92 protein-coding genes, 4 tRNA genes and 2 pseudogenes (1 of these 98 running past the window's edge) are annotated in these 115343 nt (G+C 65.4%); 37 read left to right on the top strand and 61 right to left on the bottom strand.

Annotation, left to right across the window (positions count from 1 at the left end; all coding sequences use genetic code 11):
* The 3 genes in view from AC1DZQ_RS14155 to AC1DZQ_RS14145 are tightly spaced (each overlapping or abutting the next) and all read left to right on the top strand, a layout consistent with a single transcriptional unit that may run on beyond the window.
* Positions 1–470 carry the end of a 3-oxoacyl-ACP synthase III gene (locus AC1DZQ_RS14155; RefSeq protein WP_476964126.1) on the top strand. The gene continues 553 nt to the left of window position 1, outside the view, so the window shows 470 of its 1023 coding nt (coding positions 554–1023); the start codon falls outside the window, past its left edge; it ends in the stop codon at positions 468–470.
* Entirely contained in the window at positions 464–3196 is a 2733-nt protein-coding gene (locus AC1DZQ_RS14150; RefSeq protein ID WP_476964125.1) for an alpha/beta fold hydrolase, read from the top strand. Before AC1DZQ_RS14155 ends, AC1DZQ_RS14150 begins: the two co-directional genes overlap by 7 nt.
* Positions 3193–4164, top strand: a complete 972-nt coding sequence (locus AC1DZQ_RS14145) for an NAD-dependent epimerase/dehydratase family protein (RefSeq protein WP_476964124.1) — start codon at positions 3193–3195, stop codon at positions 4162–4164. Before AC1DZQ_RS14150 ends, AC1DZQ_RS14145 begins: the two co-directional genes overlap by 4 nt.
* A 43-nt stretch (positions 4165–4207) precedes the next feature.
* On the opposite strand, the gene mutM is transcribed toward AC1DZQ_RS14145, so the two are convergent.
* From mutM to coaD, 5 genes are all read right to left on the bottom strand, one after another.
* Positions 4208–5215 carry a bifunctional DNA-formamidopyrimidine glycosylase/DNA-(apurinic or apyrimidinic site) lyase gene (gene mutM, locus AC1DZQ_RS14140; RefSeq protein WP_476964123.1) on the bottom strand — a complete coding sequence of 336 codons (1008 nt, stop codon included), beginning with the start codon at positions 5213–5215 and terminating at the stop codon, positions 4208–4210.
* Positions 5216–5224: 9 nt separating this feature from the next.
* Positions 5225–5947 carry a ribonuclease III gene (gene rnc / locus AC1DZQ_RS14135; protein WP_476964122.1) on the bottom strand — a complete coding sequence of 241 codons (723 nt, stop codon included), beginning with the start codon at positions 5945–5947 and terminating at the stop codon, positions 5225–5227.
* 21 nt (positions 5948–5968) lie between these two features.
* The gene (rpmF, locus tag AC1DZQ_RS14130; protein ID WP_009356569.1) at positions 5969–6172 is read right to left on the bottom strand and encodes a 50S ribosomal protein L32; all 204 of its coding nucleotides are present in this window, start codon (positions 6170–6172) and stop codon (positions 5969–5971) included.
* A gap of 36 nt (positions 6173–6208) precedes the next feature.
* Positions 6209–6733 (bottom strand): YceD family protein, encoded by a 525-nt coding sequence (locus AC1DZQ_RS14125; protein ID WP_476964121.1) that lies wholly within the window; start codon positions 6731–6733, stop codon positions 6209–6211.
* A 173-nt stretch (positions 6734–6906) separates the two neighbouring features.
* A complete protein-coding gene (gene coaD, locus AC1DZQ_RS14120; RefSeq protein ID WP_476964120.1) occupies positions 6907–7407 on the bottom strand; it encodes a pantetheine-phosphate adenylyltransferase in 501 nt (166 codons plus the stop codon).
* 48 nt (positions 7408–7455) lie between these two features.
* On the opposite strand from coaD, the gene AC1DZQ_RS14115 reads away from it, so the two are divergent.
* Both AC1DZQ_RS14115 and AC1DZQ_RS14110 read left to right on the top strand, forming a co-directional pair.
* Positions 7456–8667 carry an aminotransferase class I/II-fold pyridoxal phosphate-dependent enzyme gene (locus tag AC1DZQ_RS14115; RefSeq protein ID WP_476964119.1) on the top strand — a complete coding sequence of 404 codons (1212 nt, stop codon included), beginning with the start codon at positions 7456–7458 and terminating at the stop codon, positions 8665–8667.
* Between the two features lie 2 nt (positions 8668–8669).
* Positions 8670–9455 carry a spermidine synthase gene (locus tag AC1DZQ_RS14110; RefSeq protein ID WP_476964118.1) on the top strand — a complete coding sequence of 262 codons (786 nt, stop codon included), beginning with the start codon at positions 8670–8672 and terminating at the stop codon, positions 9453–9455.
* On the opposite strand, the pseudogene rsmD reads toward AC1DZQ_RS14110, so the two are convergent.
* The 5 genes and pseudogenes from rsmD to AC1DZQ_RS14085 all read right to left on the bottom strand — a co-directional run.
* Positions 9452–10075, bottom strand: a pseudogene (gene rsmD / locus AC1DZQ_RS14105) (16S rRNA (guanine(966)-N(2))-methyltransferase RsmD); the annotation flags it as partial. The gene AC1DZQ_RS14110 and the pseudogene rsmD sit on opposite strands and share 4 nt — an antisense overlap.
* 30 nt (positions 10076–10105) lie before the next feature.
* Positions 10106–12355, bottom strand: a complete 2250-nt coding sequence (locus AC1DZQ_RS14100) for an ATP-dependent DNA helicase RecG (RefSeq protein ID WP_476964117.1) — start codon at positions 12353–12355, stop codon at positions 10106–10108.
* Positions 12345–13421: a DAK2 domain-containing protein gene (locus AC1DZQ_RS14095; protein ID WP_476964157.1), complete on the bottom strand. Its 1077-nt coding sequence runs from the start codon at positions 13419–13421 to the stop codon at positions 12345–12347. Before AC1DZQ_RS14095 ends, AC1DZQ_RS14100 begins: the two co-directional genes overlap by 11 nt.
* A gap of 22 nt (positions 13422–13443) precedes the next feature.
* Complete coding sequence (thiL, locus tag AC1DZQ_RS14090; RefSeq protein WP_476964116.1) at positions 13444–14523, bottom strand: thiamine-phosphate kinase; 1080 nt, start codon at positions 14521–14523, stop codon at positions 13444–13446.
* Positions 14524–14672: 149 nt separating this feature from the next.
* On the bottom strand, positions 14673–17264 hold the full coding sequence (locus AC1DZQ_RS14085) for a hypothetical protein (RefSeq protein WP_476964115.1): 2592 nt from the start codon (positions 17262–17264) through the stop codon (positions 14673–14675).
* Positions 17265–17513: 249 nt separating this feature from the next.
* On the opposite strand from AC1DZQ_RS14085, the gene AC1DZQ_RS14080 reads away from it, so the two are divergent.
* The 5 genes from AC1DZQ_RS14080 (at position 17514) to AC1DZQ_RS14060 (ending at position 21977) form a co-directional block, all read left to right on the top strand.
* Positions 17514–18089 (top strand): YdcF family protein, encoded by a 576-nt coding sequence (locus tag AC1DZQ_RS14080; protein WP_476964114.1) that lies wholly within the window; start codon positions 17514–17516, stop codon positions 18087–18089.
* Positions 18090–18234: 145 nt separating this feature from the next.
* Positions 18235–18504 carry a hypothetical protein gene (locus tag AC1DZQ_RS14075; protein WP_476964113.1) on the top strand — a complete coding sequence of 90 codons (270 nt, stop codon included), beginning with the start codon at positions 18235–18237 and terminating at the stop codon, positions 18502–18504.
* Between the two features lie 50 nt (positions 18505–18554).
* Positions 18555–19700: a non-hydrolyzing UDP-N-acetylglucosamine 2-epimerase gene (wecB, locus tag AC1DZQ_RS14070; RefSeq protein WP_476964112.1), complete on the top strand. Its 1146-nt coding sequence runs from the start codon at positions 18555–18557 to the stop codon at positions 19698–19700.
* A gap of 421 nt (positions 19701–20121) precedes the next feature.
* Positions 20122–20844 carry a glycosyl hydrolase gene (locus tag AC1DZQ_RS14065; RefSeq protein WP_476964111.1) on the top strand — a complete coding sequence of 241 codons (723 nt, stop codon included), beginning with the start codon at positions 20122–20124 and terminating at the stop codon, positions 20842–20844.
* A 284-nt stretch (positions 20845–21128) separates the two neighbouring features.
* On the top strand, positions 21129–21977 hold the full coding sequence (locus tag AC1DZQ_RS14060; protein WP_476964110.1) for a glycosyl hydrolase: 849 nt from the start codon (positions 21129–21131) through the stop codon (positions 21975–21977).
* A gap of 141 nt (positions 21978–22118) precedes the next feature.
* Here the strand turns inward: AC1DZQ_RS14060 and AC1DZQ_RS14055 are convergent, their stop codons facing one another.
* Complete coding sequence (locus AC1DZQ_RS14055) at positions 22119–23465, bottom strand: UDP-glucose dehydrogenase family protein (protein ID WP_476964109.1); 1347 nt, start codon at positions 23463–23465, stop codon at positions 22119–22121.
* Between the two features lie 196 nt (positions 23466–23661).
* Here AC1DZQ_RS14055 and AC1DZQ_RS14050 point away from each other — a divergent pair, with 196 nt between their 5' ends.
* Positions 23662–24417 carry a DUF6270 domain-containing protein gene (locus AC1DZQ_RS14050; RefSeq protein ID WP_476964108.1) on the top strand — a complete coding sequence of 252 codons (756 nt, stop codon included), beginning with the start codon at positions 23662–23664 and terminating at the stop codon, positions 24415–24417.
* A gap of 44 nt (positions 24418–24461) precedes the next feature.
* Here the strand turns inward: AC1DZQ_RS14050 and AC1DZQ_RS14045 are convergent.
* The 16 genes and pseudogenes from AC1DZQ_RS14045 to AC1DZQ_RS13970 all read right to left on the bottom strand — a co-directional run.
* Positions 24462–24659: pseudogene (locus AC1DZQ_RS14045) on the bottom strand (transposase); the annotation flags it as partial.
* A gap of 509 nt (positions 24660–25168) precedes the next feature.
* Entirely contained in the window at positions 25169–25993 is an 825-nt protein-coding gene (locus AC1DZQ_RS14040; protein ID WP_476964107.1) for a glycosyltransferase, read from the bottom strand.
* 230 nt (positions 25994–26223) lie between these two features.
* Positions 26224–27882 carry a hypothetical protein gene (locus tag AC1DZQ_RS14035; RefSeq protein WP_476964106.1) on the bottom strand — a complete coding sequence of 553 codons (1659 nt, stop codon included), beginning with the start codon at positions 27880–27882 and terminating at the stop codon, positions 26224–26226.
* Positions 27883–28163: 281 nt separating this feature from the next.
* Entirely contained in the window at positions 28164–30701 is a 2538-nt protein-coding gene (locus AC1DZQ_RS14030; protein WP_476964105.1) for a glycosyltransferase family 2 protein, read from the bottom strand.
* Positions 30702–30711: 10 nt separating this feature from the next.
* Positions 30712–31956: a class I SAM-dependent methyltransferase gene (locus AC1DZQ_RS14025; protein WP_476964104.1), complete on the bottom strand. Its 1245-nt coding sequence runs from the start codon at positions 31954–31956 to the stop codon at positions 30712–30714.
* A 505-nt stretch (positions 31957–32461) separates the two neighbouring features.
* Positions 32462–33445, bottom strand: coding sequence for a hypothetical protein (locus AC1DZQ_RS14020; protein WP_476964103.1), 984 nt, complete (start codon positions 33443–33445; stop codon positions 32462–32464).
* Positions 33446–33455: 10 nt separating this feature from the next.
* Positions 33456–35723, bottom strand: coding sequence for a glycosyltransferase family 2 protein (locus tag AC1DZQ_RS14015; protein WP_476964102.1), 2268 nt, complete (start codon positions 35721–35723; stop codon positions 33456–33458).
* Between the two features lie 12 nt (positions 35724–35735).
* On the bottom strand, positions 35736–37658 hold the full coding sequence (locus tag AC1DZQ_RS14010; protein ID WP_476964101.1) for a glycosyltransferase family 2 protein: 1923 nt from the start codon (positions 37656–37658) through the stop codon (positions 35736–35738).
* Positions 37659–37662: 4 nt separating this feature from the next.
* Entirely contained in the window at positions 37663–38478 is an 816-nt protein-coding gene (locus AC1DZQ_RS14005) for a hypothetical protein (protein ID WP_476964100.1), read from the bottom strand.
* Positions 38479–38491: 13 nt separating this feature from the next.
* Positions 38492–39802 (bottom strand): UDP-N-acetyl-D-mannosamine dehydrogenase, encoded by a 1311-nt coding sequence (gene wecC / locus AC1DZQ_RS14000; protein WP_476964099.1) that lies wholly within the window; start codon positions 39800–39802, stop codon positions 38492–38494.
* A 7-nt stretch (positions 39803–39809) separates the two neighbouring features.
* Positions 39810–41732, bottom strand: a complete 1923-nt coding sequence (locus AC1DZQ_RS13995; protein WP_476964098.1) for a glycosyltransferase family protein — start codon at positions 41730–41732, stop codon at positions 39810–39812.
* Between the two features lie 3 nt (positions 41733–41735).
* The gene (locus tag AC1DZQ_RS13990) at positions 41736–42626 is read right to left on the bottom strand and encodes an ABC transporter ATP-binding protein (RefSeq protein ID WP_476964097.1); all 891 of its coding nucleotides are present in this window, start codon (positions 42624–42626) and stop codon (positions 41736–41738) included.
* Positions 42613–43506 carry an ABC transporter permease gene (locus AC1DZQ_RS13985; protein WP_476964096.1) on the bottom strand — a complete coding sequence of 298 codons (894 nt, stop codon included), beginning with the start codon at positions 43504–43506 and terminating at the stop codon, positions 42613–42615. The genes AC1DZQ_RS13990 and AC1DZQ_RS13985 overlap by 14 nt, the downstream gene beginning before the upstream one ends.
* Positions 43503–45242 carry a glycosyltransferase family 4 protein gene (locus AC1DZQ_RS13980; RefSeq protein WP_476964095.1) on the bottom strand — a complete coding sequence of 580 codons (1740 nt, stop codon included), beginning with the start codon at positions 45240–45242 and terminating at the stop codon, positions 43503–43505. Before AC1DZQ_RS13980 ends, AC1DZQ_RS13985 begins: the two co-directional genes overlap by 4 nt.
* A complete protein-coding gene (locus AC1DZQ_RS13975; RefSeq protein ID WP_476964094.1) occupies positions 45239–46456 on the bottom strand; it encodes a glycosyltransferase family 4 protein in 1218 nt (405 codons plus the stop codon). Before AC1DZQ_RS13975 ends, AC1DZQ_RS13980 begins: the two co-directional genes overlap by 4 nt.
* A gap of 47 nt (positions 46457–46503) precedes the next feature.
* Complete coding sequence (locus AC1DZQ_RS13970; RefSeq protein WP_476964093.1) at positions 46504–46830, bottom strand: hypothetical protein; 327 nt, start codon at positions 46828–46830, stop codon at positions 46504–46506.
* Positions 46831–47401: 571 nt separating this feature from the next.
* On the opposite strand from AC1DZQ_RS13970, the gene AC1DZQ_RS13965 reads away from it, so the two are divergent.
* Positions 47402–47902, top strand: a complete 501-nt coding sequence (locus AC1DZQ_RS13965) for a DUF3515 family protein (protein WP_476964092.1) — start codon at positions 47402–47404, stop codon at positions 47900–47902.
* A gap of 33 nt (positions 47903–47935) precedes the next feature.
* On the opposite strand, the gene AC1DZQ_RS13960 is transcribed toward AC1DZQ_RS13965, so the two are convergent.
* The 5 genes from AC1DZQ_RS13960 to AC1DZQ_RS13940 form a co-directional block, all read right to left on the bottom strand.
* A complete protein-coding gene (locus tag AC1DZQ_RS13960; protein WP_476964091.1) occupies positions 47936–49066 on the bottom strand; it encodes a D-alanine--D-alanine ligase family protein in 1131 nt (376 codons plus the stop codon).
* 17 nt (positions 49067–49083) lie between these two features.
* On the bottom strand, positions 49084–50151 hold the full coding sequence (locus tag AC1DZQ_RS13955; protein ID WP_476964090.1) for an NAD(P)H-dependent glycerol-3-phosphate dehydrogenase: 1068 nt from the start codon (positions 50149–50151) through the stop codon (positions 49084–49086).
* Positions 50148–50894 carry a lysophospholipid acyltransferase family protein gene (locus AC1DZQ_RS13950; protein WP_476964089.1) on the bottom strand — a complete coding sequence of 249 codons (747 nt, stop codon included), beginning with the start codon at positions 50892–50894 and terminating at the stop codon, positions 50148–50150. Before AC1DZQ_RS13950 ends, AC1DZQ_RS13955 begins: the two co-directional genes overlap by 4 nt.
* 10 nt (positions 50895–50904) lie before the next feature.
* Positions 50905–52230: a UDP-N-acetylglucosamine 1-carboxyvinyltransferase gene (murA, locus tag AC1DZQ_RS13945; protein WP_028278332.1), complete on the bottom strand. Its 1326-nt coding sequence runs from the start codon at positions 52228–52230 to the stop codon at positions 50905–50907.
* Between the two features lie 733 nt (positions 52231–52963).
* Positions 52964–53860, bottom strand: a complete 897-nt coding sequence (locus AC1DZQ_RS13940; RefSeq protein ID WP_476964088.1) for a helix-turn-helix transcriptional regulator — start codon at positions 53858–53860, stop codon at positions 52964–52966.
* A 165-nt stretch (positions 53861–54025) separates the two neighbouring features.
* On the opposite strand from AC1DZQ_RS13940, the gene AC1DZQ_RS13935 reads away from it, so the two are divergent.
* From AC1DZQ_RS13935 to AC1DZQ_RS13920, 4 genes are read left to right on the top strand one after another with little or no spacing between them, the layout of a single operon-like run.
* Positions 54026–55522, top strand: coding sequence for an MFS transporter (locus tag AC1DZQ_RS13935; protein WP_476964087.1), 1497 nt, complete (start codon positions 54026–54028; stop codon positions 55520–55522).
* Positions 55523–55560: 38 nt separating this feature from the next.
* Positions 55561–56538, top strand: coding sequence for an aldo/keto reductase (locus AC1DZQ_RS13930; protein WP_476964086.1), 978 nt, complete (start codon positions 55561–55563; stop codon positions 56536–56538).
* Between the two features lie 20 nt (positions 56539–56558).
* Complete coding sequence (locus AC1DZQ_RS13925; RefSeq protein WP_476964085.1) at positions 56559–56954, top strand: nuclear transport factor 2 family protein; 396 nt, start codon at positions 56559–56561, stop codon at positions 56952–56954.
* 44 nt (positions 56955–56998) lie between these two features.
* Positions 56999–57820, top strand: coding sequence for an SDR family oxidoreductase (locus AC1DZQ_RS13920; RefSeq protein WP_476964084.1), 822 nt, complete (start codon positions 56999–57001; stop codon positions 57818–57820).
* A gap of 401 nt (positions 57821–58221) precedes the next feature.
* Here the strand turns inward: AC1DZQ_RS13920 and AC1DZQ_RS13915 are convergent, their stop codons facing one another.
* On the bottom strand, positions 58222–58731 hold the full coding sequence (locus AC1DZQ_RS13915) for a helix-turn-helix domain-containing protein (RefSeq protein ID WP_476964083.1): 510 nt from the start codon (positions 58729–58731) through the stop codon (positions 58222–58224).
* Between the two features lie 169 nt (positions 58732–58900).
* Here AC1DZQ_RS13915 and AC1DZQ_RS13910 point away from each other — a divergent pair, with 169 nt between their 5' ends.
* A complete protein-coding gene (locus tag AC1DZQ_RS13910) occupies positions 58901–60529 on the top strand; it encodes an HNH endonuclease (RefSeq protein WP_476964082.1) in 1629 nt (542 codons plus the stop codon).
* Positions 60530–60749: 220 nt separating this feature from the next.
* Here the strand turns inward: AC1DZQ_RS13910 and leuD are convergent, their stop codons facing one another.
* Entirely contained in the window at positions 60750–61352 is a 603-nt protein-coding gene (gene leuD, locus AC1DZQ_RS13905; protein WP_476964081.1) for a 3-isopropylmalate dehydratase small subunit, read from the bottom strand.
* Between the two features lie 80 nt (positions 61353–61432).
* On the bottom strand, positions 61433–62887 hold the full coding sequence (gene leuC / locus AC1DZQ_RS13900) for a 3-isopropylmalate dehydratase large subunit (RefSeq protein ID WP_476964080.1): 1455 nt from the start codon (positions 62885–62887) through the stop codon (positions 61433–61435).
* A gap of 130 nt (positions 62888–63017) precedes the next feature.
* Here leuC and AC1DZQ_RS13895 point away from each other — a divergent pair, with 130 nt between their 5' ends.
* Together AC1DZQ_RS13895 and AC1DZQ_RS13890 are read left to right on the top strand one after the other, a co-directional pair.
* The gene (locus tag AC1DZQ_RS13895; RefSeq protein WP_026266447.1) at positions 63018–63737 is read left to right on the top strand and encodes an IclR family transcriptional regulator; all 720 of its coding nucleotides are present in this window, start codon (positions 63018–63020) and stop codon (positions 63735–63737) included.
* 13 nt (positions 63738–63750) lie between these two features.
* Positions 63751–64287: a DUF1697 domain-containing protein gene (locus tag AC1DZQ_RS13890; protein ID WP_476964079.1), complete on the top strand. Its 537-nt coding sequence runs from the start codon at positions 63751–63753 to the stop codon at positions 64285–64287.
* A 185-nt stretch (positions 64288–64472) separates the two neighbouring features.
* On the opposite strand, the gene AC1DZQ_RS13885 is transcribed toward AC1DZQ_RS13890, so the two are convergent.
* Together AC1DZQ_RS13885 and AC1DZQ_RS13880 are read right to left on the bottom strand one after the other, a co-directional pair.
* Positions 64473–64545 (bottom strand) — tRNA-Glu (locus AC1DZQ_RS13885).
* Positions 64546–64674: 129 nt separating this feature from the next.
* Positions 64675–64746 (bottom strand) — tRNA-Gln (locus tag AC1DZQ_RS13880).
* 347 nt (positions 64747–65093) lie between these two features.
* Between AC1DZQ_RS13880 and AC1DZQ_RS13875 the strand changes: the two genes are divergently transcribed.
* Positions 65094–66473, top strand: coding sequence for a hypothetical protein (locus AC1DZQ_RS13875; RefSeq protein WP_476964078.1), 1380 nt, complete (start codon positions 65094–65096; stop codon positions 66471–66473).
* 18 nt (positions 66474–66491) lie between these two features.
* Here the strand turns inward: AC1DZQ_RS13875 and AC1DZQ_RS13870 are convergent, their stop codons facing one another.
* From AC1DZQ_RS13870 to AC1DZQ_RS13790, 17 genes are all read right to left on the bottom strand, one after another.
* Positions 66492–67637, bottom strand: a complete 1146-nt coding sequence (locus tag AC1DZQ_RS13870; protein WP_476964077.1) for a sialate O-acetylesterase — start codon at positions 67635–67637, stop codon at positions 66492–66494.
* 104 nt (positions 67638–67741) lie between these two features.
* Positions 67742–68470 (bottom strand): HAD family hydrolase, encoded by a 729-nt coding sequence (locus AC1DZQ_RS13865; protein WP_476964156.1) that lies wholly within the window; start codon positions 68468–68470, stop codon positions 67742–67744.
* A gap of 61 nt (positions 68471–68531) precedes the next feature.
* Positions 68532–70067, bottom strand: a complete 1536-nt coding sequence (gene gltX, locus AC1DZQ_RS13860; RefSeq protein WP_476964076.1) for a glutamate--tRNA ligase — start codon at positions 70065–70067, stop codon at positions 68532–68534.
* Positions 70068–70207: 140 nt separating this feature from the next.
* A complete protein-coding gene (locus AC1DZQ_RS13855; RefSeq protein WP_476964075.1) occupies positions 70208–70984 on the bottom strand; it encodes a fumarylacetoacetate hydrolase family protein in 777 nt (258 codons plus the stop codon).
* A gap of 81 nt (positions 70985–71065) precedes the next feature.
* Positions 71066–71866, bottom strand: a complete 801-nt coding sequence (locus AC1DZQ_RS13850; protein ID WP_476964074.1) for an MBL fold metallo-hydrolase — start codon at positions 71864–71866, stop codon at positions 71066–71068.
* 24 nt (positions 71867–71890) lie between these two features.
* Positions 71891–72265 carry a DUF1304 family protein gene (locus AC1DZQ_RS13845; protein ID WP_476964073.1) on the bottom strand — a complete coding sequence of 125 codons (375 nt, stop codon included), beginning with the start codon at positions 72263–72265 and terminating at the stop codon, positions 71891–71893.
* A 170-nt stretch (positions 72266–72435) separates the two neighbouring features.
* Complete coding sequence (locus tag AC1DZQ_RS13840; protein ID WP_476964072.1) at positions 72436–73548, bottom strand: branched-chain amino acid aminotransferase; 1113 nt, start codon at positions 73546–73548, stop codon at positions 72436–72438.
* Positions 73549–73701: 153 nt separating this feature from the next.
* Positions 73702–74754, bottom strand: a complete 1053-nt coding sequence (locus AC1DZQ_RS13835) for a 3-isopropylmalate dehydrogenase (protein ID WP_476964071.1) — start codon at positions 74752–74754, stop codon at positions 73702–73704.
* Between the two features lie 118 nt (positions 74755–74872).
* Entirely contained in the window at positions 74873–76432 is a 1560-nt protein-coding gene (gene metG / locus AC1DZQ_RS13830; protein ID WP_476964070.1) for a methionine--tRNA ligase, read from the bottom strand.
* A 9-nt stretch (positions 76433–76441) separates the two neighbouring features.
* A complete protein-coding gene (locus tag AC1DZQ_RS13825) occupies positions 76442–77209 on the bottom strand; it encodes an ABC transporter ATP-binding protein (protein ID WP_476964069.1) in 768 nt (255 codons plus the stop codon).
* The gene (locus tag AC1DZQ_RS13820; RefSeq protein ID WP_476964068.1) at positions 77206–79992 is read right to left on the bottom strand and encodes an ABC transporter permease; all 2787 of its coding nucleotides are present in this window, start codon (positions 79990–79992) and stop codon (positions 77206–77208) included. Before AC1DZQ_RS13820 ends, AC1DZQ_RS13825 begins: the two co-directional genes overlap by 4 nt.
* A gap of 205 nt (positions 79993–80197) precedes the next feature.
* Positions 80198–81793, bottom strand: coding sequence for a phosphoglycerate dehydrogenase (serA, locus tag AC1DZQ_RS13815; protein WP_476964067.1), 1596 nt, complete (start codon positions 81791–81793; stop codon positions 80198–80200).
* Between the two features lie 136 nt (positions 81794–81929).
* Positions 81930–82955 carry a ketol-acid reductoisomerase gene (ilvC, locus tag AC1DZQ_RS13810; protein WP_026538933.1) on the bottom strand — a complete coding sequence of 342 codons (1026 nt, stop codon included), beginning with the start codon at positions 82953–82955 and terminating at the stop codon, positions 81930–81932.
* Between the two features lie 83 nt (positions 82956–83038).
* Positions 83039–83551, bottom strand: a complete 513-nt coding sequence (gene ilvN / locus AC1DZQ_RS13805) for an acetolactate synthase small subunit (RefSeq protein ID WP_211878190.1) — start codon at positions 83549–83551, stop codon at positions 83039–83041.
* 2 nt (positions 83552–83553) lie between these two features.
* The gene (locus tag AC1DZQ_RS13800) at positions 83554–85452 is read right to left on the bottom strand and encodes an acetolactate synthase large subunit (protein WP_476964066.1); all 1899 of its coding nucleotides are present in this window, start codon (positions 85450–85452) and stop codon (positions 83554–83556) included.
* A 397-nt stretch (positions 85453–85849) separates the two neighbouring features.
* A complete protein-coding gene (gene ilvD, locus AC1DZQ_RS13795; RefSeq protein ID WP_476964065.1) occupies positions 85850–87571 on the bottom strand; it encodes a dihydroxy-acid dehydratase in 1722 nt (573 codons plus the stop codon).
* Between the two features lie 129 nt (positions 87572–87700).
* Positions 87701–88639 (bottom strand): LysR family transcriptional regulator, encoded by a 939-nt coding sequence (locus tag AC1DZQ_RS13790; protein ID WP_476964064.1) that lies wholly within the window; start codon positions 88637–88639, stop codon positions 87701–87703.
* Positions 88640–88837: 198 nt separating this feature from the next.
* On the opposite strand from AC1DZQ_RS13790, the gene AC1DZQ_RS13785 reads away from it, so the two are divergent.
* The 9 genes from AC1DZQ_RS13785 (at position 88838) to AC1DZQ_RS13745 (ending at position 95750) form a co-directional block, all read left to right on the top strand.
* Positions 88838–89854, top strand: a complete 1017-nt coding sequence (locus AC1DZQ_RS13785; RefSeq protein WP_476964063.1) for a sunset domain-containing protein — start codon at positions 88838–88840, stop codon at positions 89852–89854.
* Between the two features lie 46 nt (positions 89855–89900).
* On the top strand, positions 89901–91043 hold the full coding sequence (locus AC1DZQ_RS13780; RefSeq protein ID WP_476964062.1) for a PQQ-dependent sugar dehydrogenase: 1143 nt from the start codon (positions 89901–89903) through the stop codon (positions 91041–91043).
* 116 nt (positions 91044–91159) lie between these two features.
* Positions 91160–91235 (top strand) — tRNA-Lys (locus AC1DZQ_RS13775).
* Positions 91236–91414: 179 nt separating this feature from the next.
* On the top strand, positions 91415–91966 hold the full coding sequence (locus tag AC1DZQ_RS13770; protein ID WP_476964061.1) for a hypothetical protein: 552 nt from the start codon (positions 91415–91417) through the stop codon (positions 91964–91966).
* A gap of 120 nt (positions 91967–92086) precedes the next feature.
* On the top strand, positions 92087–92773 hold the full coding sequence (locus tag AC1DZQ_RS13765) for a TM2 domain-containing protein (RefSeq protein ID WP_476964060.1): 687 nt from the start codon (positions 92087–92089) through the stop codon (positions 92771–92773).
* 145 nt (positions 92774–92918) lie between these two features.
* Positions 92919–93365, top strand: coding sequence for a hypothetical protein (locus AC1DZQ_RS13760; protein ID WP_476964059.1), 447 nt, complete (start codon positions 92919–92921; stop codon positions 93363–93365).
* 97 nt (positions 93366–93462) lie between these two features.
* Complete coding sequence (locus AC1DZQ_RS13755; RefSeq protein ID WP_476964058.1) at positions 93463–93849, top strand: SHOCT domain-containing protein; 387 nt, start codon at positions 93463–93465, stop codon at positions 93847–93849.
* Between the two features lie 390 nt (positions 93850–94239).
* The gene (locus AC1DZQ_RS13750; RefSeq protein ID WP_476964057.1) at positions 94240–94686 is read left to right on the top strand and encodes an SRPBCC domain-containing protein; all 447 of its coding nucleotides are present in this window, start codon (positions 94240–94242) and stop codon (positions 94684–94686) included.
* A 170-nt stretch (positions 94687–94856) separates the two neighbouring features.
* Positions 94857–95750, top strand: coding sequence for a response regulator (locus AC1DZQ_RS13745; RefSeq protein WP_476964056.1), 894 nt, complete (start codon positions 94857–94859; stop codon positions 95748–95750).
* Positions 95751–95785: 35 nt separating this feature from the next.
* Here AC1DZQ_RS13745 and AC1DZQ_RS13740 read toward each other — a convergent pair whose 3' ends face one another.
* The 3 genes from AC1DZQ_RS13740 to AC1DZQ_RS13730 all read right to left on the bottom strand — a co-directional run bounded on the left by AC1DZQ_RS13740 (position 95786) and on the right by AC1DZQ_RS13730 (position 97443).
* Positions 95786–95914 (bottom strand): hypothetical protein, encoded by a 129-nt coding sequence (locus tag AC1DZQ_RS13740; RefSeq protein WP_476964055.1) that lies wholly within the window; start codon positions 95912–95914, stop codon positions 95786–95788.
* Between the two features lie 61 nt (positions 95915–95975).
* Positions 95976–96263 carry a hypothetical protein gene (locus tag AC1DZQ_RS13735; RefSeq protein WP_476964054.1) on the bottom strand — a complete coding sequence of 96 codons (288 nt, stop codon included), beginning with the start codon at positions 96261–96263 and terminating at the stop codon, positions 95976–95978.
* Positions 96264–97254: 991 nt separating this feature from the next.
* Positions 97255–97443 (bottom strand): hypothetical protein, encoded by a 189-nt coding sequence (locus AC1DZQ_RS13730; RefSeq protein ID WP_476964053.1) that lies wholly within the window; start codon positions 97441–97443, stop codon positions 97255–97257.
* 205 nt (positions 97444–97648) lie between these two features.
* On the opposite strand from AC1DZQ_RS13730, the gene AC1DZQ_RS13725 reads away from it, so the two are divergent.
* Both AC1DZQ_RS13725 and AC1DZQ_RS13720 read left to right on the top strand, forming a co-directional pair.
* The gene (locus AC1DZQ_RS13725) at positions 97649–97846 is read left to right on the top strand and encodes a hypothetical protein (RefSeq protein ID WP_476964052.1); all 198 of its coding nucleotides are present in this window, start codon (positions 97649–97651) and stop codon (positions 97844–97846) included.
* A 108-nt stretch (positions 97847–97954) separates the two neighbouring features.
* Entirely contained in the window at positions 97955–98584 is a 630-nt protein-coding gene (locus AC1DZQ_RS13720) for a DUF2510 domain-containing protein (RefSeq protein WP_476964051.1), read from the top strand.
* Positions 98585–98659: 75 nt separating this feature from the next.
* On the opposite strand, the gene AC1DZQ_RS13715 is transcribed toward AC1DZQ_RS13720, so the two are convergent.
* Positions 98660–99196, bottom strand: a complete 537-nt coding sequence (locus AC1DZQ_RS13715; protein WP_476964155.1) for a MarR family winged helix-turn-helix transcriptional regulator — start codon at positions 99194–99196, stop codon at positions 98660–98662.
* Between the two features lie 109 nt (positions 99197–99305).
* Here AC1DZQ_RS13715 and bcp point away from each other — a divergent pair, with 109 nt between their 5' ends.
* The 6 genes from bcp (at position 99306) to AC1DZQ_RS13685 (ending at position 107655) form a co-directional block, all read left to right on the top strand.
* A complete protein-coding gene (gene bcp / locus AC1DZQ_RS13710; protein ID WP_476964050.1) occupies positions 99306–99779 on the top strand; it encodes a thioredoxin-dependent thiol peroxidase in 474 nt (157 codons plus the stop codon).
* 108 nt (positions 99780–99887) lie between these two features.
* Positions 99888–99969 (top strand) — tRNA-Leu (locus AC1DZQ_RS13705).
* Positions 99970–100205: 236 nt separating this feature from the next.
* On the top strand, positions 100206–100886 hold the full coding sequence (locus AC1DZQ_RS13700; protein WP_476964049.1) for a fasciclin domain-containing protein: 681 nt from the start codon (positions 100206–100208) through the stop codon (positions 100884–100886).
* 242 nt (positions 100887–101128) lie between these two features.
* Positions 101129–102784, top strand: a complete 1656-nt coding sequence (locus tag AC1DZQ_RS13695; RefSeq protein ID WP_476964154.1) for an ABC transporter substrate-binding protein — start codon at positions 101129–101131, stop codon at positions 102782–102784.
* Between the two features lie 78 nt (positions 102785–102862).
* A complete protein-coding gene (locus tag AC1DZQ_RS13690; protein ID WP_476964048.1) occupies positions 102863–104365 on the top strand; it encodes a malate:quinone oxidoreductase in 1503 nt (500 codons plus the stop codon).
* A 119-nt stretch (positions 104366–104484) separates the two neighbouring features.
* The gene (locus tag AC1DZQ_RS13685) at positions 104485–107655 is read left to right on the top strand and encodes an efflux RND transporter permease subunit (RefSeq protein ID WP_476964047.1); all 3171 of its coding nucleotides are present in this window, start codon (positions 104485–104487) and stop codon (positions 107653–107655) included.
* Here the strand turns inward: AC1DZQ_RS13685 and AC1DZQ_RS13680 are convergent.
* The 3 genes from AC1DZQ_RS13680 to ectB all read right to left on the bottom strand — a co-directional run bounded on the left by AC1DZQ_RS13680 (position 107652) and on the right by ectB (position 114753).
* Positions 107652–111938 carry a Pls/PosA family non-ribosomal peptide synthetase gene (locus AC1DZQ_RS13680; protein WP_476964046.1) on the bottom strand — a complete coding sequence of 1429 codons (4287 nt, stop codon included), beginning with the start codon at positions 111936–111938 and terminating at the stop codon, positions 107652–107654. The two genes, AC1DZQ_RS13685 and AC1DZQ_RS13680, sit on opposite strands and share 4 nt — an antisense overlap.
* 15 nt (positions 111939–111953) lie before the next feature.
* Positions 111954–113405, bottom strand: a complete 1452-nt coding sequence (locus AC1DZQ_RS13675; protein WP_476964045.1) for an aspartate kinase — start codon at positions 113403–113405, stop codon at positions 111954–111956.
* A 76-nt stretch (positions 113406–113481) separates the two neighbouring features.
* On the bottom strand, positions 113482–114753 hold the full coding sequence (gene ectB / locus AC1DZQ_RS13670) for a diaminobutyrate--2-oxoglutarate transaminase (protein ID WP_476964044.1): 1272 nt from the start codon (positions 114751–114753) through the stop codon (positions 113482–113484).
* Between the last annotated feature and the right edge of the window lie 590 nt (positions 114754–115343).

The raw sequence follows: 115343 nt of genomic DNA, 5'->3' as shown, positions 1-115343 counted from the left end.
CCACACTCACCCTCGGCTCCGGAGCCGCTGCGGCCGTCCTGGGCCCGGCGGACCAGCACCCAGGAGGGCACCGGATTCTCGGTGGCGTGATGCGCGCCGGCACCGAGCACCATGAACTGTGCGTGGGCGGCCTCGACGGCATGGCCACCGACACCAAGGGCCTGCTCGACGGCGGCCTGCAGCTCGTGGTCGACGCCTGGCACGAGGCCCAGCAGGAGTGGAACTGGACCTCGATGGACCGCTACGTCACGCACCAGGTGAGCAATGCCTACACCCAGGCCATCATTGACGCCATTGACCTGGACCCGGACAAGGTGCCGATCACGTTCCCGCACTGGGGCAATGTGGGCCCGGCCTCCCTCCCAATGACCCTCGCAGCCGAAGCGCAGACGCTCGGAGCCGGGGACCGGGTGCTGTGCATGGGCGTCGGTTCCGGGCTGAACACCGCCATGGTGGAAATCGTTTGGTAGCCGCCGACTGGCCCGGCGTCGACCCCGAATGGTCGCGCGAAATCGATGTGGCGTCCACCTCCGCCGCGGATGAGCCCGGAACCGTGCGCCGCTGGCACCTGCTCGACAACGGTGCCCAGCTCTCGCGCCGCGGCCTGACGCCCGCCGGCACCCTGCTGTGCGTGCACGGCAACCCGACGTGGTCCTACCTGTGGCGGACCCTGCTGGCCGCCGGATCCGACCCCGCACATCCGTGGCGCGTGGTGGCCGTGGACCAGCTGGATATGGGCTTCTCCGAGCGCACCGGCACGTTCCGGCGTTTGGCGGACCGGATCAACGACCTGGGCGACCTCACCGCCGCGCTCGGACTGGGCGGGCGCGTCGTCACGGTCGGCCACGACTGGGGCGGAGTGATCAGCCTCGGCTGGGCCGTGGCACATCCGCAGCAGCTCGCCGGGGTGGTGCTGACCAACACCGCCGTCCACCAGCCCTCCGGCTCCCGTATCCCGCCGGCACTGCGGCTTGCCATGCACCCTGCCGTGCACAGCTGGGGAACCACCAGGTCGGACACCTTCCTGCGCGTGACGCATTCCCTCGCCCACCCGCCGCTGGCCGCGGATGTCCGCAGCGCCTTCATGGCCCCCTACCGCGGCGCCGACCGCCGCGCCGGCGTGGGGAACTTTGTCGCGGACATTCCCGCCGACGCGTCCCATCCCAGCTTCCCGACGCTCAGCCGAGTCGCGGAAGGGCTGCGCGGGCTGGGCGTTCCGGCCCTCATGCTCTGGGGCCCCCGGGACCCGATCTTTTCCGACCGGTATCTCAAGGACCTCATCAGCCGATTGCCGGACGCTCAAGTGCACCGCTTCGAAGGTGCCGGCCACTTGGTTGCTGAAGACCGGGACATCGCCGCTCCCGTCTTCGAATGGCTTGCCGAGCGGGGCCGGGACAGCGGACCCGGCCCTCGGCGGACAGACGCCCCAACCATCGGCGCTCTGGAGAACGGGGCCGAGCCGCTGGAGGACGGCTCACTGGAAGATGGGACCGAGCCCCCGGGGCCCGGCACCGGGATCCTGCCCCTTTGGGCGCCGCTCACCAAGCTGGCGGCGGGACCCGGCGGCCGGGACATCGCCGTCGCGGAAATGGGAGAGGACGGCAGCATCGCCCGCTCGCTCAGCTGGCGGGAGCTGGAACAGAACATCGCTGCCATCGCGGCGGGCCTGCAGGAGGCCGGTGTGGGTCACGGCAGCCGGGTGAGCCTGATGGTTCCGCCGGGCGTGGATCTGACAGTGGTCCTCTACGCCTGCCTGCGGCTCGGCGCGGTGGTCGTCGTGGCCGACGCCGGCTTGGGCACCCGCGGCCTGAGCCGGGCTGTGAAGGGCGCCACCCCGGATTTCCTCATCGGAATCGACAAGGCGCTTGCGGCTGCCGCGGTGCTCGGCTGGTCGGGACGGCGCATCAGCGTCCGGGACCTGCCGGCCGCCCGCCGCCGCCTCCTCGCCGTCGAAACCTCCCTCGCCGCCCTCGGCCGCCGCGGCGCCGGCCTCAGCCCGGAAGCGCGGTCGCAGGATCCGGATCCGGATGCCGACGCCGCCGTGCTCTTCACCTCCGGCTCCACCGGTCCCGCGAAGGGCGTGCTTTACACGCACCGGCAACTGGCCGCGATGCGGGATACCGTGGCCGCGACGCTGGGGATCCGGCCGGGCGCGCGCCTGGTGGCGGGTTTCGCGCCGTTCGCCCTGTTGGGACCGGCGCTCGGATCAGTTTCGGTGACGCCCGACATGGACGTCACCGTGCCCCGCACCCTGACGGCCCGCGCGCTGGCGGCCGCCGCCGCGGCCATCGACGCCACGGTGATCTTCGCCTCGCCCGCGGCGCTGCGCAACGTCCTCGCGACCCAGGGCGGCCTGAATCGGACCGGGCACGAGGCTCTGGGGCGCGTGGAGCTGCTGCTCTCTGCCGGCGCTCCCGTCCCCGAACCCCTCCTCGCGGAAGTGCAGCGGCTGCTGCCCCGGGCCTCGCTGCACACCCCGTACGGGATGACCGAGGCGCTGCCCGTGACCGATATCAGCCTCGAACAGATCCGCGACGCCGGGGCCGACGCCGCCGCCGGAACCGTGGCGGGGGCCGGAAACGGCGTGTGCGTGGGCTGGCCGGTGCATGGCGCCCGTACGGCCGTCATCCCGCTCGCCGCGGACGGCACCGCACCCGGGAACGAGCCCGTCACGGAGGCGGGAGTGACCGGCGAGATCCTGGTCAGCGCCCCGCATGTGAAGGAAGCCTACGACAGGCTCTGGCTGACCCAGCGCGGGAGCGTCCGCACGGCCGGATGGCACCGCACCGGCGACGTCGGGCATCTCGACGCCGCCGGCCGGCTCTGGGTGGAAGGACGCCTCGCGCACGTCGTGACGGCGCCGGGAACTGTGGTGACGCCCGTGGGCGCCGAGCAGGCCATCGAACGCCTGGACGACCTCGGGCTGGCCGCCGTCGTCGGGGTCGGTCCGTCCGGGACGCAGGCCGTCGTCGCCGTCGTCGAAACTGTACCTCCCGTCCGCCGGGCGGGCCCCGCCGCGCCGCAGCTCGCCGGGCGGGTACGGGACGCGGCCCGTCAGGCAGGCGTCAGTGTCAACGCCGTGCTCGCCGTCCCCTCCCAGCCGACCGATATCCGCCACAACGCCAAGATCGACAGGACCCGCCTGGCCAGGTGGGCTTCGGCGGTGCTGGCCGGCGGCCGGCCGGGCGCGCCGTGAGGGTCCTCGTCACCGGCGCGAGCGGCCTGCTCGGCCGGGAGGTGGCCCGGCTGCTGGTGCGGCAGGGCCACGCCGTCAGCACGTTCCAGCGCCGTCCCACGGGCGTCGACGGCGTTGCGGACCTCTCCGGATCCGTCACGGACGACGACGCCGTCCGGCGCGCAGTCGCCGGCGCCGAGGGCGTCATCCATCTGGCCGCGAAGGTCTCCTTCACCGGCCGCGCCGCGGATTTCGACGAGGTGAATGTCGAAGGGACGCGCCGTCTGCTCCGTGCATCCCGCGAGGCCGGCGTGCGGGACCTGGTGTTCGTCTCCTCCCCGTCCGTAGCAAACTCCGGCGCCGCCATCGCCGGCCTGGGCGCCGAGCCGGCGGAGCCGGCCCGCGCGCACGGCGACTACTCCCGCACCAAGGCCGAGGCTGAACTGCTGGCCCTGGCCGCGGACTCGACGGATTTCCGCGTCGCGGCGGTGCGCCCGCACATCGTCTGGGGCCCCGGCGACACGCAACTGGTGGAACGCGTGCTGGAACGTGCCAGCCGCGGCCGCCTGCCGCTGCTCGACTCCGGGGCGGCCCTGATCGACACCACTTACGTGGACAACGCCGCCTCGGGCATCGTCRCCGCGCTGCACCGCATGGAGCACATCCACGGCCGGGCGCTCGTCGTCAGCAACGGCGAACCCCGCCCTGTCGGCGAGCTGCTGGCGGGCATCTGCGCCGCGGCCGGCGTCCCTGCGCCGTCCTGGACGGTGCCGGGCAGGCTCGCGCGGGCGGCAGGATCGGTGGTGGAAAAGGCCTGGGCCCGGTCCGGCCGGGCAGGGGAGCCGCCGATGACCAGATTCCTCGCTGAGCAGCTCTCCACCGCCCACTGGTTCGACCAGCGCGAGACCCGTGAACTCCTCAACTGGACCCCCGCCGTTTCGCTTGACGAGGGCCTGGCGAGGCTGGCCGAGTATTACGGTTCACCTTAAGCGGCTGGGGTTGCCGCGGCTCGGGTTCCGCGCCCGGGCTCCCTTACCAGCGGCCGTTCCGCGGCCGGGGTTGGCAGACGGGGCAGGTGTAGGAGGACCGGTTCATGAACTGTTCCCGCTTGAGCAGGCTGACCCGGCCGGCGGCCGCGCAGCGCTTGCACCCGAGTCCCTCCCGGCCGTAGGCGTTCAGGGAGCGGTCGAAGTACCCGGAGGCACCGTTGACGTTGACGTAGAGCGAATCGAAGCTCGTGCCGCCGGCGTCCAGCGCATCCGCCATGACCTCGCGGGCGGCGTCGAGGACCCGCAGCGCGTCGGCGCGGCGCAGGGTGTCGGTGGGCCGGGCATAGTGCAGCTGCGCCTTCCAGAGGGCCTCGTCCGCGTAGATGTTTCCGATCCCGGACACCAGGCCCTGGTCCAGCAGCGCCCGTTTGAGCCCGGTCTTGCGGGCCCGCAGGCGCCGGTAGAAGGTCTCGAAGGAGAACCAGGGGTCCAGCGGGTCCCGGGCAATGTGCGCGGCTTCCTCGGCGATGAGCGGCAGCGGCGTTTCGGCGAGGCCGCCCGGGCCGCCGTCGTCGGTGGGGATCAGCGTGGTGAGGAACAGTCCGCCGAAGATGCGCTGGTCCACGAACCGGAGCTGGGCTGGCATGCCTTCGGTCGGGCTGAGCCGCAGCCTGACCTTCAGGTGTTTTTCGTCCGGAACTCCGGGGTCCTGCATGAGCAGCTGGCCGGACATGCCCAGGTGGGCCATGAGCGCGACCGTGGGGGCCGGCTCCGCGGACTGGGCGCCGTTTCCGGACGGAATATCGTTTCCGGCCGGGATCTCATTTCCGGACGGGGCTGGCGTGTCCGCCAGCGGCATCCAGAGGAATTTGCCGCGGCGGACCACGTCGAGGACCCGCGCGCCTTCAAGGTTGCCGGCAAAGTCTTCCGGGCCCAGGGCATGCCGGCGCAGGGAGCGCGGGTCCAGCACATCGACGGAGGTGATGGTCCGGCCCCGCACCCAGCTCACCAGGCCGCGCCGGACCACCTCGACCTCGGGCAGTTCAGGCAACGCCGCTGCCTAGCTGCCGGTCTGGGACTGCAGCTGCTGCGGATCGGGCGCGGACGGGGCAGTCAGCCGGCGCCAGGCATCGGCGGCGGCTTCCTGCTCGGCCTCTTTCTTGGAGTTGCCGGTGCCGGTGCCATAGTCCGTGCCGCCGATCCGCAGCACGGCCTCGAACGTCCGGGCGTGATCCGGTCCGGAGCCGTCAACCGCGTAGTTGATGGTCCCGAGCTGCCGGCTGGCCGCCAGCTCTTGGATGCTGGTCTTCCAGTCGGTGCCCGCGCCGAGGGCGGCGGCATCCTGCAAGAGCGGTCCGACCAGCCGCATGACCAGCTGCCGGGCCGTCTCGATGTCGTTGGAGAGGTAGGTGGCGCCAATCAGCGCCTCCATGGTGTCCGCAAGGATGGAGGCCTTGTTCTTGCCTTCGGTGAGCTTTTCGCCCTGTCCGAGGTAGATGTACTCCCCCAGCCCGATGCTGCGGCCGATGCCGGCCAGCGCCCGGGTGCTGACGACGGCGGAGCGGCGCTTGGCCAGGTCGCCTTCGGGCAGCGTGGGGTTGTCACGGTACAGCGCGTCCGTTACGGAGAACCCCAGGATGGAGTCGCCCAGGAACTCGAGCCGCTCGTTGGTGGGGATGCCGCCGTTTTCGTAGGCGTAGGAACGGTGTGTGAGCGCAAGACGAAGCGTCCCGGCGTCAATAGTGACACCGAGACGCTTCAGAAGCTCTTCAGTTGAAGACATCTTTTTCAGCCTGTTGGCGGATTAGACGTCTGCGACCTTGCGGCCCTTGTACTCAAGGAACAGCGCAGTGCCAGCCGAGTCGGTAACGACCTTTGCCTGGTGCGGCAGGCTGTACGTGACCTGGCCGTTCTCGACAGTCTTCACCAGGTGGGGGGCAGTTGCCTTCCACTGGGAGCGGCGGGCGCGGGTATTCGAGCGAGACATTTTCCGCTTCGGGACAGCCACGGCTAACTCATTTCTCTCTAGAAAAACACTTACAAATCAGTTTTGCCGGTCAGGCTTAGCCAAGTCAGCCAGGGCGGCCCAGCGAGGATCTACGACCTCGTGGTGATGCCCCGGCTCGTCTTCCAGGCGTGCTCCACATTCGGAGCAAAGGCCCTGGCAGTCTTCCCGGCACACCGGCTGGAACGGCAGTATGGTGACAACTGCGTCCCGCAACACCGGCTCAAGATCGATCAGATCGTGCTCGACTCGACGTTGCTCTTCTTCGTCTTCTTCGTCGGAGAACACAGCATCCTCGTAGAAGAAAAGTTCTTGCACATCAACCTCTTGGTCATACGCAAGGGGATCCAGGCATCGGCCGCACTCGCCAGTAACTTCAACGTGCGCGGTTCCTGATACCAGAATTCCTTCGTGTACGGCCTCAAGCCGCAGATCCAGCTCGACATCCGAGCCTTCCTGCACGCCAATGAGCGCCACACCAAGATCACTTGGCGCGGGTACATGTTCCGTCAGCGTCCGCATGCTTCCCGGACTGCGTCCGAGGTCCTTGACGTCGAACGCCAAGGGCGAACTAGCATCTCGTTTAATGAGAACTCCTGTTGAACATATGACCGACGTACTATCTTAGCCTGAACTTCCGGACGGACTCAAACCGGCGGCACGCCTCTGTTTTACACACAAGCGGCCTTGGATTCGGGCCACGCAACCGGCAGCAGGCCGCCGAGTACCGGTCAAGCTTACACTTTGCGCGCCCGGTTCGGGACCGGCTCGCCCGGAGCCAGCCGTTTCAGCACGGACCGGGGAACAAAGTCCGAGACGTCCCCGCCCAGGGCGAAGACCTCTTTGATGAGGGTGGAGGACAGGTGCAGGTAGTGGCTTTCCGCCGGCAGGAACACCGTCTCGACGCCGGTCAGCTGGCGGTTCATCGTGGCCATCGGCAGCTCGTAGTCGAAGTCCGAGGACGAGCGCAGGCCCTTGACTATCGCGGACACGCCGCGCTGCCGGCAGTACTCGGCCAGGAGCCCTTCCCCGACGGGTTCCACCACGATGCCGCGCAAGGAGGAAAACGTTTCCTTGGCCATGTCGATCCGCTCCTCAAGGCTGAAGCGGTACTTCTTGGTGTAGTTCGTGGACACGGCCACGATCACCTCATCGAACAGGCCCGCGGCACGCGCAATGACTTCCAGGTGTCCATTGTGAATGGGGTCAAAAGAGCCAGGGCAAACAGCGCGTATCATGCTCCGAACCTACCGTATCCGCGCCGCAGGCCGGGATAACATGGCTAAATGTCCCAGCTCCCTCCCCCGTTCCCGTGGCAGCGCGCCGCAACCGGCGCCAACTTGCTCTCCCCCGACGGTTCGCTGGGCGTCACAATCTTCGAGGAGATGACCACCCTGGCCCTCAGCACGGGCGCCATCAACCTCGGCCAGGGCTTCCCGGACGAGGACGGCCCCGTGGAGATCAAGGAGGCCGCCCAGGCCGCCATCGCCGCCGGAGCCAACCAGTATGCGCCCGGCAAGGGCATCCTGCCGCTGCGGGAGGCGATCGCGGCCCACCAGCAGCGGTTCTACGGGCTGGCGCCCGATCCCCAGACCGAGATCATCGTCACCACCGGCGCCACAGAGGCCATCGCCGCCTCCCTGCTCGCGCTGGTCGGCCCGGGAGATGAAGTGCTCACCTTCGAGCCGTTCTACGACTCCTACGGCGCCATCATCGGGCTCGCCGGTGCCACGCACGTCACCGCCCCGCTCCTGGCCCCGGATTTCATGCCGGACCTGGCCGCGCTCGAGGCCGCGTTCAGCAACCGCACCAGGGTGGTGCTGATCAACAATCCGCACAACCCGACCGGCGCGGTGTTCCCCCGCGGGGTGCTTGAGCGCGTGGTCGAACTGGCCGCGAAGTACGACGCCGTCATCGTCACCGACGAGGTGTACGAGCACCTGACGTTTGGCGTGCGGCACATCCCGATCGCGACGCTGCCCGGCGCGGCCGAGCGCACCCTGACCATTTCCTCGGCCGGCAAGACGTTCTCCTTCACGGGCTGGAAGATCGGCTGGCTCTCCGGGCCGGAGGAGCTCGTGGCCGCCGCCCGGACGGTCAAGCAGTTCCTGAGCTACAGTTCCGGCACGCCCTTCCAGGCCGCGATCGCGGTGGGGCTGGGGCTTCCGGACGAGTTTTACGCCGGCATTGCCGACACCCTCCAGCACAAGCGCGACATCCTCAGCGAGGGACTGCGCGCGGCCGGCCTCGACGTCCTGACCCCGCAGGGGACCTACTTCGTCAACGTGGACACCGCACCGCTGGGAATCACCGATTCGGTGGAGCTGGCCCGCAGGCTGCCGGCCCTCGTGGGCGTCGCCGCGATCCCGGTCCCGGTCTTCTGCCACGCCGAGGGTGCCGAGCGCACCCGCAGCCTGCTCCGCTTCGCGTTCTGCAAGCAGCTGCATGTGCTGGAGGAGGCCGCCGAGCGGCTGGCGACCTTGCGCGACAAGCTGTGAGCATGGTCGGGCAGCAACCAGGAGCCTCACGGTTCCTGCGGACCACCGGACAGCACGCCGTGATCGAACCGGATCCCTTTACCGACGGCGGCTTCGTGCTGAGCATCGGCGGCGCCGAGCAGTCCCACGTCAACCTGGCCGATCCTGCGGACATCTTCTACGAATACCTGCGCAGGATCGGGCACGTGGTGGACCTCGCCGCCCCGTGGGGCGAGCCGATCACGGCGCTGCACCTGGGCGCGGGCGCCCTGACGCTGGCCCGCTACATCCAGGCCACCCGGCCCGGCTCGGTCCAGTACGCCGTGGAGCTGGAGCGGGAACTGCTGGACTTCGTGCTCGCACAGCTGCCCCTGCCGGAGGGAACCCGGCTGCACACGGTGATCGGCGATGCCCGCGACGCCCTCGCCGGGCTTCCGGCGGAACTGCGCTTCGACGTCGTGATCCTGGACATCTTCTCCGGGCCGGAGGCGCCGGAACACATCGCGTGCACCGAGTTCTACCTGGAGGCGGCAGCCCGGCTGACGCCGCGCGGCGTCTTGATAGTCAACGTGGGCGACGAACCGGGACTGACCCTGGTCCGGAGCCAGGTCGCCGCAATGCGCCGGGCCATGGCCGACGTCTCGGCCTTCGCGGAGGCCGGAATGTTCACCGGCCGGTACCCCGGGAACATCATCCTGATCGGGACGCCGGGCCCGTGGCCGGAGGTCTGGACGGCGGCGCTCACGGCGCGCGGTCCGCACCCGGCCAGGCTGCTGGCCGGCGTCGATCTGGACGTGCTGGCCGGTTAGTCCCCGGCCTCGAACTCCACGCCGTCCACGGCTGCCACGGCTTCCACGCCGGGCTCGGCGAACCACAGCCGGGTTTCGCCGTACTTCTTCTCGGCAAACCGTTCCATGCCCTCGGGCCATGCCGGCTCGGGGCTCCGGGACGAGCGTTCCACCACCACGACCGCCTCCTCGCCCAGGTGCTGCAACAGCTTGGCCAGCACGGCGGCGAGGGCCGGCTCGTCCAGGGGGTAGGGCGGGTCCAGGAAGACCAGGTCCCAGATGGCGGAGTCGGCGGTCCGGTCCAGGAAGGATTCGACCTTGGAGCGGTGCACGGAGACCACTTTGCGGGCAGTGACGGTGTTGACCAGGTCCGCGTTCCGCTGGCACACGGCGCTGGCCTTGGCGTCGAATTCGACCAGGTCCACGGAGTCCGCGCCGCGGCTGCCGCTTTCCACTCCCAGCGAGCCGGATCCCGCGTACAGATCCAGCACGCGGGCGCCGGCAATGACGTTGAAGGCGTCCAGTCGGGAGAACAGCGCTTCCTTGACCCGGTCGGTCGTCGGCCGTGTCAGGTTCCCGGGGACGCTGTTCAGGGTGCTGCCGCCTGCGGCGCCGGCAATGATCCGGCTCATGCGCGATTCCCCGTGGACGTATTTGCCTGGCTCGTGGTCTTAGCCGCGTTCAAGGAACGCCTCCTTCTCGGGGTTCAAGTATTCATCGATCGCGGCCGCGAGCCGGGGCTGGCCCGCCAGCGAGGGATCGGCCGCCACGATCCGCTGGGCGTCCTGCCGGGCCCGGGCGATCACGTCCTCGTGTTCGAGCACGCGCAGCAGCTTCAGGGTGGAGCGCCCGCCGGACTGCGAGGCGCCCAGGATGTCGCCCTCCCTGCGGAGCTTGAGGTCCTCCTGGGACAGTTCGAAGCCGTCGGTGGTGGCAGCCACGGCGTCCAGCCGGCGCCGGCTCGGATGGCCCGGCTCCAGGCTGGTGACCAGCAGGCACGTCCCGGGCAGCCCGCCGCGGCCCACCCGGCCGCGCAGCTGGTGGAGCTGGGAGATGCCAAAGCGGTCCGCGTCCAGGATCACCATGAGCGTGGCGTTGTGCACGTCGACGCCGACTTCGATCACGGTGGTGGAGACCAGCAGCTTGGTCTGATTGGCCGTGAAGGAGGCCATGGTCTCGGACTTCAGCACCGGGTCCTGCCGGCCGTGCAGCGGCGCCACAGCCACCCCGGCCAGCGCCGGTTCGTCCTGGAGGTGTTCCACGACTCCGGTGACGGAGGCGAGTTCCCGCGAGCCGTTCTCGCCTTCGAGGTCCGCGGCGGACGGCTCGGCCTCGCCCGGGGTGAAGTCGCCGTCGTCGTCCGTGCCGATCTTGGGGCAGACGACGTAGACCTGGTGGCCGGCGTCGATCTCCTCCCGCGAGCGGGACCAGATGCGGGTGGCCCATCCCGGGTGTTCGGCGAGCCCCACCACGTGAGTGGAGATCGGGGCGCGGCCGGCGGGGAGCTCATCCAGCACGGAGGTTTCGAGGTCGCCGAACACGGTCATGGCCACGGTCCGGGGAATTGGGGTGGCGGTCATGACCAGCAGGTGCGGCGGTTTGCTGGCCTTAGCCCGGAGGGCGTCGCGCTGTTCCACGCCGAAGCGGTGCTGCTCGTCCACCACAATCAGGCCGAGGTCGTAGAAGGACACGTTGTCGCTGAGCAGGGCGTGGGTGCCGATCACGATTCCTGCCGTTCCGGAGGCCGCGTCCAGCATGGCCTGCTTCCGCGCCGCGGTGGGCATCGAACCGGTGAGCAGGGTGACCTGGACGGCGTCCGGGCCGAACCCGCCGAGCATCCCGTCCCGGGAGAGCGGGCCGAGCGTGCGCCGGATGGATTCATAGTGCTGGGCGGCGAGGACTTCCGTGGGGGCCAGCAGCGCAGCCTGTCCCCCGGCGTCCACCACCTGCAGCATGGCGCGCAGCGCCACGATCGTCTTGCCGGAGCCCACCTCGCCCTGGAGCAGCCGGTTCATGGGCGAGTCCTGGGCGAGCTCGTCGGAGAGCGTCTTGCCGACGGCGGCCTGCCCGCCGGTCAGCGTGAACGGCAGCTGGTGGTCGAAGGCGGGCAGCAGCCCGTCCGCTGCCGGGCGGCGGGCTGTCGCTTCCTCGGCGGCGAGTTGGGCGCGGCGGCGGGCCAGTGCCGACTGGAGCACCAGGGCTTCCTGGTAGCGGAACCGGTCCCGGGCGCGCTGGAAGTCCGCCGGGGTTTGCGGGGCGTGGATCAGCCGGTAGGCGTCCGCAACCGGCAGGAATTTCTCCCGCGCCGCGATCTCCGCCGGCAGCGGGTCGCCGAGGGTTTCGAGCTCCACGGTGTCCAGCAGCGTCGAGATGACCTTCTGGATGGACCAGCTGGTCAGTTTCGCCGTGGCCGGGTACACCGGGATCGGCATGGCGGCGAGCTTCTCCGGGTCGATGCCCGGCGTTTCGGGGTCCTCGTCGAGCAGCAGGAAATCGGGGTTGGTCAGGCCGAGGGATCCGGCGTAGCGCGTGACCTTGCCGGAAAACATGGCGCGCCGGCCCGGCTGCAGCTCGGCCTTGGCCCGAAACCCGTTGAAAAAGCTGACCTTGAGCGTGCCCGGCAGCGCACTGGCAGTCCCGTTTCGCTGGCCCCCAGTGTCGTCGGAGATCACGACGTCGGTCAGGGAACCGCGCCGGGCGCGCATGGGCCGGGTGCTGTTGGAGACCACCCGGGCGATCAGCGTCACTTCCTCGTCCAGCGGGACCTCGCTGATGGGCGTCAGCTCGCCGCGGCTGAGGTAGCGGCGCGGGAAGTAGTTCAGGAGCCCGCCGACAGTGGTGATGCCGAGGTGTTTTTCGATGACAGCCGCGGAGCGCTTGCCGATGCGGCGCTCCAGGCCCAGTTCAAGTTCAGCGTGCATGTCCGTCGGGGTTTCGGGTTTCGGCGGCGCGTGCTGGGGCAACGGTGGCGGCGACGGTGGCGGCAGCATTGGCGGCGGATGCCTCCGGGTCGCGCGGCACTGCGAGCTCGCTCACGGAAATGTCCGTGGGCTCGCCCAGGGAACGGATCAGGGCGACGGCGGGGTCCGCATCCAGGACGTGGACGTGGACGCGCCAGCGGTAGTGCCCGGCGGCATCAGCGCCGCCGCCAACCTGGCTCATGATCACCGAGTCGCCCATTTCGTCGAGCCGCTGGCGCATCATGGCGGCGTCCAGCGGGGACAGGGAGATGGTGCACATGACTTCGACGCCTTCGTCGCGCGGCATGCCGACGTGGATATGCGGATCTTGGACGTCGTAGCCGTGCAGGCCGTCCAGCAGTTCGCTCTGGAGCTCCTCGCCCAGCACGGCGGAGCGGAGGCAGTCCAGGATCAGGAGCATGCCGACGCCGCCGGCGTCCACCACGTGGGCGGTGTGCAGGACATCGAGCTGCTCCTCCGTGCGCACCACGGCGGCCAGGGCCGCCTCGACGGCGGCGTCCAGGGCCAGGCCGAGGGTCTGGTTGCTGTCATCGCCGTCGTGTGCGGCGTCCACAGCGGCCGCTGCCCGGGCGGCGGCCTCCATGACGGAGAGCATGGTGCCGGGCACGGGATCACTCAGCGCGGACCAGGCCCGGATCTGGGCCCGGTTCAGGGCCGCAGCCAGCAGCGGCGAGCTGATCCGGGTGTGCCCGGCCAGCGGTTCGGCGGCGGCGCAGAGGAAGACGGCGAACAGGGTTCCCGAGTTGCCACGGGCCTGTTCCATGGCAACCTGGCCGGCCTGTGCCAGGACGGCGCCGACGTCGTGCAGGGACGGGTCCGGTGCCGCGTGCGGCGCCCCGTCCGGGTGTCCCGGCACGGCGGCATCCGCGGCGTGGGCCGCGGCACGGACGGTCAGGTAGAGGTTGGTGCCGGTGTCGCCGTCGGCCACGGGAAAGATGTTGATGGCGTTCAGGCGGTCGCTGTGGTTGCCGAGCGTGGTCTCCGCCTTGCCCAACCACCGCTTCATCGCTTGCGCGTTGGCGGCAATCTTAGTCTGCAAAGTGATCCCATCCCACAGCGTCAGCGGGCCTGCCCGCGATCGTTACTCCCGTGCTTTCGGTTGGTGCAGGGGCCTCTACCGAGCCTATCGCAGTGAACCCGGGAGGGAGCGGAACCCCTGCGGGGAAAGTGGCCAGCAGTCCGTGGTCTTCACCGCCGCCGAGGACCCAGGACATCGGGTCTGCCCCCAACAGCTCCGACGCCGGCAGCAGCGGGGCGGCCAGCTCCTTCAGTGCGGCGGCTTCCAGGTTCAGCACCGCGCGGCTGGCGGCCGCCATGCGGTTTCCGTCCCGGACCAGGCCGTCCGAAATGTCCATCATGGCCGACGCGCCGGCCTCGCGCGCCAGGGGTCCGGCCGCGAGCGGCGGCTGCGGCCTGCACTGGGTGTCCATGAGTGAGCGTTGCCCCGCGGTGAGGTCGCCCACTCGGACGTCCGACTCCAGCAGCGCCAACCCGGCGGCGGCCCGGCCCACTGTTCCCGCCAGGGCCACGGTGTCCCCCGGCCGGGCACCGGAACGCAGGACGGGCTCCTTGCCGTCAAGGGTCCCCAGGATCGCGACGCTGACCGCCAGTTCGCGGCCGCGGCCGAGGTCGCCGCCCGCTACTGCGCAGGCCGGAGCCCCCAGCCCCCGGATCCCGGCGACGAGGCCGTCCGCGAAATCCTCCACCCAGGAGACAAGGGTCTCCGGCGGCATGGTCAGGCTCACCACCAGGGACGTGGCCCGGGCGCCCATGGCATTGATGTCGCTGAGGTTTTGCGCCGCGGCCTTCCAGCCGACGTCGTACCCGCTGGTCCGGTAGCCGTTGTTCCATTCGAGCCGGAAGTCCTGGTCCGCCACCTGGGTGTCGATGCTCAGCACGATCCGTCCGTCCGGTGCGGCGACAATCGCGGCGTCATCCCCCGGACCCAGCAGCAGGTACGACCCCGCCGCTGGCCCATTGGGCTCTGCGACAGTCAGCCGCGGGAAGATGCGCGCCAGCAGCTGGGACTCCGAGAGCCCGGCGACGGTCAGTAAGACGTCCGCCGGCAGGGGTCCGGACACGGGAGTTTCGGGCGCAGCTTCAGGCACGGGAGGTTGAGGCACAGTTTCAGGCACGGGAGTTTCAGGCACAGCCCTACGCTACCGCGAGGGACCGACACCACAGAACGGCGGTTGCGGCCCCTCGCCGACGCCGCCGAACGGTGGTTGCGGCTGGGAACGACACTGGCCTGAGCCTGCTAGTAGGTGGCCTTGAGGCAGCCGAACTGGGTGTTGCCGGACGACATCCCGGCTACGCCGAGTCCCCACGCGCACACGGTGTAGACGCCGCGTTTGGTCACGGGAATGACAATCCGGTAGCCGTGGTTGCCGGAGACCTGGAAGATTGAGTTGACGTCCGCCCTGTAGCGGCTGGCCACATAGGCCGTGCCTTTCGTGGTGCCGTCGGGGGACGTGACGTAGAGGTGGATGGGAATGTTCGCCCGCGTCATGCCCGGGTCCAGTCCCCAGCCGCTGGCCACAAGCGCGGATCCCGTCCCGCCGAGTTGGACCTTGACGGACTCGAAGTACCCGATCGGCGCGGGGGTGGCCGCAACCCCTACGGTTGAACAGCCCAGGAGGCTGTTGCCCAGCGGGAAGATGCTGACGGCGATGCCGTAGGCGCAGATCTTGTAGCTGCCCGGCGTCTTGACCGGCAGCGCCACCCGGTAACCGTGGTTTCCGGCGGTCCCCATGACCTGGTTGACGTCCGCGCGCGCCTGGTTGGCCGTGTAGGCGGTGCTCTTGGTCACTCCCTTGGGGTCGGTGACGTAGAGGTGCACCGGGATGGAGGCTGCCGGAGTTCCGGGATCCAGACTCCAGCCGGTCACGGTGATGGTCGCCGTCGCCGCGTCCGTCTTGACTGCCGTGCCCTCCAGGAAGCCGGCCGGCGCCGGCGTGGCCCGCGGCGTCAGGGATTTGCAGCCCAGGAGGCTGTTGCCCTGGCTCAGCGGCGTAACGGCCAGGCCGTAGGCGCAGACTTTGTACTGTCCGCTCATGGTCACGGGGATGTCCGAGGTGAAGCCGTGGCTTCCGGTCACGGACATCACCTGGTTGACGTCAGCGCGGCTCTTGTTGGCGGTGATGGCCTTCGTCGTCGTCTTGCCCGCCGGGTCCGTCACGTATAGGTGGACCGGGATGGACGCGGTGGGCGTCCCGGGATCGTAGCTCCAGCCCGTCGCCCGCAGCACTGTCACCCCGCTGACCCGGGTGAGTGCCATCGACTCGAGGTAACCGGCCGTGGGCGCCGACCCGGCCAGGGTCAGGGACCGGCAGCCCAGATCCACGGTTTCGACACTGCCCAGGGCGTAAACGCAGACCTTATATACGCCGGCGGTGGTCAGGTTGAAGGAGCGGGTGAACCCGTGGTTGCCGGTCACCTGCATGATTTGGTTGACATCCGGGCGGGCCTGATTGGCCGCCACGGGGTAGCCCGTTGCAGTACCGCCGGGCGGCGTCACATAGATGTGGACGGTGGACGATTCGGAGGACTTGGCGGAGTCGTACGCCCAGCCGGCGACGTCCAGGCGGGCAGTGGTGCCGGACCTGGTGATGGCCATCGAGTCAACGTAGCCCTTGGCGGGCGCCCCGGGCGGGCGGATGGTTACAGTGGCCGCGGTGTTGCTGACCGAATCGATGCTGACCTTGGTGCCGGCGTGCGTGGTAAACGTCTGCCCGGCCTGCCAGGCCTGGGTGTTGCTGTAGTAGCCGTTGAAGGCCGATGCGCGGGTATCGGGCGGGAGCAGGATCGAGGAGTTTCCTCCGCCCTGCTGGGTGATCTTCACGCCGCGGTTTCCGGCCTGAGCAATCACGGCGTCATAGCCCACGGCGGTCCGGAGTTCCAGGAAATACACCTCGCCGGACTTCGGGTCAGTGAACTTCGCGGCGCGGCTGGCACCTGTTCCGGCCCAAGGCTTGAGCGTCACCGTTCGAGGGACGGACAACGTGCCCAGGTTGGCGATCTCGTTACCGTTGCCGAACCGGCCCATCTCCCAGAAACTCGCGCTGATTTCCGGCATCTCGTCGAAGTGCGAGATGCCCATCAGGTCCAGGTTGTCGCCGTAGGTCTTGATGCTGCAGGAGGCATCCGCAAACCCGGCGAAAGGCCCGGAAGCCACGTCCATGGCGCCGCTGCCGCACAGCAGGCTGTTGGCATGGTCCATGCCAAGGGCGTGCCCGAACTCATGTGACAGGACAGGCGTGGAGAGCCGGCTGTTCTGCGGCATCAGGATGCGGCCGCCAATGTTGCCGTTGCTGTAGGTCATGCCCGCGGCGCCGTTTGTGAGGTAGGCACCGGGGATGAACATGACCAGTGCCGTATAGGAACTCTGCGTCCAGCCCAGCTCCTGGGAGACGATGTCCACGATCTGCGACGGCGACTGGGTGGATTTCGCCGCTGACTTGTGCAGCTGACGTGATGAGCTCAGCGCAATGTCCACCCGGCCCGCGGTGGCGTAGGCCCAGTAGCGGTTTGCCGCGCTGAGCGATGCCTTCGCCGCCGCCATGGGGACGGCCGCGTCCGTCTCGGCTGCAGACTTGTCGGCCAGCTGCACCGTCACCAAGGTGGTTTTCAACGTGCCGGCCAGCGGCGCGCTGACGTAGGTGTATTCGGACTTGGCCCTGCCTGCTGGCGGTTCCGGGCGCACAAAGTCGTCCACCTGCACCTGGGGGCTCGGATCCGAGACCGCCGGAACGGCACCAAGAGACGCCGCGCCCGGAGCCACAGCGGACGCCGACGCCGGTACTTCTACAGCGGCCACGGCGGCCTGCGGCAAGGTTGCTGCCAGCATCACGGCGGCAATCAAGGTTGCCGCTATGTTTAGTTTTCGCAAAATTGCTCGCTTAAGGGTGAGACCGAAGGTGGAGACCTGTTGGTGGGAGCGACGTAAGTTGCATACAGCATAAACGGCAATTCACATCTATCACCCCAGTAACTTTGATCTCCAAAATCACAACTGCATCACGCATTCTTCTTTGCAAGTTTTTGCGCAGCACCGGCGCACCATTTCGCCACCTGAATGGCACGTGCCAAACTCTTAGCCGTGTCTCCTTCCGTCGCCGCGGTGAATACCGCCACCCGCAGGGTGCTCGCCTTCGCCGTCGGCGGCCTCATGCTGTGGCTAATCATCGCCGTTCAACTCTTCGTCAACGTGGATCCGCTCAGCGTGCACCGGACGGACGCCGTCATCATGCTCGGCGGCGCGGCCACCGAGCGCCTTCCCGTGGCCCGGCAGATCCAGTCCGAATTTCACATTCCGGTCCTGGTGATCTCGCACACGGACACGTTCGGCAACCGTGCGGCGGATGAGGCCTGCAATTCAGCAGTCTTTCCGAACCCAAGCGTCATCTGCTTCCGGCCCCCGGACCTGGACACGAGGGGGGAAGCGCGGGCTATCTCCCGGCTGATCGAGGCCAACGGCTGGAAGTCCGTCACGGTTGTGACCTCCAGCTACCACGTCACCCGTGCCGGGCGCCTGATTGGGCAGTGCACGACGGCGGACGTACAGATGGTTGCCTCTCATCCGGACCTGGATTTGGGCCAATGGCTCCGGCGGTTTGTGATCGAAACCGGAGGCCTAGTAGACGTTTCCCTCAGGCCAGAATGCGCCAATCGGTGAGCGGAAATGTAACAATTGAACCTCATCCGGTTGAACTGGTCAGCCGGTTCGGGCATCTGACCGACGCGAGGAGGACATGCTGGAACACTCTCCCGACAGCCCTCCCCCGCTGGTTGCCGCGCCGCGGCACCTACGCAGACGGCGCATGCACACGGAGATCGCGGACGCCCTCCTGGTGCCCGGAGCGGAACCGATTCCCCTCAAGGAACCGCCGGCTCCCGCAGACCGCGACGTTGCACACTCGGACCCTGCAAAGCAGGATGCCGAAGACCCGGTCAGTGCAGTCCAGGACAAAGAAGCCCAGCAACTCGCCCGCGACAAGCAGTACCGGCGCAAACGGCGGGTGGCCCTTGTGGCCGTTCTCTTTGTCGCCATCGCCTTGCCGGCAATCGTGCTGGCCCTGCTGCTCGGCTGAAGCCGGGCCTCAAACCTTAGCAACCGCTCGCACACCCTTGGGGAAAAACCATGCACAGCATCATGCCGATCTTCGGAACCAGGCCGGAAGCCATCAAGATGGCGCCGATCGTCAGTGCCCTGCAGGAGTCTCCGCTCTTCAGCTGCATCGTGACGGTCACGGGACAGCACCGCGAAATGCTGGACCAGGTCAACGAGCTGTTCGGCATTGTTCCGGATCATGACCTCAACATCCTGCAGCATGGGCAGTCGCTGTCGGCCATCATGACGCGGACCATCGACGGGCTGGAAAAGCTGTTCGCCGCGACTCGTCCGCACGCCGTCGTTGTCCAGGGCGACACCACCACCTCCACCGCCGCAGCCATCGCTGCGTTTTACCACGGCATCCCAGTGGTGCACGTCGAGGCCGGGCTGCGCAGCGGTGACCTGCTCTCGCCGTTCCCCGAGGAAGCCAACCGCAAGATCACCAGCCAGATCACCCGGCTCCACCTGGCGCCCACCTCCACGAGCAAGGCAAACCTGCTCAGGGAAGGCATCAGCGCCGAGGACATCGTGGTGACCGGGAACACTGTGATCGATGCCCTGCTCGCCACGGTGGACAAGCAGCTCCCCTTCACGGACCCCCGGCTGGAAGAATTGGCCGCCAGCGGCCGTGAGATCCTCCTGGTCACCACGCACCGGCGCGAAAACCAGGGCGAATCCATGCGCAGCGTGGGGCGGGCTCTGGCCCGGATTGCCGACGCCGAACCGGACCTCATGATCGTGCTGCCCGCCCACAAGAATCCCGTAGTACGCGAGGCAGTGCTTCCCGCACTGGAGGGCAAGGCCAACGTGCTGGTCACGGAACCACTGGCCTACGGCGAATTCACCCGGATGCTGTCCCGGGCGCACATCGTCCTGACAGACTCCGGCGGAGTGCAGGAGGAGGCCCCCAGCCTCGGCAAGCCGGTTCTGGTGATGCGGGAGAACACCGAGCGGCCCGAGGCCCTTGAAGCCGGCACCGTCAAGCTGATCGGCACCGACGAAGAACGGATTGTTGCCGAAGTGACCCGCCTCCTGCGCGATCCCGCGCACTTTGCCGCCATGGCAAATGCAGTGAACCCCTACGGCGACGGCAAGGCTGCAGCCCGCACGGTCGCCGCCATCGAAGAGCTGCTGGGCGTCGGCTACCGGAGCGCGGAGTTCAGCGGGGCCTAGGCGCGCCTCACGACTGCCCGCAGAAGCCTCTGCAGACCCGCCTGACCTCGGAAAACACGTCGAACACGAGGGGCGTTTCGTGAAACAATAAGTATTCAACAGGCAAGGATGCGGGTTGCCGGAATTGCGTTCTCCGACCACGGATCTGGCTCCCCTGGATTCGGGCCCGATTCCGCCGCAGCGCCAGGGGGTGCACATGGACCGCAGGACGTTCCTCACCGTTCCCCTCGCCGTCGGTGCAGCCGCCCTGGCCGCCTGCACCCCCGAGCCAGCACCCGCACCGCACGTCACGTCGGCCCCGGCCATTCCGCCAACGCCCAAAGTCTCTCCGACGCCTAAAGTCTCCCCAACCCCCAAGGCATCCCCGCCAACACCACTCGTCACCCCATCAACGCCGAAGACTGGCCTTAAGGGTGTCGGCATGACTGGAATCAAGGAATTCGGCGCGAAGCAACTGGATGCCCTCGATGTCGGCTGGTACTACACGTGGGGCGCTGACTACCCGGCCCTGCGGCTCGCCTCCAGCCCGGTCCCTGAATTCGTGCCAATGGTCTGGGGGAAATCAACCCTGCGGAACAAGGCCATTGCGGAAATCCGGTCGGAGCGTGAGGTCTCCCGCGCCATGCATCTTCTTGGCTTCAATGAACCCGACCATAAGGGCCAGGCGGACATGTCTGCCCGCAAGGCCATTAAGCTGTGGCCCCAGCTGGAAGAAGCCGGTCTCAGGCTCGGGTCTCCGGCGCCGGTTCAGGCCCTCGGCGATTGGCTCAAGCAGTTCATGGACGCCGCCGCTGCGAAGGACCTGCGGGTGGACTTCGTCACGATGCATCACTATGCGCCGCCCCGTGCAGACTCGTTCCTCAGAAACGTGCAGAAACTGCATGAACGCTACGGGAAGCCGATTTGGATCACCGAATTCGCCGTGGCCGACTGGAAGGCCACTGCAAAGTCGCCCACCCGGTTCACGGAGAAGGAAATCATGGCGTTCATGAGCGAGACCGTCGCCGGGCTCCGGGAGATGCCATTCGTGGAGCGCTTCGCCTGGAAGACCAGGGCCCATGACGATCCCATCATGGGTGCCTCCGCCCTGCTCCGCGCTGACGGTTCCCTCTCCCCCACAGGTGAGCTGTACCGGTCCCTCTAGGGGCCGCCTCCACCCAACGACGTGGGCCGCTGCAGGCCGTGCAGAAAACTGCGCATTTCCTGTGTATTGCCGGGGCTTTCCTGGGCGTTCCCCCTGCTAAGTTGACTCCAGCCACAACTGAATCAGAGACCACACAGGCCAGAGCAGTCACTCATCGACGTCGCCATTAGTGCGCGGAATCCACAGGGACGGGCACGCCCTGGCCTTCGCATCTCTGCACCAGTCATGGAGCCCCAGCCAACCTTCCACGAACGGAACTCATGGAACGCCGTAAGTTTCTCACCATGCCCCTGGCCGCAATGGCAGCGCCGGGCGCCCTGCTCGCCGCCAACGCGGGACCCGCCCAGGCAGCTACGGCTCCGGCAGGAATCCCAACCGTCCCGTCCATCACGTTGCCCGCTGACACCCTCAAGGGATTCGGGCACGGCGGGAAGGACGCCCTGGCGCTCCAGCAAATCAGGAGCCTCAAGCTGGACTGGCACTACACCTGGGGATCGCACTACAACGTCACCACCAGCCCTGCATTTGTCCCCATGGTCAAGAGCGCCAGGACCCTGCTGGAGCAGGACGCCATCGGCTGGGTTACGCGCCAACTGGCCCAAACGAAGACCAAGCACTTGCTGGGCTTTAACGAGCCGGACAACCGCGCCCAAGCCAACATGTCCGTGGACGAGGCCATCCGCCTGTGGCCCAAACTACAGGCGACCGGGCTGCGGCTTGGATCCCCGGCGCCTGCGGGTACGGCGAGCCCCTGGCTTGCGGACTTCATGGCGAAGGCCAAGCAGAAGGGGCTGCGGGTCGATTTCATGACCATGCACCGATATGCCTGGCCCAAGGCGGACGACTTCCTCCGCAAGGTCACGGAACTGCACGAGAGGTACGGCAAGCCGGTCTGGGTGACTGAATATGCAGTGGCTGACTGGGACGCCACGTCGACCCGGCCCAGCATCTACTCCCGGGCCCAGACTGAGGACTTCATGCGTGCCACCGTGGCGGGTTTGCGTGCGATGCCGTTCGTGGAACGCTTCGCCTGGAAGACCAGGCCGGCCCTGGACCCGAAAATGGGATGCTCGGCCCTGTTCCACACGAACGGAACCCTGACGAGCACAGGCAGGCTGTACGCGTCCCTGTGATGCGCTGACAGCCTCTGGCAGCAACCGGACCTCATATGACCCGGTCTAGGCCCGATAAAGCCGAAAGGATCCCACCAGGGCGTTCAATCTGGTGGGATCCTTTGCTGTTGCTGCTGTAATAGCTTCTACGCCGGCGTGCCCCTAGTTGGCTGCGGCGAGTTCCAGCAGTTCGCTCTTGTGGCCGAGCGAGACGATGTCCCAGCCGGCAGCATTCCACTTCTCGTGGTCCAGGACATTGCGGCCGTCAAACATGCGCTTGTGCGACACCGCTGCCGCCAACTCCGTGGGGTCGATGCTCACGAATTCGGACCATTCGGTCAGCAGCATGACCAAGTCGGCGTCCGCGACGGCTGTCGCCAGGGAATCCACGTAGTTCAGTCGCGGGTACCGCTTCGCAGCGTTGGCATTGGCAGCGGGGTCGTAGACGCTGACGTCCGCTCCGCTGTTGAAGAGCCGTGCCGCCACGTCCAGGGCCGGCGAGTCGCGAACGTCGTCGCTGTTGGGCTTGAACGAGACGCCGAGAACGGCGACGCGCTTGCCGTCCACGGTGCCCAACAGCGTCTCAGCGACGTGGACGGCACGGTCACGGCGGCGGAGGTTGACTTCGTCGACTTCGTTCAGGAACCGCATGGTGCTGTCCAGGCCGAGTTCGGAGACCCGTGCCTGGAGTGCCCGGATGTCCTTGGGCAGGCAGCCGCCGCCGAAGCCGATGCCAGCATTGAGGAACCGGCGGCCGATGCGGGCATCGAGACCGATCGCGTCGGCCAGCGTCCGGATGTTGCCGCCCACGGTCTCAGTGACCTCTGAGAAAGCGTTGATGAAGGAGATCTTGGTTGCCAGGAAGGCGTTGGCTGCAACCTTCACCAGTTCAGCCGTCTCGAAGTCCGTGGAGATGAACGGAGTCTCGCGACTGATGGCGTCGGCGTAGACCTCACGCAGAGTCTTTTCAGCGGCCGCGGAATCTACGCCGATGACCAGGCGGTCTGGACGCAGAGTGTCCTCCACGGCGAAGCCCTCGCGCAGGAACTCGGGATTCCAGGCGAAGTTGACCGTCACGCCGTCGCGCGACTCTTCGGCGACAAGGCCTTTCAGGCGACGCGCGGAGCCCACCGGAACGGTGGACTTGCCGACGATCAGAGAGTCCTTCGTGGCGGCTCGGGCAATCGCAGCAACCGATGCGTCCACGTACGTCATGTCGGCAGCGTGCTCACCTGCCCGCTGCGGGGTGCCGACGGCGATGAAGTGCACGTCACCGAAGGCGCCGGCTTCTTCAAACGAGGTGGTGAAGCGCAGGCGGCCGGACTCTGTGTGCTTGCGCAGGAGTTCGGGCAGACCAGGCTCGTGAATGGGCAGTTCGCCCCGGCTAAGGCTGTCGATCTTCTCTTTATCGACGTCGACGCCCAGGACTTCGAATCCCAGTTCAGCCATGCAGGCCGCATGGGTCGCGCCGAGGTATCCCGTACCGATAACGGTTAGTCGTAGTGTCACTAGTCCCCCTCTGTAGCACCGTTGTGGTGCACGAACCGGCCACGTGGTGGATGTGACCAAACCGTGCCATCCTATCGCGTGTTTGGGAACGGTTCACATCGAGTGATCCTCCTTACGTCTGGTACCCGATATGGGCCAACACGGCACGAAGGGGACTCGTGCGTCTGAGGCCGGCAGTCACCGGTAGAATTCCTCCATGACTTCATTGCCGGGCACTTCCAAGAACATCTTCATTTACGGAAGCTGCGTCACCCGCGACGCAATGGAGTTCATGCCACCTTCTATTACGCTCAACGGATACGTAGCCCGACAATCCCTTATAAGCGCTTGCAATCCATGCAATCCCAAGGACTTCGATTTCGCGAGCATCAAGTCTGCATTCCAGCGCAGGATGTATGAACTCGATGTGAGCGGCGGAGCCATGAGGAAGATTCTTATGCACGGCGCTGAGAGCGATTTGATCCTGTGGGACATAACCGACGAGAGACTAGGCGTCGTGCAGGTCCAATCGAGCGGGTATGTGACCCGAAATGTGAACCATGTCAATGCCGGCCACTACAAGGGTGCGCATAAGTTCGGCCGAATCCTTGAATTCGGCAATGACGATCATTTCAAAATTTGGGAAGATAGTTGCCGTAGCGTTCTCGACGACTTGACAAATTCCGGCCTATTTCCGAAAGTACGCGTCATGCATACGGAGTGGGCAGAGGTCGATGATTTGGGAAATACGCTCGAGGCTGGCCTCGTGTTCAACCAGGCGGCGCAACGCTACTACGACGTCCTAGAAGAGTCAGGGCTCGAGCAAATCATCACGCCCGCCGCTCTAAGCGCGGGAAAGTCGACTCATAAGTGGGGGATGGCGCCTTTCCATTTCACGGATGCGACCTACATGCACATCGTCGGAGAACTGGAACGCTTGTTTGCAGGCACTACAGCCAGCGCGCCTGCCTGACTTAGCTCTTCGTTGTTCGTGGCATGCGGCATTCTCGTTGAGTGTCATGGGGCCGTCCGTACGGTGCTGGCCATGAAGACAATAGACTTGCAGTTCCCGCCGTTGCGGTAGCCGGGGGCGGTGCGTTGGATGTGTTTGATCCCGGCGTTGTTCGCCTCGACCTTTCCGGTGATGACGCCGGTGAAGGCGAGGACCTCAATTCCCTTCCAACACCGGCACAAGGTGCGACAGAGCTTGTTGCGTCCCGGCGTCCGACATCTTCAACCAGGATCTTGATTTCCCCTTTCGCGGCTCTCCGCGGTTCGTGGTGAACGCGGGCTTGTGTCTCTAAACGCGTGGGCCCGGAGCTCTGTTTTTGATGGATGTTCTTAATATATTCATCGATGACAGGACTACGAGCCTTGACCGAGCTTTACTTCCCGGTGCGCTGATGCTGCCGCAGCCACTTCAACCTGCCTGACTACGGCGTCACTTAGTTACTGACGGATCCGCTTTGACTAAACGGCCGAGGCCGGCTGCCACTCGTGTGGGGTGATCGGCAGTTCGCGTGCGTTCTTGCCGGTCCCAACGCCCCCCATGACATTCCCGTCGCCGGACCGGTCGAGATGCCCTGGTCCAAGCGGAGGTTCTTCTGACAGGCTCAGTCAAGAGAGTGTGAGCCGGTTGTCGCGAGGCCCAATGTTTCGGGCCAAGGGAAATCATTCATGGTCACAATCGATGCACTCGGTGAGTGATGCCTCGATACCTTGGGTCAGGCCAGCGTGGGGAAGAGCTTTCTGACTTCGTCCATGTTGCTAGCCGGTTTGAATTTCGCCAAGTGTGATTTTGCTTGCCCGTCTGCGGTGTCGTTGAGACGGGTGTCCTGCCCGTCGTGGTGCGTCCAGATGAATACCGGATGCCGGGAGTCAACGATGAAGGGTGCCAATCGATCACTCGTCCGGTGGTTCCCTGATTTGGGAAACGAGAGGATGCCAGCCCCGGCATCGTACGCGCCGATGAACGCCTGACCCTGTGCGAGCATTGTCCTGTGAAGTTCGCGGAAGTCACTGAATCCCCCCTCGGCTTGGTACAGACCGAGGTATCCAAACCCGAAAGACACACCCTTTCCTTGGTTGCCGGGGGTGGTGTGGGCGTTTAGACGGTCAACAAAATCGGTGCTGAGCAAGTCGTCATCGTCAATCCTGAACCATGCCACGAGGGACGAATCCGCGGCCCGTTCTCGGAGTATCTTCTCCATGAGCGAGCGGGGCGAGAGCGCATATTCCTTGTCGGAGTTAAGCACGATGAACGAATAGCGCGCCGCGAGTGCCTTCAATTCGTTCTTCCATTTCCCCGGCATTTCTTCGGAGTACTGGACGATATGCTGGAAGTCGTACTTCGCCGCGTAGCGGGCATAGATGGGCACCGCATAGTCCTTGAAGATTCGCAGGCGCGGCGTCATACGCGCATCGCTGTAAAGGTACTTGTGCAGGGCATCCGGGTCCTGCAATGAATCGTCCCGGGTTGCCTCCCATGCCCCCGAACCGGGGAGGAAGATACTAAAACGTGTTACCCCAAAGAACTTGTTGGTCGTCATCTGGCCATTCTTTCTTGCCGTAGTGAGCGTATTAGTCATCCATGCACATCCGTCCGAATGCATCCTAAGGCAGACTTCGAGCCGAGGGGCGTGCGGCATGCGGCATGCGGCATGCGGCATGCGGCTAGTTGAAGTCCGAGACCGATGGGTTTCGAGATACTCCGCCGACCTATGCGATTAGCATCGCCCCTGCAGGACCAAAAATTCACACGGAGGGCGGCCCCAACCAACTATCCCTTCGCATACCAAAGAAGTCCCGCATAAAGGTCCCTGGCCGTCCGGTAGTAAGCGCGATGCGTCGGTTCCCGGCTGATTAATTTCGCAAGCGCCGTCCGGCTGAAGGCTCCGTCGAACTGGTCACTCGGGATGCTCGCCACAATTTCGCGCAGACCGTCTCTAACAGCCGGAAACTGCGTCGCAAGGCGGGTCTGCATGTTAAGCTTCAGCGCCCGATCCTTGTCCGCCTGCGAAGGTTTGAAACCGTCGACCCTGTCGACATTTGAGGGCACAAGTTTGATTGCCCGGTCGTACGTCGGCTTTCCCTCCTGGGCAAAGTGCCTGCGCTTGGGCTGACCACGCAAGTCTAGGAAGGCTTCGTTGAACCGGTCATAGTCGAATGGATATGACGACAGGCCCGGCGCCATGCTTTCCATGAGGTCGAACCCGATCACGTTTGCATGCCGGCGTGCAGCGTCGACCCGGAGTCCAAGCGATGCGCCGGCGAGAGAATAGAGCGGATCAACCCGCGCACCTGACGATGCATGACCGCGGGCAATCTCACCGATGAAGTACCGATTCCTGCGCGCCATGTAAACGTAATCCAGTCGAGCGTCCTTCCGCACGCCGTTGACGTCAGCTTCATCAATGGCCGCTTGAAGACGAACTTTTGCTATACCGACCGACTGGTCCGATAGCAGTCTCTTGCCCAGGTCCTGGGAAAAGGCCAACGAGCCGAACATGTGTTCGGCCAAATCATCAATGTCTTTTTCCGAGGATTCGCCTCGGTTATAGAAAGATCGGAATAACTCCCCGTAGCCGCCCCCAAGGATGATGGTCCCGCTATTCACGTTGCCCTTGTGCGTGACGCCAGAGTTTATCCCAGCGGTGTGCTGAAACCCCCAAAGTAGTTGCTCTTCAAGGGTCTCGGGTATGAAAGCGGAGTCGACTCCACTGTTTTCGGTCATGGTCAGGCCGTACTCAAGGGCTACCTTTTGGGCGACAACCTGGTCGGGTTCATTAGTCCCTCCCGAGCAGAAATACGAATAAGCGTCCTTCTCACCCAATGCGAGGATCGCCGAAAGAACCATTCGGGAATCGATTCCGCCCGTAAGATGGGCGACTTTGCGCTTTGCTACTGCTTGCGAAAGGGCTTCAACGTTTGCAAGGATCTCCATCCGAGCGATTTCAATTGAGTCCTCGTAAGATTCTCTGCTGTGGAAGAAACCCTCTTTGGCCGGATACTCGAGAGTCCTTGCTGCGTCCTGGGTGAACTCCATGTAAGTGAACTGCGGCAGAACACTGATGTCCTCATAGCTGCTATCTACAAGCCCGCCACTGCCTGTCGCCACAAGCGATGCCACATACTCCAACGACTTCTTGGGGTTCTTCTGGATCAACTTGAGAAACGAAACAAGAGCCGCCAAGTCTGACGAAACCGCCACCCCGTCGTTGTCTTCGTGCCGGAAAACGAGGCCACCTCCGAGCGGGTCAGGAAGGATACTCACTGACTTATTCGGGGAGTCATATACGTAGATTGTCAAAGATCCACGCATCTCTTGACCAAGGCGTTTCAGCGGAATATTTCGTAGCTCGCTGTGGGCAACAGAAGCGGATTCCAGATCACTAATCAGGCGCCCTCTGAGAACTCCGGTGCCGTGCGAGCCGATCACGGATCGCGTCGATGCTATCGACGTCCGAGCCGCGCCGACGGCGTAGACGCCAGGAATGATCTGAAAGCCATCGAGCGCTGGCTGTGGACCAGCGGACCAGTAAATGACAGGAGCCGATTGCAATGTGGTACCAACTGTCCTAATGATTTGGGATTCAACTTTGGTTGATTCTATCGAACAAAGCGCTATCGAGAATGTTCACGTGTCGCGCGCAGGTGCCTACGGACGATCACCATCGAGACAAACTGCCTTCGGTGGAGGTTCCGTTTGTCCCGCTTGGCTTAATCTTCATCCTCCAAGAACAAACCGACGCGAGTGAAGAAGGCATCCTCACTGAAGTTCTTCCGCGCATGATCCAACGCTAGTTCGGACTGAGCACGGTATAACTCCGGGTTTCCCCACACTCGGTCGACAAGTTGCCAGACCTCATGCGGGTCGGCATAAAGTGCGCCGCGACCAAAAGTCTCCTGCATATACTTGGGAAGTATCACGACGAGTCCCTTGGCGATGGCCTCTGCAGTCGACATTCCGAACGACTCGACTAAGTTGTCGTCGTGGAAATAGACCCAGAAATCAAGTTCCTCAAGGAAGTCCGATGGTTCCATCGAACCGAATTCGTAGACCTTCCAAGCTGGCGATTCTCCCGCCAACACTTCAACGGCATGATCGGCCCCACCCAAGATCCGAATGTCGTGCTCCCCTGTCACCGGGTACACCGTTTCCAGTACAGCGCGGTCCTTGGGCCATTTTTGCGCATGATCCCGGGCGTGCCGACCGATGACGGGAGCACGCAATGGGTCTCCGGTCCGTGGTTCTCGATCGGGGGTTGCAACCGTTCCGTTCCAATTAAACCGTGACAAAACAGACGGTGGTGTCTGACCGCGAAGCAAGCCCCGAATCAGGCCGGACTCCGGCGAAACCACAGGCGTTACACCAAACACTGAACGTGCATTCCGCACCGCATCCCGCATATCGTAGATGGACTCCTTACCGTCACGCCCAAAGGGAGCGTGATTCACCACGACAACCAGGTTCTTGCACTGGACATCAGATCGTGATGGGTCTATGTACTGCAACACGCTGGGGTGTCTGACGATCACAAGGTCTACATCGACGTGGTCGAGCCGAGATACGACGTAGCAATTGTCGTGCTGCGCCAGGTCAAAGAATTTTTTCCGTATCGGCAGGCGGTTGGCATTCACTGGGGAGTCAATTTGCATCAATCCCACACGATATCCGCGAGACAAGAGAAGTTCGACCTCAGCCGCCGAAATCGATGAATTGCCGCCCGGGAAGCGAAAGTCGGTCGCGTAAATGACATCCAACTGAAGCCGTTGCCGGTCTTGCTTGCTGCCAACCATTCCAACCGGCGCCCTGAAAGCGCGTGAACTCGAGTTGTCGGCACTGATATAGATGGATCCTGACCCGTCCGCGGAAAGTTCGCCTGTGTGCCAGGCTCGTGAGGCGCGCTGGTACCAGAGCCTGCGCTGGTCGATGTATCCCTTGTAAATCTCGCCCGACGTGAGCGAATCCTCCCGCACACGGAGGAATGACATCGCTGACGAACCTGCCGTCTCGATGGGCTGATTGAAAAAAGACGTGATTCGATCATGCATCTCTGCGTCAGAACTACGGTTAACCAGATCCCAGTAACCTAGGTGCTGAACTACAGCTTCCTTCCAAAACATGAGCGACGAGAAGTTACGTTGCAGGAAGACAGGGTTGTTGTTAATACGGGTGAACTTCAAGTCTGGGGTTGCGCGTGAAAGAAGGGACACATTGGCGATCCTCGTGCGATTTTCCAGCAGATGCTCAACCTGCACTTGGATTTTGCGCGGGTGCGACCAATCGTCGTCGTCGTGAACGGTAACTAAGTCACCAGTCACGTACTGGGTCATTGCGACGTTGCGAGCTTTGTAAGTCCCTCGGTTCTCGGGGAGCCTGATGACTCGAATGCGGGGATCAACATCCGCCCACGGATAAAGGTGCTCGTTATTTTCTTCCGGTGAACAATCGTCCATAATCAAGATTTCAAGGTTCCGCCAAGACTGCGCAAGCAGAGAGCTAATGGCTGTCGAAATTCTGGGCCCGGAGTTGTACGTGGGGATAATGACGCTTACCTTCGGACCGCCATCCACGAACTCCGTAGCGGCACACGCTATGCGGTCCATCGCAGCACCGAGACCGGCTACAATATCAATCGGCTCCATGTTGTCGGCGAGATACATCTTGTTCGTATGTGCCAACCAGGCCGAAAGGACGGCTTGGTTGTCCCCCACCGAATCAAATGGGCGGTAAGTGTTGGCTAGCAACAGCTCCATTTGATGAGCGTTGTACTGGGATATTTCGAATATGGCCGAATATTTCTTTACGTCTGTCCGAAACCCAAGTTCTCCCAACTGCTCCAACATTACGAGCCGGTCGTCCTTGCGAAACCTTTGCTTGCCATAATGAAACAGGGCGAATTTGAACAGCATGACTGCATCATGCGGATCTTCAGGAAGAAGAGCCTGATCCGAAACGATGCGGGCCAAAGTTATGAGGGGCTTGGGGTTCAGCTTGCTGGCGAAACGCTCGGCAAGGCCTTCTTCCTTGGTCCTGAGAGTCGCCCGCACAGCCGTAACGAGCTGGTCGTAATTCATTCGCCCGTTGGTTATGGCGTTGGCCAGAGGTCCCCTCGCCGCGACAGACTTGTTCTGGAGCGCAAATGTTTCCATCAGCTGCGGGCCGGTCCTAAGTATTCGTCGTGCGTACTCAGCGTCAGCACCGTAGCCCTCGATCTTAGTCATGGGACCAATGGCGGTTGACTTGTTATTCATTCAGTGATTCCTAAGCTTGCGTCTGGTTCGGCTGAACTTCAAAGAAGGCTGCCCGGTCGACCCGGCCCACCTCCACAAGGGAGCCATTCGAATAGTCAAGGCTCTTCCAGGCTTCGATGCTCGCTCGCTCGTCGTCGCGATCAGCATCGTCCAAGCAGACGATTGCGCCGAGGTTAAGTGCTCCAGCGAGGGCCACGGCTGCGGGCATGCGGGCAGCTTCACCTGTTGACTGCGGCGGTCCGTCGACAAATACAACGTCGATGGAAGAGAGGTCTTCCCACCCCTGGTACCAGCGCATTGACCTTCCCATGAAATCTTGCTCTACCAGCGGAGCAAGGCGTAGGTCTACATGGTCCTCCAAGCCAGCGGCGACAAGCAGATTCCTTGTTCGATTGAAGTATTCAGGAAGGTGCTCAAATGAAACGAGCTTTCCTCCACCCCGCCGCTGCAGTGCCCGGGCGATCCAGTAAGTTGAGGTGCCGCTGCCGAATTCGACAATCGACGGCGGTGTTTCCGACGCATGGATGTGTTGAGTCAGTTCTACGAGGACTCGTGGCGGCGCCGACCATCCCTCCGGAATCCCAGAATGGATGTCACCGGAATGGGAGCTGTACAACGAGAGCAAGGACGCCATGTCCGTAACAAGTTTCTTACGCAATGACCGCGAATGTTCACCGGTCCGAATGTCGTTGACGGCCACCGACGCCGCGTTATCCCGATGAGCTGACTCGCTGGCTGTGACTGAAATATTCTCATTGACGGCGTCGAATGAGGCCCTGGAAAGCTCCGCCAAAGCGTCAATGTCACTTAGTAGCTGAGCGAGGGACGTGACTTGCCGGTCGGTGGATGCATCAAGGCTCGCCACCGAGTCACGAAGTGCAACTTGTTTGAGAGTTTGCTCGTTGATTCGGCGACCGACAAAATCGATCCGGCCGAGCAACCGATTGCTTTCAGCGGTCCGCTCCCTGCCCTGTGCGGCCAGAGCGTCGCGCGTACCAGCAACCAACAGACCGCTTGACTTCTGATCGGTTCGCACCAATTCGAGCTTGCGTCGAATCCGATCCTGTGCGGACCTTAGCCCGTCGAGATTGCGAGCGGCTGCCTCCTCGGCGAGCTTGATCCGCCCGACATTGGCCGCGACCCCGTTCAATATCTCAAGATTCCGGCGATGCGCCTTTTGGTTCTCACGCTCGGCACTTCGATCCAGTAGACCGAAGAGGACGCATCCCATAACGCACAGGGCAATATACGCCATCGGAACTGTGGTGTTCCCAACGGCTGCCAAACCTGCCGATATCAATCCGCCCAAGGCAACAACAGCGGCCAAGACACGCGCTCGATATCCCAATTTACGTAACAGACTCACGGACAACGTCCCAACTAGTTCACCACGCAACAGACGTAGGTCAATTGCGGGTATTCAACATTTCTTTTCATACAGCCGCTTCGACGGCAAGCTGTCCCCTGACGACGCGCAGAGCACGTGACCCTTGGGTCTCTTTCCGACTCGGACCATCCACCAGATCGCTCAACAGGCGGCGATTCCTACTGCCGTCGGCCTAGCCGAGTTGGCGTCGCAACCGAATGCACTACGGACATCTACCAGTAGCAAAGGCCCCCGAAGCGATAGCCCCCAACCAGCTTCTCCTTGGCTAGCCTACCGCAGACCGCTCTCACCTGGCCGACTGCCTATGCGTCCGAGAGACTCAATTCACTGTCGGCGAGATTTTGCGACCGCAGGCCGTTGTCCATTTTGTGCGTCAGTGCTTGTTTCTGGTCAAAAATCTAAGAAGGCCGCGACGACGCCTATTACCGGAGACCGGCGAACGGGGTTCTTCATCCTCGTCTTCCGCGACTACGAGCTCTGCGCCGAAAAACCCTGCGTGGGCTTCAAGTAGATTGGCTCGGAACCGCCCCCGGGAGGGAGGTTTATGGCCTTCCTGCTGTTCCTGCGGAACAAATTCGATCCGCCCGGATTCATCGAACCCGCCCAATGATGGCACAACTCCACGCGCCTCGGCGAAGGGCGTGTAGTGCTTGTTGTAATGGTCCGGATCCCGCGTGTTCTGAACGAACCGAACAAAGTTAATATCAGGCGTCGTTGCATAAAGATGGCGCAGGTCGAATCGTGAACGGTGGGCCCGTTCGACAGCGGCGTACCCCCCCATGTCCGGGAAGGCGGTGCGATAAAACGCTCTGACCACGGAGTTGCGGTAGTCCCCGACGCGGGTTTGGGGAGAGAAACAGACCGCCGCTGACCCGTCTATCTGGCGGGAAACCGCAAGCGCGGCAAATCCACCGCCGCTAGAGCCCGTCAACAGAATCCTGTCGTACCCTGCGACCGTAGCGATGTCCTTGATGAGGTCAGCCACGTCCGAGCTGAAGTCCTGCTCTGAATTCCCGATGTACCAGGCCAGCGCCATAGCCCTGTTGAGGTGCAGCGTCGAATCGGCGATAAAGAGCTGGGCCGCGTCGAATGGCGCAAGCGACCTCCGCCATTCGAAACGGGGCAATTGGAATTTAGATCGCTGCAAGGAGCCATGGAAGCTGACGAGCAGTGTCCTGGATACCTTGGGAGCGTACAAGGCGACGATATCGAGTGGCCCGCCGGAAGAGGCCGGGACGACGAACTCATAGGGCTCAGTCGCCTCATGGTCGATATCGCTGGCAGATGCATACCGGCGGATCTCGACTGCGTTCCGCTCATCCCTGGCGTTGTCGGGCGTCGTGGACGGCAAGGTCACGGGTTCTCTCCTAACTCGAGGGGCCCACGGTTGAGCTTGTTAGTTCGTGGGAAAACTCGTCAGGTTGGTTGTCAGCAGTCCTTGCCGGCGAGGGGTCCGCGTTCTCGTCACTGCTTGTCGGCCAGCCGTGCCGGGTTTGCGAAAGGACTCGTTCAGTCGTCGGGTCCGAGGCGGTCCAGTGAACCGGAGTACCGAACACAGCCATCGCATTGCGCTCGACAGCTCCGACGTCGTACTTATGTTCATCAGACTCGTGGATATACGGCGGTTCGCTCGCCCAGATTTCCACCTGGCCGGCCTCGTGGCCGCTGCGGAGCTCGCGGCTGTATTGGAATGCCGTCGGATCGTAGACGTTTACCACCGCGCAAGTCACGTTGTCGGTGATCTCGACGCGGTGCAGCCGCCCGTCAGAAAATGCCTCCAGCAGCTCCGCCGAAAACGACTTGTCGATAGCGTCTGCATGGAGCAGGCTCGGAAAATGCATGAGACCAATCCGGAGCCCCTGCTCGTTGGCCGCACTCAGGTGGCCGAACATGAGCTCTGATGGTCCCGATTCATCGCCAAAGTCGCCGACGAACAGGATATCAAGTTCCAGGCTTTGCTGTGAATCCGGCAGGAACCGGAGTGGCGCGGGAAACGCGCGCTGCGTCTGCGGGAAGTCCAGGTGACCGGAGTGTTCGCCAGCTTCGATCTTCTTATGCCAGTGCTCGTAGGAGTCCCGGTAAGCCACCCTGTCCGGCGACCGGTAGCCCAGGCGGAAGTCGTCAATCGAGAGATTTGAACTGTTGACCAGAGACAGTGTCAGGGGCGCCTCGGACACTTCCAACGGTTCCTCGCTTTGTACCAGGGCCTGGTACCGGAGGATGAACTCCGTATCCGCCGCCTTGCGGACAGAGTCCCAATGACCCAACCGCTCCCTGATGGTCCCGACATGGAACATCGTGGAGACGTGCGCTGGGGTGATAAAGGCGCCGCGCCAACCACGGTAATGGAAGAAGAGGTCCTCGTCCGCGCGGGTCCACGGCGCGGAGATGAGCCGCCGATCGGACTGTTTCTCGGCGGTCCGGACGAGCAGTTCGATCTTCTGTGGGTGCTGCCAGTCGTCACCGTCGAAAATTGTCAGGAACTCCCCGTTGGCCATCGAGTAGCCAATGTTGCGGGACGTGTAAGCTCCCGAATTCTGCTCATTCAGGACAACCTTGATGCGGCTGTCTTTCGCGGCCCACTTATTGAGGCGGTCGGCGGCGTCGCCGCCGGAGCCGTCATCGACGATGATGATTTCAATGTTTTGATAGCTCTGGTCGATGGCTGAACTGATGGCCAGGTCGGTGAACTCGTCCGGTCGGTACACCGGCATGATCACGGTGACGAGTGGTCCCTCGGTAACTGGTTTCGCGGGTTCGGACTTGAGCCGCAGGAAAGCAGGTTCGGATCCCTCTGTCAGCGTCAACTGAGCGAGCCCGGCGTTCTCGTACATCGCATTGAACTCACGGAGCCAGCCATCGGGGTCTGCGGATTCATCCTTGAAAGGATTGGCGGCATTAGCCCGATACAGATGCAAATCGTTGGCGTTCATCTCTGCCGCGTCATAGAGACCTTGGAGTCGTATGACCTCGGCGCCTTGCCCTGTTCGGGCCAGTGAGTCAAGAAAGAACTCACCGCGTCGCTTGCTCTGGAACGGTTCAGCGCCGAGCCGCTGATAGACAAATGTATATAGTGTCGATGCATTGAGAATGTCATCTTTGAGGATGTTCTGCCGATAGCACAGATCGGCCAGTTGAAGCAGTGCTGACCGGTGCGCGGAGTTTAAGACCTGCAGTACGCGATCGCGGGACTTTCCGCCGATCCTATACATCTCCAAGCCGGCGGCCATGTCCTTCCAGCTCCACCTGCCCGATGTCACCGAGCTGACCAAGGCATCGCGGCCGTCCACAGACCGGAGCTTTGTGAGCCGCTGGACCAGTCTGGCATTGGGGATATTGGACTTCCTGCCCCACCACGCTAGCGCGCCCGGCCTCTTCTGCGCTTCCAGATGACGGGGATGGACACTCTCGGCCCGTTTGGTGGCCCGCCTGGACGCCTTCAGCAGGCGGTCAACATACAGCGCGCCGACGGCAAGCGCGGCCGCGAAGACCAGCACCATCAGGCCCAGGAACCACGGGTCGCGTGCGTAGGCAGCCACCACTAGCGAGGCGAAGAGGACGGCGAAGGCGGCGGCGGCCGCCTTTTTCTTCGGGGACAGGCGCGCAATTCTGCGGAGAGCTTGTTGAAATTTCATTCCCTGAGCCTTCTAGATATGCAAATGAGTAGTACGGGCGGATTGCGACGGGATTGGAGCCGGCATCCGGGCGAAGTGGCTGCGCATGTCCTCGAGCCTCGTTCCGCCCGGGTTGCTCGGAACGGCGCCGATCTGTGGCGGCGGCTGGAACCCGTCCCACTGCTCGGCCACGCTCTGCAGGAAGATGCTGTCGTCCGGATTCCAGGTGTGGCCGCCATGCGAATCCGCCCCGGAGTGGCGTTGCATCATGTAATTCTGGCCGTGGGAGCGGTAGATGAGTCCCCCGGCGGCCTGGACAGCCTGCAGGAGGCAGCGGTCAACGGCGCGATGAACAGGCCGCCATCCTCCCAGCTGACGCAGCTCGTCACGGCCGAGCATCATGGTGCCGCCGGCAACGTGGTCGGAGTACTGCTCACCGAGCGGAGGCCTGCGCGTGGTGATGTCCAGGCTTTCCAGGTATACGAATTCAACCTGCGCCCCCACCAGGGTGGCCCCGCTGAAGTCCTTTGCATGAACTAGGTCCCGCAAGTGGTGCGGGCCGTACCAGTCGTCGTCGTCCATCTTGCAGACGAGATCGCCGCTGGCGGCGCGCACACCGGCGTTCAGCACGTCGCCAAAATTCATGTCGGCCGGAACGGTGCGCACCTGCAGCTCGCCGGGAAACGCCTCAACGGCGCGCCGGGCCTCCGGCAGGTCGGCATCGAAGCCGTGCAGCACCACCACTACTTCCAAGGCTTCCCAGCTCTGGCGGGCCAGCTGTTCCAGGGCCGACGCCAGCTTCTCGGGCCGGCGGGTTGCCAGAACCACACTCACGGAAGGCACGGGAAGCAGCGGCTTGCCGAGCTGGCCCAACAGGGTGTTCCAGACGGCCTTCGGGCTGTAAAGGTCCAGGGCTGTCCGTCGAAGCTCGATCGACTTCGATTCCCGCACCACCGGCGCGTCACCGGCGTCGAACGCCTGGATGCGGTTCACCAGCTGCTCACCGAGCAAGGACCGCACCTGGGCAGGCAACGCCCGGGCCAGCAACGGCACGCCCGCGGTTGCCAGTTGGCTCAGGCGCCGCGCCAACTGCCAGTCCAGGCCGCTGAAGAGGCCGCCATCAACTTCAAGGTAGCCGTGCGGCCGCAGGGCTGCGAGGTCGGCTTCGCTGAGGTCTCCTCCGCTGCCGAGCTCCCCGGGCTCTAGCACGCGCGCCGGCTTGTCCGGGTACGGCAGGAACCCCATGGGTGAGACGACGGCGGTATCAACCGGGGGCAGTGCGGTCCCCGGCGGAGTCCAGACCGGCGGGATCACGCGTCCGGGGTGATCGGCGATTTGCTCGCTAAGCTGCTGCGTGAGCTCGCTGCGCCCAATCAGCACGTCCACGGAATAGATGTCATCCGGCTCGGGGCGCAGGAGCTGTTCGGTCATGAAGCTGCCCAGCGCGTCTCCGGCGAGCCAAGCGCTGGCGGCGGGTTCGGTGAAGCCGACCCTCAGTCCGCCCAGCGCCGGCTGCGGCCCGGCGGGCGAGCAGCAGCCAAGGGCGGCGAGAGCTGCAGCATGCACATTCACCCATTTGCCGCCTTCAACCACCACCGCAAGGCCAAGCCCCGGAACGGTCATTGCGGAAGTGCCAGCTTTGAATTGGAGACTGCGCGGGGTCCAGGCCGGCAAATCGGCGGCCGGGAAGAGTCCCCGGACGACTAGTACGAAGCGTTGCGCCCGTCCTTCGCTGCGAAACAGGGGAAGCAGCGTCCGGGCCTCGGCCAGCGACTCCACCTGCACAACGTAGCTGTCCCACCACAACTGCTCGGCGGGAACGCCGTGCTCCCAGTCGGACCCGCTGCGGGGATTCCGGTGCTCCCAGTCCGTGCGGGCGTAGTCCAGCCCAAGGTCCAAGGCCAGCTGAGCCATGGGAAGGTTGGCGGAACCGACCCCGACGCTCTTGATCTGCATCCTGCTAGCTCCCCGCCCGGCCTGTGCGGGCCTTGAGCCGGCCAAGGATGTAGGCCGGGCCCTTGCGGGCAATTGCCCGGGCGCGGGAGATGCCGCGGTTGGGGGCGAGCCCCTGCTCCAGGCGGCGGCGCTCGACTTCGGACTTCTTCAGCCGGGCCTCGAGCAGCCGAATCTTCTGCTCATAGTCCAGGCGCGTGGCGCCGTCCGCCAGGTCCCGGACCACGATATTCAGGTCGAGGGTTGCCGCCGCGCCCTTGCGCAGGTGCAGTTTGGGCTTGGGCCGCCGGAAATCGTGCAGGCCCAGGGCGCTGCCGGAGACCCATCGTTCACCGCCGGCGCTGCGCGCGGACTTTTCGGGGTCGCCGGCTTCCCGCAGCTCCCGAAGAGTGGCTGTCTGCCACAGTTCGATCGCGCCGGGTTGTCCGTCCACCAGGGCCCTGAGGACCAGTGCCTGCGTCTGCCGCAGGCTGTCGATCATCGCCTCCAGCGAGTGCAGGCCCAGGGCCGTTCCCGCGCTGAGCACAAGCGTGTAGGCAGCTCCGGCAATCTGCTGTTTGTCCGTCCGGAGAAACGAAAAGCGGTGGTCGGTGGCCAGCCACTCCTCCAGCTTGGGCCGGCTGCCGTTCTCCACAAGAATGTCGACGGCGAAGTCCTGGCAAGCGGAGCCGAAAAGCGAGGCGACGGTCCCGGCAATCTCCAAATCCGTAGCCTTTGCGGCCCGGATCAGGATCCGGACGAGAGGGGTCTGCCGCCGAGGCGTGTGCAGGGCCTTGAGGGCAAAGCCGGCATTGCGCAGCTCTTCTTCAATGGACGCTGACACGGCGTGGCTTCCCCTATCCACCTACTCTTGCCCCTACAGGCGTGTGCGGCCGGCCGGAGTCCGCGAGCTCGTGCTGGTGCCAAATGCCCTTGGTGTCGATGACCTGTTTTCCCTCCAGGGACAGCAGGTCGAGGGCCAGGAATTCATCATGGTCCACCAGAAGCATCACGAGGTCTGCGGAGGCTACAGCTTCCTCCATGCTGTGGAGCCGTGAGAGGCCGGAAGCTGCCAGCGCCGTGGGGAGCTCCTCGACGTTCGGGTCGACCACCAGAACCGTGCTCTCCGGCAACTGCCGGACCAGTTCCTGGACGATCGTCACCGACGGCGACTCGCGGACGTCGTCGATGTTGGCCTTGAAGGCCAGGCCGAGGACCGCCACGGTGGCCCCAGGCTGGTCTGCAAGTGCCTCCACAGCCCGCCGGACTACGTGGTGCGGCTTGGCGTCGTTGACTTCGCGGGCCGTCCGGATCAGGCCGGAGTGCTCCGGGACGGCGTCCACAATGAACCAGGGATCCACGGCGATGCAGTGGCCTCCGACGCCGGGGCCGGGGCGAAGAACGTTGACGCGGGGGTGGTGGTTCGCGAGCTCGATCAGCTTCCAGACGTCGATGCCCAGATTGTCGCAAATCAGCGATAGCTCGTTGGCGAAGGCGATGTTGACGTCACGGAACGTGTTTTCCACCAGCTTGGTCATCTCAGCGGTGGTGGCATCGGTCAGCAGGATCTCGCCCTGGCAGATGACCTCGTACAGCCGCTTGGCCAGCTGGGCACCTTCCTCGGTCAGCCCTCCGATCACACGGTCGTTCGTGACCATTTCGACCATGATCCGGCCCGGCAAAACGCGCTCCGGGGAGTGCACGATGTGCACCTGGTTCCGTCCGGGAGCCGCATCGAGTGACAGGTCCGGGCGCAGTTCCAACAGGTAGGCACCGAGGCGTTCCGTGGTGCCGGGAGGCGATGTCGATTCCAAAACCACGAGTTCGCCGCCGCGGAGCTTGGGCGCGAGGGCCTCTACGGCGCTACGAAGGTAGGAGAGGTCGGCGCCGTTGCCCTCCGCAAGCGGGGTGGGCACAGCAATGATGAACGCGTCGGCCGCAGGCACGGTGGACATGGCGACGAGGTTGCCCAGGCTGACTGCGCCTGAGACAACCACGCCCATATCGGGTTCCACAAAGGGAACCTCTCCCCGGTTGACGGCGTCAACGGTCGCCTGTTTCACATCGACGCCCGCCACGAGTTTGCCTTTGGCGGCAAAGCTGGCCGCGGTGGGCAGGCCGATATAGCCAAGTCCGATGACGGCAACATCATAAATCGTCTCGTCCATGTCTCCCCTAAACTAAAATGTGGTCTTCGGGCGAACCGAAGAACTGAATCTTTGAAGAAGCCAGAAGCTCTTCATTGGTGATCGGCCAGGTGTGCGAAGACACATCGGCGCCCCGCATTTGGCAGTAATTAAAGCGGTCCGCCGAATAGATCCGGGCGCCCGACTCGATGACGTCGCTAAGGAAGCGCGAGTCCTCTCCACGTTGCAGCGGTTCAAACGGAAAGCGCCGGAAGGTGTCGGTGGCGGCGAAAATGGTAGGTCCGGAGACTGCTTCGACGTACCGGTGTTCCAGCTGCGGGTTGCGCAGGATCGTAGCACCGGCTCCGGCAAGATGCATGTAGTGCGCCCGCTTTCCCACTACCTCGGCCTCGGAATACATCATGGCGTGGACCTGGTCGCCCAGATACAGGGGGCTGTAGATGTCGTCGTCGTCCCATTTGGTGGCGAACCGGCCGTCGGCGTGCGCCACGAGGGAATTAAGGCACTCACCGAGCAGCGTCTGCTGCGGCTCCTCTAGTACCACGACGTCGAGAATCCCCGCTTCCAGGCATTTCCGGCGGAACGCGGCTTGGTCGATCTCAAACCCGTGCGCCAGGTAGACCAACTGGACATCCACGTCCTGCTGGGCGGCCACGCCGGCAATGACATGCTCCAGCTGCTGCGGCCGGAAAGTTGAAACGAGAACCGAAATCTGGAACCGCGGTGCCGCGGCGGCCAGCGCCGGCCGCGCCGCTGCCGCGATGGACTCTGCCCGGTGGCTGAAGGTGTGCTTCGTCCAGATTCTGCGCTGGGCCTTGTGGACGAGGCGCTGTGCATAGTCCGGGTTGGCCGTCAGCGCCTTCAGCAGGTGCGCGGCGTCGTCCCGGTTCTCTGCCGTGGGAATTTCATTGCCCGGGAAGAACTCCGTGATGGCCGCACTGGGTGTGGAGACAACACAGGAGCCGGCCGCGGTGATCTCGAAAATCCGCCGGGCGCACATCGACGGCGAGTCCGTGACCGAATTTACGTTGAGGAAGACTTTGTACGCCTTGTAGGCGGTCAGCATCTGCTTGTAGGACAGCGACCCCACAACGTGCTTCTTAAGGATTCCGGGGAACTGATACTGCGGCTGCCGGCCGAGCTGGCGCGAAAAGATTTCGAATCCGGGGCGCTTGCCCGCCGTCGCGTCCACGGCTGCTCCGAGCAGGAACTCCATCTGGCGCCGGCGGTCCTCATACTTGTGCGCGAAATACATTCCGGCGAAGGCGATCTCGCGGGCGTGCCAGCCGTGCCGGGGCCTGACCGGATTGTGGATGCGGGGCTGCGCGGCGAAAGGCAGCACGGAAATCCGGTCATGGCCCAGGTCGGCCCGGTAGCGGGGAAGCATGTTGGCATCGGTCGTGAAGACATAGTCGAACAGTTTCGCGGCGGGCAGGAAATCCTCGTAGTGCGGCGGGTCTTCCTTGTTCCAGAAGACTGCCGGGAGTCCGGCTGCCCGACATCCGTCAACGAGCTCGGTGAAGGCCGCCGAAGGCCCCGCCGGGCCCGTGATTTTGCCCCGCCAGAGCCCGGCGTTGCCCGCCCACGCGGATTCGACGACGACGAAGTCCAGCGCCTCGTCGCGCAGCTGCTGGGCCCAGCTGTCCGGCCGTAGCGCCACGACGGTCCACTCGGCGGCGAACGCCGCGGCGGAAAAGTCATCCATGATGATACCGACGCGCAGGTGCGGATTCCGCGGCTGCGCAACGTCAACAGCCGCTTCCCGGAAGATCAGGTGCCGGCCGCGTCCCAAGCCCCGCCAGGCGCCTTCCGCACCGCGGACGCCTGCAAGGCTGGCCTCGTCACGCTCGGCCGTGCTGCGGTGCAGGTAGCTCCTGACCTGCCCCATGCCGCCCTGGCGGGCGTGCCACAGCGCGCGGCGCCAGTACGCCGTCTTGTTTCGAAAACTCATCGCCTACCTGGACCGCTTCCAGCCATTGGGGAGCAGCGTGGTCCGCATTTCGGGCAGGCTTGCCATCAGCTCGGCCCGGATCTGGCGGCCGTAGTCGGCGTTGCCCTCGTTCATGCGCCAAATGAAGTTCCGGTATTCCTTGGCTACGTCGTCGGGGGTTCCGTCCATGATGAAATCGCCCTTGTCGATCCAGATGGCGCGGTTGCACATGCCCGTAATGGTCCCGAGGCTGTGACTGACCACGAACACGGTTCCGGCCTGGTTGGTCACGTGCTCCATCCGTGCCTTGGAGCGGTCTTTGAACTGGGCATCGCCGGTGTTGAGGGCTTCATCGATGAGCAGGATCTCGGGGTCCACGGCCGCGGCGATGGCAAAGCGGAGGCGCGCGCCCATGCCCGAGGAATAGGAGTTCATTGGGTGGTAGACCTCGTGCTCCAGCCCGGACATCTCCACAATGTCATCGAACTTGGCATCGATTTGTGCGTGGCTCATGCCCATGGCCAGGCAGCCGAGCCGAATATTCTGGGCGCCCGAAATGGAGCTGATCAGCGCTGCGTTGACGCCCAGCAGGATGGGGTTGCTCGAGGCATAGACGGTGCCGGTGTCCGGGATGATGAGCCCGGCGAGGACCTTCATCAGGGTGCTCTTGCCAGAGCCGTTGCGGCCAATAATGCCGATGGAGTCACCCTGGTTGGCGACGAAGGAGATCTTGTTCAACGCCTTGGTCTTGACTGCCGTGTCACCGAGGCGCCGGCTCCTGAGGCTCTTCACAATAGAGGTCCGGGCATTGGTGCGGCCAGGCGTCTGGTTCTTGGTCCGGTAGACGACCGAAATGTCGTCCACCACCACTGTTGGCTCCACGATGGGGCCGCCGGCTACATCAGACACGTCCATAGCTTTCCTCTCCGCGCCAGAAGACAAAGAGTCCGGCGGCGACAGATCCCAACGCCCACAGAGCCAAGACCTCCCACGCCCGCCAGGCTGGCGTTGTGTCGTAAAGGACCGAATCACGAATGATTTTAATGACCTGGAAAATCGGGTTGAAATCCATGATGGTGCGCATGACGGGGTACTTGCCGAACCGGCTCTCGGCAAAAAAGACCGCCGAGACGTACATCAAGAAACGAACTACGAAATTGAGCAGGTGGCTCAGGTCCGGGATCTTGAGCAGCACCGGTGCAAGCAGCATGCCGATGCCCAGATTGAACAGGAATTGCAGCAGGATAGCCGGAACGATCAGCAGCCACCGCCACGTGATTTCCTCGGCCGGTGCCGTGAAAATCACGAAGAGCAACATGACGATAGTCACGGGAATGTTGGAGAGGAGCTCCCGCACGTTGACGGCGATGGGCAGTGACGCGCGGGGAAACTGGAAGGCCCGGATCATTGACGTGTTACTGGTGAGCGACTTGGCTCCGCCCAGGATGGAACGGGTGCTCATCTGGAACGTAAATGTGCCAATGAGAACGTAGCCGATGAAGTTATCAATTCCCTTGCCGGTGCCAAGGAGCACGCCAAAGATCAGGTAGAAACTAAGGCCGTTTAGTACCGGAGTCAGCACGAGCCACGCGGTACCCAGATGGGTCTTGTCGTTCCCGCTCTGAACCCGTGAGCGGGCGTCGAAGAAGATGAAACTCCGACGATCCCACAGTTGGACCAGATAGTCCAGGAAGTCAGGCCGCTGCCCCACCTTGGTCAACCGGACAAGGTTCACGGGCACAGAGACCGTGGGCACCTTTGTCTGCTCCGCTTCCGTTTTTTCCTGGATGCTCATCTGATAGTTACTCCCAGCATTTCCAACTCTCTTGCCAGGGCAACCGCGTTGGCGGCCCACGTTCTGTCCTGCAACACACGTTCCCTGCCTGCAGCGCCGAACTCCGCCGCGAGCTGTGGATCCGTGAGCAGTTCGCGGATCGCGTCGGCTAGCGAGGCGGGGTTCCCCGCCTCTGCCAGGAGGCCGGTCACCCGGTCCTCGACGATTTCCGCCAATGCCGGCAAGTCGCTGGCCACTACGGGCCGGGCGCACGCCATGGCCTCCACGGGCTTGAGTGGTGTCACGGAACGCGTCACCTCCAAGTCCTTGCGCGGCACAACGAATACATCCAGTGCTTGATGGTACAAGGCCGTCTGACTCCGGGGCACGCGGCCTGTGAAGAGAATGCGGTCTGCATACCCGCTTCGCTGCGCCTGAATCTGCAGCGCTGGCATCGAGGAACCGTCACCTACTACCAGGAGACGGAGCTGAGGAAGGTCCCCGGCAAGCCCCACAAAGGCGGCGAGGAGGTCCTCGATCCCTTCATAGGGTACCAAGCTGCTCACGGTGCCGATAAATTGTGCGTCTTCTGGGAGGCCGAGCTCGCGCCGGGCGCTGGCCTTGTCCAGGGGCTCGGCGAGGAAGTTTCCGCCAACGGCGTTGGGGGCAATGACGACTTTGCTGGCGGCGATTCCGGCAGCGACGATGTTGGCCTTCATGGCCATCCCGAGGGTTAGGACGAGGTCGGCGTCCTGCATGACTTCCGCTTCCCGGTTCTGGAACAGCCGGTATTTCTCACTGTTGCGCGCCTCGACCCCGCGGGTGGAGGCCCAGGTGTCTGCCAGTTGGCCGCGGACCTCGTATACCCAGGGAATCCCGAGGGCCTCCGCCACGGCCCGTACCACGAGTCCGTTGACGTAGTGCGTGGTGGTGTGGAGCACGCTCGGCTTGAATTCCAGTGCCACGGCGAGCAGTTCCTCCGCCTGTTGCTGCAGCCGGGCGTCAAGGGTTTGGGCCATCTTGGCCGGCAGGAGCCGCTGGTACCGGATCCCGTCCACGGTGTCCGTGTTCTTGGCGAGGAGCTTGCCCACCTGCACGGGGTAGCCCATCCTGGTGACCGCCAGCACGTCCCATCCGGCAGCCTGCTGCGCCAGCAGTGTGGAGTGGGAGCGCTGGGCGTAGCCGCTGGCGGTATGGGGAAGTGAGTTCGTCAGCAAATGTAGGATCCGGCCGGGAACCGGTGCGAAGGGCCGGCGCTCCAGCGACGGCGATGCGTCGGCCAGGGTCGCCGCCTCGGCTGCCAGGCGGGCCTGTTGCCGCCGTCCCGCGGCTCCCGAGCCGTCCAGAGCCGCAATGGCTTCGCTGACGTGCCCGTCGTACCACAGGCGCCGTGCCCGGGCCTGATTCACGCGCTGTGCCGTGCCTGCCTTGGCCAGCAAGGCATCCGACACCGCAGGGAGGTTCGCTGCAAGGGCGACGTCGGCCAAGCGCCGCGCCCGCTCGCCCTCGACTGTTCCGTCGGCAGCGATGAGGAGCCGCCGTTCGACGTCGGCGCCGTCACCGGCGGCGAGTGCCGCGAACAACACGGCCGCGGAGGTGGAGTTCTTCGGCGCAAGCTTGCACAGGCGCTTGGCGAACGGAAGCACGGCCGAGGGCAGCCTGCGCGAAATCTGCAGGAATAGAATGACGGGATCGTCAGTCAGGTGCTGTCGGACAACGCCCTGGGCCAGCCGGACGTTGTTGAGGAGTTGCATCATCGGCTAGGGCGGGCTTCCGCGAGCAGTTCGGTGATGAGTTCCATGTAGCGGCCGGCGAGCTGCTCATACTCGGCGTTAGCTTTGACCCACTGGCGGCTGTCGCCGTTGCGGACCAGACGACCGCGGTCGGCTGCCAGTTCGCGCCACAACGCGGCCAGCTCTTCCGGATCGCTTGCCACGATGTCGCCGGCCTCGGCGTCCGAGACGATCCGCGCCGCTTCTCCCTTCACCACAGCGGTGATGTGCCGGCCGATCGCCAAAACTTCATAGGTCTTGGACGGCACGGTGGTCTCGAAGGATTTCCAGTCGTCCCGCAAGGAGACGATGCAGGTGTCAGCCGACGTGTAGCGTTCCAGCATGGCGTCCCCGGTCAGGGGCGGGTGGAAGGTGACAGGAGCCTTCAACTCACGTGCCAGCTTCTCCAGCGCAGGCCTCTGCGTCCCGTGGCCCACCATGTGCAGGTGCATGGAATCCCCCACGAGGGCGCTTGCGCGGATGGCGACGTCGAGCTTTTGACTCTCGCCGTGGTTCCCCAGGTACAGGGCCTCGAATGTGTCCCGTTCCGGTTCAGGCGGCCCCACCACCGGAATGGCGTCCAGGTGCACTCCATTGCTGACGGTCGCCACGTTGCGGACTCCGCGCGCCCGCAGCGTGGCCGCGAATCCGTCCGTCACTGTGACCACGAGGTCCGCCCGGTGCTGGACGAAGTCCACCACATGTTCCACAACGCTTTTGACACTGCCTTGGACCAGGCGGGCGTCGCGGGCCAGGTCCGGCCAGGCATCCCGCATTTCCACGATCAGGGGGACGTGTCGCAATTTGGCCACGGCATAGCCGGCAGCAAGCGAGGGCAGGCCGGGGGCCGTGACAATCACGACGTCGGGCCTGCGGACCAGCATTCCGGCGGGGATCGACAAAGCGGCCGAAAAACACTGGTCCAGCAGTCGCGCGGCACGGGAGTTGCCGTGGCGCAGATAGGGGACGTGGAGAATCTTTTCGGTGAACTGGCCGTTGCGCATCCGGAATGGCCTTCCAGCCATCCAGCGCGGGAGCGCCCGCCGGCCGAAGGGATAGTGCGCCACCGGGGTCACGACGTCGACGTCCCAGCCTGAGTGGGTGAACTCCTTGATCATGGCGGTCCAGCGCCGCTGCGGGGGGCTCTGTTCAGGCCAGTAGGAGTGCGTAATCAGCGTGATCCGTAGGCTGTCGCTCACGGACCTTTGCGCAATCGACTCCACCGGGGCTTCATCCTGCATGAGTGTCAGGACTTACTGGTGCGCGGAACGCCGGTGACTTTTTTGGAACCGATGAACCTGAAGTAGACAAAGCCGAGGCCCAGCAGGACCAGCACGGTGATGGCTTGGACGGCCAGGGGGCTGCCGGTAGCAACGGCTACGGCGGCCTGGACTTCGGACTTCACCATGACGGGCGGCTGAGTGGGCGTCGCGATGACAGCGGGAGCCGTAGACTGCGCCGGTGTGGGCGTAGGTGTTGGGGTCGGGGTTTCCGAGGGGGTTTCCTTGACGACGGGGGCCGGGACGGGTGCCACGACGGGCGGGGCCACCGGAACAGGAGCTGGAATTACCACCGCAGGAGCGGGCACTGGCGCAGGAGCGGGCACTGGCGCCGGGGCCGGCGCAGGAGCCGGTGCGGGGGCAGGAGCCGGTGCGGGGGCAGGAGCCGGTGCTAGAACCGGAGGGATCGGATCAGGAACAGGTTCCGGAGCGGGTGCCGGCTCAGGAGCGGGTGGTGCCGGCTCGGGAGCGGGATCCGCTGGCTGCAGAGGACCACCGGAACCATCGCCCGGCGAAGGATCCGGAGCAGTGGTCAGGAATCGGATGAGGGGGCGCGGAGCGGATTCCGCGGCGTTGGCGGCTGTCGCCGTGCCCACGACAGAGGCGGCGAGGAGCAAAGCTCCCAGCCCCGCCCGTATAGACTTTTTTCGGCTGCACGACGTCATCGACAGTCCCTCCCCCACAGTGCGAGATTGAATCAGGTGTGCGTTATGCGGCCAACACTAACGTCATTGTCGGCAGAGCCCCACTGATGCACGAGGTCCCAGTCTACTCGAAGGTAAGAGTCAGGCTGTTCAATGTGATGCTACCCGCACTCCCGAAAGTGTGGGCATAGCGCCACGCGGACAGGGTTACGCTGGATGAATGCTCCGATTTAGCCGCCGTGTTTCCGCGCGCCTTTCCCTGACTCTGGTGGCCGCCGCGGCCGGCCTGGCCCTGACGTCGTGTTCCCCGGTGGTCGACGTCACGCCCGCCAAGGATGCCGCGAACGCGGCCTGCGCACCGATGATGCTGGCCCTGCCGGACGCAATCGGCGATGCCAAGCTGCGGAAGACCAATGCCCAGGCCACGGCGGCCTGGGGCGATCCGTCCCTGGTGATCCTGCGCTGCGGCGTCAACGTTCCCGGTCCCACGACGGACCGCTGCGTCAGCGTCAACGACGTCGACTGGGTCATCAAAGAAGGCAACCCCGTGTGGACACTGACCACGTTCGGCCGCGAACCGGCCACGGAGATCTTGATGGATCCGGACAAGATCAGTTCGGCCACCGTACTGGCGGACCTCTCCGCCGCCGCGCTGAAGATCCCGGCAACCCGGAAGTGCGTGGGCCAAGAGGACCTGCAGAACCTGCCCACTAGCAAGTAGGCCCGGGCAAGGCGCGTCCGCGCCCGCCCGGTCCTAGCGCAGGCCGGTCTTGCGGTGCAGCGCCAGGTGGATCAGCTCGTCAATCAGGTCGGCGTAGTCCAGGCCTGAGGCCTTCCACATCTGCGGGTACATGCTCTTGGGCGTAAACCCGGGCATCGTGTTGATCTCGTTGATGATCAGTTCGCCATCAGGGGTGTAGAAGAAGTCAACCCGGCTCAGTCCCTCACCGCCGACGGCGTCGAAGGCGACGGCGGCGAGTTCCCGGACGCGGGTGATCGCTTCCTCCGGGAGGTCGGCCGGGCAGCTGAGGGCCGCGGCGTCGTCCACATATTTGGCGTTGAAGTCATAGAACTCATGGCCGCCGCCCGCGACGGAGATCTCGCCCGGCATCGACGTCCGGGGAGCATCGGTCCCCCGGCCCTCCAGCACGGCGCATTCGATCTCGCGGCCCGTGATGCCGGCCTCGATGACCAGCTTGGGGTCGTGCTCGCGGGCGATCTCTATTGCGGCGTCCAGGCCGTCGAGGGAGTCCACCTTCGAGATGCCCATGGAAGACCCTGCGCGGGCCGGCTTCACGAAGACCGGGAAGCCGAGCTGGTCCACGCGCTTGCGGACGGTCTCGGGATCGTTGCGCCATTGCCGGTCGGTCACGGCGATGTACGGTCCCACATGGAGCCCGGCCGATTCAAAGACCACCTTCATGAAGTGCTTGTCCATGCCGACCGCGGACGCGAGCACGCCGGCGCCCACGTAGCGGGTGTCGGACAGTTCCAGGAGGCCCTGGATGGTTCCGTCTTCGCCGAAGGGCCCGTGCAGCAGCGGGAAGACGACGTCGACGGCGCCGAGCTCCTCCGGGACGGTGTTCGGGGACGCGACGATCAGTTGGTGCTCGCCGCCGATTTCGGCCAGGGCCACGGTCTGCGCCGAGGGCGCCACCTCGGGCAGCGACGAGGCGGACAGCGACCACTCGTTGGTCTCGCCGGAGGCCAAAACCCACTGGCCGGTCTTGGCGATCCCGATCGGGATGACGTCGTACTTGTCCTTGTCGATGGCGCCCAGGACGCCGGCGGCTGTCACGCAGCTCACGGCGTGCTCGCTGGAGCGGCCGCCGAACAGCACCGCCACGCGGGGCTTGGGGTGGCCCGTACGGACTTCAGTGCTCATGTTGTTCTCAGACACTCTCAGTAATCGCCTTCAGGTTTCAGGTCCCGGGACAGCAGCAGCGGACCCAGTTCATCTACGGACAATTTTCCGGCCAGCACTGCGACGACGGCAGCCGTGATGGGCATATCGACGCCGAGCTTTCCGGCAAGTTCGTGCACCGCCTGGCTGGACTTGATGCCTTCGGCCGTTTGCTTCATTTCGGCGGTGACCTGCTCGAGGGTCAGCCCTTTGCCGAGCAATCTGCCGGCCGTGTGGTTTCGGGACAGCGGGGAGGAGCACGTCGCCACGAGATCACCCAGTCCGGCGAGCCCCGACATGGTCCGGGCTTCGCCGCCCAGGGCGAGTGTCAGCCGGGAGGTCTCGGCCAAGCCGCGGGTGATGACGGAGGCCTTGGTGTTGTCCCCCATCTTCTTGCCTTCGCAGATTCCCACGGCCAGGGCGATCACGTTCTTGACGATTCCGCCGATTTCGACACCGATCACATCGTCCGTGGTGTACGGGCGGAAGTAGGGGGCGGTGCAGCTGCGGGCGATCCAGCCTGCCGTGACCGGGTCCGTGCAGGCCACCACCGATGCTGTTGGCTCCTCCCGCGCGATCTCCATGGCCAGGTTGGGGCCGGAAACGACGGCGACCCGGTTGGCGGGCAGGTCCAGCTCCGCGCAGATGACCTCGCTCATGCGGGCATCGGTGTGAAGCTCGAGGCCCTTCATAAGGGACACCACGACGGCGCCAGGCGCCAGATGTTCCTTCCAGGCCCGCAGTTGCGGCCGCAGGGTTTGTGCCGGCACGGCCACAATGACCAGCTCCGCGCCCGCCAGGACCTCGGAAACGTCCTTCGACGCTGTGATGCTGGACGGCAGTGTGATGCCGTCCAGGTACTGCTCATTGCGGTGCAGGGTATTGATCTGGTCCACGACTTCGGGGCGCCGGCCCCAGAGGCGGATGTCTCGTTCAACCCCGGAGGCCGTGGCGGCGTCGGCAACAACCTTGGCGAAGGTGGTGCCCCAGGAACCTGCCCCGAGAACGGCCACGGTGGTGGCGGATCCGGATCCGCGGCTGGTCGACGTCGTAAAATCCGCCGTCATGCTGTGACGTCCGGGTCAATACGGCCGTGGGTGGACTGGTTGTGCGCCGCCGGGTCCCACCGCTGCGGGGGCGGCTGCTCTCCGCGCAGTCCTGCCAGGAGGCCGGTGATGGCGTCCATGATGACATTGGTGGCTGCGCCGAGCGTCGCCTTGTCCAGCGGGCGGCCTGCAAAGGCGCTCAGGTCCACGGGATCCCCGACCACCAGGCGGGAGGTCTTGCGGGGGAAGATGTAGAAACGCTTCGCATACCGTGGGAAGACCTCCTGGGCACCCCAGTGGGCAATGGGCACCACGGGAATGCCGCTCTCCAGCGCCATGCGCGCGGCACCGGTGTGCCCCTTCATCGGCCAGAGTGCCGGGTCCCGGGTCAGGGTTCCCTCGGGGTAGATGATGATTGCCCCGCCCTCGTTCACGATCTCCTTGGCGAGCTGCAGCGAACGATTCGCCCCCGTCGTCGAGCGCTCCACCGGGATCTGCTTGGTGGACCGCAGGACAGCGCCCAGCACCGGCACCTTGAAGAGGCCGGCCTTGGCGAGGAAATGCGGCATCCGTTTCTGGTTGTAGAGCATGTGCCCCACCACCAGCGGGTCGATCTCCGTGCAGTGGTTGGGCGCGGCGATAAAGCCCCCGGCGGGGAGCTTGTCGAGGCCTTCCCACTTCTTTCCCATGAGGAGGTTCATCACGGGCCGGATGATGCCGGCGACTGTCACAAACGTGACGTGGCTCTTGGCCGATTCCTTCACAGGTCCCCCGCTACTTGGCCGAGGTGATATCGAAATCGGCGCCGAGGCCCGCGAGCTTCTCGGTGAAGCGCTCGTAGCCGCGGTTGATGATGTCGATTCCCGTGACGCGGGAGGTGCCGGTGGCGGCCAGGGCCGCAATGAGGTGGCTGAAACCGCCACGCAGGTCCGGGACGTCGATGTCGGTGCCCTTGAGCTGCGCCGGCCCGGAGATGACGGCGGAATGCAGGAAGTTGCGCTGGCCGAAGCGGCACGGCACGCTGCCGAGGCACTCGCGGTGGACCTGGATATTGGCGCCCATGCGGATCAGTGCATCCGTGAAGCCGAACCGGTTTTCATATACGGTCTCGTGGACGATCGAGACGCCCTCGGCCTGGGTCAGTGCGACGATGAGCGGCTGCTGCCAGTCCGTCATGAAGCCGGGGTGCACGTCCGTTTCGAGGACCAGCGGGTTGAGCTTGCCGCCGCGGTGGTAGAAGCGGATGCCGTCGTCGCCGATGTCCATGCCGCCGCCGACCTTGCGGTACGTGTTCAGGAAAGTCATCATGTCGCGCTGGGTGGCGCCTTCGACAAAGATGTCGCCGCGGGTGACCAAAGCGGCGGAAGCCCAGGACGCGGACTCATTGCGGTCCGAGAGGGCGCGGTGGTTGTAGCCGCCAAGGTCCCGGACCCCTTCGATGCGGATGGTGCGGTCCGTCTGGACGCTGATGATGGCGCCCATCTTCTGCAGCACCGCGATGAGGTCCACGATTTCCGGCTCGGTGGCCGCCCCGGAGAGCTCGGTGATGCCTTCGGCGCGCGTGGCGCTCAGCAGGACCTGCTCGGTGGCGCCCACGGACGGGTAGGGCAGCGCAATCTTGGCGCCCTTGAGCCCGTTGGGCGCGGAGATGTGGATGCCGCCGGGGCGCTTTTCCACGACGGCGCCGAACTGGCGCAGGACGTTCAGGTGGTAGTCGATCGGACGGTCGCCGATCTTGCAGCCACCCAGGTCCGGGATGAAGGCCTCGCCGATCGCGTGGATCAGTGGCCCGCACAGCAGGATCGGGATGCGCGAATCGCCGGCGTGGGCGTCGATAGCCGTGCTGGACGCGGTCTTGGCGCCCTTCGGGTCAAGCGTCAGATCGCCGGTCACGGGATCCTTGTCCACCCTGACGCCGTGGAGCTGAAGCAGGCTCGTGACAACCTCAACGTCCTTAATTTCAGGCACGTTGCGCAACACCGATGGCTCGTTGCCCAAAAGGGCAGCAACCATGGCCTTGGGGACAAGATTCTTGGCCCCGCGAACGGTGACGCGGCCAGTTAGCGGGACGCCTCCGCGGATTGTCAGAACACTACTCATATACCGGTTTCCTCACGACTACTCGCCCCCAAATCCTTACAAACGCTCCAGCTAAGCATAGGAGCATCCGTTACCGATCTGAAATACAGAGCGGTTCCATTGGCCTCACAGTGGCTCCGCCTGCACGGATACGGCGACGCGGACGTCGTGGGTAGCGTACGTGTGTAGAACGTGCCGCGCGACGGCGGGTCATGGTCATTGCGTCGTCGGGCGCCGTCGTACGCAGCCAGAACGCTTGCCTGCCGCCGTCGTGACTGCATGCTGTCATGGTCCCGGCGTGGTGGGAGCATGGGCGCTGCGTTCCGGGCCGCCGTTGAGGGTTGCGCCCGCTACATTCACGAGATCCGCCGCTCGCGGATCCATTCACTGCGGGCAACGGGCTGCAGCCTTTAGGCCATCGGTGATCACCAACTTGAAATCTAGAAATGCCGTCATGAAACTTTGTCTGGCGGTCTTCGCAATGCTTTCGCTTGTCACGACGCCGTCGCCATCGCCGCCTCGGGTATGACAAGTTCCGTCATGGTCACCCTCGCGGCCGGTAGCCGAAGGTTTCCGCTAAACGTCTGTCACGCGGACCAGACCATCCTGGTGTCCTCACGGCATCCCGGCCTCCTCTGGCTGGGCGGTTTCTATCGATCGTCGCAACAGATCAGATTTCGACGTTAGCAACCAGACTGATGATCAGCAGGGCGTCGGGAGGAAACCGGAACGGCATTGCTGCCGGGAGTGCTCGTTAGGCGTGACGGTGGGCCGGTGTGTCGTTCGTCTTGAGCCGTGTTTCGCTGCGGACTGTGGCAGCCCAGGTGGCGAGAAGGTTGAGCGCGTCGTGGCCCGGAGTGCCCGGTTTGGCGCTGTAGGCGATCAGGGTCAGGCCTTCATCGCCCGGGAGTTGCATGGCCTGGAAGGTCAGTTCGAAGTCCCCGACGACGGGGTGGTGGAAGGGTTTCACCCCGGTGTGGTGGAGCCGGACGTTCTGGGCGGCCCACATGGTCCGGAAGTCCTCGCTCTTGGTGGAGAGCTCTCCGATGAGGTCTGAGAGGTCTCGGTTGTGGGGATCGCGGGCGGCTTCCTGCCGGAGGATGGCCACGACGTCCTGAGCCATTGATTCCCACTCGGGCAACTGATCCCGGGAACCTGTGTCAAGGAAGACGAAACGTGCGAAATTCTGGGGCGGCGCCAGCTCGTCGCCGTTGGGGTGGTAGAGCGCACGGGCGAGGTCGTTCATGCCGAGGACATCGAGTCGCCCGTTTTGAACAAAGGCCGGGATGCCGGTCATGCCGTCAAGTAGGTGTTGGACGCCCGGGCTGAGCTTCTGCGGCACGCGGCGGCGCTGCCGGGGCCGCTTGAGGTTTGCTGCGCGGGCGAGGTCGAAGAGGTAGGTGCGTTCGGCGTCGTCGAGTTTGAGGGCCCGCGCCAGGGCTTCGAGGATGCTGTCGGAGACGCCGGTGAGGTTTCCGCGCTCGAGCCGGTTGTAGTAATCAATGCTCATCCCGGACACTGCTGCGAGTTCCTCGCGGCGGAGACCGGCCACCCGGCGCAGGCCCCCGTACACGGGCAGCCCTGCCATTTCAGGGGTGATCCGGGCACGGCGCGACTTTAGGAATTCGCTCACTTCACTGTTGTTGCTCACCTTTCCACGGTACGCGCGAACAAATGGCTCGTGGGAGGTACTGCTATTACATGGAACACCAGCCACTACCTCGGGTTCGGGCGTGGCGGTTGACTGGATAACGGAGGGACGCAAAAGCGCTTTCTAATCCCTCCCCGCCACCAAGACTTCTTTGGAGAACCCTGAATGACTGACTTATCTGCCGTGAAGGCAGCGGACCCCACGTGGAGACGCCGCTGGATAGCCCTGGTGTTCATCTCGATCGCCCAGCTGATGGTGATCTTCGACGCCTCCATCATGAACATCGCCCTCCCACAGGCCCAGGCCGATCTTGCGTTCAGCGACGCCGACCGCCAATGGGTGATCACCGCCTACAGCCTCGCTTTCGGGGCCCTGCTCCTTCTCGGAGGTCGGGTCTCGGACCAGTGGGGCCGCCGGCGCGCCTTCATCGTGGGACTCGTGGGCTTCAGCCTGGCCTCCGTCCTCGGCGGCATCGCCCCAAATATCGGGATGTTTCTGGCCGCCCGCGTCCTGCAGGGCATGTTCGCCGCCCTCCTCGCGCCGGCCGCGATGTCGCTGCTCTCAGTGACCTTCCCCAGCGGCAGGGAGCGGGCCACCGCATTCGGTGTGTTCAGCGCCATTGCAGGAGCAGGTGGCGCGATCGGCTTGCTGCTCGGGGGCGTGCTCACCGAGTTCGCGACCTGGCGCTGGACCCTGCTCGTCAACACCGTCTTCGGCGCGGTCGCCGTCCTCGGCGCCCTCGCATACATCCGCGAAGTCCGCGACGAGCGTCCCCGCGAACGGCTCGATGTCGCGGGCACCCTGCTCGCCTCTGCCGGTCTGGCAGCTCTGGTCTTCGGACTCAACCGGGCCGAGACCGACGGGTGGGGCGCCGGCCTCACCGTCGCGTCATTCGTTGCCGCCGTCGTGCTGCTGGCCGAGTTCGTCTTCGTTGAGACCCGCGCCGCGGCCCCGTTGCTGCCAATGCGCGTGATCCTGCACCGGAACCGGGGAGGTGCTTACCTCAGCGCGGCACTGGCCATGGCCGCGAACTTCACCCAGTTCCTCTTCCTGACCTACTACATGCAGGTCGTCCTCGGCTTTTCGCCGCTTCTGACCGGCGTCGCGTTCCTTCCCCTCGTGGCCTGTCTGATTTTGGGCTCCACCCAGCTCGGGACCCGGCTCACCGGCAGGCTCCCGGCCCGCTGGCTCATGGGTGCCGGCTACCTGGTAGGCGCTGCCGGCATGTTCTGGCTGACCAGGCTCACCGTCGACAACGCCTACTGGCCCGTGGTGTTCCCCGCCAGCGTGGTCATGGGCCTGGGCCTGGGAACCGCGTTCATGTGCTCCATGGTGCTCGCCACGGCAGGTGTCGAGCCCCAGGACACCGGGGTCGCCTCGGCCATGGTGAACACCTCCCAGCAGATCGGCGGGGCCGTCGGCACGGCCCTCATGAGCACCATCGCAGCCGCCGCGACCACGGCCTGGGCGGCCTCGAACCAGGCCGGAGAGAGCGCAACCGATCAGGCCGCCGTTCACGGGTATGTGTCCGCGTTCTCGTGGGCGGCCGGAGCCATGGTTCTTGCCGCGGTAACTTCCTTCGTTCTCATCCGCTCCGGCGGCCGGACAGGCTCAGCCCCGGACACCACAGCCACACCGGCCGCACCCGCACTCACACACTAAATACTTCAGCTAACACGGAAACTAAGGGAGTCACTTCGATGGAATACACACGATTGGGCACGTCGGGCCTGAAAGTGAGCCGCATTGCGCTGGGTTGCATGAGCTTCGGCGACACCTCCCGGATGCCCTGGGCCCTCGACCAGAAGGCGGCGGAACCCCTGTTCAGGCAGGCCCTGGATCTTGGGATCACGTTCTGGGACACCGCGAACATCTACGGGCACGGCAGCAGCGAGGAGATCGTCGGCCACGCCATCACCGAATACAGCCGCCGCGAGGACATCGTGCTCGCCACCAAACTGTTCTCCAAAATGCACGACGGCCCCGGCGGCCAGGGCCTGTCCCGCAAAGCCATCATGGAGCAGGTCGACGCATCGCTGGCCCGACTCGGCACCGACTACATCGACCTCTACCAGATCCACCGTTTCGATCCCGAAACACCGATCGAGGAAACCATGGAAGCCCTGCACGACCTCGTGAAGGCCGGCAAAGTCCGCTACCTCGGCGCCTCCTCCATGTGGGCGTGGCAGTTTGCCGCGATGCAGCACGCCGCCGAGCTGCATGGGTGGACGCGCTTCGTGTCCATGCAGGACCAGTACAGCCTCATCATGCGCGAAGAGGAACGCGAGATGTTCGGGCTCCTCTCCCACCAGGGCGTCGGCAGCATCCCCTGGAGCCCCCTGGCAGCCGGCCGCGTCGCACGGCCCTGGGGTGAGCAAGGAACCAACCGGTCCGCCACCAACCCGGATACCGACTTCAACGGCCGCCCCCTCTACCTCGACAGCGACAAGGACATCGTTGACGCCGTCCAGAAAATCGCAGAGACACGCGGCGTCTCCATGGCCCAGGTCTCACTGGCCTGGGTGCTGAAAAACCCCGTTGTCAGCGCACCGCTCGTCGGCGCGACCAAGGAACACCACCTCACCGACGCCGCCGGCGCACTCGACATCGACCTCACAGACGACGAAGTGACGGCTCTCGAAGAGCACTACGCGACCCGGCTGCCGACCTACTACTGAGGAGTCCGGAAAGGATCACCATGCCATTTTCAGATGCGGCGCCAAGCCCGAATGCCGGCGAAGCCGACATTCGTACCGCAGAGCGGAAACGGAACCGTTTGCTGGTGGAACAACGCACCAAGGAGCTCAATGAGTTGCTCAGCCCCGACTTCGTGGCCGTGCACATCACCGGGTATGAACAGACCAAAGCCGAATGGCTGGCCCAAATCCGGTCCGGGCAGATGCGCTACCACGACGTCCAAGAGCTCTCCGCCACCGTCACCATCGACAACGACTCAGCCGTCGCCGTCACAAGGACCCTGATCGACGCCACCATCTACGGCTCCCGGGGGACCTGGCCGCTGGAGTCCACCACGACTTACATCCGCGCCGACGGTGTGTGGAAAGCCAGCCACTCCCGGGCACGAACCTTCTAACAACAACAGCCCCAAAAACTAAACGAAAGTAAAGAGGAACCACCATGGCAGCAGAAGTAGCAGTCATCATCGGCTCAGGCAGCATCGGAGTAGCTATCGGCCGCGCCGCCGGCATCGGCCGAAAGGTCCTGCTCGCTGACTACAGCGACGAAACCATGAACACCGTCGCCGATCAGCTCCGCGGCGAAGGCTACGAGGTCACCACCCACCCGATCGACATCTCCAACCACGACGCCGTTACCGCCCTGGCCGACGCCGCCGCATCGCTGGGAGACGTCACCCGCGTCGTACTCGCCGCCGGGGTTTCCCCGGTCCAAGCAACCACCGAACGCGTGCTGAACGTTGACCTTCTTGGCACCGCCTACGTCCTCGAAGAATTCGGGCGGGTCATCGCCGCAGGCGGCTCGGGCATCGTCATCTCCAGCATGGCCGGCCACATGGGCGACGGCTACCCCCGGGAGGTCGAACACGCACTGGCCTACAGTCCGACGGCAGAACTTCTGAACCTGCCCTTCCTCGCCGCCGAGAAAGTAGGTGACTCCGGCGCCGCCTACACCCTCGCCAAGCGCGGCAACGCCCTGCGCGTCCAGGCGGCAGCCACCACCTGGGGTGAACGCGGGGCACGCATCAACTCCCTGAGCCCCGGCATCATCTCGACCCCGCTCGCCCAGGACGAGATGTCCGGGCCGTTCGCCGAAGGCTACCGCACCATGATTCGGACCTCAGCCGCCGGGCGCATGGGCACCCCAGCCGAAGTGGCTACCACTGCGGCGTTCCTCCTCGGTCCCGAAGGCGCCTTCATCACCGGCTCGGACCTCCTCATGGATGGCGGGGTCATCGCAGCCATGCGGGCCGGACAGCTCTAGGATCTGACTCCGAGGCCAACGCTCCAGCTGTCCACAGCTGGGAGTCAATTCGGGATATCCACGGCTGGAATGGGGGACCATTGGGGTAGTTCCCTAATAGCCGTAGCGGTGGATAACCCATGAGGATTGTCCCCGGTTGTGGGCAGCGGACCCGTGTCTTCGGTGGCAGCGGAAACCACCGTGGCCTGAAAGCGCAGCCAGCGATTGGAGGGAAGCAAACCGGACGGTTGCGCTGTCCCACCCGAGGACGGCCCGCACCCGACCATTGATTTCATCAGCGGCGAAATGGACTTCAGCTTGTTCCACAGCGCTTAGGTCAGCTCCCTTCCGGAAATATTGGCGGACCAAGCCGTTGGCGTTCTCGTTCGAAGCCCGCTTTTCCCATGATGAGATCACCCTCCTTACGGTGTTGTTGTGGGTGATTTCGCAGCTGTCGTAGTGTTTCGATCACCCTCGGGTGGCGGGTATGGCACGAGGTCGCCGATCTTGAGTGCATCGCTCATGTAGTTGGGCGGCTCGTAGTTGGGCGGCTCGCCGGCCAACTTGGAGAGCCGAGTTCTTGGGCGTCTGCTTTGGGCCATCTTCTGAGCACGAAACGGATGATAGCGCCTCGTGTCCGGGCGGTTGCGGGCCAGCTCCCGGCTGATCGTTGACGGGGACCGCCCCAGCTCCCGGGCAATGGACCGAACGCTTGATCGTGCCAACAAACGGTCCGCGATGAACACCCGCTCATCTTCAGACAGATAACGGCTGAACCCACTAGCGACCGGGACAGGAAGCCGCCGCCGCGGATCCAGGCCCTGTTGACGCAACCCGGCCACACCATTGCGGCCGTTCAACCAACGGCTCCCTGTGTTCCGGCGGATACCGAGGATCCTGCATGCCGCTAAGTTCGAAAGCCCGTCTTTCATGAGCTGAACATATCCGGGCCGCTTATCCACCAGGCCCGCGGGCCCCATTTTTCGCAAACGACGCGCCGAACGTCCCATAAACAGCACCCTTTTCAGTCAGGTGTTGCGACGTTGATGAGAAACCGCGCTGTCCCCTATTAATGTCAGACCCCCTTGGGAGACTTGATCCATGGACGGCAATCAGGGGCCCGGGACGGTGCCGGCAGACCCGGCACCGGCAACTGCGGAGACGGTCGCCGAACTGGTGCGGGTCCTGGCCTTCCTCCCGGCCCCGGACAGTGCCGCGGCACTGATCGATGAGATCAGGGACCTGGAGGACCTGAAGTCCGCCATGGCAGCCCGGCAGGCCCGGCACGCCGTCGCACTGGATCTGTCCCACCGCCGCGACCAGGCCGCCGCCGGGGGCCCCGCGGACCAGCGTGGCGCCGGGATCGGCGCGCAGATCGCCCTGGCCCGGCGCGAGTCCCCCGCCAAGGGCGGCCGGCTCCTGGGCCTGGCCAAGGCCCTCGTGACCGAGATGCCGCACACCCTCGCCGCCCTGCAGACCGGGCAGCTCAACGAATGGCGCGCCACCCTGCTGGTCCGCGAAACCGCCTGCCTGGCCACCGCCGACCGGGCCGCCGTCGACGCGGAACTCGCCGCCGATACCGGAACCCTGTCCGGGGTGGGCGACCGGCGCCTGGTCGCCGCGGCACGGACCGCAGCGTACCGGCGYGACCCGCGCACCGTGACCGACCGTGCCGCGCACGCCGCCACCGAGCGGCACGTCAGCCTCCGCCCGGCCCCGGACACCATGTGCCACCTSACCGCCCTGCTGCCCGTGGCCGCCGGTGTCGCCGTGTACACCGCCCTGACCCGGCACGCCGAGACCCTCCGGAACAGCGGGGACCCGCGGGGCCGAGGGCAGCTGATGGCCGACACGCTGGTCGAACGCGCCACCGGCACCCCCGGCGGGATCAGCGGGGTCGAGATCCAGCTCGTCATCACCGACCGCACCCTCTTCCAGGCAGACGCCGAACCGGCCCGGCTCCCCGGCTACGGCACCGTCCCCGCCGGCTGGGCCCGCAGCATCATCACCGGCACGAAAGCTACAGACAGCACTTTCGGCGACGGTTCGCCCGGACAACGTGGTCCACAGGAACCCGGCGAATCAGCCGGGCCCCCTGAACCCGGAGGCATAGCCGGCGGTCCCCCGGGATCCGGCAGTCCCCCGATGCCCGGTGACGCGGCGGGCGGTGCCGATGACACCGCGTTCCGGCTCTGGCTCCGCCGGCTCTACACCCACCCGCGCACCGGCGAGCTCATCGGCATGGACTCCCGCGCCCGGCTCTTCCCGCCCGGGCACCGCCGGTATATCCAAGCCCGCGACGACACCTGCCGCACCCCGTACTGTGACGCGCCGATCCGCCACCTGGACCACATCATCCCCCACCACACCGGCGGCCCGACCACCACGGACAACGGCGCCGGACTCTGCCAAGCCTGCAACCACACCAAGGAAACCCCCGGCTGGAGCGCCCGCCCAGTATCCGCAGCATCTAGGGACAGCCGCCACACCATCGAACTCACCACCCCCACCGGCCACACCTACCACTCCACCGCACCACCCCTGCCGGGGACGCCCTTTGCAGCCGGCGCTCGTTCTGCCAATCCGACTGCGGGGAATTCGCTTTCCGGGGCCAGCCTGCTGGACCCGCTGCCGCGCGGAACGGATCTCCTCGAATCCCGATACCGGCGCTTACTCCGGCCGGGCGAAGGCCCTAAAGCGGGCAAACGGCTCTCCGTTGCGGTGGCATAGGTCGCGTACAGCATGATGTTGAAGTGGCAGGCCGCGAGGGCTACGAACGCCAGTCCCGCCAAAGACGAGCGCCGCCGCCGAGTCTTTCAACTCGACGGCGGCACGTCATTGCCAGGCGGATCGCCAGGCCCCCGCGGGCGGCCCAGGAGCCTCGGCTCTGCAGCCTCGGCCCTGGAGCCTAGCCCTGGAGCCTCAGGCCTGGTATCCCCGGTCTGGAGCTTTAGGACAACCGGGCGGGCAGCGTCTTGGGCTTGAAGGAGGGCCGGGTGGCCTCGTATGCGGTGATATCGGATTCGTGCTTGAGGGTCAGGCCAATATCGTCCAGGCCTTCGAGGAGGCGCCACCGTGTGTAGTCGTCAATCTCGAACGGCGCCACAATGTTGCCGCACTGCACGGTCTTGGACACGAGGTCCACCGTCACCTCGGTGCCGGGGGCGTTTTCGAGTTCTTTCCAGATGAGCTCGATGTCATCCTGGGCGACTTCGGCGGCGAGCAGGCCCTGCTTGCCTGAGTTGCCCCGGAAGATGTCGGCAAAGCGGGAGGACAGAACCGTCTTGAAGCCGAAGTCCTTCAGCGCCCAGACGGCGTGCTCGCGGGACGAGCCCGTGCCGAAGTCGGGGCCGGCCACCAGAACGGACCCGGCGCTGAACGGCGCCTGGTTCAGGATGAAGGACGGGTCTTTGCGCCACGCGGCGAAGAGCGCGTCCTCAAAGCCGGTGCGCGTGATGCGCTTGAGGTACACGGCGGGGATGATCTGGTCCGTGTCGACGTTGCTCTGGCGCAGCGGGACACCGATTCCGGTGTGGGTGGTGAACTTTTCCATGGCGGATCCTTCGGGACTGTATGGATCGAGGCTGTAGTGAATCGAGGCTTCAGATCTGGACGGGGTCTACGCGGCGCAGGCTAGGCGGCGTCGACGCGGACCGCCGCGGACTCCGGTGCGGGGTCCAGATCCGACGGCGAGCTCAGCGTGCCGCGGATCGCCGTCGCCGCAGCGACTACCGGCGAGACGAGGTGGGTGCGGCCGCCCTTGCCCTGGCGCCCCTCAAAGTTGCGGTTGGATGTGGAGGCGCAGCGCTCCCCCACCTCCAGTTGGTCCGGGTTCATGCCCAGGCACATGGAGCAGCCGGCAAAGCGCCACTCGGCCCCGAAGTCCTTGAATACCTTGTCCAGGCCCTCGGCTTCAGCCTCGAGCCGGACTCTGGCGGAACCGGGCACCACCAGCATGCGCACGGCCGGGTCTTTGGTCCGGCCCCGGATGATGTCGGCGGCGGCGCGGAGGTCCTCCATCCGGGAATTCGTACAGGAGCCCAGGAACACCGTGTCCACCCGGATGTCCTTCATCGGGGTGCCGGCCTCGAGCCCCATGTACTGCAGGGCGCGTTCGGCGGCGGCCTTGGCGTTCTCATCGCCGAAGTCGTCCGGCGAGGGCACCTTCGCGGACAGCGACACGCCCTGGCCCGGGTTGGTTCCCCACGTCACGAACGGTTCCAGGGTGTTGGCGTCGAGGTCCACCTCGACGTCGAACGACGCGCCGTCGTCGGTGCTCAGCGTGTTCCAGTATTCGACGGCGGCATCCCAGTCGGCGCCCTCGGGCGCATGCGGGCGGCCGTACATGTAGTCGTACGTGGTCTGGTCCGGAGCCACCAGCCCGGCGCGGGCACCGGCCTCGATGGACATGTTGCAGATGGTCATCCGGGCTTCCATGGACAGCGCACGGATGGCGGAGCCGCGGTACTCCAGCACGTAGCCCTGCCCGCCGCCGGTGCCGATCTTGGCGATGACGGCCAGGATGATGTCCTTGGCGGTCACGCCGGGGCGCAGCGTGCCCTCAACGTTGATGGCCATGGTCTTGAACGGCTTTAGGGACAGCGTCTGGGTGGCCATGACGTGCTCCACCTCGGACGTGCCGATGCCCATGGCGAGGGCTCCAAAGGCGCCGTGGGTTGAGGTGTGCGAGTCGCCGCAGACTACGGTCATGCCGGGTTGCGTGAGGCCCAGTTGGGGGCCCACCACGTGCACAATTCCCTGCTCGGCATCGCCGAGGGAGTGCAGGCGGACGCCGAACTCCTGGCAGTTGTTGCGCAGGGTCTGGATCTGGGTGCGGCTGGTGAGATCGGCAATTGGCTTGTCGATATCCAGCGTGGGAGTGTTGTGGTCCTCGGTGGCGATGGTGAGGTCCGGCCGGCGCAACTTCCGGCCGGCGAGGCGCAGGCCTTCAAACGCCTGCGGCGACGTCACCTCGTGCACCAGATGGAGGTCGATGAAGAGGAGGTCCGGCTGGGCGTTGGCTCCTTCGCCGTCCCCCTTGCGCACTACGTGCGCGTCCCAGACTTTCTCGGCCAGTGTCTTTGCCACGGCCTGCTCCCTTCACTGCGGTAAGTATTGTGCGTTCCGACGGACTATCGCTTCCACTGAACCAGCACAGCCAAGTAATACGCCAGCGCGTTGACTTGCATCTCAGATAATGAGACGTCAATATCATTACATGGACAATTCTAGTGGAGTCGGTGTCATCGATAAAGCGGCCCATGTGCTTGACGCACTTGAGGCCGGCCCCACCACGCTGGCGCAGCTGGTGGCGGCCACGGGACTGGCCCGGCCCACCGTGCACCGGCTGGCTCTCGCGCTGGTGCACCACAGGCTCGTGAGCCGCGATATCCAGGGCCGCTTCGTGCTCGGGAGCCGCCTGGTGGAACTGGCCTCCGCCGCCGGCGAGGACCGCCTCATCGCCTCCGCCGGCCCCGTGCTCATGCAGCTGCGCGACGCCACCGGCGAAAGCGCCCAGATCTTCCGCCGCCAGGGCGACTGGCGCGTCTGCGTGGCCTCCGCCGAACGCCCCATCGGCCTGCGCGACACCATCCCCGTCGGCACCCAGCTGTCCATGAAGGCCGGCTCCGCCGCCCAGGTGCTGCTGGCGTGGGAGGACCACGACCGCCTCCTGGAAGGCCTCCAGTCCGCCCGCTTCACCCCCACCGTCCTGGCCGGAGTACGACGCCGGGGCTGGGGACAGAGCCTCGGCGAACGCGAGCCCGGGGTCGCATCCGTTTCGGCCCCCGTCCGCGGGCCGTCCGGCCGCGTGATTGCCGCGGTGTCCATCTCCGGCCCGATTGAGCGCCTGACCCGCCAGCCGGGGCGGCTGCACGCCGAAGTGGTCTGCAACGCAGGCCGTGTCCTGACGGAAGCGCTGCGCAAGACCAACGACTAAGTATGCTGTGCCCATGAATAGCTATGCGGTGTTTCTGCGGGGCATCAACGTGGGCGGCATCAATATCAAGATGGCGGATCTCAAGAACGCCCTGAAGTCGCGGCCGTTTTCGGATGTGAAGACCCTGCTAGCCAGCGGCAACGTCGTGCTGGCCAGCGAGCTGGATCCTGCCGGCGTGAAGCAGGAATTTGAGGCATGCCTGAGGGAAACCTTCGGCTACGACGCCTGGGTGGTGGTGCTGACGGCGGACCGCGTGGCAGCCCTGGTCGAGGCGTGCCCTTACCCGGCGGACGACGCGTCCACCCACACGTACCTGACGCTCGCCTCTGATGAGGCGGTGCTCGCGGAGCTCTTCGAGTCAGGCAGCGCCCTTGAGGGGGCCGAGCTCACCCGGCTGGGCCCGGAAGCCATGGCCTGGCTCGCACCCGCCGGCGGGACCCTGGACAGCCCTTTCAGCAAACTCTCCTCGAAGGCGAAGTACAAGGCTGCCACCACCACCCGCAACCTTCGCACCATGATCAAGGTCCGCGACGCCGCTGTCGGGCTCTAGCCGCGGGCTGCAGCCGAGCCCCGGCCGGCCGGCCGGGGCAGGGCCGACCAGGCAAGGCAGACCAGACAGGGCAGACCAGGCAGGCCAGACCAGACAAGCCGCCTGCCGCCGACGGCGCCCGGGAGCCCATCATTTCCGGGCAAAGCAAAACGGCCCCGGGCTGATGCCCGGGACCGTTTCCATTGTGACCCCAGCGGGATTCGAACCCGCGTTACCGCCGTGAGAGGGCAGCGTACTAGGCCGCTATACGATGGGGCCGCGTACTTCCTGAACAGCACTTCTGCCATTCAAGCCAAATGATTGTTTCATACATTTGGCCGCCGTTTCAAATCGGACCAGCCGATTTAAAACTTCCGAATTTCAGCGGAAACCCGCGGAACTTCAGAGCTGGGATACCAGGACTCGAACCTAGAATGACGGTACCAGAAACCGTAGTGTTGCCAATTACACCATATCCCAAAGGCACTTTCGCTCCGGATGTTTAGGTCTAAACCCTCGCTCCCGGCGCCTCAGCACGAGTAATTACTTTACCCGAGAGTTTTCACTTCCACAAATCGGGCGTGCGGCGGCGGGATCGGGCCGCCGCGGCACGCAGCACCCGCCGTCGAGGGCGGCAAAACCCGCGCCAACCCTTGCCAATCCGGCGGAAACAAGTTTACGCTCGGTAAGTTACCAACGAGTAACCACCCCTCCCCCACTCCGCTGCGGGCAGCTTTGCGATCATTTTCCAGTGTTAGCTGCATCACAGCGCCTGGGGTGGCCGTCAGCAGAGCCGCTGCCGGCGCGAACGTCGAGAGGAATCACCTGTGCCACAGAGTCGTGCCGCTATCAGCAAGACCCGGACCCGTGCTCAGCAATTCGCCATCGCCATCCTGGCGTTGCTGCTCATTGCCCTGCTGGGGTTCTATACCCTCGTCACGGGCCGCATCACGGACGGTTCGGCGAAGCTCAAGGACGGGGCCGCCCAGGCGTCCGCCGGAGCCGGTCAGCTGGAGGCCGGCGCCGGGAAACTTGCCAACGGCGCCGGCCTGGCCGATGCCGGGGCGGGAAAACTTTCCGCGGGGGCGGAAAAGATCTCGTCGGGCATCAGCACCAAGCTGGCACCCGGGGCGGACAAGCTCCAGGCCGGTGCCGGAAGGCTGGCCGAAGGTGCCGTCAAGATCGAAACAGATGTCACCGGCAAGCTGGCCCCGGGCGTCTACAAAGTCGACGACGGTGCGCAGAAGCTAGCGGCGGGGGCCGTGCAGCTTTCGGCCGCGCTCACGCCGACGCCGGCGGGCACCGCCGAGAACAACCTCGCCGACGGTGCCACCCGGCTCGACGGCGGCGCCGCCCAGCTGGCCGGGGGCACCGCCGCGCTGGCAGGCGGTACAGACCAGCTCAAGGGCTACCGCGGTGCCAACGGCAGCCCGGAGGCCGGGACCGGGACAGCGGCCCTGGCTCAAGCACTGGAACTGCTGGAGAAGGCGGCGAATGACCCGGTCCAGGGTCTGGTTCCGCTTTCAGTCGTGAAGGACAAGATCGCCAAGATCACGGCCGGCGCGCACAAGCTGGACGCCGGTGCCAGCCAGCTGCAGGCCGGCGCGCAGCGGCTGCAGGACGGTGCGGGCCTGCTGAACGCCGGAACGGGCAAGCTCAAGGCCGGATTCACCACGCTGGCCGGAAAGCTCAACAGCCAGGACCCCGGCAGCCCCGGCGTTGTGCTGGGCACCCGGCTCCTGGCCGACGGCACGTCCAAGATCCGGATCGGGATGGACGGCGTCCCCGGCGATCCCGAGCACCCGGGCCTGCTCAAGGCAGCAGCACGGATGACCGAGGGCAGCTCGCGGCTTGCCGACGGAACCGTGGCCCTGAACGCCGGGATCAAGGGCAATCCGGCCGACCCCGCCAACGCCGGCCTGCTGGGCGGCTCCCAGGCCTTGGCTTCCGGGGCCTCAGAACTCTCGGCCGGCAACACCAAGCTGGCGACCGGCTCCTCGCAACTCGCCACGGGGGCGGACAAGCTCGCGGACGGCAACGCCCGGATTGCCGACGGCACCGGCACGCTGTATTCCGGAGCAGCGGCGGTGTCGCCCACCAGCATGCTCCGGCAGTCCGACGCCGCCACGGCACTGGGACTCGTCGCAGTGCTGGCCCTTGGCTCCGTTGGCGCCTTCCTGGCGCTGCGGAAGAGGCAGGCCGCATAACAGGCGCCCGCCCCAGAGTCAGCGTGGTTCCAACCCGTGGCGGTTCCCCGCATCGCGGGAACCGAGGGGGCCGCGGGCGACTTTGGCTGTGCCGGCCGAGGTCCTTGAGACGGCCGCGTAGCCGACTTTGGAACCGGTGACCGACACTGAAATCGATCGCCACAGGCCAGCGGCACCGGGGGTGTAGGCAGGGCCGTTGGCTCCAATGATGGCAACCTGCGAGCGATACCACTGATAGGCCAGGGTGACATGCCCAGGACCCCATACGCCAGGCGCCACGGTGAGCAGGGCCCCGACCGTAGCGGCGCCCCGGATGGCCGGTACGGGTCCGCTGAGCGGAATCGACGCAAGACGGGCGGCCCGCAAATATCCGGACAGATACGAACGACCCAGATACTCGATGCCGCTCCTGGAGAAGTGGGTCGAATCGCCCACGTAAACACCCCCGGCCCTGGACCAGGCGAGTCCGGTATGGGGCACACGCGCCGGAGTTTCCTGCTGGCTTCTGTCGACGTTGTTCCGCCCCGGCGTGGATGCAATTCCTTCCGGTGACATCAGGCCGATCACGAAGGGCAATGTTGGGGCCGCCAACCGTGCCCGAAAGAAGGCGATCAGCTGATCCAGCTTCGCGCTGTATCCGGCTGTGGACATCGACGAGTTACTTTCGCCCTGGTGCCAAAGAATGCCCTTGAGCTCAACGATGTAGCCAGCCGCCTGTGCTGCCGCGATTCCCTCGAGCGACTGCTTAACCGCCAAGGTGGGAAGGTCGAGCTCCGGGGCCGTTGCTGCGCCGACAGTCCAAGTCAGCGTCGCCGGGGCACTGACGAATCCGGTTTGGCCGTGCGCGGCGGGAATGATGAGCACCCCGACATTATCGGGCTGGGTTTTCAAGTACTCGCGGGCCATGGTTGTAGCGGGCGAGAGCCCGCTTGCCTTGTCGTGCATGTCCAGGGGAACTGTCGCTGGCCGCATTTTCCGGACCTTTGCGCCGTACTGAAAGATCCGGGGATCCGTCGCGTCTTGCGAGCCGCCGACGGGGAGGCCGCGGCCTGACATGTTCGATTGCCCTGCCGCCAGGAAGACGTGCAGCACGTTGACGGACTTGCGTGCTTGAGCGGGGGCAATACCTGCCAGCATCAGGCCGACGACCGCAAGGCCAACCACGAGCCCCCGGCAGTATCTGGCCATAGCTTGATACACCGAAACCCCATCCTTTTGTTAGGCGAAGCCGCCCATGCCCCTATTATCTGTACTTCGAACGGAACCGACTACGCCAGCAGGTCCAGCAGGGAGCCGACCTCGCGGCCCACGAAACCCGGGGCCGGTTCCCCGCCGCGGTTCAGCCAGACACCGAGGAGGCCGGCCGACGTCGAACCTTCCGCGTCAAGCAGCCGGTTGTCCCCGACGTACAGCGTTTGGCCGGGGCCGGTGCCGATCCGCCGGACACCCTCGAGGTAGATGGCCGGGTCCGGCTTGGCGACGCCGACGGTGTCGGTGCCGACCAGAACGGTAATCCGTTCCAGCCCGGCCGCGTCCAGCTTCACGCGCTGGTAGTCGTGGACGTTGTTGCTCACGGCCCCGTAGGGAATGCCGGCGGCGTCCAGGGCGTCCAGCAGGGGTCCGACGTCGTCGAACGCCCGAATGTAGCCGTGCTGGCGGCTCGCGTAGGAACTCACCCAGTGGTGGGCCTGTTCGCCGTCAGCCAGTTCGACGCCGAAGTACCCCAGTGCCGCCCGGCCGCGGAGCAGGCGCTGTTCATTGAACGTCAGCTCACCGGCCAGGTAGCGGTCGTAGAAGTGGGTGGTCTCGTGGGTGAAGATCCGCCCGAACCTCTCCCACCCGGCCTCGTCCAGGCCGGGCAGGAGGTGTTCGCTGACGTCGCGGAGGGCCGTCGTCATGGCGAATTCGAGGTCCACCAGGGTGTCGTCAATGTCGAACAGAACCCCGTGGACAGCGCCGCCGCCCAGGCCCGCGGCCAGCACGTCGGTGCCCGTCATGGGGCCCGGCGTGTGGCCGGTCGTGTTGCCGGGTCCGGGTGCGGTGTCCATTGGCCGGATGTCAGCCGCGGAAGGCGCGCAGGCGGGCCAGGGATGAATCCTTGCCCAGGATGACCATGGATTCGAACAGCGGCGGGGAGATCCGCCGGCCCGAGACGGCGGTGCGGACCGGGCCGAACGCCAGGCGCGGCTTGACGCCGAGGCCTTCCACGAGGGCCTCCTTCAGGGCTGCCTGGATGTTCTCGGCCGTCCAGTCAGCAACGGGCTCCAGCGCGGACAGGGCGGCGTCGAGCACTTCGGTGAGGTTCTCCGGCAGGCCCTTGCGGGCGTCGTCGGCGACGTCGATCGCGTCGTCGGCCTTGAACAGGAACGCAAGCATTTCGGGGGCCTCGCCCAGCAGCGAGATGCGTTCCTGGATCAGCGGCGCGGCCTCGGCCAGGATGTCCTCCTCGCGGGCCGTGAGGCTCTCCCCCACGAAGCCGGCGGCCTGCAGGTAGGGCACCAGGCGGGCCCGGAAGTCCTCAGCACCGAGCATGCGGATGTGGGTGCCGTTGATGGCTTCGGCCTTCTTGATGTCGAAGCGGGCCGGGTTGGCCAGCACATCGTTGACGTCGAAGTGCTCGATCAGCTGGTCCACGGTGAAGATGTCCTCGTCGGCGGAGAGGCTCCAGCCGAGCAGGGACAGGTAGTTCAGCAGGCCTTCGGGGATGAAGCCGCGGTCCCGGAGCAGGAACAGGTTGGACTGCGGGTCGCGCTTGGAGAGCTTCTTGTTCCCCTCGCCCATGACGTACGGCAGGTGGCCGAAGACCGGCATGTAGGTGGCGACGCCGATGTCCATCAGCGCCTGGATCAGCACCACCTGGCGGGGCGTGGAGGAGAGCAGGTCCTCGCCGCGGAGCACGTGGGTGATGCCCATGAGGGCGTCGTCCACCGGGTTGACCAGGGTGTAGAGCGGGGATCCGTCGGCGCGGACAATGACGTAGTCCGGGATGCTGCCGGCCTTGAACGTGATCTCGCCGCGGACCATGTCCGTGAACGTGACGTCCTCGTCGGGCATCCGGACGCGCAGCACCGGCTGACGGCCCTCGGCCTTGAACGCCGCGAGCTGGTCCTCGGAGAGCTCGCGGTCGAAGTTGTCGTAGCCGAGCTTGGGGTCGCGGCCGGCGGCACGGTGGCGGGCCTCGACTTCCTCCGGCGAGGAGTAGCACTCATAGGCGTAGCCGGCGTCGATCAGCTTGGCCACGACGTCCTTGTAGAGGTCCAGCCGCTGCGACTGACGGTAGGGCTCGTGCGGGCCGCCGACTTCCACGCCTTCTTCCCAGGTGATGCCGAGCCATTTGAGGGCCTCGAGCAGCTGCTGGTAGCTCTCCTCCGAGTCGCGGGCCGCGTCCGTGTCCTCGATCCGGAACACAAAGGTGCCCTTCGTGTGCCGGGCGTGGGCCCAGTTGAACAGGGCGGTGCGGATCAGGCCGACGTGCGGGGTGCCCGTGGGCGACGGGCAGAACCGGACACGGACCGGGGTGTCAGCGGTGACTTCACCGGTGGGGGCAGCAAGGGCGGAGCTGGAAACGGCGTCGGACGCGGAAGCAGTAGTCATAGTGGTACCAACATTACCAACCTCCACCATCGCTACCTGCCCGGAATTCCGCTACGAAAACGGACAGCCGCACCGTGGATCTGAACTGATCCACGGTGCGGCTGTCCGAAATCGGCGCGGCTGCTTCCTGGCGGAAGGTTCTAGCGGCGGACCACCGGGTTGGACAGGCGCCCGATGCCCTCGATCTCGACCTCATAGCGGTCGCCTGCCTGCACGGAGCCGACGCCGGCCGGAGTACCGGTCATGATGACGTCGCCGGGCAGCAGGGTGAAGGCCTGCGAGACGATGGAGACGAGCTCCCGGACGCCGCGGATCATCTGGTTCGTGCTGCCGTCCTGGCGCAGTTCGCCATTGAGCCGGCCCTGGATCTGCAGGTCCTCGGTGTCGAGCTCGGTCTCGATCCACGGCCCGAGCGGTGCCGAGGTGTCGAAGCCCTTGGCCCGGGCCCACTGCAGGTCCGTCTTCTGGACGTCGCGGGCGGTGAGGTCGTTGCCGCAGGTGTAGCCGAAGATCACGTCATCGACACGGTTCTCGGGCACATCCTTGCAGATCCGGCCGATGACGACGCACAGCTCGGCCTCGAAGGAGACGTCCTCGGAGAACTCCGGCAGGACAATGGGATCGTTGGGCCCGATCACGGAGGTGTTGGGCTTGAGGAACAGCAGGGGCTGTGCCGGGACCTCGTTGCCGAGTTCCCGGGCGTGCTCCGCGAAGTTGCGGCCGACGCCGATGACCTTGCTGCGCGGGATGATCGGCGCCAGCAGGCGGACGTCCTCCAGCTTGTGCTTCGTGGGGGTTCGTTCCACGCCGTGGAAGAACGGGTCGCCCTTGATGACAGTGACTTCCTCACTGCCGGGCTCACCTTCCACGATGCCGTAGAGGGGATCAGAATCAACAACAAACCGGGCGATACGCATGGTTCCTAGCCTACCGTCCCCCGCGTGTGCTCTTCCCAACTAGCTCGCAGCAGGGGCCGTTATGAGCGCTGAAAACGGCCCCTACTGCCAGCTAGTTGGGAGAGTCCGCAGGTAGTCCAGTTGCGCCGCGACCGAGAGCTCGGCGGCGCGGCGGACGGAGGGATCGACGTCGGCGTACACGGCGTCCGTGACGGTGCCGACGCCGGCGTCGGCACCGAGGGCTGCGAGGGCGGCCCGGACCTGCTCGAGCCGGCCCTGCCGGTGGTCCCGGTAGGCGCGGGCGACGTCGTCCAGCGCCGGCAGCACCGGGCCGTGGGCCGGCAGCACGGTGGCCGGCCCGAGGCGCTCGAGCCGGTCCAGCGAGTCGAGGTAGTCCCGGAGGGTGCCGTCGGGGTAGTCCAGCACCGTGGTTCCGGAGCCCAGAATGGTGTCCCCGGTCAGCACCGAGCCGTGCGGGCCGTCCTGCGGCAGGTGGAAGCAGAGCGAATCCGCGGTGTGGCCCGGTGTCGCGAGAACCCTGATGTCCGTTCCGGCCGCGCGGATGACTTCGCCGTCCTGCAGCGGGGGTGCGCCATGGCAGTGGGCGGGATCCGCGGCCCGGACAGGTGCGCCCGTCAAAGCCGAAAACCTCGCGGCGGCCGCGGTGTGGTCCGCGTGCCGGTGCGTGATCAGGATGAGTTCGACCGGCCCGTCGCCGGCCAGCGCCTGCAGGTGCGGCTCGTCGAGGGGCCCGGGGTCGACGGCGACCCGGGCCGCCGCCCCCGGGGCGGCAATGAGATAGGAGTTGGTTCCGTCCAGGCTCATGGGGCCCGGGTTCGGCGCGAGGCGGAACCGGGTCAGCTCGCTGCTGCGGACAATGCCGCGGGATTTCTCGGAAGTCACGGTCCCATCCTCGCAGAGGCAACCTCAGGCGAGCAGCAGGATGGAGATGAGGAGCGGCAGGATGGCTTCGGCAATGGCACTTCCCCAGAGCCGCCGCTCCGAGAGGAACAGGATGAGGCCCAGGGCCACGTGGGCCACACAGGTGAACAGCAGCAGCGACTCCCCGGCTGCGACGTCGGTACCCCCCAGCAAGATGGCGCCCGCAATGGCGCCGATCCCCCAAATGACGTTGTAAAAGCCGAGGTTGAACGTCCACAGCCTGACGGTCTCGACGTCGCCCGGTTCGACCAGGAAAAGCCTATGCAGGCGCTGGTGGCGGATGAAGAAGGATTCCATGATGCCGACACTGATGAGCAGGACGCCAAAAATCACGCCCAGAACCTGGATCAGCCCCGTCATGTGCCCATTGTGCACTGCGGGCGGACGGGTGGAAAGGCCCCGCAGGGAGCATCGGCCAGGGAGCAGCGAGCACCGGGCCGGACCCGGGGCTGCCGACGCCGACGGCGGCCGCCACCGGAAGGTGGGGACCGCCGTCGTGCCGTCAGTTCCGGGCCTGGAGACCCTGGGGGTTAGGCGAGCCGGGTCAGCCAGCCGTGGGTGTCCTCCACGGTGCCGGTCTGGATCCCGAGCAGCTGGGCGCGGATGGCCAGGGTGGTCTCCCCCGCCGTGGCGTCCTCGGAACCGATGAACTCGGTGGCGTCCTTGAGCACGCCGATGGGGGTGATGACGGCGGCGGTGCCGCAGGCGAAGACCTCGGCAATTTCCCCGGAGGCAACGCCGTCGCGCCACTCATCCAGGGTGATCTTGCGTTCGGTGACTTCGCGGCCCATGTCCCGGGCCACCTGGATCACGGACATCCTGGTGATCCCCTCCAGGATGGTGCCGGACAGCGCGGGGGTGACGAGCGAGCCGTCCTTCATGACGAAGAAGACGTTCATGCCGCCGAGTTCCTCGACGGCGTTGTCGTTGAACTGGTCCAGGAACAGGACCTGCTTGCAGCCGTTGGCCTCGGCCTCCTGCTGGGCGATCAGCGAGGCGGCGTAGTTGCCGCCGCACTTGGCGGCGCCTGTTCCGCCGCGGCCGGCGCGGGCGTATTCACGCGAGATCCAGATGGAGACGGGCTTGAGCTCGCCGCCGAAGTAGTTTCCGGCCGGGGAGGCGATCACGCGGAAGGAGACCTCGCGCGCTGCCCGCACGCCCAGGAACGCCTCGGTGGCGATCATGAAGGGCCGCAGGTACAGGGCTTCGCCGTCGCCGGCGGGCACCCACTCCTTGTCGGCCGCGACGAGTTCGCGGATGGCGCCGAGGAAGTATTCTTCCGGGAGTTCGGGCAGGGCCAGGCGCCGGGCGGACTTGTTCAGCCGGGCGGCGTTGGCCTCGGGGCGGAACGTCCAGACCGAGCCGTCGGCGTGGCGGTAGGCCTTGAGGCCCTCGAAGATCTCCTGGCCGTAGTGCAGCACGGCGGCGGACGGGTCCAGGGAAATCGGACCGTAGGGCTCGACGCGCGCGTCGTGCCAGCCACCGTTGCCTGCGGCGTCGACGCTGTAGTCCACAATCGCGGTGTGGTCGGTGAAATAGTCGCCGAACCCCGGGTTTGCCAGGATGGCTGCACGCTCTTCAGCAGACTTCGGGGTCTCCGACGGGTGCTGGGTGAATTCGACGCCATGGGCAGTCTGAGTCATGGTTCCTCCACGATCGGCTGCCTGGTGTGGGAACGTGGTTCACCCTCGGACCACGGCAGCATATTGGTGATTCGAAACAAGCTTACGCCCGTTGGCAGCGGGGTCTTGCGGTCCCCTCGGGGCGCCCTGCAGTCCAGGAAATACAGCCAGGACCTACAGCGCCGCCGCGATGGCGTCGCCGACCTCGCTGGTGGTGCGGACGGCGCCGTCGCGGGCCTCGACGTCGGCCGTGACGGCCGCCTCGATCTTCCGGGCGGCGCCGGCGAAGCCGAGGTGGTCGAGCAGGAGCGCCGCGGAGAGGATGGCCGCGGTGGGGTCGGCCTTCTGCTGGCCGGCAATGTCCGGGGCGGAACCGTGGACCGGTTCGAACATGGACGGCGCGGTGCGGTCCATGTTGAGGTTGCCGGAGGCGGCGAGGCCGATCCCGCCGGTGACGGCTGCCGCGAGGTCGGTGATGATGTCGCCGAACAGGTTGTCGGTGACGATCACGTCGAAGCGGGCCGGATCGGTGACCATGAAAATCGTGGCGGCGTCGACGTGGAGGTAGTCGTGCGTGACCTCGGGGAACTCCTGGGCCACGGCTTCGACGGTGCGCTTCCAGAGCTGGCCGGCGAAGACCAGGACGTTGTGTTTGTGCACCAGCGTGAGCTTCTTGCGGGGGCGGTCGTTGGCCCGGCGGAACGCATCGCGGACCACGCGCTCCACGCCGTGGGCTGTGTTCAGGGAGACCTCGGTGGCCACCTCGTGGGGGGTGCCGGCGCGCAGCGTGCCGCCGTTGCCCACGTAGGGGCCCTCGGTGCCTTCGCGGACCACGATGAAGTCGATCTTGCCGGGGTTGGCGAGCGGGCTGCCGACGCCGGCGTACAGGCGGGAGGGCCGCAGGTTGACGAAGTGGTCCAGGCTGAAGCGCAGCTTGAGCAGGAGCTCGCGCTCGATGACGCCGGAGGGAATCCGGGTATCGCCGGGGGCCGCCCCGACGGCTCCGAACAAGATGGCGTCCCGGGTGCGGAGATCGGCGAGGGTGGCCGCGGGCAGGGTCTCCCCCGTCTCGAGCCAGTGCTCCGCACCCAGCTTGTAGTGGGTCTGCTGGAGCACGATCCCCTCCGCGGCCGCGGCCTTCTCGAGGACCTTCAGGGCTTCGGCCGTGACCTCCGGGCCGATGCCGTCGCCCGGGATGACTGCCAGATCAATCGTGGATGTGCTCATATTTTCAGGTTAGCCAAGTGATCCACATTCTGGTCAAGTCGTCTCACTATTCGATCACCCCGAGAAAATGCGACGCCCCCGCACCTTCCTTTCGGAGGTACGGGGGCGTCGGAAGGGCTCAGGCCCCGGCGGGTTCCTCGTACTTCGGGAACACGGGGGCCGGGGCGGGCAGTGCCGTGCCGGCGACAATCGGCGTGCCCAGGGCCGCGAACTCGCGTGCCTCGCCCTCGGGCTGGCCGAGCGTGTGCAGGATCGCCGCCGTCGCCGTCGGCATCACCGGCTGGGCCAGGATCGCGACGATCCGCAGCACCTCCAGCGTCACGTAGAGCACCGTGTTCATGCGTTCGACGTCGGTCTTGCGCAGCACCCACGGGGCCTGCTCGGCGAAGTAGGCGTTGGTGTCCCCCAGGACAGCCCAGATGGCCTCCAGCGCGCGGCTGAACTCCTGCTTCTCAAACGCGGCCCGGGCGGCGTCCAGCAGGGCGTTCGCCTGGGCCAGAATCGCGGTGTCCTCGGCGGAGAACGCGCCGGGGGCGGGCACGCTGCCCTCGCAGTTCTTGGCCACCATGGACAGCGACCGCTGGGCCAGGTTACCGAAGTTGTTGGCGAGGTCGGAGTTCATCCGGCCCACGATTGCCTCGTGGTTGTAGTTGCCGTCCGCGCCGAAGGGGACCTCGCGCAGGAAGAAGTAGCGCACCTGGTCCAGGCCGTACTGGGCCACGAAGTCCGCGGGCGCCACCACGTTGCCCAGCGACTTGGACATCTTGACGCCGTTGTTCTGCAGGAAGCCGTGGATCATGACCCGCTTGGGCAGCTCCAGTCCGGCGCTCATGAGGAACGCCGGCCAGTAGATGGCGTGGAAGCGGGAGATGTCCTTGCCGATCACGTGGACATCGGCCGGCCAGAACTTCTGGAAGGAGTCCGAATCGATATCCGGGTAGCCCACCCCGGTCAGGTAGTTGGTCAGCGCGTCGACCCACACGTACATCACGTGCTTGTCGTTGCCGGGCACGGGGACGCCCCAGTCGAACGTGGTGCGGCTGATGGACAGGTCCTCCAGCCCGCGCCTGACGAAGCTGATGACCTCGTTGAAGCGGGACTGCGGGGCACCGAATTCGGGGTGGGCTTCGTAGAGCGCCAGCAGCTTGTCCTGATAGGCGGAGAGCCGGAAGAAGTAGCTCTCCTCGGCCGTCCAAGTGACCTCTGTGTCGGATTCGCGCGAGTAGCGGATGCCGTCGTCCTTGACCACGGTCTCGTCCTCAACGTAAAACGCCTCGTCGCGGACCGAGTACCAGCCCTCGTACTTGGACAGGTAGATGTCCCCGTTGGCCTCCATCTTCTTCCAGATGGCCTGCGACGCCGCGTAGTGGTCGGCGTCCGTGGTGCGGATGAAGCGGTCGTAGGAGACACCCAAGGCCGCGTGCGCCGCCTTGTAGATCTCGGCGTTCCGGTCCACCAGTTCCTTGGGCGTGACGCCTTCCTTCTCGGCGGCCTGGGCGATCTTCATGCCGTGCTCGTCAGTGCCGGTCAGGAAAAAGACGTCGTGCCCGTCCAGGCGCTTGAACCGGGCCATCGCATCCGTGGCGATGTACTCGTACGCATGGCCGATGTGCGGCACCCCGTTGGGGTACGTGATGGCCGTGGTGATGTAGAACGGGGTCTTGTCAGTTGAAGTCACGGTCTAAATCTAGATCAGTTCCGTGAGGGTATCGCTCTGGCGGACCAGTTCGTGGTCATGTGAAGCCACCAGCACGGCAATGCCGTCCGAGGTCGTGTCCTTGAGGATGCTGATGATGCGGTTGGCGGCGGCACGGTCCAGGCTGGCCGTGGGCTCGTCGACCACCAGGACGCGGGTGCCGAGGATGAGCGCCCGGGCGATCGCCACGCGCTGGCGTTCACCGCCGGAGAGCTGTGCCGGGCGGTGGCGCATGCGCCGGCCCAGGCCCACGAGGTCCAGGAGGTCCTTGGCCATGTCGCGGCGCTGATCGACCTCGCCGTCGGGCACGGCCGGCAGCAGGACGTTCTCGAGCGCGCTCATCCCGTCGATCAGGGCACCGCCCTGGTCAACGTAGCCGATCAGGGCCCGGCGGCGGTCGGCGATCTCGTCGTCGCCCATGGTCTCGAGCGAGTCGCCTTCCCAGAACACCCGGCCCGACGTCGGCAGGGTCAGTCCCGCGCCGACGGTCAGGATGCTGGTCTTGCCCGAGCCGGAGCGGCCCGCGACGCAGTGCATTTCGCCGGCATGCAGAGTCATGTTGAAGTCGTCCACGACGTTGACGGCCTCGGCACCGCCCTTGCCGCCGCCGTAGTGGATGGTGATGTTGCTCAGTTCCAGCGGGGTGGCGTGGTCCGTGGCCTTCACGATCGTGTTGGCGCGGGTCTTGTGCGCACCGCGACGGGTGCTGGCGGTCATCCGGTCGTGTGCCTCCCGGTCAAGGTTCAGCTCGTTAGTCATTGGACCACTTTCGTTGCAATCGGAATCCAGCAAAGTACAGCTACGAGACCGGCAATTGCGGCCCACAGCGCGGCATAGGGGGCCAGGAGGAGGCCGATGCCGAGGGCGCCCACAACTCCCAGCGGCAGCGCGACGGTTCCCACCATGGCGTTTTCAAAGAAGCGGACCTGGCCCAGCATGTCCGGGTTCCAGCCCATGGCCCGCAGCGTGCCGAGGTACTGGCGCTTGGCCTGCAGCTCGAAGCGCCCGGTGACCATGGTCAGCAGCAGCCCGACGGCAACGCCGGACACTCCCAGGATGATGCTCGGCAGTGCGATGCTGGCCGCGGCCAGCCCGCTGAGGGCACTGGCACCGGCGGCCCGGGGAATGTCGATCAGCAGGGCGACCAGCCCGCCGACGGCCGCGGCGAAAACACCGACGGCAACGGCCAGGGAGATGGTGTTGAACTTGTTGGTGCTCAGCTGCCGGTTGGCGAAGGTCAGCGGGGAATCGACCGCGATGAGCCGTTCATCGTGCTGCGGCTCCTGGTCCACTACCTCGCGGTGGCGCAGCTGCTGCGCGGCGACGAACGCGGCACCGGAGTACAGCACCAGGACTGACGCCGAGACCACTGCGGTGGCGGTGCTCCAGCTGATCAGGCTCAGGGCGATTCCGACGACGGCCAGCAGCGCGGCGCCGACGCCGAATTCGGCGAGCACCCAGGAACGGATCTTGCGCTGGGTCCAGCCCATGGCACGCAGGGTTCCGGCCTCGCTGCGCCGTTTGCGGATGTAGCTGACGGTGGAGGCACCGGTCAGGAGGGCGGCGCCGCAGAGGGTCAGGAACAGCAGGGTCAGGTTCGTGGCGGTCAGGGAGCCGGAAACAGCGTCCGCGGCGTCCTGGCGGACCCACGACTGCTGCACGGTGCCCAGCGGCGATTCCTTGCCGGCGTCGTCCTTGGAGTACCCGGGAACGGCGATGCTGGCATCCTCGCGGGCCGAACCGGCCACGACGGTGGCCTGCAGGCCCATGTCACGGATCTCGTTGGCGAGCTTCTCCACCTCGGGCTGAGCCTGCTTCCAGCTGCCGGGAACCTTGGCGCGGACCCGGACGGCGTCGATCACGGAGGCGTTCTGCTCGTAGCCGCGGGCGGCCGCGAGGCCGTAGAAGTCGGTGATGGCTCCGGCGGACTGGCTGACCAGGCCCGTGGCGCTCAGCGACGGCTTGAGTTCGGTGTTGACGTCCTTGCCGGACGCATCCTTGGTCAGGGTGAACGGCGCGGGGTCGTAGCCGCCCAGGGGCAGCCGGTTGACGTCGCCGGCAGCTTCCTTGACGTTCGCGGCGTCGAAGGTGCCATAGACCATGGCCAGCGGGGTGGCCAGCTTTTTGCCGGTTTCGAGGTTCTGGCGGTAGGAGCGCTCGTCGACAGGCTGACGCTGGGTCTGGTCGACGGCGGCGCCGTTGGCGGCCTTGTCCGGCAGCCGGTTCACGGTGACCCAGTCACCGGGGCTGGCGCTCTTGTTCGCTGCGCCGTTGGCGGCGGTTTCGCCGTCCTGGTACGTCGGGGCGGCGGCAAAGTTGGTGGTCCAGGTGGCCGGGTTGTAGAGGCCCTGGCTGAAGGATCCGGTGTCGCCCATGAGCTGCGAGAGGTCCTTGGACCCGGGCCAGGCGAGGGCGAACGGGGATTTGGAAACGAACGGCAGGTAGTCCTTGTCCAGCGAGCGGGTCACGGTGCCGACGTCCTTGGTGACGTTGCCGGAGCCGTCGATTTCCTCGATCTTGACCGAGTACTTCAGGTCCAGGGCGGTGCCCGAGCGCACGATCAGCGGGATGGCCTGCGAATCGTCGGTGAGCTGTCCGTCGCGCTTGGCCTGCTGGTACTGGGTCATCAGCGGTGCCCAGTACTTGAGCTTGACGCCGAGGAAGTCCGGGCCTTCCTTGAGTTCGTCCATGCTGATGCCGTTGGTGAAGAGGCTCTCGAAGTGCCGGCCGATCGCGCCGGCGTTGCGGGCGTCCGCGGGCGGGGCCTTCTCCAGGGGGGACAGGAAGTCACCGGCCGTGCCGAGCAGCGCGCGCTCGGAGACGGGGTCGACGGCGACGACGGACTCGGTCACCTGCGGTGCCATCGGCAGGGAAACGGAGAGGTTGAAGAGGTTGTGCTCGGAGCCGCCGGCCGGGGTGGGGAACTTGATGCCGGTCTCGCCCTCCGGGCCCTGGATGCGGACGTTCTGGCCGCCGTCAACCTGTTCCTCGACCAGCTTCGCCTTGCCGAGGGAGCCCTCGGCGGTGGTCTTGAAAAGGGTCTGGTCGGAGTGGCCGTCGGAGCTGACAGCGCTGGCCGTGAGGCGGTATTTCTTGGGCGTGTCGCTCAGCACCGATTCCGCGGCCGGCCACTTGCTCGGGTCGGTGGCGGTCGGGTCGCCGGAGGTGCCCGCGAGGCCCGCGTTGAAGCCCAGGTAGTCGGTGGCGTCCAGCCGGGGCGACTCCAGGTTCTGCGTCACACGCGAGACCAGGCTGATGGGCGCGGCCACCGAGGTGCCGGAGAGCTTGCGGATCGAATCCAGCTGCTCGAAGCTGATGCCGCCCTGGCCGGTGGCGATGTCCGGCTGCATCAGGCCGCCGTTATCATCCGCCTTGGCCTGCACCAGGACGTCATAGAGCCCCCGGGAGTTTTGGTCCACGGTCCTGCTCAGCGCCGCCTGGGACTGACCCTGGACAAGCACGGACAGGCACATGGCCACGATCAAAATGGACGCGGTCAACAAAAGCACTCTGCTTCTGATGAACCTCTGGACGGCGTTCATTGGGCTCCTGAAAGCTGGATTGCGTGCGCACGCCGCAGTTCATTTCCTGAGGAATTGAAGGCGTCCCGTGCCGGGCGTGCAAAAGTAAAGGCCGGTCTGCCGGCCAAGACCCGAAATTCGGTCCTAGCCATTGTACGCAGACCAGCCGCCCACTATTGGCCGCCGGCGGCGGTCATGCCGCCGCCGGTGCCTGAAGGGGAGGATTTCAGTCCTCGAGGTCAACCTCGCGGACCATGTCAGCGCCGATCCCGGCCTTGATCGCGTCAAGGACCTGCTGCGGAACGGAACTGTCGATGGTCAGCAGGGCCAGCACCTGGCCGCCCTCCGCCTGGCGTGCCACCTGCATGCCGGCGATGTTGATGTTGTTCATGCCCAGGATGTGGCCGATGGTGCCGATCACGCCGGGGCGGTCCGTGTAGGCCACCACCACGAGGTGTTCGCTGATCGGGATCTCCACCTCGTAGCCGTTGACGCCGACCAGTTTCTGGATCTGCTTCGGGCCCGTCAGGGTTCCGGCGACGGAGATCTGGCTGCCGTCGCTGAGGGCGCCGCGCAGGGTCAGGACGTTGCGGTACGACTCGGTGTCCGGCGTGGTGATGAGCCGGACGTTGATGCCGCGCTGCTCGGCGATCACGGGGGCGTTGACGTAGGAGACCTGCTCGGTCACGACGTCGGCGAAGATGCCCTTGAGTGCCGCGAGTTCCAGGACCTTGACATCGAGCGAGGAGATCTCGCCCGCCACCTCGACGTCGAACTGCGTGAGGGAGGCATGGGTCAGCGCCGTGAAGATGCGGCCCAGCTTTTCAATCAGCGGGATGCCGGGGCGGACGTCCGGGGCGATTACGCCGCCGGCGACGTTGACGGCGTCGGGGACCAGTTCGCCGGCCAGGGCCAGGCGGACGGACTTGGCGACGGAAACGCCGGCCTTCTCCTGGGCCTCGTCGGTGGAGGCGCCCAGGTGCGGGGTCACCACCACGTTGTCGAGTTTGAAGAACGGCAGGTCGGTGCTGGGTTCCTTATGGAACACGTCGATGCCGGCGCCGGCGATGTCACCGGCCTGCAGCGCGGTGTAGAGAGCTTCCTCGTCCACCAGGCCGCCGCGGGCGACGTTGACGACGTACGCCGTGCTCTTCATCCTCTTGAAGGCCTCGGCGCCGAGCATGCCGACGGTCTCCGGGGTCTTGGGCATGTGGATGGTGATGAAGTCCGACTGGGCCAGGAGCTCGTCGAGCGTCACCAGCTGGACGCCGAGCTGGGCGGCCCGGGCGGAGGTGATGTAGGGGTCGTACGCGAGGATCTTGGTGTCGAAGCCCTTCAGGCGGGCCGCGACCAGGGCGCCGATCCGGCCGAGGCCGATGATGCCGATCTTCTTCTCGAAGAGCTCGATGCCGGTGTACTTGGAGCGCTTCCACTCCCCGTCCTTGAGGGCGGAGCTGGCCTGCGGGATGTGGCGGGCGAGGCTCAGGATGTGCCCGACGGTCAGTTCCGCGGCGGAGACGATGTTGGAGGTCGGCGCATTAACCACCATGACGCCGGCCTGCGTGGCCGCCTTGATGTCCACGTTGTCCAGGCCGACGCCGGCGCGGGCGATGACCTTGAGGTTCTTGGCGGCGGCGATTGCCTCGGCGTCCAGCTGGGTGGCGGAGCGGACCAGGATCGCGTCGACGTCGGCGATCGCGGAGAGCAGCTGGGAACGGTCGGAGCCGTCAGTCTGGCGGATTTCAAAGTCCGGGCCGAGGGCCTCGACTGTGGCGGGCGAAAGTTCCTCAGCGAGGAGTACGACAGGTTTGGTGCTTGTCACCGGTGACCTCTTTAGCTCTCTTGGGTATCTGGTGGGGATTTTGGTGAATCGGGTGATGCTGGTGATGCGGGTGGTGCTGGACAGCAGGGAAGCCGGACCCCAGAATGTGGTGTCCGGCTCCCCCGCCGGGCAATGCCTAGCGGGCGACTGAACCTTCGGTGTAGTCGTCCTCGTTCTTGATCCAGGAGAACAGCTTGCGCAGTTCGCGGCCGGTGGCCTCGATCGGGTGGTCCTCACCCTTCTTGCGCAGTGCCTTGAACTCCGGCGCGCCGGCGTCCTGGTCATCGATGAAGCGCTTGGCGAAGGTACCGTCCTGGATGTCCGCCAGGACAGCCTTCATGTTTTCCTTCACCTGCGGGGTGATGACGCGGGGGCCGGAGACGTAGTCGCCGTATTCCGCGGTGTCCGAGACGCTCCAGCGCTGCTTGGCGATGCCACCCTCGACCATGAGGTCGACGATCAGCTTGAGCTCGTGCAGCACCTCGAAGTACGCGACCTCGGGCTTGTAGCCGGCCTCGGTGAGGGTCTCGAAGCCGTACTGGATCAGCTGCGAGGCGCCGCCGCAGAGGACAGCCTGCTCGCCGAAGAGGTCGGTTTCGGTCTCTTCGGTGAAGGTGGTCTCGATGACGCCCGCACGGGTGCCGCCGATGGCCTTGGCGTAGGACAGGGCCAGTTCCTTGGCCTTGCCGGACGGGTTCTGCTCGACGGCGATCAGGTCCGGCACGCCGCGGCCGGCCTCGAACTCGCGGCGCACGATGTGGCCCGGGCCCTTGGGGGCAACGAGTGCGACGTCGACGTCAGCCGGGGGCTGGATGTAGCCGTAGCGGATGTTGAAGCCGTGGCCGAAGAACAGGGCGTCGCCCGGCTGCAGGTTCGGGGCGATGTCCTCGGCGTACACGTGGCGCTGGACCTGGTCCGGGGTCAGGACCATGATGAGGTCGGCCTCGGCGACGGCGTCGGCGACATTCAGGACCCGCAGGCCCTCGGCCTCGGCCTTGGCGCGGGACTTCGAGCCTTCCTTCAGGCCGACGCGGACGTCAACGCCGGAATCGCGCAGGCTGAGGGCGTGGGCGTGGCCCTGGGAGCCGTAACCGATGACGGCGACGGTGCGGCCCTGGATGATCGACAGGTCGGCGTCGTCGTCGTAAAACATTTCAGTCACTGGGGTGTCTCCTTTTGAGTGGATTCTTCGTAGATATTGTCTGTGGTGCTGCGGTACAACGGGGCGGCTCCGGCGGTGCGGTATTACGCGCTGCGGAGGGCCCTGTCACTCATGGAGCGGGATCCCCGCCCAACGGCCAAGGTGCCGGACTGCACGATTTCGCGGATGCCGAATGGCTCAAGCACTGAGAGCAGTGCCGTGAGTTTCTCGGGGTGGCCCGTTGCCTCAATGACCACCGACTCTGTGGAGACGTCGACCACTGAAGCGCGGAACAGGTCTGCAGCCTGGGTGACCTGCAGGCGTGTTGCGGCATCCGCACGTACCTTGACCAGGATGTGGTCGCGCTGTACGGAAGATTCGGGGGTGAGCTCGACGATCTTGATCACGTTGACCAGCTTGTTCAGCTGCTTCGTGACCTGTTCGATCAGCTCGCCATCGGCGTCGACCACCACGGTCATCCGGGACATGCCCGGGACCTCGGTGGGGCCGACGGCCAGGGAATTGATGTTGAAGGCCCGGCGGGCGAAGAGGCTCGCGACGCGGGTCAGCACACCGGGCTTGTCTTCGACCAGAACGGACAATGTGTGGCGGGTCATGTTCAGTCCTCCTCTTCCCATTCCGGGGTCATGTTGCGGGCAACCTGGATCTGGTCGTTGCTGACCCCGGCGGGGACCATCGGCCACACCATCGAGTTGGGGCTCACGACGAAGTCGATGACCACGGGGCGGTCATTGATCTCCAGTGCCTTCTGGATGGTGGCGTCGATGTCTTCGTCGCGTTCGCACCGGAAAGCAGCGCAGCCGTAGGCGTCCGCCAGCTTGACGAAGTCCGGGATGCGGACCGTGTCATGCCCCGTATTGAGGTCGGTGTTGGAGTAGCGGCCCTCGTAGAAGAGGGTCTGCCACTGCCGGACCATGCCGAGGGAGGAGTTGTTGATGATGGCGACCTTAATGGGGATCTTGTTGATCGCGCAGGTCGCCAGTTCCTGGTTGGTCATCTGGAAGCAGCCGTCGCCGTCGATCGCCCAGACCACGCGGTCCGGTTCTCCCACCTTGGCGCCCATGGCCGCCGGCACGGCGTAGCCCATGGTGCCGGCGCCGCCGGAGTTGAGCCAGGCGTGCGGGCGTTCGTACTTGATGAACTGCGAGGCCCACATCTGGTGCTGTCCGACGCCGGCGACGTAGATGCCCTCGGGTCCGGTCAGGGCGCCGATGCGTTCGATGACGCGCTGGGGGGCGCTGAGCCCGTCCTCGGGCTCGGTCCAGCCCAGCGGGTAGGTTTCCTTGAGGTTGTTAAGGAAGGCCCACCAGGTGGTCAGGTCCGGGGTGCCGAAGGCCTCGAACTGCAGGCGCAGGGCCTCGGTCAGCTCCGGGATGATCTCCTTGACCGAGCCCACGATCGGGACGTCGGCCGTGCGGTTCTTGGAAATTTCCGCCGGATCGATGTCGGCGTGGATGACCTTGGCGTTCGGGGCAAAGGACTTCAGGATGCCGGTCACGCGGTCATCGAACCGGGCGCCGAGGGTGATCAGCAGGTCGGACTGCTGCAGGGCGGTCACGGCGGAAACCGTGCCGTGCATGCCCGGCATGCCCACGTGCTGCGGGTGCGAGTCCGGGAACACGCCCCGGGCCATCAGGGTGGTCACCACGGGAGCGCCGGTCAGCTCAGCGAGTTCGCGCAGTTCGGCCGAGGCGTGGGCCTTGACCACTCCGCCGCCGACGTAGAGCACGGGCTTGCTGGCCGCAGTAATGAGCCGGGCGGCCTCGCGGACCTGCTTGCTGTGGCCGCGCACCACCGGCCGGTATCCCGGGAGATCGATCTTGGGCGGCCAGGAGAACGTCATCTGGCCCTGCTGGGCGTCCTTGGCGATGTCCACCAGGACCGGGCCCGGGCGTCCGGTGGACGCCAGGTGGAACGCCTCGGCCATCACATGCGGGATGTCGTTGGGGTCCGTGACCAGGAAGGAGTGCTTCGTGATCGGCATGGTGATCCCGACGATGTCCGCTTCCTGGAATGCGTCGGTGCCGATCACCCCGCTGGAGACCTGGCCGGTAATGGCCACGATCGGCACGGAGTCCATGTGGGCATCCATGATGGCGGTAACGAGGTTGGTGGCACCGGGGCCCGAGGTGGCGATGCAGACGCCAACCCGTCCGGTGACCATGGCGTAGCCTTGCGCGGCGTGGCCGGCTCCCTGTTCGTGACGGACCAAAACGTGGTTCATTTTGGAGGCCATCAAGGGGTCGTAGGTGGGCAGGATCGCGCCACCGGGCAAACCGAAAATGTCCTGGACGCCGAGTTCTTCGAGCGAGCGGACGATTGCTTGCGAACCGGTCATGACCGTCGGGGGTACGACGTTGTTCGGTCCGAGGACAGGAGAGACGGCAGCAGAGTCGACGCCGGCGTCAGCCGGACGTTCGACGCGTTCCGGAGCCTTGTGGGCTCCAGTGGACTTGGTGGCCATCAGCGAGGGGCTGATCGGCGATCCTTTGCTCATCGGACTCTTCCTTTGTGGATCTTCTGTGATCGTGGAATTACGGTGTGGTGCTGGTGGTGCGGGAAATAAAAAAACCCCTCAGCCGGCCGGCTCTTCGAGGGGTTGCGCGTGACGGTTCGTTACCAGTGAAGGCTAATGAGCCACGCGCTTGGTAAGTACGACGGAAACACCTGCAGTGCTTTCGACTGCGGCGGCTCCGGCTGTAACGATCTCGATCATGCGTTCAGTTTTCCCTCTGAGTGAGACAGGTGTCAACGAGCCCGGCCCGTGTCTCACTATCTGGACAACGGTGTCCACTGGTTGAACGCTATCCCAACTAGCTCGCAGATAAGGGCCGTTATGACCGCTCATAACGGCCTTAAGTGCGAGCTAGTTGGGTTCAGCTGTTCAGCGTGCGCTACCCGCAGTATGCGCCCGTGGAGGCGCTGTGGACGAGCTTGGCGTACTTGGCGAGCACACCCTTCGTGAACTTGGCCGGAAGCGGCTCCCAGCCGACCTTGCGGGCCTCGAACTCGGCGCCGTCGACCAGGAGGTCGAAGGTGCGGGCCGCGATGTCCACGCGGATCCGGTCGCCGTCCTTGACGAACGCGATGGGGCCGCCGTCGACGGCTTCCGGCGCGACGTGGCCGATGCACAGGCCGGTGGTTCCGCCGGAGAACCGTCCGTCGGTCAGCAGCAGGACGTCCTTGCCCAGGCCTGCGCCCTTGATGGCGCCGGTGATGGCGAGCATCTCGCGCATGCCCGGCCCGCCCTTGGGGCCTTCGTAGCGGATCACGACGACGTCGCCCTTGTGGATCTCACCCTTGTCCAGGGCATCCAGGGCGCCCTGCTCCCGTTCGAACACGCGGGCGGTGCCCTCGAAGACGTCGGCGTCGAAGCCGGCGCTCTTGACGACGGCGCCTTCCGGGGCCATCGAGCCGTGCAGGATGGTGATGCCGCCGGTCTTGTGGATCGGGTTGTCCAGTGCACGCAGGATCTTGCCGTCCAGGTCCGGCGGGTTGATCGCGGCGAGGTTCTCGGCCACGGTCTTGCCGGTGACGGTGAGGCAGTCGCCGTGCAGCAGGCCGGCGTCGAGCAGGGCCTTCATGATCACTGGCACACCGCCGATCTTGTCGACGTCGGTCATCACGTAGCGGCCGAACGGCTTGAGGTCGCCCAGGTGCGGGATCTTGTCGCCGATCCGGTTGAAGTCTTCCAGCGTCAGCTCCACCTCGGCCTCGCGGGCGATCGCGAGCAGGTGCAGCACGGCGTTGGTGGAACCGCCGAAGGCCATCGTGACCGCGATGGCGTTCTCGAATGCCTTGCGCGTCATGATGTCCCGGGCGGTGATGCCCAGGCGCAGGAGGTTGACCACGGCTTCGCCGGACTTGTGCGCAAAGGCATCGCGGCGGCGGTCAGCGGAGGGCGGTGCGGCGGAGCCGGGGAGGGACATGCCCAGGGCCTCGCCGATGCAGGCCATGGTGTTGGCGGTGTACATGCCGCCGCAGGCGCCCTCGCCGGGGCAGATTGCCCTTTCGATGCGGTCCAGGTCCTCGCGGCTCATCTTGCCTGCGGCGCACGCGCCGACGGCCTCGAACGCGTCGATGAGGGTGACTTCCTTTTCGGAGCCGTCCTCGAGCTTGACCCAGCCGGGCATGATGGAGCCGGCGTAAAGGAATACGGCGGCCAGGTCCAGGCGGGCCGCGGCCATCAGCATGCCGGGCAGCGACTTATCGCAACCGGCCAGGAGCACGGAGCCGTCGATCCGCTCGGCCTGCATGACCGTCTCGACCGAGTCGGCAATGACTTCACGGGACACCAGGGAGAAGTGCATGCCCTCGTGGCCCATGGAGATGCCGTCCGAGACAGAGATGGTGCCGAACTGCATGGGGAACCCGCCGCCGGCGTGGACGCCTTCCTTGGCGCCCTGGGCGAGCCGGTTCAGCGAAAGGTTGCAGGGGGTGATCTCGTTCCACGAGCTCGCGACGCCGATCTGCGGCTTGGCGAAGTCGTCGTCGCCCATGCCGACCGCCCGGAACATGCCGCGCGCGGGGGCGGCGTGGATTCCATCGGTGACGACCCGGCTGCGGGGCTTGATGTCCGGCTTGGTGTCTGCTGCTGTTTGGATGTCCTGACTCATGGCTCAAAGTCTAGGGCTCCGCTATAGACGCCAACGACCCAAGAACGGAGCGTTAAGCGGAAAACCGGGAATATTTCGATCAAATAGTGGACTCTCATCTCACATCATGAAATCGGGGCCGGGTTTGCCTCAGCCCGGGTGAGCCGCGTCACGCAGTTCCGGGGCTTCGGCGACACCCTGGGCCTCGGCCTTGAGCATCGCCAGGACCTGCTGGATGGTGGTCCTGGCGGCGACGTCCGGACGGGCCAGCGCCACGATGCTCCGGCTCGCCTTCACGCCCTCCAGCGGGCGCAGGACGAAGCCCCGGCCCTGGTTGCTGACGGCCGTGTACCGCGGCAGCAGGCTCAGCCCGTGCCCGGCGCTGACCAGGGCTTCCAGGACCCGCAGATCCGGGAACTGCTGGGCCCGGACAGCCGGCGCGTCTGCCCGTACCTCGATCTGGCGCAGCACTGTGTCGAAGGGAAAGCCCTCAGGAACCCCCATCCACGGGAAGCCGACGACGTCCTCGGCGCACAGCGTGGCCTTGCCGGCCAAAGCGTGCCCGGCCGGCAACGCCACATCCAGCGGTTCGTCCAGCAGCGGCACCACTGTCAGGCCCTGGCCGCCGAAGACTTCCGGACCGTCGACACTGTGCGCCAGGACGATGTCGTAGTCTGCGGTCAGCCCGGCGAACCCGGCGACGCCCGGGTCCTCGAAATGCGCTTCGAACCGCAGCCCCTCGACGGCCTTGACCCGGTGGAGCATGCCCGGAAGGAGCATCTCCGCGGCGCTGGGAAAAAAGGCCGCCACCACCCGCGTCTGCCAGCCGCGCCGGTACGTGTCGATGGTTGCTTCCGCCCGCGCCATGGCCGTCGAGACATCGGCGGCGGCGCCGGCCATGGCCAGCCCCGCCTCGGTGAGGCGCACTCCCCTGCCAGACTTCTCCACCAGGACCACGCCCAGTTCCTCCTGCAGGGTCTTGAGCTGCTGCGACACGGCCGATGGCGTGACCTTCATGGCCTCGGCAGTGGCGCCGACGGTCCCGCGGCCGGCGAGTTCGCGCAGTATCTGCAGTCGCTTGAAATCCATGAGGCGAGGCTACACGCCGGGCCGGGTTTGATTCCGGTTCGGGGCTGCTGGTTAGGGGCTGCTCACCGGGCCGTCGTCCCGCTCCAGGGCTGCCCGGCATCGGCCGCCGGGAGGGTGGACAGCCGGCTTCGCCCGGACGTAACGTCAAGCATCGGCAACCATGCCTCATGGGCTGAATACGGACTGAAAGGCTCTGCTATGGACTGGATCGTCTGGCTCATCGTCATCATCGTGGTGGTCGCTGTCGTCTGGAGGCTGCTGAACCGCAACAAGAGCCGCCAGGGCGCAGATTCCTCAACCGCCGCAGGCACCAGCACCGGCGCCTCTTCAGATACCTCTTCAGGCACCCCGGCCGCTCCGACTGCGGCGGCCGGTCCAGCGGCAGTGCCCGGTCCGACGGCGGCCGATCCGACGGCGGCGGCCGGTGCGGCGACCGTGTCCGGTGCGGCAGCGATGGCCGCGCCCGAAGCAGCGCCGGCGCCCGAGCCGGCCGCGCCTGCCCCCGAGGCGCCAGCGACCACAGCGGCCCCAACGGTCAAGCCGGCCGCCGAGGCGGCCCCGGAAGCAGCAGGTGCCGCGGACGATGCGGAGTGGGAGACCCAGTGGTCCGAGACCGCGCCGCCGGCGGATACACATACCGCCGCCCACGTTGATCCCGCCCACGGTGCACACGCGACGGCGGCGGCCGAACCTGGCACCGCTGCGGCGGCGGGAGCCGCTATGGGCCTTCCCGTACACCACCCTGAATACACTGAGCCCCATGCGCCGACTCTGCCCGGAGCGGAATCGGCAGCAGCGGAACCGGTCGACGACGAGTTCACCGGCACCGGCACTGCCACTACTACTGGCACTGGCACTGCCACTGGCACGGCGATGCCCGCGGCGCCCGACGCCGGGACGCAGCCCGCGGACCTCGCTGACGCGGAAACGACGCAGATGGCGGCCTCGTCGGCGGCAGCCGAGGCTTCCGCCAGCCACACGGCCGAACCCACCGGCCATTTGGCCACTGAGCAGCCCTACGGGGAGGGGTCCGCGGCTCCGGCGGCCGACGGAAGCGGCCCTGCTGGTTTCACCGTCAAGGGCAATGCCTCGTCGATGATCTACCACGACGAGACCAGTCCGGCGTATGAAGAAACGCAGGCAGAGGTGTGGTTTGCCTCCCCGGCGCACGCCGAAGCAGCCGGGTTTCGGCCGCCGCGCCGGACACGGCAGTAGCTGGCGGCCCGGGCCGGCGTCCCGTCCCTTCTCATCGCGTCCGTTGATGCTCCCCCGCTTCACTGGCAGGCGCTTCGTTGGCAGGCGTCCCTTTTTCAGGGCAGCGGCCCGGGCCACCGCGCTGGCCGTTGCCCTGTTTTTCTTGAGCGCCTGTACCGGCGGCCCAACCTCGCCCGTGGTTCAGCCGGGAGACCGCACCGCCACCGGCGCAGCGGGCACTGCGGGGGCAGTGGGTGAACCAACGGTTGCGGGCCGGATTGACGGGCTGCGGCTGCCGTGGTCCACGGTTTATTTGCCCGACGGCACCGTGGTCATCTCCGAGCGCGACACCGCACTGCTCAGGACCATCAAAGACGGGCAGCTGGGTACGCTCGGCAAAGTGCCCGGCGTCGTGCCCGGCGGAGAAGGCGGCCTCCTGGGCCTTGCCCTGTCCCCCAACTTCGCGTCGGACCGGTACCTCTACGCCTACTTCACCGCAGCGGCGGACAACAGAATCGCCCGCATGCGGCTGGAGGAACGCGGCGGCCGGCTGGAGCTCGGCGACCCGCAACCGGTGTTCACGGGTATTTCCAAGGCAGGCACGCACAACGGCGGCCGGATCCGCTTTGGGCCAGACGGCTTCCTGTATGTGGGGACGGGCGATTCCCAGCGCCGCGAGCAGCCGCAGGACCGCGCGGCCCTGGGCGGAAAGATCCTTCGCCTGACCCCGGATGGCCGGCCGGCGCCAGGAAACCCGTTCGGCGATAACCCGGTCTACAGCCTTGGCCACAGGAACGTCCAGGGACTGGCCTGGGACAGCGCGGGCCGGCTGTGGGCCAGCGAATTCGGCCCGGACGTCAACGACGAGCTCAACCTGATCGTGCCGGGCGGCAACTACGGCTGGCCCGAGGTGACCGGCGCCCCGCACCGCTCCGGCTTCCTGGACGCCAAAGTGGTGTGGCCGTCGACGGCGGAGTCCTCCCCCAGCGGACTCGAAATTGTCGGCAGCACCGCCTACCTGGGCGCCCTGCGCGGTCAAAGACTCTGGGTGGTTCCCCTCAACGGCGAATTCACCGGAGATTCTGTGGCCTATTTCACAGGAAAGTATGGCCGGGTGCGCAACGTTTCACTCGCTCCAGACGGCCGCCTGTGGCTCCTCAGCAACGGCCAAAACCCTGATTTTGCGCTGATTTTGGACCTTCCCCGCTGACCCGGGCCATCCCGCGCCCCTCGATTTCACACGACAGCCAATCTCGTGTAGAGTTTCATGTCGTTGCGGAGAACAACGCGGGAAATAAAAAGCCCCGGTGAACGAAAACAACAGATGCACCTCTAGCTCAACTGGCAGAGCAATTGACTCTTAATCAATGGGTTCCGGGTTCGAGTCCCGGGGGGTGCACCAGCGAGAAACCCCGTCTTCGCAGGCTTAGCGGCCTGCAGGACGGGGTTTCTTTTTTGTTGCCGAAAAGGAGCCGCACCGGGCCGGGATTCTTCGGAATCTGACACAGCGGGCTGGACAGACGCTTGCCCCGCCGGGCCGAGATGACTTGCCATTCAAAGAACTGACCGTAGACTCGGCCCATGTCTGGTCCTGGGGGAACGAAAACGGACCGCTGCGCTGCGGCCCTCATTGTTGGCATGGTTCTGGCCGGCGGCGTGGCCTCCTGCGCCTACGAGGACGAGGACGACGGCGATCCGCAGCCGGCGGCGGCCGGGCAAAGTCACCGACCTGCGCCCCCCGTCCCGACCAAAGATCCGGGAGTTCTGGGCGTGGAAGCGAGCAACTACGCCGAACTGCACAAGCGTCTGGCCGAACCTCCCGGCTCCGTGCTCCTGTCCGATGCCGGCCCGGCCGACGGGCCAGGGGTTGGCTTCAGCAAATCCGCAAAGGTGATGACGGCCGGTCCGCACACGGTCACCGCCGCCTGCGTGGGCATCCCCCATGCCCAGATTTACCTCTCCCAAAACACGACGGCCGGGACCGAGCACATGGTATTCGAGGTCGATTGCTCCGGAACCCAGTCACAAGTCGTCCAACTGCAGAAGGGCTACGTCAGTGCCCAATTGACCCGGCAGGACCCGACCGCCGCCTGGACCGGGGCAGTCGCCGGAATCAAAATCACGGGCCAGTGAGCGGTCCAGAGCCGTCTGTCATTTGTCCGCCCATGATCCGCCTGACGAGACGCGCCAGCGGCGTTCCACTCATGCCGAAAGACCGTGGACATCCCCGCGTGGCTGTTCGAGAATCGGAATGTGCCCCCGACCGAGCAGTACGGGCTTTTCTTCGAAGGTGACCCGCTGCCGATGCGCTCCCTGCGCACCGCGTGGTTGCTGGCCCTATGCCTGGGCTTCACCGGCGCGGACCGGTTCTACCTGCGCCGACCCGTCACCGGCACGCTGAAGCTGCTGACGCTCGGCGGGCTCGGGATCTGGTGGCTCATTGACCTGTTCCGGATCACCAAAGAACACGCCGCCGACGGTGCATCCATGCCATTGGCCGGGACCAGCTCCCTGCGGCGGGGTCTGCATATGGCCTCGACTGTCCTGGCCGCAACCCTCGTGGGTGCGGTGTTCTGCGTCATCGCAGCCCCCGTCACTGGGGCCCTCACCGCCACCGCCGCCGCCATGAATGCGCTGCTGAGCCCGGCACCGCCGCCACCGATGAAAGAGTGGGTCACCGTCGCCGAGGCCTCCGCCGCTAAACCCACGGGGCCGGTCGTGACCGCCACCGGCAAGCTCCACATCGAGTACAGCTTCGCCGGACCGGCCGTCGTCTACCTCCAACCCGCGAAAGGGCAGGCACTCACCGTTCTTTCCTTGGTCAAGGCCCGCTCCGGGGCGATCGGCGTCGTCCTGGCCCCGGGGACTTACACGCTCACGGTCAGCACTACCGGCACTTCCTGGACGCTGAAGGCCGAGGAATACCGGCTCCGTCGGTAGCGCCGGGCCGGCCACCGGACTCCGGTGCTGCAACTACGGATCATCTTCCCCGGATGAGGTCCACACCCATGGTGCGGGCAGACAATGGTCGGACCCGCGCAAGGCAGGTCTCCCTGCCGCAATCCATTTCGGAAAGGAGCCTCCAATGTCCAGACCACACCCGATCCTTGCAGGATCGATCGCAGCCGGGGCAGCGATCGCACTGCTCACGGGCTGCGGCCCCTCCAGCCCCGGCACCAGTGTCAGCAGCGCCCGAGCGGAGAAGAACGTTTCGCAGGCCTGCGCTGCTGCCAGTGCCTTCGCCGGAGCCCTGACAAATTTCAAACAGACACTTAAACCTGGTGCCACGGTGGAACAGATCAAATCGGCACGAGAACAGGTCGCGAAGACCTACGACGACCTGGTCAACGCCAGCCAGGACGTAGCCAAAGACGAGATGGACGCCGTCAAAAAGGCCGAAAACAACTTCGACCAAGCCGTCAGAGCCGTCCCGGATGACGCCACCCTGACTCAGGCGGCCGCCTCCCTGCGGGACGACGCAGCCAACGTCCAGGCCGCGGTCAGTGACCTCCAGACGTCGACCAAATGCTGACGCCAAGGGTTTTCTGGGCAGGCCCGCAGCCAGCCTCAGACCTGCCCCAGCTGCATTCCCTTACAACACCGCTCCTATCGAAAGCAGGGAAGTTGACATGAGTTTCTTGGAAGACTTTTGGGATTTTTTCTGGTGGTTTTTCTGCGTGTATGCAGTCATCGCCTTCCTCTGGCTGTTGTTCGCCGTCTTTGGGGACCTGTTCCGCGACGACAAGCTGAGCGGCTGGTGGAAAGCCGTCTGGATCCTCTTCCTCGTCTTCGTACCCTTGTTGGGCGTGCTGGTGTATGTAATTGCCCGCGGTAAGGGTATGACGGAGCGGTCCATGGAGCGGGCGCGGGCGAACCGGGAGGCTTCGGATGCGTACATCCGTAGCGTCGCGACAGCCAGTCCAAGCGAGGAGATCTCCAAAGCCACGGCTCTTCGCGACTCTGGAACCATCAGCGCTGATGAGTTTGAAAGGATCAAGAGCAAAGCACTGGTCTGAGAGCGCCATCGGCCCGGTACCGCGAGGCAGCAGACTCAATGACCTTGGACGCAGTGTTGTCTGAGTCCTCGATCAGCGCAACACTTCCCGCACTGGCTCCATGCCCCGTTCTGGCGGCCCGGAGGCTGGTTCCCAGCCATAGAGGGCGTGCTCGCAGGCGGCTCGGACCGGCCGGAGGCCACGAGGCCTGAACCGGTCAAATGTACTCTGGCTGCGCTCAGGAAGCCGGGCTAATATCCGGCTATCACTCCGTTTTGAAAAGGAGAACCCCTTGTCCGAAGAATCAATAAGCATAGTCGTGCCGGTGATGCACGACCTGGTTGCGGGCTGATGTCCACAGACCAGGTGCCCACAACCCGGCGCCCTCCTGGCCCGGGACCCGGTAAGTCCATGTACTCCGTCGAGGCCGAGACACTGATCAACGCCCGAAGCTCCACCGTCTGGGACATCATCACCGATGCCCGGAACTACACCGTCTGGGAATCCGGCATCACCCACATCAGGGGCGAGCTGCGCAACGGTGCCACCATCAGAATCCGCACTCACACCGGAGGGAACCGCACCTTCCGGCTGCGCGTCCAGCAGATGCCCGGCGAGGTAATGACCTGGACCCAGGGCCTGCCCCTGGGCCTGCTCACCGGCGTGCGCACCTTCACGCTTGAACCCCTGGGCGCCATGACGCGCCTGCGCGTAAAAGAAGAGTTCACTGGCCCGCTTTGCGGACTCCTGCTCTGGGAGTTTGTGTCCGACACGCAGCAGGCTTTCATCGATTACGTCAACGCCGTGAGGAAACGCGCCGAAATCCTCGGCCGACACCCCAAGACCACGGCGTCATAAGGACACCTTCAGGAAGGCCACGGATACATCCCTGCGGACCCTTGTTGGCTGGCCGCTTTTAGGTCTAGCGTGGGGTTTGCCGGGCCAGTGTGCGCATGAACACGCGCTGGAGGGGGACCGTACAGTGATCATCTAACGCGCCTTCGGGGTCTCAAAGGCGGAGGAACTTGATGGCGATGATGGCTGGCCCGGAAATCCACCCGCAGCATTCTTTGGCCGGCCGGGGCGTGTATCTCCTCGACGACCATGAGGTGGTGAGGCGAGGCCTGCGCCAACTGTTGGGCTCAGATGGTCTGAGGATCGCCGGTGAGTCAGGGTCCGCGCGTGTAGCTGTCCGGCGGACGCCTGCCCTTCGGCCGGCGCTGGTCATTGTTGATGATGATCTTCCGGACGGTTCCGGTGCGGAGGTGTGCCGGGCCATCGCCGCGGCGGACCCGGCCATCCGGTGTGTGCTGATGACCGACGACAGCGACGAAGCCGTGCTGATCGAAGCCATTCTGGCCGGCGCGTGGGGGTGCCTCTCCAAGCAGGACGACGGCAGGGAACAGCTCAGGCTCATCCGCCGGGCCTTGGCCGGGCACACCGCGTACAGCGGACGGTTCCAGCCCGCGCTCCTTGCCCCGTCCACCCCGCCCGGGCCGCAACGCCTGGATAAAAGACTCCTGACCCTCACGAGACAGGAAACGAATGCCGCCATCGGCCTGGGGAAAGGGCTGAGCAACCGCCAGATCAGCAAGGAGATGATGCTGGCGGAAAAGACCGTGAAGAATTTGGTCTCGTCCGTGCTGGCGAAACTCGGCATGGCACGCAGGACGGAGGCCGCCGTGCTCATCACCAGGGCGCTGAATCCTTCGGAGGACCCCGCCGGCTGCGACTACCGGTTCAGCCCGTACCCGGATCTGATCGCCGAGGTCACGACGGCACTGCTGAACTGCACCAGCGAGTCCCGCACGGTGCCACCCACAGACGAACTGCGGGCAAGGGACGCCGGGCGGCTTGCCGACGCACTTGCCGCGACCCAGACCGATCGGCGGGGATTCCGCCCGCTGCAAAGCCGGACTTAGGAACCCCGGACCCCGGCCTCCCGTCCGGACCGCGTTTAGTTCTTGGGCACGCCGGAGCTGCCACCGGTGTTCCGCCGCCGGACCAGGCGCAGCGCCCAAAGGACGACTAGGGTCACGCCTGCGACGACTGCCGCCAACACCAGGGCCGCCAGAAGCACCATCACGTGCCAACCCTCAAGCCTCATCGGTTCCCCCGGTGCCTGACGCTGGAGTCCGGACCAGCCGTCACCGTTGGCTGACGAAGACCGAGATGACGATGATGCCGCCGATGACATCCAGTACGCCCAGGACTTTTCCGGCGGTGGCATTGACCCCTTCTGCCTCGGCCCGTCGGGCCATAATGAACGCCACGACCCCCGCCGCGATACCGAACAGAAACAGCCCGATGATGCCGATGATGATGGAGGAGCGACGGTATTTCTGCCCCTGGCGCAGGTGGAAGGCGGCCGCCTCCGAACCTGTCGGGTCATTCAGTGCCGCGGTTTCGCTATGCAGGCGGTTCGACTCACCCATGTATTCCCCCAAATTTTTAGGCCCCAGTCGGCGCAATTGAGAGGCTACTCCCTATTCGGCAGGACGGGTAGGCCCCCGATTCCGCGTCCGCCACGTTGCCTGCCTGGCAGCCTGTCCTTCGATGAAGTCCCTGGCCTGTTACTGGCAGCGGCCGGCATTACTGGCCTTCACGTCTCCCCACGGCGCCCTGGGACGGTGGACCGACCCCTTCCCCGGGGGCTGACCAGGCTTCCGACACGGCCTTGGGGACACCGCCACAACGGCCAATGCCGCCAACGCAAAACCTTTTTCCTCACAAAGGAGCCTCGCCGGGCCGGGATTGCCTGGCGGCCGGCAATGGAACCCTACGATGGTGAGGATGAACTCCATCCGGAAGGTCTGGTACGCGTCCGCCGTGGCCCTGCTGCTCGCGGCGACGCCGCTAGTGGTTGCGCTGCCCGCAGCGGCCGGACCGTGTAAGCCAGGCGGCCTTCTCCCCGTGAAGGTCTGCCCCGCCTCGCCAACGCCGGGCCCACCGTCCGCTTCCCCGACGCCCAGCGCGACACCACCGGGAACCACAGCGCCGCCGTCGGCCGCCGCGCCGTCCCAACCGCCGTCGCAAGGCCGGGTCCCCGGGCAGGTCGCGGCGCCCCCGACGCCCGGGCCCGTCCCCTCCGCCAGCCAAGGGGCCGCGGCCCCACCGGCCACTGGTGTTGTTCCGTCCTCAGCCACGGCGGGCACGTCCACACCTGAAGCACCGGATGCGGGTCAGGGCTCGGAGCCCTCAACTGCGAATCCTCCCGGCGCCGCGGCCGGCCGCGTTGGTCCCGGTCTGGACGGGTCAAGCGGTCTCGTCGGAGGACTCCTGCTGGCGCTCAGCGGCCTCCTCATAGGTCTCTCCGCGGCCATTGGCCTCCGCCGGCCAGCGCGGCCGTAAAACGGCCATGAAACGGCCGCCGAACCGTCACAGCGAACTGTGTGGTTCAGCGGCCGCCTAATTCACTTCGTTCCGTCAGACCTTCTCGCGGGACCGGTCGCGCACTTTCTCCGGTTCCTCGACCGTGAACTCCTTGCTGCGGCGGGGGAAGGCCCAGAACCTGAATTCCTGCGCCTCCGCCCGGGTCTCCGGGCGATCCTCAGATTCCTTTGCGGCATCCTTCCTGGTATCCCGCCAGGAATCCCTGTTGTACGGATAGCACATCACTGACCTCCTTCATGGTGATTGCCTATTAATCGTCCTCCCGATCCGCTGGCGCGTCGATACTTCCGGACCGCCCTTTCCGCCTGAAGGGCAGAACGGCCCAAGGGTTCCAGTGGGCGGTCCGGCGACGCCAGGCGGTCTTCCCGCCGCCCCGGGCCGCGGCTAGACTCCACCCAACGCACCACTCCGACATGTGGGGGGAATCATGGAGTTGCTCATCCTGGCCGGCGCGGCCGTACTCATCGTGATCGCGACCATCGTCCGTGACCTGCGGCAAAAGTCCAGGCGCATACGTGCCGGTTCGGACCCCGAATCCGAACGGGCCGTGCGGGATTTCCGGCACGGGAAGACCGTTGGCCTCTCCCAATTCGTCGGCCTCGACAACACTGGTCACCGCCGCTAACGGCCGCTCCCCCATCTTCCTCGCAGCCGCCCCGATGTACGCTCTGTCTCAGAACAGAGAGTGCGTTGAACAAGCGAACGCGCCACGCCCCGCAAAGGATGAACAGCCATGACCGTCCCGCCCAACGCTTCCGCCCCTGCGCCCGGCTGGTATCCGGACCCGGCAGGCTCCGGCAGGCTTCAGTGGTGGAACGGTTCGGCATGGACCGGACAGTTCAGCGCGCCCCAGGTCCAGCCAGCGCCGCCCCAACATCCGGTGCCACAGCGAAGGCGCATCAGTGACCGGACACCGGTGTACAACGCGTACATCTGGACGATTGTGGCCCTGCCGCTCGTGTCGCTCATCCTGCTGATGTTCTGGAACCCTGTGCTCCGGCTGCGCACCGTGGGCCCGCGCCAAGTCCAGACGCTTGATCCGGCGTCGATCTTCACGGCGCCCTACTTCCTCCTGGTGGCCATCAGCCTCGTGGCCTACGGCGTGTCCGCACTCCTGGCGTACCTGGACTGGGACCGGCTGCGCAAGGACGGCGTTGTCCGGCCGTTCCACTGGGCGTGGGTGTTCCTCAGCAGGGAGCTCTACGTGATTGGCCGCTCCGTGATCGTCCACGAGGTTGCCCCGCGGCGCGGGCTCGCCCCGGTGTGGGTCACGATCAGCGTCATCTTGCTCACGGTGGTGCTCACCGGCCTCAAAATGTCCGCCATCGTGGCCACCCTGGCGAACCAGGCCGTGACGATATAAGGCGGGATCGAGCCGGGGCAAATGCAGCCCGGGATCCGCCGGTGGTTAGAGCCGCCGGCTAGTTGGCGCCGCCGGTCAGTTCAGCGGGACGATCTGGACGGCGACGCCCGGCTCGGCAGCGACGCCCGGCTCGGCAGCGACGTCCGGCGCCGCAGCGGCGCCCGGCTCGGCGGCCACGACGATGGCCTTGGCCTCCGGCGAGGAGGACTTGGTTGCCAGCACCCTGACCACCGTCTGGAGCTCCTGGCGCAGCAGGTCGGGGTCGATGGGCGTGGCGGCGAGCACGGAGCGTTCCATGTCGGCGGCCGCGGCAACGGCCTGGCGCCCCTGGTCAGTCATCGACACCACGTGGCTGCGCCGGTCGGAGGTGCTGCGCTGCCGCGAAATGTGGCCRTGCGCCTCCAGCCGGCTCAGTGTCTTGCCCATCGTCTGGGCCTGGACCCGGACGAGTTGGGCCAATTGGGCTTGCGTCATCGGCCCATTCGCCGAGAGCACCTCCATGGCGATCACCCCGGCATGGGTCAGGCCAATGGCCCCCAATTTTTCGTTCCAGGAGTGTTCTACGAGACGTGCTGCCGTGGACAATAGGCGGCCCGTGGGCCAGCGATCCATATCAGGCATACCCAAGAGTATAGCGAGCAGCGGATTGGTCCGGCGCCGATCGCGTCACTACGCTGGATGATCACCCCATTTCATGACGAACCTCACCAAGGAGACACCCGTGCCTGAGCGACTCGCCGCCGGTGCCACAGCACCGGATTTCACCCTCAAGAATGCCGAAGGACAGGACGTCAGCCTGCGCGATTTCCGGGGCCGGAAGACCGTGATCTACTTCTACCCGGCGGCCGCCACGCCCGGATGCACCAAGCAGGCCTGCGATTTCCGGGATTCCCTCGGCGCGCTTCAGGCCGCGGGTTTCGACGTGGTGGGCATCTCCCCCGACCCCGTCGGGAAGCTCGCGGCGTTCGCGGCCGCCGAAGGGCTGACCTTCCCGCTGCTCTCCGACGAGGACCACTCCGTCGCCGAGGCGTATGCGGCCTGGGGCGAAAAGAAAAACTACGGCAAGACCTACCAAGGCCTCATCCGCTCAACCATCGTTGTCGACGAAGACGGCCAGGTTGCCGTCGCGCAGTACAACGTCCGGGCCACCGGGCATGTCGCCAAACTTCGCCGCGACCTGAAACTCGACGCCTAATCCCCACGTCTCCGGTCTGTCCGCCCGCGGGCAGCCGTTGCAACCGGCAATAGGTACAATAGAGCCTGGCGTCCGCCGCCGGGGTTCCCGGGACGACGACGGCGCCGCGCGCGAGTGGTGAAATTGGCAGACACGCAGGATTTAGGTTCCTGTGCCTTCGGGCGTGGGGGTTCAAGTCCCCCCTTGCGCACAGAGAGAACCCCGGTCTTCGGACCGGGGTTCTCGTGCTTTCCGGCGTTATCCCGGGGTTTTTCAGGAGTTTTGACGAGGCCAAAAAGAATTTCACATCCGCACCCATCCGTTTCCTCCGAGCAGCCGAATACCCATTGAGACACCAACCAAGGGTCGGTGCCCAACAGTCGGGAAAGGGCCGCAGCGGCAAAGTTCGCCGCCGGCAACCATCGGCACAACAAAGGAGAAACCGAAATGCAGAACATCAAGCGCACCACGTTCGCCGTTGCAGGTATCGCAGCCGCCGCCATGCTCAGCCTCACTGCCTGTGGCGGATCCACCACTGCCTCCTCGGCAGCCAACTCCTCGGCACCGTCCTCCGCGCCGTCGGAGTCCAGCATGGCGTCCCCGTCGACGAGCGCCTCCGCCGCCGCCATGGATCCGGCCGCCAACCTCGTCGGCTCCGGCTGCGCCGCCTACGCCGCCCAGGTTCCCAGCGGTGCCGGCTCCGTTTCCGGCATGGCACTTGACCCGGTAGCCACCGCGGCGTCCAACAACCCGATCCTCACCACCCTGACCGCCGCCGTTTCCGGCAAGCTCAACCCCAAGGTCAACCTGGTGGACACGCTCAACGGCAGCGAGTTCACCGTCTTTGCCCCGACGGATGACGCCTTCAAGAAGATCGACCCGGCCACGATCGAGGCCCTGAAGACGGACGACGCCACGTTGAGCAAGATCCTGACTTACCACGTGGTCCCCGGCAAGATCACCCCGGACCAGATCGTCGGCACCCACAAGACGGTTCAGGGCGGTTCGGTGACGGTCACCGGCACCAAGGATGCCCTCAAGGTTGACGGCGCCAACGTCGTCTGCGGCGGCGTCCAGACCGCCAACGCCACTGTCTACATGGTCGACTCAGTCCTGATGCCCAAGTAAGCAGCCCTTTTGCACTCCTGCCCGGCTCCAGCCTGACTCCCTGGAGCACTAGGAGAAGCGCAGGCCCGCACCCCCAGGTGCGGGCCTCCGCTTTTTGCGCCGCCCGTGCGCCGTGCGACGATGTGCCACAAAAGCTGGCGGACCCGGCTGTCAACTAGACTGGGGCTGGTCCGCAGCCGGCGGACCATCCAGTTCCCAGAGGTGATTCCCGAGTGCCCAGCAGTACAGTGCCCAGCAGGACAGTGCGGCGGATTGCCGCCAGCATCGGGGCCGCCCTCCTTGTCCTGCCGCTCGCGTCCTGCACGGGCAGCCTCGGCCCGGCACCCACCTCCCCCACCGCCTCTGCCACCGCCAGCGCGGCCCCCACCGCGGTTTTCACCTTCGGCACCGGCTCGGAGCCGCTGGGCCTCGATCCTGCCCTGGTCTCCGACGTCGAGTCCTACCGCGTCACCCGGCAGGTCCTGGAAGGCCTGGTGGGCGTAGACCAGACCACCGGCCAGCCCACGCCGCTGCTGGCCACCGAATGGTCCCAGAGCGATGAAGGCAAGACCTACGAGTTCAGGCTGCGCGAGAACGTCACATTCCAGGACGGGACGCCGTTCGATGCCGCCGCGGTGTGCACCAACTTCAACCGCTGGTTCAACTTCTCGCCGGCCCTCCGCGAACAGGCCACGGGCACCACATTCAAGGGCGTCTTCAAGGCCCACGCGGACCAGGCGCCGCTGTCCATTTACAAGAACTGCACCGCCGTTGCGCCGGACAACGTGCGGATCGGCCTCACCCAGCCCTTCACCGGTTTCCTCCAGGCCCTCACCCTCCCGGCATTCGCGATCTCCTCGCCCAAGGCCCTCGCCGCGGAGAACGCGGACGTCCTGAACCAGAGCCGCGGCGGGCAGCCGGTGTCCGCCTACGGCCTCCACCCGGTGGGCACCGGACCGTACGTTTTCGGCTCCTGGGACCCAGGCAGCATCTCCCTGGCCAGCAACAAGGACTACTGGGGGGACAAGGGACAGATCGGGGCCATCAAGTTCGTGACCTACGATCACCCGCAGACCCGGATGCAGGCACTCCTGGACGGCAAGATCGACGCCTACGACGCCGTCACCGTGGGAAACTTCGACCAACTGGTCAAGAACGGAAAGCAGATCATCCAGCGGGACCCGTTCTCCGTGATGTACCTGGGCATGAACCAGGAAGTCCCCATCCTGCGGAACCTCAAGGTGCGCCAGGCGATCGAGATGGCGCTGGACAAGGACACGCTGATCCGCCGGTTCTTCATCGACAACACGGCCCAGGCGTCCCAGTTCGTTCCGCCCAAGCTCAGCGGCTTCAACAACAACGCCGCCGCGCTCGGCTACAACCCGGGCAAGGCCAAGGAACTCCTGGCCGAGGCCGGCTACAAGGGCGAGGAGCTGAAGTTCTACTATCCGCTCAACGTCACCCGGCCCTACCTGCCGACGCCGGAAAAGGTGTACGCCGAAATCAGCCGGCAGCTGACCGCCGTCGGGATCAACGTCAAGCCCGTGCCAGTGGACTGGGCAGACGGCTACCTGCAGAAGGTCACCTCCCCGGGCGACCACGCCCTGCACCTGCTGGGCTGGAACGGCTCGTATGCGGACGCCGACAATTTCGTGGGCCCGCTCTTCGGCGAGAACACCGGCGAATTCGGCTACCAGGATCCCCAGGTCTTCTCCAAGATCGCCCGGGCCCGGGGCCTGCCGGACGGCAAGGACCGCACCGAGGAGTACCAGACCATCAATGGGCAGATCGCGGCCACGGTGCCCGCGGTTCCCATTGCCTTCCCGATCTCGGCACTGGCGCTCTCGGACCGGGTCCTGAAGTACCCGGCGTCGCCGGTGCTGAACGAAGTTTTCACAAAGGTCGAGCTAAGGCCTTGACGCCCGGGGTCAATTTCAGTTAGTGGGCGGTGCGGGATATTCTGTGACAGCCAGAGCCGCTGCTATCGGAGACTGATTGTGACTTTCATTTCCAAGACCCAACATGCCGACGTCGTCCTGATCGGCGGCGGCATCATGAGCGCCACGCTCGGCGCCTTCATCAAGCAGCTTGAGCCGAACTGGACCGTCTCGCTGTTTGAGAAGCTCGACGAACCGGGACTGGAAAGCTCCGGCCCATGGAACAACGCCGGCACCGGACATGCCGCCCTGTGTGAGCTTAATTACTCCCCCGCAGCCAAAGACGGCTCGGTGGACCCCGGCAAGGCACTGAACATCAATGAGCAGTTCCAGCTGTCCCGCCAGTTCTGGTCCCACCTCGTCTCGAAGTCCCTGATCGGCTCCCCCAAGGGTTTCATCAACACCGTTCCGCACATGAGCTTCGTGATCGGCGAGGACCATACCAAGTTCCTCCGCGCCCGCTACGAGGCGCTCAAGCCGAACCCGCTGTTCCGCTCGATGGAATATTCCGAGGACCACGCCCAGATCGCCAAGTGGGCCCCGCTGATCGTCAAGGGCCGCGACCCCAAGCAGCGGGTCGCGGCAACCCGCGCCGCCGAGGGCACCGACGTCGACTTCGGCGCCCTGACCCGCGAGCTGACCACATACCTGGGCAACAACGGCGTGGAGATCAACTACGGCCACATCGTCAGCGACATCAAGCGCGCGTCCGGCGGCGGCTGGGACCTGTCGCTGAAACACCCCAGCAGCGGCGAGCACGGTTCCATCCGCGCGAAATTCGTGTTTGTCGGTGCGGGCGGCGGCGCCCTGCACCTGCTGCAGGCCTCCGGCATCCCCGAGAGCAAGGGATTTGGCGGTTTCCCGGTCTCCGGCCAGTTCTTCCGCTGCACCGACGAGACCCTCGCGGCCCAGCACAGCGCGAAGGTCTACGGCCAGGCGTCTGTCGGCGCCCCGCCCATGTCCGTGCCGCACCTGGATACCCGCTACGTCAACGGCAAGCGTTCCCTGCTGTTCGGCCCGTACGCCGGCTTCTCCACGAACTTCCTCAAGAACGGCTCCTACCTGGACCTTCCGCTGTCCATCCGCCCCTCCAACATCATCCCGATGCTGGCCGTGGCCAAGGACAACATGGACCTCACCGCCTACCTGATCAAGGAAGTCGCCAAGCGCCACGGCGACAAGGTCGAGGCCCTGCGGGAGTACTACCCCGAGGCCAAGGACGGCGACTGGGAGCTCATCACCGCCGGCCAGCGGGTCCAGATCATCAAGAAGGACCCGAAGAAGGGCGGCGTGCTGCAGTTCGGCACCGAGGTCATCGCCGGACGCGACGGCAGCATCGGCGCGCTGCTCGGCGCCTCCCCGGGCGCGTCCACGGCCGTGCCGATCATGATCGAGTTGCTCCAGAAGACCTTCCCCAAGAACTTCAAGGGCTGGCAGTCCAAGCTCAAGGACATGATGCCCGGCTACGGCGTCAAGCTCAACGACAACCCTGAGCTCGCCGCCAAGCTGGAGGCCGAGACGGCCAAGACGCTGCAGCTCGAACAGGTCACAGCCCGCAACTAAGCCGGGGCCCGGCCATGGCTGGTCTACACTGCTGGTTTGGGACCGCTGCAACTCGGTGACGTCCCCGTTTTTGATGTCCCGTTGTTCAGGACGCCCCCGACCCACCAGGAGACCATGAGATGTTCCGGCTCGCAAAGCTGTCTCTCGCCAACCGGGCCCTGATCGCGCTGATTACGGTGTTCGCTTGCGTTTTCGGCGTGATCACGATGTCCTCGCTGAAGCAGGAGCTCATCCCCTCCATCGAGTTCCCGCAGATCACCGTCATCTCCTCGATGCCCGGCGCGTCACCGGAAGTGGTGGACAAGCAGATCAGTGCCCCGCTGGAAAAGGCGCTGAACAGCGTCGAGGGGCTGGAGTCGACGTCGTCGACGTCCCGGAACGGCGTCTCGCAGATCTCCCTGGCGTTCACGTACGGCTCCAACCTGGACCGGGCCCGGAACCAGATCGACCGCGCCATCTCCAACGCCAAGCAGGCCCTGCCGAAAGACGTCCAGCCGCAGGCGATCGCCGGGAGCATCAGCGACTTCCCGATCGTGTTCCTGGCCGTGTCTTCGGACAAACCGCTCAGCGAACTCAACGCCGATCTCGCCCGTCTCAGCGTCCCTGTGCTGCAGAAGCTCGACGGCGTCAGGGGCGCCGACGTGACCGGCGGCGCCACGCAGCACATCCAGATCCTGCCACGGCCCAAGGACCTGGCCGCGTCCGGTGCGGGCATCCAGTCCATCAGCGACGCGCTAAAGAACAACGGGGCATTGGTTCCGGCCGGCACCATCGAGGAACAGGGCAAGACCCTCTCGTTGCAGATCGGCAGCCCGGTGGACTCCCTCGACGCGATCAAGGCCCTCCCCCTGGGCGCGGCCCGGGATGCGGCGACGATCGGCGACGTGGCGGACGTCAGCCTGGTCGAGGACGCCCGCACGTCAATCACGCGGACCAACGGCAAGGAAACTCTGGCCCTGTCCGTGACCAAGAAGCCCGAGGGCGACACCGTCGCGATCTCCCACGCGGTCAAGGACGCCATCCCGCAGCTCGAGGCGGAGCTAGGCGCCAACGCCAAGTTCACCCCGGTCTTCGACCAGGCACCGTTCATTGAAAAGTCCATCAAGGACCTCACCACCGAGGGCCTGCTGGGACTGGGCTTCGCCGTCCTGGTGATCCTGGTGTTCCTCATGTCCGTGCGCGCAACCCTGGTCACGGCCGTGTCCATCCCGCTGTCCCTGCTGATCACGTTCATCGGTCTCTCGGCCACCGGCTACTCGCTCAACATCCTGACCCTTGGCGCGCTCACCATCGCAATCGGCCGCGTGGTGGACGACTCGATCGTGGTCATCGAAAACATCAAGCGGCACCTGAGCTACGGCGAGGACAAGATCACCGCGATCGTGACCGCCATCCGCGAAGTCGCCGGCGCCATCACGGCGTCCACCCTGACCACTGTGGCCGTCTTCCTGCCCATCGCCTTCGTCGGCGATCTGGCCGGTGCACTGTTCCGGCCGTTCGCCCTGACCGTGACCATCGCCCTGCTCTCCTCGCTGCTGGTCTCGCTGACCATCGTGCCGGTGCTGGCCTACTGGTTCCTGCGCACACCCGTCGTCACCGGCTCCCCGGAGGCCATTGCCGCCAAGGCGCACGAGGCCGAGCAGCGCACGCTCCTGCAGCGCGGCTACCTGCCCGTCCTGACCGGTACGCAGCGGCACCCCGTCCTCACACTCATCGCAGCGGGGCTGGTGCTGGCCGGCACCGTGGCGATGTCCCCGCTGCTCGCCACCGACCTCCTGGGCCGCTCCGGCGAGAACAGCATGACCGTCAAGCAGGCCCTGCCGGCGGGGACCAGCCTCGCCGAGGCCAGCGCCTCGGCCATCCGGGTCGAGGACACCCTGCGGGGCATCGACGGGATCAAGGACGTCCAGGCCACCACCGGCAACGCCCAGACCGGGTTCTCCGCCCTGCTCTCCTCCGGCGCGTCGAATTCGACGTTCACCGTGGTGACGGACGAGAAAGCCAACCAGGGCAAGCTCCAGGACACCGTCCGCAGCGAACTCTCCAAGCTCGGCGACGCCGGAAAGATCACGGTCGGTTCCCAGCAGGGCGGCTTCGGAAGTTCCTCGACCGTGGACATCACCCTCAAGGCCGCCACCACCGCCGATCTCCGGACCGCCAGTGACGCGATGGTCAAGGCCATGGACGGCGTTCCCGGCAGCAGCGAGGTGGCCACCAACCTGGCCGCCAGCCAGCCGGTGGTCCAGGTCAAGGTGGACCGCGCCAAGGCCGTCGCGGCCGGCCTGAACGAAGAGCGCGTGGCCGGGGTCCTGGCCGCCACGATCAGCCCGATTCCGGCCGGGACAGTCCGCATCGACACCAACGACTTCCCGGTCCGGATCGGCGAGGGCACCCGCTTCACGAGCATCGAGGCCGTCCGGGACATCCCGCTCCCGACCGCGGCCGGCGCCGTCCCGCTGGGCAGCATCGCCTCCGTGGAGCAGGTGGACGTCCCCGTCTCCATCACCGCCAGCAACGGCCAGCGCACCGCGCGGGTGTCGGTGACGCCGTCGGGCTCCAACCTCGGCGCGGTCAGCACCGAAGTGCAGAACCGGCTCAAGTCAGTCCAGTTGCCGTCCGGGGTGACCGCCACGATCGGCGGCGCCACGACGCAGCAGGCCGATTCGTTCCGCCAGCTGGGACTCGCGCTGCTGGCCGCCATCGCTATCGTTTATGTGATCATGGTGGCTGCGTTCAAGTCTCTCGTGCAGCCGCTGATCCTGTTGGTCTCCGTCCCGTTCGCCGCGACAGGCGCAATCGCCCTGCTCGTGGTGACCGGCGTGCCGCTGGGTCTGCCGTCGCTGATCGGCATGTTGATGCTTGTGGGCATCGTGGTGACCAACGCGATTGTGCTGATCGACCTCATCAATCAGTACCGCCAGCCACGCAACGGTGAACCCGGGATGAACGTGGCGGACGCGATCACGCACGGCGCCCGCCAGCGCCTCCGCCCCATCCTCATGACGGCGCTCGCCACGGTGTTCGCCCTGACACCGATGGCGCTGGGCCTGACAGGCGGCGGCGGATTCATCTCCCAGCCCCTGGCGATCGTGGTGATCGGCGGCCTGATCTCCTCCACCGCCCTCACGCTCATCCTGGTCCCGGTGCTGTACCGGCTCGTCGAAGGCCGGCGTGAGGGCAGGGCGCTACAGAAGTCGCTGCGCCGCGGACGCCATTCCGGGCCGGCCGTGACCGAGGACTTCCCCGACGACTTCCCCGAAGATGYGCCCCTGCCAACCGGCTCGCACTAGGAACCAGAACCCGGCGTCCCAGCCTTGTCCCGCGATGCCCGGTGCATCCCGTGGGCTGCTTTGGCTGCGGCACGGGATCCGTGGGTCCCCTTCGAGAGTTTCTGGCGGCCACCGGCCGTCCCGACGGCGTCCCTGTGCCGGGGTCCGCTGGACACCAGGGCCGCGAGGGTTGCGGGCGCGGCGGGCTTCGTCACTTCGCGAGCCGGGTTGCCGGAATACGTTGCATTCTCGGGGACGTCCTCGCCCTTCATCAGGAGGGCGTCGGCACCGAGCGCCGAACCATCCTGCATCGTCACTCCGTAGTTGACCCAGCTGTCCACGCCAAGGGAACAGTTGTTGCCAATCACGATGTGGTCGGACTTGAAGGCTCCGTCTTCCATGGAGTGGCCTTGAATGGTTGTTCCTTCGTTAAAGGCACAGTCATCACCGATAGCCACAAGTGTTTTCTCCGGCAAGTTGGCGCCGGAATCGTAGAGCCGCTTGCCCACCTTGACGCCCAACATTCTCCAAATCATGGGCTTGAAGGGTGTCCCATTAAAGCCCGGCATGGCCAGCAGCTTCCAGAGGCGTTCGTGCCGCCAGAAGTAGGGGTCGTAGATAGAGCAGTACTGCGGCTTCAAGCGGCGGAAGCCCATGACCGAACGCTCCACCAGCACTGTGATCAGTACGCGGAACACCAGCAAGGCGAGCATCATGGCGGCGATCGCCAGCACACCGAGGAAGCTGAATGCCGATACGGCAACGGCTCCGCAGAGGGTGGCAACGAACAACAGGAACCAGCGCACGCCCAGGAACAGCACCATGCTCACGATGTTGTGCCGGTTCTTTGCCGGGAGAGCCCTGTTCCTCGCCTCCGCAATCTTCTGTTCATCAAACTGGGCGTCACGCTGAACAGACCGGGGAATCTCGAACGGCGGTGACCCCAGCAGACCCACATCCGCACGGATCGGACCGTCGATCGGAATCATCACCTTCGTGGCCAAAAGACAGTTCTCCCCGACCCGGGATCCGATCGGAACGGTGATGGCATTACCGAGGAAGTTGTGGCCGGCCAGGCGCACCTGTGAGAGACGGAACGACGTGCTGGAGAAGTCGGCGTTCATCATGTTGAGGCCGTCCGCGACCATAGTTCCTGTTCCCACTGAGCTCAGGAACGGCGACTCGTGGGCCAGTGTGGGGCCGAAGTTTGACCCGGTTTGCTCCACCCTGCCGAGGTCATAACCCAAGGCCTTCAGATAGTGCACGATGTACGAACTGTCGCCGAAGACATCTTTGTACAGTTTGATGTTGGAAACGCGGGCGATCATGCGCTGGATGGTGAAGTGCACCCCGTACAGCGGATAGACCTTTTCCGGCTTGATGAAGCGGCTCAGCAAACGTGGGATGGTGAAAAGGATGATCAGGCCGGTGATCAGCCCGACAACGTACAGAACGAGGGTTACGGCGAGTACGTCGAGAAAGAAGCTCGAGGAGCCCAGCTGCAGGTGCCCGGTATTCAGGTAGGGCGGCAGGAGCAAGGCAAGCCCGAGAACGCCGGCCGGAACCACCAGAACCAGACGGTTGAACAACTGGAGCAGGCTGAAAATGACCCTGCGTCGCGTGCTGCAATTGGCGGCCGGGACACGCAGGTAATTGGTGTTGGTGCGCGCAGCAGGCGAACCGTGCCAGATCTGTCCATCAGGTACGGCCTGCGGCGTCTGCAACGATGAAGCGTGTCCCAGCTGAGTGTCGTCTCCCATCGACGTACCGATGTCCAGCGTGGTTTTCTCCGACACAAGGACATTTCTGCCCAGCACCACGGGGCCGGTATCAATCATGCCCGAGCGTGCCCGATAGCAGCTGAACGAGGAGTTTTTTTGGATGACGGTGTTATCGCCGACGGTAAACAGATCCGTACACACCGGCACCTTCCGGGAGAAGATCACCACTCCCTTGCCTATCTTTGCCCCCAGGAGCCGAAGGTACAGCACATAGAGCGGCGAGCCAGCGAACAGGACCAATGGATTTGCCCTGGTAAGTGTCTTGACCGCCCAGAACCGGAGATAAGCCGGGCTCCATATTCGGATGTGCCCCGGCTTCCACCGCCCAACCAGAATCCACTTGGCGAGGATCGGGGTCACGGAAAGGATCAGGAACATGGCGGCACCGAAACCAATGGACCGCAACCACATGTCAAATGGATTGCTGCCCCCGGACGTCCACTGGAAGCCGATGATCAGCAGGGAAGCAGCGTACGAAATGTAACCCAGGAAAATCAGCAGCTGAATTGCCCCGCACATGACGAACTGGAGGGTGCTGGGTGTTGGCCCCGATGCCGGGGGCACAAGATCGGCCTCAAGGACGGCCGCGCTAAGAACAGATTCACTGTGCCGGGTTTCGAGACACGCGGCAAGCTGCCGAACCGTCGGGTTCTCGTAGATATCCTGCATCGCGGCTGCGGGCAGGGCGGTTTCTTTCCTGATGCGGGCGCAATAGCGCGCCATCAACAACGAGTCGGCACCGAGGTCGTTGAAGAAGTGGGCATCGGTAGAGACCTTGTCAAGACTCAGAACGGCGCCAAGCTGCGCTGCCAGCGCCTCTTCGGCGGCGGTTGTCGGGGCGGTAAAGGACCCCGCGGCCGCCCGACTGATCCTGTGCTCCGGGCGGGGCAGCCGCTTCCTGTCCACTTTGTCGCTGGCCATCATGGGAATGGCGTCCAGCTGTTCAAAGTAGGCAGGAACCATGTAGCCGGGAAGCCTGGTGCGCAGCATCCGGTGGAGGTCGTGGGCATCAACGCCCTCCACGTCCTGGCGCAGGGTGTAGTAGGCGGCCAGTTCCACGGTTCCTTGTTCCGGCTCATAGGTCTGAACGACTGCTTGAGCAATACCGGGGAGCTGCAGGAGGACGGATTCTATTTCGCTCAGTTCGATGCGGTAGCCGCGTATTTTGACCTGGGTATCGATCCGGCCGAAGTATTCGAGTTGCCCGTCGTCGTTCACCCGGCCAAGATCCCCGGTGCGATAAATCCGGCCGGAAGGATTATTCTCAATTCCCAGGAAATCTGGGACAAAGGCCTTCTCCGTCAGGTCCTGACGGTTCACGTAGCCGCGCGCCAGGCCCACCCCGGCGAGGCCGATTTCCCCTGTTTCGCCGCGGGGCAGGGCCCGGAGCTCAGCGGGATCCACAATGACCGCCGTGTAGGTCGGCAACGGCACACCCAGGGACACCGGCAAGTCCGGGTCGAGGACCGACCAAGTGGCAGTCACGGTCGCCTCGGTCGGGCCGTAGACGTTCAGGAAGCGCCGCCCGGGGCGGTGCCAGCGCATCACGAGATCCTTAGGGCAAGCCTCCCCGGAAACCAGCAGAAACCGCAGGCCGGGCAGATCTTCGTCAAGCGTCGCCAGCAGCGTTGGAACGCAGCAAAGGGCGGTGATCCGTTTTTCCTGCAGGAATTCCGCGAGTTCGGCGCCCAGCATGCTGGACCGGCCCGGCTTGGGCACCAGAGTGGCTCCGACCATCCAGGCAACCCAGATTTCCTCCACCGAAAAATCGAAGGCGATCGTCATGCCCTGGTACACACGGTCCGTGGACTCAATCCCGTAGATGTCAGAGGCCACCCGGACAAAATTGCAGATGCTGGCCTGCTCCACCGCCACGCCCTTGGGCCGGCCGGTCGAACCGGAGGTGTAGATGATGTACGCCAGTTCATCCTTCGTTCCGCCATGGTCCGCGCTGCCCAGGCGGGAGGGGTCCTTGGCGTCGATCTGCGCCTGCACATCATCGACACACACCGTGACTGCGGCCACCTCTGGCAGCAGGTCCTTCAGATGGGACAGTGACAGGACCATGGCCACATTGGCGTCCTCAACAATGTATTGAAGGCGGTCAGGTGGAAATCCGGGATCCAAGGGAACATAGGCCGCGTGGATCTTCAGAACGGCAAGCATCGCCACGTAGGCCCGCCACGGCTGGTCGAACAGCAGGGCGATGCGGTCACCCGGCCGGGCACCGCACACCAGGAGATGCCGCGCCAGCTGGTTAGCCCGTTCATCCAGCTCCGTGTACGTTAGGACAACGTCGCCCGCATCCACGGCAACCTGGTCGCCCTTCCCCTGTTCGCGCAAGTGGTCGCAGCTATCCTCAAACAGCTGGTCCAACCGCTCGCCCCGCCGCCAGCGCGCGGCCTGATCGGGCGCGGCCGATGTCAGGACAGTTCCCCCCTCCGAGCCGCCGATCATCGACATTTTTCCCCGCAACTCGGGAGGACTGGTGAGGCCGTTGCCGATCCTCGCGGTCTTGCCCATCCTTTAGCTCCTTCGCTAGAAGTGACGTGCCACAGTTCTGTCGCCCCGCGGAACAGGGGTCATATCCTGGCCAGAAATCGCAACCCACGTCTCGACCGGGGGGTCAACAGTGGGCATGAGGTGGCCCTCATGACCGGCCATCGTTCCCTCGTCCGCCGGAGCCATGCCGAAGGCCCGCCGGACAGCGCGCTCGGCATCCGCGAGCCGGTCGGCGTGCGTGACAACCCCCACGGACGTCTCGGAGATGTCGACGAGATCGAGCTCCACATCGGCGTCGGACAGGGCCTTGAGGAAGGTGCAGAAAATTTCCGGGGAAGACCGCATGCCCAGTCCGGTGATGGACACCCGGCCCACCTGACCGTCGTGCTGCAAACCCTGAAATCCAATTGCTCCCTTTTCGGCGTCCAGCACAGCAAGGGCGTTGCCTGCGTGGGCAGCAGGCACGATCAGTGCAACGTCGGAACGCCTCGGGCCTGGGCCGGCCGTATTCTGGACAATTGCCTGGACGTGCGCCCCCGAACGCGAGAGGACGTGCAGGATGCGCGCCATGCTGTCCGGCTGGTCCGGCATTCCAACAACAGTGATTTTTGAAGTCGAGTTGACCCCTGCTACTCCGGTCACCTCGGGTTGCTCCCTGGCCGGCTGGAGGACTGGATGACGGTCAAGGCCTGGCAGGATCAGCGTCCCTGGCTCCGGCACGAAGGAGGACCTCACATGGATCGGAATACCGAACCGGCGGGCATATTCCACACACCGCAGGTGCAGTACTTTGCAACCGGAGGCGGCGAATTCAAGCATTTCCTCGCTCGAGAGGACCTCGATCTTTCGCGCCGTCGGGACGACCCGGGGGTCCGCAGTGTAGACGCCGTCGACGTCCGTGTAGATCTCGCAGATATCGGCCCCGAGCGCCGCGGCCAGCGCGACCGCGGTGAGATCTGAGCCGCCGCGGCCGAGCGTGGTCACCTTGTTCCGTTTCTGCGTCCTGCCTTGAAATCCTGCAACGATAGGGACTTCGCCACGGGCCAGACTACTGCGGACGCGGTCCGGCCTGACATCGGTAATGTGTGCCTTGCCGTGGATGCTGTCGGTAATGAGGCCGGCCGCACTGCCGGTAAACGTGCGGGGCAGCTGGCCAAGATCCGCCAGGGCAATCGCCAAAAGTGCCGAGGACACAAGTTCCCCGATGCTCAGAAGGGCGTCGAGGTCCACAGGAAGCGGCCGGGCGGAAACTTCCGCGGCAAGGTCGCAGAGTTCATCGGTGGTGTCCCCCATGGCGGACACCACTGCCACGACCCGGTAACCGTTGGTCCGCGTTTTGGCTATCCGCTCGGCTGCCCGGAGGATACCCGCGGCATCCGCCAGGGATGAACCACCAAACTTTTGTACGATAACACTTCCCGGGGGAATCGCCCGGTCGGTTTCCGCTAGATCACTGTCGATAAGAGCTGTTGCCTTGCGGGTGACCATTTCTCTCCCCGAAATCTACTTCGATTCTTGCAAGGGGCCCTGGCCCCTGTGAGCCGTCTCTGCCCTGTACGGATGCTCAAATGGTTGATCCCAAGGCGACCGGCTCTCCGGTCACAGTCACTGCGGCTGCAGCGAGAATATCGAGTCCCTTCTGTAGATCCTCGGGGCTGATAGTCAGCGCGGGCATCGTCTTGACAACCTCACCTTCCGGGCCGGAAGTTTCCACGAGCAGGCCCCGGGCAAACGATTCAGCCGCGATCTTCTCCGCAGTCTGGGGGTTGGGGTAGTGAACACCCGCGAGCAGTCCCCGGCCACGGACCGTGGCGCCGTCGACGCCCGCTGCGATCTGGGTAAGCCCCTCGTGGAGCTGCGAAATGAGCCCCGCGACGCCTGACTGGAAAGTGCCGTCCTGCCAGTAGTGTTCCAAGGCAGCCGTGCCAGTGACGAATGCCGGGTTGTGCCCCCGGAATGTTCCGTTGTGCTCGCCAGGCTTCCAGATATCCAATCCGGGTTTGAACAGTGTCAGCGCCAAAGGCAGCCCAAAGCCCGAGATGGACTTCGACAGGCAGACGATATCTGGAGTGATCCCCGCCTCCTCAAAGCTGAAGAAGGTCCCGGTCCGTCCGCATCCGGCCTGTACATCATCAACGATGAGCAGGATGTCATGTTGACGGCACAGCTCCGCAAGGCCTTGCAGCCAGGACGCCCGGGCGGCCCTGAGCCCACCCTCGCCCTGGACGGTCTCCACGATCACAGCTGCGGGTTTATCGATGCCCGAGCCCCTGTCCTCCAGGGCTTGCCGGAGCCACAGAAAGTCCGGCATCTGACCGTTGAAAAATCCGTCATAGGRCATGCTCGATGTATTCGTCAGCGGAACGCCGGCTCCCTGCCGTTTCATTGAATTGCCCGTGACTGACAACGATCCCAGGGTCATCCCGTGAAACGCATTGGTGAAGCTCAGGACATGCTGCCTACTGGTAACCTTCCGGGCGAGCTTCAGGGCCGCCTCCACTGAGTTTGTTCCCGTCGGACCGGGGAACATGACTTTATAGTCCAAGTTCCTGGGTTTGAGGATCAACTCCCGGAATGTCTCCAGGAAGCGCCGCTTGGCGGGTGTTTTCATGTCGAGTGAGTGAACGATTGCGCCCGAGAGAAGATAGTCCACCAGTGGCTGCAGCAGCACGGGGTTGTTGTGCCCGTAGTTCAGCGCTCCGGCGCCGGAAAAGAAGTCCAGATATTCTCTGCCGTCTTCGCTGTAGAGGCTGCTGCCTGCCGCACGCTCAAACACGGTGTCCCAACTGCGGCAGTAGCTGCGGACCTCTGACTCCAAGCTTTCGAAGATATCCATCTGTCGATGTCCCCCGTACTTCCGACTAACGAAGTTTCCCGAGCGCAAAGTCAACTCAGGCTTCCGGATGACGGGCACGGAAAGGAGACAGTGCAGCATCTGTGGCGCACTGACCGTTGCTTTCACGGGGCCCGTATTTACTCCCGTATAGAGGTTTTCGATACGGGAACTGGGCAGATCATTGGCGCCTGCCCAAACGCTTATCCGTTCTTATCGTAGGCTCAGGAAACACACAGCACCTGAGTAGCGGGTACCTGTCTTTTCCCCTTAAATGGCTGATTAACTACCCGATTCTATGGAGGTCCATCACCTCAGGCGGCCCCGGCTACTTGGGAAAAATGCCGGCGGCCGGGCATCCGTTGGAGGTGGCCGCCGACACCATGGACATCCGACTTCCTGGGTGAATGGGACGGCGAATGAGGGGCGTCTAGCCGGTCTTCGCCATCGCGTAGGCCACGGTGCCGTAGGCCAGGGCGCCGGACATTTCCTGGAGCAGTTCCGGGTTGGTGTTGGCGATGGTGTCGCAGGCCTCGTGGTAGCAGGGATCGAGGTCCTTGCCGGCCGCCCCGCCATAGGACTGGGCCTGGGCC

It is taken from the genome of Arthrobacter sp. P1_C12_2, from assembly GCF_056406415.1.
Note: the sequence above shows the minus strand (reverse complement) of the source record. Positions and strands in the feature narration are given on the sequence as shown.

What these genes read in the sequence shown, in the direction of transcription:
- rnc (WP_476964122.1), bottom strand. Translation starts at nt 5,947, where the DNA reads ATGTCTTCAACTGAAGAGCTTCTGAAGCGTCTCGGTGTCACTATTGAC.
- coaD (WP_476964120.1), bottom strand. Translation starts at nt 7,407, where the DNA reads ATGATACGCGCTGTTTGCCCTGGCTCTTTTGACCCCATTCACAATGGA.
- AC1DZQ_RS14115 (WP_476964119.1), top strand. Translation starts at nt 7,456, where the DNA reads ATGTCCCAGCTCCCTCCCCCGTTCCCGTGGCAGCGCGCCGCAACCGGC.
- AC1DZQ_RS14110 (WP_476964118.1), top strand. Translation starts at nt 8,670, where the DNA reads ATGGTCGGGCAGCAACCAGGAGCCTCACGGTTCCTGCGGACCACCGGA.
- AC1DZQ_RS14100 (WP_476964117.1), bottom strand. Translation starts at nt 12,355, where the DNA reads ATGCACGCTGAACTTGAACTGGGCCTGGAGCGCCGCATCGGCAAGCGC.
- AC1DZQ_RS14095 (WP_476964157.1), bottom strand. Translation starts at nt 13,421, where the DNA reads ATGAAGCGGTGGTTGGGCAAGGCGGAGACCACGCTCGGCAACCACAGC.
- AC1DZQ_RS14075 (WP_476964113.1), top strand. Translation starts at nt 18,235, where the DNA reads ATGCACACGGAGATCGCGGACGCCCTCCTGGTGCCCGGAGCGGAACCG.
- wecB (WP_476964112.1), top strand. Translation starts at nt 18,555, where the DNA reads ATGCACAGCATCATGCCGATCTTCGGAACCAGGCCGGAAGCCATCAAG.
- AC1DZQ_RS14065 (WP_476964111.1), top strand. Translation starts at nt 20,122, where the DNA reads ATGACTGGAATCAAGGAATTCGGCGCGAAGCAACTGGATGCCCTCGAT.
- AC1DZQ_RS14060 (WP_476964110.1), top strand. Translation starts at nt 21,129, where the DNA reads ATGCCCCTGGCCGCAATGGCAGCGCCGGGCGCCCTGCTCGCCGCCAAC.
- AC1DZQ_RS14050 (WP_476964108.1), top strand. Translation starts at nt 23,662, where the DNA reads ATGACTTCATTGCCGGGCACTTCCAAGAACATCTTCATTTACGGAAGC.
- AC1DZQ_RS14040 (WP_476964107.1), bottom strand. Translation starts at nt 25,993, where the DNA reads ATGACGACCAACAAGTTCTTTGGGGTAACACGTTTTAGTATCTTCCTC.
- AC1DZQ_RS14030 (WP_476964105.1), bottom strand. Translation starts at nt 30,701, where the DNA reads ATGAATAACAAGTCAACCGCCATTGGTCCCATGACTAAGATCGAGGGC.
- AC1DZQ_RS14025 (WP_476964104.1), bottom strand. Translation starts at nt 31,956, where the DNA reads ATGGCGTATATTGCCCTGTGCGTTATGGGATGCGTCCTCTTCGGTCTA.
- AC1DZQ_RS14015 (WP_476964102.1), bottom strand. Translation starts at nt 35,723, where the DNA reads ATGAAATTTCAACAAGCTCTCCGCAGAATTGCGCGCCTGTCCCCGAAG.
- AC1DZQ_RS14010 (WP_476964101.1), bottom strand. Translation starts at nt 37,658, where the DNA reads ATGCAGATCAAGAGCGTCGGGGTCGGTTCCGCCAACCTTCCCATGGCT.
- wecC (WP_476964099.1), bottom strand. Translation starts at nt 39,802, where the DNA reads ATGGACGAGACGATTTATGATGTTGCCGTCATCGGACTTGGCTATATC.
- AC1DZQ_RS13995 (WP_476964098.1), bottom strand. Translation starts at nt 41,732, where the DNA reads ATGAGTTTTCGAAACAAGACGGCGTACTGGCGCCGCGCGCTGTGGCAC.
- AC1DZQ_RS13990 (WP_476964097.1), bottom strand. Translation starts at nt 42,626, where the DNA reads ATGGACGTGTCTGATGTAGCCGGCGGCCCCATCGTGGAGCCAACAGTG.
- AC1DZQ_RS13985 (WP_476964096.1), bottom strand. Translation starts at nt 43,506, where the DNA reads ATGAGCATCCAGGAAAAAACGGAAGCGGAGCAGACAAAGGTGCCCACG.
- AC1DZQ_RS13980 (WP_476964095.1), bottom strand. Translation starts at nt 45,242, where the DNA reads ATGATGCAACTCCTCAACAACGTCCGGCTGGCCCAGGGCGTTGTCCGA.
- AC1DZQ_RS13965 (WP_476964092.1), top strand. Translation starts at nt 47,402, where the DNA reads ATGCTCCGATTTAGCCGCCGTGTTTCCGCGCGCCTTTCCCTGACTCTG.
- AC1DZQ_RS13960 (WP_476964091.1), bottom strand. Translation starts at nt 49,066, where the DNA reads ATGAGCACTGAAGTCCGTACGGGCCACCCCAAGCCCCGCGTGGCGGTG.
- AC1DZQ_RS13955 (WP_476964090.1), bottom strand. Translation starts at nt 50,151, where the DNA reads ATGACGGCGGATTTTACGACGTCGACCAGCCGCGGATCCGGATCCGCC.
- murA (WP_028278332.1), bottom strand. Translation starts at nt 52,230, where the DNA reads ATGAGTAGTGTTCTGACAATCCGCGGAGGCGTCCCGCTAACTGGCCGC.
- AC1DZQ_RS13935 (WP_476964087.1), top strand. Translation starts at nt 54,026, where the DNA reads ATGACTGACTTATCTGCCGTGAAGGCAGCGGACCCCACGTGGAGACGC.
- AC1DZQ_RS13930 (WP_476964086.1), top strand. Translation starts at nt 55,561, where the DNA reads ATGGAATACACACGATTGGGCACGTCGGGCCTGAAAGTGAGCCGCATT.
- AC1DZQ_RS13925 (WP_476964085.1), top strand. Translation starts at nt 56,559, where the DNA reads ATGCCATTTTCAGATGCGGCGCCAAGCCCGAATGCCGGCGAAGCCGAC.
- AC1DZQ_RS13920 (WP_476964084.1), top strand. Translation starts at nt 56,999, where the DNA reads ATGGCAGCAGAAGTAGCAGTCATCATCGGCTCAGGCAGCATCGGAGTA.
- AC1DZQ_RS13915 (WP_476964083.1), bottom strand. Translation starts at nt 58,731, where the DNA reads ATGAAAGACGGGCTTTCGAACTTAGCGGCATGCAGGATCCTCGGTATC.
- leuD (WP_476964081.1), bottom strand. Translation starts at nt 61,352, where the DNA reads ATGGAAAAGTTCACCACCCACACCGGAATCGGTGTCCCGCTGCGCCAG.
- AC1DZQ_RS13895 (WP_026266447.1), top strand. Translation starts at nt 63,018, where the DNA reads ATGGACAATTCTAGTGGAGTCGGTGTCATCGATAAAGCGGCCCATGTG.
- AC1DZQ_RS13890 (WP_476964079.1), top strand. Translation starts at nt 63,751, where the DNA reads ATGAATAGCTATGCGGTGTTTCTGCGGGGCATCAACGTGGGCGGCATC.
- AC1DZQ_RS13865 (WP_476964156.1), bottom strand. Translation starts at nt 68,470, where the DNA reads ATGACGGGCACCGACGTGCTGGCCGCGGGCCTGGGCGGCGGCGCTGTC.
- gltX (WP_476964076.1), bottom strand. Translation starts at nt 70,067, where the DNA reads ATGACTACTGCTTCCGCGTCCGACGCCGTTTCCAGCTCCGCCCTTGCT.
- AC1DZQ_RS13855 (WP_476964075.1), bottom strand. Translation starts at nt 70,984, where the DNA reads ATGCGTATCGCCCGGTTTGTTGTTGATTCTGATCCCCTCTACGGCATC.
- AC1DZQ_RS13845 (WP_476964073.1), bottom strand. Translation starts at nt 72,265, where the DNA reads ATGACGGGGCTGATCCAGGTTCTGGGCGTGATTTTTGGCGTCCTGCTC.
- AC1DZQ_RS13840 (WP_476964072.1), bottom strand. Translation starts at nt 73,548, where the DNA reads ATGACTCAGACTGCCCATGGCGTCGAATTCACCCAGCACCCGTCGGAG.
- AC1DZQ_RS13835 (WP_476964071.1), bottom strand. Translation starts at nt 74,754, where the DNA reads ATGAGCACATCCACGATTGATCTGGCAGTCATCCCGGGCGACGGCATC.
- AC1DZQ_RS13825 (WP_476964069.1), bottom strand. Translation starts at nt 77,209, where the DNA reads ATGACTAACGAGCTGAACCTTGACCGGGAGGCACACGACCGGATGACC.
- AC1DZQ_RS13820 (WP_476964068.1), bottom strand. Translation starts at nt 79,992, where the DNA reads ATGAACGCCGTCCAGAGGTTCATCAGAAGCAGAGTGCTTTTGTTGACC.
- ilvN (WP_211878190.1), bottom strand. Translation starts at nt 83,551, where the DNA reads ATGACCCGCCACACATTGTCCGTTCTGGTCGAAGACAAGCCCGGTGTG.
- AC1DZQ_RS13800 (WP_476964066.1), bottom strand. Translation starts at nt 85,452, where the DNA reads ATGAGCAAAGGATCGCCGATCAGCCCCTCGCTGATGGCCACCAAGTCC.
- ilvD (WP_476964065.1), bottom strand. Translation starts at nt 87,571, where the DNA reads ATGAGTCAGGACATCCAAACAGCAGCAGACACCAAGCCGGACATCAAG.
- AC1DZQ_RS13790 (WP_476964064.1), bottom strand. Translation starts at nt 88,639, where the DNA reads ATGGATTTCAAGCGACTGCAGATACTGCGCGAACTCGCCGGCCGCGGG.
- AC1DZQ_RS13785 (WP_476964063.1), top strand. Translation starts at nt 88,838, where the DNA reads ATGGACTGGATCGTCTGGCTCATCGTCATCATCGTGGTGGTCGCTGTC.
- AC1DZQ_RS13780 (WP_476964062.1), top strand. Translation starts at nt 89,901, where the DNA reads ATGCTCCCCCGCTTCACTGGCAGGCGCTTCGTTGGCAGGCGTCCCTTT.
- AC1DZQ_RS13770 (WP_476964061.1), top strand. Translation starts at nt 91,415, where the DNA reads ATGTCTGGTCCTGGGGGAACGAAAACGGACCGCTGCGCTGCGGCCCTC.
- AC1DZQ_RS13760 (WP_476964059.1), top strand. Translation starts at nt 92,919, where the DNA reads ATGTCCAGACCACACCCGATCCTTGCAGGATCGATCGCAGCCGGGGCA.
- AC1DZQ_RS13755 (WP_476964058.1), top strand. Translation starts at nt 93,463, where the DNA reads ATGAGTTTCTTGGAAGACTTTTGGGATTTTTTCTGGTGGTTTTTCTGC.
- AC1DZQ_RS13750 (WP_476964057.1), top strand. Translation starts at nt 94,240, where the DNA reads ATGTACTCCGTCGAGGCCGAGACACTGATCAACGCCCGAAGCTCCACC.
- AC1DZQ_RS13745 (WP_476964056.1), top strand. Translation starts at nt 94,857, where the DNA reads ATGGCGATGATGGCTGGCCCGGAAATCCACCCGCAGCATTCTTTGGCC.
- AC1DZQ_RS13735 (WP_476964054.1), bottom strand. Translation starts at nt 96,263, where the DNA reads ATGGGTGAGTCGAACCGCCTGCATAGCGAAACCGCGGCACTGAATGAC.
- AC1DZQ_RS13730 (WP_476964053.1), bottom strand. Translation starts at nt 97,443, where the DNA reads ATGTGCTATCCGTACAACAGGGATTCCTGGCGGGATACCAGGAAGGAT.
- AC1DZQ_RS13725 (WP_476964052.1), top strand. Translation starts at nt 97,649, where the DNA reads ATGGAGTTGCTCATCCTGGCCGGCGCGGCCGTACTCATCGTGATCGCG.
- AC1DZQ_RS13720 (WP_476964051.1), top strand. Translation starts at nt 97,955, where the DNA reads ATGACCGTCCCGCCCAACGCTTCCGCCCCTGCGCCCGGCTGGTATCCG.
- AC1DZQ_RS13700 (WP_476964049.1), top strand. Translation starts at nt 100,206, where the DNA reads ATGCAGAACATCAAGCGCACCACGTTCGCCGTTGCAGGTATCGCAGCC.
- AC1DZQ_RS13680 (WP_476964046.1), bottom strand. Translation starts at nt 111,938, where the DNA reads ATGGGCAAGACCGCGAGGATCGGCAACGGCCTCACCAGTCCTCCCGAG.
- AC1DZQ_RS13675 (WP_476964045.1), bottom strand. Translation starts at nt 113,405, where the DNA reads ATGGTCACCCGCAAGGCAACAGCTCTTATCGACAGTGATCTAGCGGAA.